General features: G+C 70.6%; 112 protein-coding genes, 1 tRNA gene and 2 riboswitches (2 of these 115 only partly in view). Of the genes, 49 read left to right on the plus strand and 64 right to left on the minus strand.

Annotation, left to right across the window (positions count from 1 at the left end):
* The 3 genes in view from glcE to BM272_RS04590 are tightly spaced (at most 3 nt apart) and all read left to right on the plus strand, a layout consistent with a single transcriptional unit that may run on beyond the window.
* On the plus strand, window positions 1–428 hold the final stretch of the coding sequence (gene glcE, locus BM272_RS04580; protein ID WP_093427582.1) for a glycolate oxidase subunit GlcE. Its footprint begins 667 nt before the window's first position; 428 of the gene's 1,095 nt are visible here — the last part of the coding sequence; its start codon lies beyond the left edge, outside the window; it ends in the stop codon at window positions 426–428.
* A gap of 3 nt (window positions 429–431) precedes the next feature.
* Window positions 432–1,646 carry a glycolate oxidase subunit GlcF gene (glcF, locus tag BM272_RS04585; RefSeq protein ID WP_093427583.1) on the plus strand — a complete coding sequence of 405 codons (1,215 nt, stop codon included), beginning with the start codon at window positions 432–434 and terminating at the stop codon, window positions 1,644–1,646.
* Window positions 1,643–2,083, plus strand: a complete 441-nt coding sequence (locus tag BM272_RS04590) for a hypothetical protein (protein ID WP_093427584.1) — start codon at window positions 1,643–1,645, stop codon at window positions 2,081–2,083. Before glcF ends, BM272_RS04590 begins: the two co-directional genes overlap by 4 nt.
* Before the next feature lie 4 nt (window positions 2,084–2,087).
* Here BM272_RS04590 and BM272_RS04595 read toward each other — a convergent pair whose 3' ends face one another.
* The gene (locus BM272_RS04595) at window positions 2,088–2,411 is read right to left on the minus strand and encodes a DUF3301 domain-containing protein (protein ID WP_093427585.1); all 324 of its coding nucleotides are present in this window, start codon (window positions 2,409–2,411) and stop codon (window positions 2,088–2,090) included.
* A 106-nt stretch (window positions 2,412–2,517) separates the two neighbouring features.
* On the opposite strand from BM272_RS04595, the gene soxC reads away from it, so the two are divergent.
* Both soxC and BM272_RS04605 read left to right on the plus strand, forming a co-directional pair.
* Window positions 2,518–3,807: a sulfite dehydrogenase gene (gene soxC, locus BM272_RS04600; protein WP_240308020.1), complete on the plus strand. Its 1,290-nt coding sequence runs from the start codon at window positions 2,518–2,520 to the stop codon at window positions 3,805–3,807.
* Complete coding sequence (locus BM272_RS04605; RefSeq protein ID WP_093427587.1) at window positions 3,794–4,444, plus strand: c-type cytochrome; 651 nt, start codon at window positions 3,794–3,796, stop codon at window positions 4,442–4,444. The genes soxC and BM272_RS04605 overlap by 14 nt, the downstream gene beginning before the upstream one ends.
* On the opposite strand, the gene BM272_RS04610 is transcribed toward BM272_RS04605, so the two are convergent.
* The 3 genes from BM272_RS04610 to BM272_RS04620 all read right to left on the minus strand — a co-directional run bounded on the left by BM272_RS04610 (window position 4,441) and on the right by BM272_RS04620 (window position 7,437).
* A complete protein-coding gene (locus BM272_RS04610) occupies window positions 4,441–6,015 on the minus strand; it encodes a sensor domain-containing diguanylate cyclase (RefSeq protein ID WP_240308021.1) in 1,575 nt (524 codons plus the stop codon). The genes BM272_RS04605 and BM272_RS04610 overlap by 4 nt on opposite strands.
* Window positions 6,016–6,113: 98 nt before the next feature.
* On the minus strand, window positions 6,114–7,112 hold the full coding sequence (locus BM272_RS04615) for a serine/threonine protein kinase (protein ID WP_093427588.1): 999 nt from the start codon (window positions 7,110–7,112) through the stop codon (window positions 6,114–6,116).
* Window positions 7,102–7,437 carry a hypothetical protein gene (locus BM272_RS04620; RefSeq protein WP_093427589.1) on the minus strand — a complete coding sequence of 112 codons (336 nt, stop codon included), beginning with the start codon at window positions 7,435–7,437 and terminating at the stop codon, window positions 7,102–7,104. The genes BM272_RS04615 and BM272_RS04620 overlap by 11 nt, the downstream gene beginning before the upstream one ends.
* A 144-nt stretch (window positions 7,438–7,581) precedes the next feature.
* Between BM272_RS04620 and BM272_RS04625 the strand changes: the two genes are divergently transcribed.
* From BM272_RS04625 to BM272_RS04635, 3 genes are all read left to right on the plus strand, one after another.
* Complete coding sequence (locus BM272_RS04625; RefSeq protein ID WP_093427590.1) at window positions 7,582–8,184, plus strand: peroxiredoxin; 603 nt, start codon at window positions 7,582–7,584, stop codon at window positions 8,182–8,184.
* Between the two features lie 162 nt (window positions 8,185–8,346).
* Window positions 8,347–9,507 (plus strand): GGDEF domain-containing protein, encoded by a 1,161-nt coding sequence (locus tag BM272_RS04630; protein WP_093427591.1) that lies wholly within the window; start codon window positions 8,347–8,349, stop codon window positions 9,505–9,507.
* Between the two features lie 76 nt (window positions 9,508–9,583).
* Window positions 9,584–10,915, plus strand: a complete 1,332-nt coding sequence (locus BM272_RS04635; protein WP_093427592.1) for a diguanylate cyclase — start codon at window positions 9,584–9,586, stop codon at window positions 10,913–10,915.
* A 121-nt stretch (window positions 10,916–11,036) separates the two neighbouring features.
* Here the strand turns inward: BM272_RS04635 and BM272_RS04640 are convergent.
* Window positions 11,037–11,113 (minus strand) — tRNA-Pro (locus BM272_RS04640).
* A 9-nt stretch (window positions 11,114–11,122) separates the two neighbouring features.
* Window positions 11,123–12,091: an octaprenyl diphosphate synthase gene (gene ispB / locus BM272_RS04645; RefSeq protein WP_093427593.1), complete on the minus strand. Its 969-nt coding sequence runs from the start codon at window positions 12,089–12,091 to the stop codon at window positions 11,123–11,125.
* A 192-nt stretch (window positions 12,092–12,283) separates the two neighbouring features.
* Between ispB and rplU the strand changes: the two genes are divergently transcribed.
* The 6 genes from rplU (at window position 12,284) to BM272_RS04675 (ending at window position 16,456) form a co-directional block, all read left to right on the plus strand.
* A complete protein-coding gene (gene rplU / locus BM272_RS04650) occupies window positions 12,284–12,598 on the plus strand; it encodes a 50S ribosomal protein L21 (protein ID WP_093427594.1) in 315 nt (104 codons plus the stop codon).
* Between the two features lie 21 nt (window positions 12,599–12,619).
* The gene (rpmA, locus tag BM272_RS04655) at window positions 12,620–12,880 is read left to right on the plus strand and encodes a 50S ribosomal protein L27 (protein ID WP_093427595.1); all 261 of its coding nucleotides are present in this window, start codon (window positions 12,620–12,622) and stop codon (window positions 12,878–12,880) included.
* Window positions 12,881–12,975: 95 nt separating this feature from the next.
* On the plus strand, window positions 12,976–14,034 hold the full coding sequence (gene cgtA / locus BM272_RS04660) for an Obg family GTPase CgtA (RefSeq protein WP_093427596.1): 1,059 nt from the start codon (window positions 12,976–12,978) through the stop codon (window positions 14,032–14,034).
* Window positions 14,031–15,149 (plus strand): glutamate 5-kinase, encoded by a 1,119-nt coding sequence (proB, locus tag BM272_RS04665; protein WP_093427597.1) that lies wholly within the window; start codon window positions 14,031–14,033, stop codon window positions 15,147–15,149. Before cgtA ends, proB begins: the two co-directional genes overlap by 4 nt.
* Before the next feature lie 83 nt (window positions 15,150–15,232).
* Window positions 15,233–15,742, plus strand: coding sequence for a GlcG/HbpS family heme-binding protein (locus BM272_RS04670; RefSeq protein WP_093427765.1), 510 nt, complete (start codon window positions 15,233–15,235; stop codon window positions 15,740–15,742).
* Window positions 15,743–15,874: 132 nt separating this feature from the next.
* On the plus strand, window positions 15,875–16,456 hold the full coding sequence (locus tag BM272_RS04675) for a YfaZ family outer membrane protein (RefSeq protein ID WP_093427598.1): 582 nt from the start codon (window positions 15,875–15,877) through the stop codon (window positions 16,454–16,456).
* Window positions 16,457–16,462: 6 nt separating this feature from the next.
* Here BM272_RS04675 and BM272_RS04680 read toward each other — a convergent pair whose 3' ends face one another.
* The 8 genes from BM272_RS04680 to BM272_RS04715 form a co-directional block, all read right to left on the minus strand.
* A complete protein-coding gene (locus BM272_RS04680) occupies window positions 16,463–18,127 on the minus strand; it encodes an ExeM/NucH family extracellular endonuclease (protein WP_093427599.1) in 1,665 nt (554 codons plus the stop codon).
* Window positions 18,128–18,168: 41 nt separating this feature from the next.
* The gene (locus BM272_RS04685) at window positions 18,169–19,227 is read right to left on the minus strand and encodes an Rpn family recombination-promoting nuclease/putative transposase (protein ID WP_093427600.1); all 1,059 of its coding nucleotides are present in this window, start codon (window positions 19,225–19,227) and stop codon (window positions 18,169–18,171) included.
* Between the two features lie 158 nt (window positions 19,228–19,385).
* A complete protein-coding gene (locus BM272_RS04690; RefSeq protein WP_159433019.1) occupies window positions 19,386–20,552 on the minus strand; it encodes a porin in 1,167 nt (388 codons plus the stop codon).
* Between the two features lie 133 nt (window positions 20,553–20,685).
* On the minus strand, window positions 20,686–21,549 hold the full coding sequence (locus tag BM272_RS04695; RefSeq protein WP_093427602.1) for a glycine betaine ABC transporter substrate-binding protein: 864 nt from the start codon (window positions 21,547–21,549) through the stop codon (window positions 20,686–20,688).
* Between the two features lie 57 nt (window positions 21,550–21,606).
* A complete protein-coding gene (locus BM272_RS04700) occupies window positions 21,607–22,497 on the minus strand; it encodes an ABC transporter permease (RefSeq protein WP_093427603.1) in 891 nt (296 codons plus the stop codon).
* Window positions 22,498–22,503: 6 nt separating this feature from the next.
* Entirely contained in the window at window positions 22,504–23,697 is a 1,194-nt protein-coding gene (gene proV, locus BM272_RS04705) for a glycine betaine/L-proline ABC transporter ATP-binding protein ProV (RefSeq protein WP_093427604.1), read from the minus strand.
* A gap of 387 nt (window positions 23,698–24,084) precedes the next feature.
* Window positions 24,085–25,062 (minus strand): 4-hydroxy-3-methylbut-2-enyl diphosphate reductase, encoded by a 978-nt coding sequence (gene ispH, locus BM272_RS04710; RefSeq protein WP_093427605.1) that lies wholly within the window; start codon window positions 25,060–25,062, stop codon window positions 24,085–24,087.
* On the minus strand, window positions 25,059–25,520 hold the full coding sequence (locus tag BM272_RS04715; RefSeq protein WP_240308022.1) for an FKBP-type peptidyl-prolyl cis-trans isomerase: 462 nt from the start codon (window positions 25,518–25,520) through the stop codon (window positions 25,059–25,061). Before BM272_RS04715 ends, ispH begins: the two co-directional genes overlap by 4 nt.
* A gap of 226 nt (window positions 25,521–25,746) precedes the next feature.
* Between BM272_RS04715 and BM272_RS13755 the strand changes: the two genes are divergently transcribed.
* Complete coding sequence (locus BM272_RS13755) at window positions 25,747–25,956, plus strand: putative motility protein (protein WP_159433020.1); 210 nt, start codon at window positions 25,747–25,749, stop codon at window positions 25,954–25,956.
* A gap of 79 nt (window positions 25,957–26,035) precedes the next feature.
* On the opposite strand, the gene BM272_RS04725 is transcribed toward BM272_RS13755, so the two are convergent.
* The 5 genes from BM272_RS04725 to BM272_RS04745 are packed head-to-tail and all read right to left on the minus strand — an operon-like array spanning window position 26,036 to window position 30,265.
* Window positions 26,036–26,806 carry a ketopantoate reductase family protein gene (locus tag BM272_RS04725; protein ID WP_093427608.1) on the minus strand — a complete coding sequence of 257 codons (771 nt, stop codon included), beginning with the start codon at window positions 26,804–26,806 and terminating at the stop codon, window positions 26,036–26,038.
* A 45-nt stretch (window positions 26,807–26,851) separates the two neighbouring features.
* Complete coding sequence (locus BM272_RS04730; RefSeq protein WP_205407746.1) at window positions 26,852–27,304, minus strand: HIT family protein; 453 nt, start codon at window positions 27,302–27,304, stop codon at window positions 26,852–26,854.
* Window positions 27,301–27,633 (minus strand): putative signal transducing protein, encoded by a 333-nt coding sequence (locus BM272_RS04735; protein ID WP_093427610.1) that lies wholly within the window; start codon window positions 27,631–27,633, stop codon window positions 27,301–27,303. The genes BM272_RS04730 and BM272_RS04735 overlap by 4 nt, the downstream gene beginning before the upstream one ends.
* Before the next feature lie 2 nt (window positions 27,634–27,635).
* Window positions 27,636–29,288 (minus strand): sensor domain-containing diguanylate cyclase, encoded by a 1,653-nt coding sequence (locus tag BM272_RS04740; RefSeq protein ID WP_093427611.1) that lies wholly within the window; start codon window positions 29,286–29,288, stop codon window positions 27,636–27,638.
* Window positions 29,288–30,265 carry an ABC transporter substrate-binding protein gene (locus tag BM272_RS04745; protein ID WP_093427612.1) on the minus strand — a complete coding sequence of 326 codons (978 nt, stop codon included), beginning with the start codon at window positions 30,263–30,265 and terminating at the stop codon, window positions 29,288–29,290. Before BM272_RS04745 ends, BM272_RS04740 begins: the two co-directional genes overlap by 1 nt.
* 239 nt (window positions 30,266–30,504) lie before the next feature.
* Between BM272_RS04745 and BM272_RS04750 the strand changes: the two genes are divergently transcribed.
* The 17 genes from BM272_RS04750 (at window position 30,505) to BM272_RS04830 (ending at window position 51,205) form a co-directional block, all read left to right on the plus strand.
* Entirely contained in the window at window positions 30,505–32,616 is a 2,112-nt protein-coding gene (locus BM272_RS04750) for a TonB-dependent receptor plug domain-containing protein (protein ID WP_093427613.1), read from the plus strand.
* Window positions 32,617–32,869: 253 nt separating this feature from the next.
* A complete protein-coding gene (locus tag BM272_RS04755; RefSeq protein WP_240308023.1) occupies window positions 32,870–34,042 on the plus strand; it encodes an efflux RND transporter periplasmic adaptor subunit in 1,173 nt (390 codons plus the stop codon).
* On the plus strand, window positions 34,035–37,148 hold the full coding sequence (locus BM272_RS04760; RefSeq protein ID WP_093427614.1) for an efflux RND transporter permease subunit: 3,114 nt from the start codon (window positions 34,035–34,037) through the stop codon (window positions 37,146–37,148). The genes BM272_RS04755 and BM272_RS04760 overlap by 8 nt, the downstream gene beginning before the upstream one ends.
* A 100-nt stretch (window positions 37,149–37,248) precedes the next feature.
* A complete protein-coding gene (locus BM272_RS04765; protein WP_093427615.1) occupies window positions 37,249–39,210 on the plus strand; it encodes a PAS domain-containing protein in 1,962 nt (653 codons plus the stop codon).
* A 13-nt stretch (window positions 39,211–39,223) separates the two neighbouring features.
* Window positions 39,224–39,856: a response regulator gene (locus BM272_RS04770; protein WP_093427767.1), complete on the plus strand. Its 633-nt coding sequence runs from the start codon at window positions 39,224–39,226 to the stop codon at window positions 39,854–39,856.
* A 195-nt stretch (window positions 39,857–40,051) separates the two neighbouring features.
* Complete coding sequence (locus BM272_RS04775) at window positions 40,052–41,248, plus strand: methyl-accepting chemotaxis protein (protein ID WP_093427616.1); 1,197 nt, start codon at window positions 40,052–40,054, stop codon at window positions 41,246–41,248.
* Window positions 41,249–41,267: 19 nt separating this feature from the next.
* Window positions 41,268–41,633 (plus strand): response regulator, encoded by a 366-nt coding sequence (locus tag BM272_RS04780; protein WP_093427617.1) that lies wholly within the window; start codon window positions 41,268–41,270, stop codon window positions 41,631–41,633.
* Window positions 41,634–41,645: 12 nt separating this feature from the next.
* Window positions 41,646–41,996, plus strand: a complete 351-nt coding sequence (locus BM272_RS04785; protein ID WP_205407748.1) for an STAS domain-containing protein — start codon at window positions 41,646–41,648, stop codon at window positions 41,994–41,996.
* The gene (locus BM272_RS04790; protein ID WP_093427618.1) at window positions 41,989–44,202 is read left to right on the plus strand and encodes a chemotaxis protein CheA; all 2,214 of its coding nucleotides are present in this window, start codon (window positions 41,989–41,991) and stop codon (window positions 44,200–44,202) included. The genes BM272_RS04785 and BM272_RS04790 overlap by 8 nt, the downstream gene beginning before the upstream one ends.
* A 51-nt stretch (window positions 44,203–44,253) precedes the next feature.
* Complete coding sequence (locus BM272_RS04795) at window positions 44,254–46,257, plus strand: HAMP domain-containing methyl-accepting chemotaxis protein (RefSeq protein WP_093427619.1); 2,004 nt, start codon at window positions 44,254–44,256, stop codon at window positions 46,255–46,257.
* A 28-nt stretch (window positions 46,258–46,285) separates the two neighbouring features.
* Window positions 46,286–46,858, plus strand: coding sequence for a chemotaxis protein CheW (locus tag BM272_RS04800; protein ID WP_093427620.1), 573 nt, complete (start codon window positions 46,286–46,288; stop codon window positions 46,856–46,858).
* A 14-nt stretch (window positions 46,859–46,872) separates the two neighbouring features.
* Entirely contained in the window at window positions 46,873–47,463 is a 591-nt protein-coding gene (locus BM272_RS04805; protein ID WP_093427621.1) for a hypothetical protein, read from the plus strand.
* On the plus strand, window positions 47,460–48,200 hold the full coding sequence (locus BM272_RS04810; RefSeq protein WP_093427622.1) for an oxygen-binding di-iron domain-containing protein: 741 nt from the start codon (window positions 47,460–47,462) through the stop codon (window positions 48,198–48,200). The genes BM272_RS04805 and BM272_RS04810 overlap by 4 nt, the downstream gene beginning before the upstream one ends.
* Window positions 48,197–49,036: a CheR family methyltransferase gene (locus BM272_RS04815; protein WP_093427623.1), complete on the plus strand. Its 840-nt coding sequence runs from the start codon at window positions 48,197–48,199 to the stop codon at window positions 49,034–49,036. Before BM272_RS04810 ends, BM272_RS04815 begins: the two co-directional genes overlap by 4 nt.
* Window positions 49,033–49,524, plus strand: coding sequence for a chemotaxis protein CheD (locus tag BM272_RS04820; protein WP_093427624.1), 492 nt, complete (start codon window positions 49,033–49,035; stop codon window positions 49,522–49,524). Before BM272_RS04815 ends, BM272_RS04820 begins: the two co-directional genes overlap by 4 nt.
* A complete protein-coding gene (locus BM272_RS04825) occupies window positions 49,524–50,600 on the plus strand; it encodes a protein-glutamate methylesterase/protein-glutamine glutaminase (RefSeq protein WP_093427625.1) in 1,077 nt (358 codons plus the stop codon). The genes BM272_RS04820 and BM272_RS04825 overlap by 1 nt, the downstream gene beginning before the upstream one ends.
* A gap of 41 nt (window positions 50,601–50,641) precedes the next feature.
* Window positions 50,642–51,205 carry a chemotaxis protein CheW gene (locus tag BM272_RS04830; RefSeq protein WP_093427626.1) on the plus strand — a complete coding sequence of 188 codons (564 nt, stop codon included), beginning with the start codon at window positions 50,642–50,644 and terminating at the stop codon, window positions 51,203–51,205.
* A 7-nt stretch (window positions 51,206–51,212) separates the two neighbouring features.
* On the opposite strand, the gene BM272_RS04835 is transcribed toward BM272_RS04830, so the two are convergent.
* On the minus strand, window positions 51,213–51,887 hold the full coding sequence (locus tag BM272_RS04835) for a ParA family protein (RefSeq protein ID WP_093427627.1): 675 nt from the start codon (window positions 51,885–51,887) through the stop codon (window positions 51,213–51,215).
* Window positions 51,888–51,983: 96 nt separating this feature from the next.
* Between BM272_RS04835 and BM272_RS04840 the strand changes: the two genes are divergently transcribed.
* Window positions 51,984–53,420 carry a GAF domain-containing protein gene (locus tag BM272_RS04840; RefSeq protein ID WP_093427628.1) on the plus strand — a complete coding sequence of 479 codons (1,437 nt, stop codon included), beginning with the start codon at window positions 51,984–51,986 and terminating at the stop codon, window positions 53,418–53,420.
* Window positions 53,421–53,426: 6 nt separating this feature from the next.
* On the opposite strand, the gene bluB is transcribed toward BM272_RS04840, so the two are convergent.
* The 6 genes from bluB to cbiE form a co-directional block, all read right to left on the minus strand.
* Window positions 53,427–54,065: a 5,6-dimethylbenzimidazole synthase gene (gene bluB, locus BM272_RS04845; protein WP_093427629.1), complete on the minus strand. Its 639-nt coding sequence runs from the start codon at window positions 54,063–54,065 to the stop codon at window positions 53,427–53,429.
* Window positions 54,062–54,571 (minus strand): TlpA family protein disulfide reductase, encoded by a 510-nt coding sequence (locus BM272_RS04850; RefSeq protein WP_093427630.1) that lies wholly within the window; start codon window positions 54,569–54,571, stop codon window positions 54,062–54,064. Before BM272_RS04850 ends, bluB begins: the two co-directional genes overlap by 4 nt.
* Complete coding sequence (locus BM272_RS04855; protein ID WP_159433021.1) at window positions 54,571–56,721, minus strand: TonB-dependent receptor plug domain-containing protein; 2,151 nt, start codon at window positions 56,719–56,721, stop codon at window positions 54,571–54,573. Before BM272_RS04855 ends, BM272_RS04850 begins: the two co-directional genes overlap by 1 nt.
* A 225-nt stretch (window positions 56,722–56,946) precedes the next feature.
* Window positions 56,947–57,177: riboswitch (cobalamin riboswitch) on the minus strand.
* A 59-nt stretch (window positions 57,178–57,236) separates the two neighbouring features.
* The gene (gene cobM / locus BM272_RS04860; RefSeq protein WP_093427632.1) at window positions 57,237–57,995 is read right to left on the minus strand and encodes a precorrin-4 C(11)-methyltransferase; all 759 of its coding nucleotides are present in this window, start codon (window positions 57,993–57,995) and stop codon (window positions 57,237–57,239) included.
* On the minus strand, window positions 57,992–58,402 hold the full coding sequence (locus tag BM272_RS04865; RefSeq protein WP_093427633.1) for a cobalamin biosynthesis protein: 411 nt from the start codon (window positions 58,400–58,402) through the stop codon (window positions 57,992–57,994). Before BM272_RS04865 ends, cobM begins: the two co-directional genes overlap by 4 nt.
* A complete protein-coding gene (gene cbiE, locus BM272_RS04870) occupies window positions 58,399–59,634 on the minus strand; it encodes a precorrin-6y C5,15-methyltransferase (decarboxylating) subunit CbiE (protein WP_093427634.1) in 1,236 nt (411 codons plus the stop codon). The genes BM272_RS04865 and cbiE overlap by 4 nt, the downstream gene beginning before the upstream one ends.
* 26 nt (window positions 59,635–59,660) lie before the next feature.
* Between cbiE and BM272_RS04875 the strand changes: the two genes are divergently transcribed.
* Window positions 59,661–60,440, plus strand: coding sequence for a cobalt-precorrin-6A reductase (locus BM272_RS04875; protein ID WP_093427635.1), 780 nt, complete (start codon window positions 59,661–59,663; stop codon window positions 60,438–60,440).
* On the opposite strand, the gene cobJ is transcribed toward BM272_RS04875, so the two are convergent.
* The 26 genes from cobJ to BM272_RS05005 form a co-directional block, all read right to left on the minus strand.
* Window positions 60,407–61,177: a precorrin-3B C(17)-methyltransferase gene (cobJ, locus tag BM272_RS04880; RefSeq protein ID WP_093427636.1), complete on the minus strand. Its 771-nt coding sequence runs from the start codon at window positions 61,175–61,177 to the stop codon at window positions 60,407–60,409. The two genes, BM272_RS04875 and cobJ, sit on opposite strands and share 34 nt — an antisense overlap.
* On the minus strand, window positions 61,174–61,908 hold the full coding sequence (locus tag BM272_RS04885; RefSeq protein ID WP_093427637.1) for a precorrin-2 C(20)-methyltransferase: 735 nt from the start codon (window positions 61,906–61,908) through the stop codon (window positions 61,174–61,176). Before BM272_RS04885 ends, cobJ begins: the two co-directional genes overlap by 4 nt.
* Complete coding sequence (locus BM272_RS04890) at window positions 61,905–62,552, minus strand: precorrin-8X methylmutase (RefSeq protein ID WP_093427638.1); 648 nt, start codon at window positions 62,550–62,552, stop codon at window positions 61,905–61,907. The genes BM272_RS04885 and BM272_RS04890 overlap by 4 nt, the downstream gene beginning before the upstream one ends.
* Window positions 62,539–63,885 (minus strand): precorrin-3B synthase, encoded by a 1,347-nt coding sequence (gene cobG, locus BM272_RS04895; protein WP_093427639.1) that lies wholly within the window; start codon window positions 63,883–63,885, stop codon window positions 62,539–62,541. The genes BM272_RS04890 and cobG overlap by 14 nt, the downstream gene beginning before the upstream one ends.
* Window positions 63,882–64,655: an ABC transporter permease gene (locus BM272_RS04900; protein ID WP_093427640.1), complete on the minus strand. Its 774-nt coding sequence runs from the start codon at window positions 64,653–64,655 to the stop codon at window positions 63,882–63,884. Before BM272_RS04900 ends, cobG begins: the two co-directional genes overlap by 4 nt.
* Window positions 64,652–65,575, minus strand: a complete 924-nt coding sequence (locus tag BM272_RS04905) for an ABC transporter ATP-binding protein (RefSeq protein ID WP_093427641.1) — start codon at window positions 65,573–65,575, stop codon at window positions 64,652–64,654. The genes BM272_RS04900 and BM272_RS04905 overlap by 4 nt, the downstream gene beginning before the upstream one ends.
* Window positions 65,572–66,699, minus strand: a complete 1,128-nt coding sequence (locus BM272_RS04910) for a cobalt-precorrin-5B (C(1))-methyltransferase (protein WP_093427642.1) — start codon at window positions 66,697–66,699, stop codon at window positions 65,572–65,574. Before BM272_RS04910 ends, BM272_RS04905 begins: the two co-directional genes overlap by 4 nt.
* Complete coding sequence (cobA, locus tag BM272_RS04915) at window positions 66,696–67,487, minus strand: uroporphyrinogen-III C-methyltransferase (RefSeq protein ID WP_093427643.1); 792 nt, start codon at window positions 67,485–67,487, stop codon at window positions 66,696–66,698. Before cobA ends, BM272_RS04910 begins: the two co-directional genes overlap by 4 nt.
* Window positions 67,484–68,776, minus strand: a complete 1,293-nt coding sequence (locus BM272_RS04920) for a cobyrinic acid a,c-diamide synthase CobB (protein WP_093427644.1) — start codon at window positions 68,774–68,776, stop codon at window positions 67,484–67,486. Before BM272_RS04920 ends, cobA begins: the two co-directional genes overlap by 4 nt.
* Before the next feature lie 25 nt (window positions 68,777–68,801).
* Window positions 68,802–69,383, minus strand: coding sequence for a Uma2 family endonuclease (locus BM272_RS04925; protein WP_093427645.1), 582 nt, complete (start codon window positions 69,381–69,383; stop codon window positions 68,802–68,804).
* 78 nt (window positions 69,384–69,461) lie between these two features.
* Window positions 69,462–70,067, minus strand: a complete 606-nt coding sequence (cobO, locus tag BM272_RS04930) for a cob(I)yrinic acid a,c-diamide adenosyltransferase (RefSeq protein ID WP_093427646.1) — start codon at window positions 70,065–70,067, stop codon at window positions 69,462–69,464.
* Between the two features lie 39 nt (window positions 70,068–70,106).
* Window positions 70,107–70,373, minus strand: coding sequence for a DUF2149 domain-containing protein (locus tag BM272_RS04935; RefSeq protein ID WP_093427769.1), 267 nt, complete (start codon window positions 70,371–70,373; stop codon window positions 70,107–70,109).
* 40 nt (window positions 70,374–70,413) lie between these two features.
* Window positions 70,414–70,866 (minus strand): MotA/TolQ/ExbB proton channel family protein, encoded by a 453-nt coding sequence (locus BM272_RS04940; RefSeq protein WP_093427647.1) that lies wholly within the window; start codon window positions 70,864–70,866, stop codon window positions 70,414–70,416.
* On the minus strand, window positions 70,859–75,253 hold the full coding sequence (locus tag BM272_RS04945) for a cobaltochelatase subunit CobN (protein WP_093427648.1): 4,395 nt from the start codon (window positions 75,251–75,253) through the stop codon (window positions 70,859–70,861). The genes BM272_RS04940 and BM272_RS04945 overlap by 8 nt, the downstream gene beginning before the upstream one ends.
* A gap of 4 nt (window positions 75,254–75,257) precedes the next feature.
* Window positions 75,258–75,812, minus strand: coding sequence for a cob(I)yrinic acid a,c-diamide adenosyltransferase (locus BM272_RS04950; protein WP_093427649.1), 555 nt, complete (start codon window positions 75,810–75,812; stop codon window positions 75,258–75,260).
* A gap of 66 nt (window positions 75,813–75,878) precedes the next feature.
* The gene (locus BM272_RS04955; RefSeq protein WP_093427650.1) at window positions 75,879–76,685 is read right to left on the minus strand and encodes an energy transducer TonB; all 807 of its coding nucleotides are present in this window, start codon (window positions 76,683–76,685) and stop codon (window positions 75,879–75,881) included.
* Window positions 76,670–78,466 (minus strand): TonB-dependent receptor domain-containing protein, encoded by a 1,797-nt coding sequence (locus BM272_RS04960; protein ID WP_159433022.1) that lies wholly within the window; start codon window positions 78,464–78,466, stop codon window positions 76,670–76,672. Before BM272_RS04960 ends, BM272_RS04955 begins: the two co-directional genes overlap by 16 nt.
* A 113-nt stretch (window positions 78,467–78,579) precedes the next feature.
* Window positions 78,580–78,814, minus strand: a riboswitch (cobalamin riboswitch).
* Window positions 78,815–78,886: 72 nt separating this feature from the next.
* On the minus strand, window positions 78,887–79,552 hold the full coding sequence (locus BM272_RS04965) for a TIGR04211 family SH3 domain-containing protein (protein ID WP_093427652.1): 666 nt from the start codon (window positions 79,550–79,552) through the stop codon (window positions 78,887–78,889).
* A gap of 85 nt (window positions 79,553–79,637) precedes the next feature.
* Entirely contained in the window at window positions 79,638–80,630 is a 993-nt protein-coding gene (locus BM272_RS04970) for a glutathione S-transferase family protein (protein WP_093427653.1), read from the minus strand.
* Between the two features lies 1 nt (window position 80,631).
* Window positions 80,632–81,996: an NAD-dependent succinate-semialdehyde dehydrogenase gene (locus BM272_RS04975; RefSeq protein WP_093427654.1), complete on the minus strand. Its 1,365-nt coding sequence runs from the start codon at window positions 81,994–81,996 to the stop codon at window positions 80,632–80,634.
* Between the two features lie 97 nt (window positions 81,997–82,093).
* Complete coding sequence (locus BM272_RS04980) at window positions 82,094–83,314, minus strand: multifunctional CCA addition/repair protein (protein ID WP_093427655.1); 1,221 nt, start codon at window positions 83,312–83,314, stop codon at window positions 82,094–82,096.
* An 8-nt stretch (window positions 83,315–83,322) separates the two neighbouring features.
* On the minus strand, window positions 83,323–84,279 hold the full coding sequence (locus BM272_RS04985) for a complex I NDUFA9 subunit family protein (RefSeq protein ID WP_093427656.1): 957 nt from the start codon (window positions 84,277–84,279) through the stop codon (window positions 83,323–83,325).
* Between the two features lie 84 nt (window positions 84,280–84,363).
* Window positions 84,364–84,744 carry a type IV pilin protein gene (locus BM272_RS04990; protein WP_159433023.1) on the minus strand — a complete coding sequence of 127 codons (381 nt, stop codon included), beginning with the start codon at window positions 84,742–84,744 and terminating at the stop codon, window positions 84,364–84,366.
* 64 nt (window positions 84,745–84,808) lie between these two features.
* Window positions 84,809–85,489, minus strand: a complete 681-nt coding sequence (locus tag BM272_RS04995) for a thioredoxin family protein (protein ID WP_093427658.1) — start codon at window positions 85,487–85,489, stop codon at window positions 84,809–84,811.
* A 14-nt stretch (window positions 85,490–85,503) separates the two neighbouring features.
* Window positions 85,504–85,989 (minus strand): biotin/lipoyl attachment domain-containing protein, encoded by a 486-nt coding sequence (locus tag BM272_RS05000; RefSeq protein WP_093427659.1) that lies wholly within the window; start codon window positions 85,987–85,989, stop codon window positions 85,504–85,506.
* Complete coding sequence (locus tag BM272_RS05005) at window positions 85,986–86,399, minus strand: hypothetical protein (RefSeq protein ID WP_093427660.1); 414 nt, start codon at window positions 86,397–86,399, stop codon at window positions 85,986–85,988. Before BM272_RS05005 ends, BM272_RS05000 begins: the two co-directional genes overlap by 4 nt.
* Window positions 86,400–86,479: 80 nt before the next feature.
* Here BM272_RS05005 and BM272_RS05010 point away from each other — a divergent pair, with 80 nt between their 5' ends.
* The 6 genes from BM272_RS05010 to BM272_RS05035 all read left to right on the plus strand — a co-directional run bounded on the left by BM272_RS05010 (window position 86,480) and on the right by BM272_RS05035 (window position 91,367).
* Window positions 86,480–87,163 (plus strand): Crp/Fnr family transcriptional regulator, encoded by a 684-nt coding sequence (locus BM272_RS05010; RefSeq protein WP_240308024.1) that lies wholly within the window; start codon window positions 86,480–86,482, stop codon window positions 87,161–87,163.
* A 95-nt stretch (window positions 87,164–87,258) separates the two neighbouring features.
* The gene (locus BM272_RS05015) at window positions 87,259–87,792 is read left to right on the plus strand and encodes a hemerythrin domain-containing protein (protein ID WP_093427661.1); all 534 of its coding nucleotides are present in this window, start codon (window positions 87,259–87,261) and stop codon (window positions 87,790–87,792) included.
* A gap of 114 nt (window positions 87,793–87,906) precedes the next feature.
* Window positions 87,907–88,134 carry a hypothetical protein gene (locus BM272_RS05020; protein ID WP_093427662.1) on the plus strand — a complete coding sequence of 76 codons (228 nt, stop codon included), beginning with the start codon at window positions 87,907–87,909 and terminating at the stop codon, window positions 88,132–88,134.
* Between the two features lie 26 nt (window positions 88,135–88,160).
* Window positions 88,161–88,367, plus strand: coding sequence for a hypothetical protein (locus tag BM272_RS13760; RefSeq protein WP_093427663.1), 207 nt, complete (start codon window positions 88,161–88,163; stop codon window positions 88,365–88,367).
* A gap of 106 nt (window positions 88,368–88,473) precedes the next feature.
* Window positions 88,474–91,134 carry an aminopeptidase N gene (gene pepN / locus BM272_RS05030; protein ID WP_093427664.1) on the plus strand — a complete coding sequence of 887 codons (2,661 nt, stop codon included), beginning with the start codon at window positions 88,474–88,476 and terminating at the stop codon, window positions 91,132–91,134.
* Window positions 91,131–91,367, plus strand: a complete 237-nt coding sequence (locus BM272_RS05035) for a DUF2798 domain-containing protein (RefSeq protein ID WP_205407749.1) — start codon at window positions 91,131–91,133, stop codon at window positions 91,365–91,367. The genes pepN and BM272_RS05035 overlap by 4 nt, the downstream gene beginning before the upstream one ends.
* Before the next feature lie 15 nt (window positions 91,368–91,382).
* On the opposite strand, the gene rlmM is transcribed toward BM272_RS05035, so the two are convergent.
* Entirely contained in the window at window positions 91,383–92,426 is a 1,044-nt protein-coding gene (gene rlmM, locus BM272_RS05040; protein WP_159433024.1) for a 23S rRNA (cytidine(2498)-2'-O)-methyltransferase RlmM, read from the minus strand.
* A 109-nt stretch (window positions 92,427–92,535) separates the two neighbouring features.
* Between rlmM and BM272_RS05045 the strand changes: the two genes are divergently transcribed.
* A complete protein-coding gene (locus BM272_RS05045) occupies window positions 92,536–92,850 on the plus strand; it encodes an SEL1-like repeat protein (protein WP_093427666.1) in 315 nt (104 codons plus the stop codon).
* Window positions 92,851–92,903: 53 nt separating this feature from the next.
* Entirely contained in the window at window positions 92,904–93,110 is a 207-nt protein-coding gene (locus BM272_RS05050) for a hypothetical protein (RefSeq protein WP_143613161.1), read from the plus strand.
* On the opposite strand, the gene BM272_RS05055 is transcribed toward BM272_RS05050, so the two are convergent.
* The 6 genes from BM272_RS05055 to BM272_RS05080 all read right to left on the minus strand — a co-directional run bounded on the left by BM272_RS05055 (window position 93,100) and on the right by BM272_RS05080 (window position 97,191).
* Entirely contained in the window at window positions 93,100–93,468 is a 369-nt protein-coding gene (locus BM272_RS05055; protein WP_093427668.1) for a DUF423 domain-containing protein, read from the minus strand. The genes BM272_RS05050 and BM272_RS05055 overlap by 11 nt on opposite strands.
* On the minus strand, window positions 93,465–93,926 hold the full coding sequence (locus BM272_RS05060) for a YcgN family cysteine cluster protein (protein WP_093427669.1): 462 nt from the start codon (window positions 93,924–93,926) through the stop codon (window positions 93,465–93,467). The genes BM272_RS05055 and BM272_RS05060 overlap by 4 nt, the downstream gene beginning before the upstream one ends.
* Window positions 93,927–94,005: 79 nt before the next feature.
* A complete protein-coding gene (locus BM272_RS05065) occupies window positions 94,006–94,299 on the minus strand; it encodes a hypothetical protein (protein WP_093427670.1) in 294 nt (97 codons plus the stop codon).
* A gap of 97 nt (window positions 94,300–94,396) precedes the next feature.
* Window positions 94,397–95,314, minus strand: coding sequence for an ornithine carbamoyltransferase (gene argF, locus BM272_RS05070; protein ID WP_093427671.1), 918 nt, complete (start codon window positions 95,312–95,314; stop codon window positions 94,397–94,399).
* Window positions 95,311–96,495 carry an aspartate aminotransferase family protein gene (locus BM272_RS05075; protein WP_093427672.1) on the minus strand — a complete coding sequence of 395 codons (1,185 nt, stop codon included), beginning with the start codon at window positions 96,493–96,495 and terminating at the stop codon, window positions 95,311–95,313. The genes argF and BM272_RS05075 overlap by 4 nt, the downstream gene beginning before the upstream one ends.
* A 111-nt stretch (window positions 96,496–96,606) precedes the next feature.
* Complete coding sequence (locus BM272_RS05080; RefSeq protein ID WP_093427673.1) at window positions 96,607–97,191, minus strand: superoxide dismutase; 585 nt, start codon at window positions 97,189–97,191, stop codon at window positions 96,607–96,609.
* A gap of 198 nt (window positions 97,192–97,389) precedes the next feature.
* Here BM272_RS05080 and BM272_RS05085 point away from each other — a divergent pair, with 198 nt between their 5' ends.
* The 4 genes from BM272_RS05085 (at window position 97,390) to BM272_RS05100 (ending at window position 102,583) form a co-directional block, all read left to right on the plus strand.
* Window positions 97,390–98,952 carry a hydantoinase B/oxoprolinase family protein gene (locus tag BM272_RS05085; RefSeq protein ID WP_205407750.1) on the plus strand — a complete coding sequence of 521 codons (1,563 nt, stop codon included), beginning with the start codon at window positions 97,390–97,392 and terminating at the stop codon, window positions 98,950–98,952.
* 4 nt (window positions 98,953–98,956) lie between these two features.
* On the plus strand, window positions 98,957–100,741 hold the full coding sequence (locus tag BM272_RS05090) for an N-acetylglutaminylglutamine amidotransferase (RefSeq protein ID WP_093427675.1): 1,785 nt from the start codon (window positions 98,957–98,959) through the stop codon (window positions 100,739–100,741).
* Between the two features lie 321 nt (window positions 100,742–101,062).
* Window positions 101,063–101,386, plus strand: coding sequence for a Grx4 family monothiol glutaredoxin (grxD, locus tag BM272_RS05095; protein WP_093427676.1), 324 nt, complete (start codon window positions 101,063–101,065; stop codon window positions 101,384–101,386).
* Between the two features lie 150 nt (window positions 101,387–101,536).
* Entirely contained in the window at window positions 101,537–102,583 is a 1,047-nt protein-coding gene (locus BM272_RS05100) for a cytochrome-c peroxidase (protein WP_093427677.1), read from the plus strand.
* 96 nt (window positions 102,584–102,679) lie between these two features.
* Here the strand turns inward: BM272_RS05100 and BM272_RS05105 are convergent, their stop codons facing one another.
* The 3 genes from BM272_RS05105 to BM272_RS05115 form a co-directional block, all read right to left on the minus strand.
* Window positions 102,680–103,144, minus strand: a complete 465-nt coding sequence (locus tag BM272_RS05105; protein WP_240308025.1) for a hypothetical protein — start codon at window positions 103,142–103,144, stop codon at window positions 102,680–102,682.
* Between the two features lie 216 nt (window positions 103,145–103,360).
* On the minus strand, window positions 103,361–103,972 hold the full coding sequence (rnt, locus tag BM272_RS05110) for a ribonuclease T (protein ID WP_093427678.1): 612 nt from the start codon (window positions 103,970–103,972) through the stop codon (window positions 103,361–103,363).
* Window positions 103,973–103,975: 3 nt separating this feature from the next.
* A complete protein-coding gene (locus tag BM272_RS05115) occupies window positions 103,976–104,545 on the minus strand; it encodes a methyltransferase family protein (RefSeq protein ID WP_093427679.1) in 570 nt (189 codons plus the stop codon).
* An 89-nt stretch (window positions 104,546–104,634) separates the two neighbouring features.
* Between BM272_RS05115 and BM272_RS05120 the strand changes: the two genes are divergently transcribed.
* A complete protein-coding gene (locus tag BM272_RS05120) occupies window positions 104,635–105,483 on the plus strand; it encodes a TraB/GumN family protein (RefSeq protein ID WP_093427680.1) in 849 nt (282 codons plus the stop codon).
* 20 nt (window positions 105,484–105,503) lie between these two features.
* On the opposite strand, the gene pyrC is transcribed toward BM272_RS05120, so the two are convergent.
* Together pyrC and BM272_RS05130 are read right to left on the minus strand one after the other, a co-directional pair.
* Window positions 105,504–106,559 (minus strand): dihydroorotase, encoded by a 1,056-nt coding sequence (pyrC, locus tag BM272_RS05125; protein WP_093427681.1) that lies wholly within the window; start codon window positions 106,557–106,559, stop codon window positions 105,504–105,506.
* Window positions 106,560–106,567: 8 nt separating this feature from the next.
* Window positions 106,568–107,968, minus strand: a complete 1,401-nt coding sequence (locus BM272_RS05130) for a class II fumarate hydratase (RefSeq protein ID WP_093427682.1) — start codon at window positions 107,966–107,968, stop codon at window positions 106,568–106,570.
* A 401-nt stretch (window positions 107,969–108,369) separates the two neighbouring features.
* On the opposite strand from BM272_RS05130, the gene pdhA reads away from it, so the two are divergent.
* Both pdhA and BM272_RS05140 read left to right on the plus strand, forming a co-directional pair.
* Complete coding sequence (gene pdhA, locus BM272_RS05135) at window positions 108,370–109,362, plus strand: pyruvate dehydrogenase (acetyl-transferring) E1 component subunit alpha (RefSeq protein ID WP_093427683.1); 993 nt, start codon at window positions 108,370–108,372, stop codon at window positions 109,360–109,362.
* Window positions 109,362–109,474, plus strand: partial view of an alpha-ketoacid dehydrogenase subunit beta gene (locus BM272_RS05140; RefSeq protein ID WP_093427684.1) — the beginning only. It continues 871 nt past the right edge of the window; only the first 113 of its 984 coding nucleotides appear in the window; it begins with the start codon at window positions 109,362–109,364; the stop codon falls past the right edge of the window. The genes pdhA and BM272_RS05140 overlap by 1 nt, the downstream gene beginning before the upstream one ends.

Raw genomic sequence — 109,474 nt, forward strand, 5'->3', positions numbered from 1 at the left:
ACGAGTCGGCGGTGGCCGAGGCCGGCGAGCGCATCGGCGGCGAGGCGGAGGCCGGCGAGGCCTTCTGGGCCGCCCTGCGGGATCGCACCCACCCCTTCTTCGGCGGCCCCTTCTCCGATGGCGAGGCCCCGCTCTGGCGGCTGGCGGTGCCGCCGGCCGCCCCGGCCCTGGGTCGGGACCTGCCCGGCGACTGGCTGCTGGACTGGGGCGGGGCGCAGCGCTGGCTGGCCGGGGAGGCCCCGGCGGAGCGCGTTCGAGCCGTGGCTCGGGAGGCCGGCGGCCACGCCGTCCACGTCCGCGGCGCCGCGCCGGAGGGGGAGGTCCTGACCCCGCCCACGGCGCCGGCCCTGGCCGTCCAGCAGCGCCTCAAGGCCGCCTTCGACCCCCACGGGATCCTCAATCCCGGCCGCCTCTACCGCGAGCTCTGACCCATGCAGACCCGGATCCCCGAACACATCCGCGAGACCGTCGCCGGCGCCGAGGCCGAGGGCATCCTGCGCAACTGCGTCCACTGCGGCTTCTGCAACGCCACCTGCCCCACCTACCAGCTCCTGGGTGACGAACTGGACGGCCCCCGGGGCCGGATCTACCAGATCAAGGACCTGCTGGAGGGGGGCGAGGTGACCCGGCGGACCCAGCAGCACCTGGACCGCTGCCTCACCTGTCGCAACTGCGAGACCACCTGCCCCTCCGGGGTGGAGTACGGTCGGCTGGTGGATATCGGCCGGGAACTGGTGGAGGCGCGGGTGGCGCGGCCCTGGCGCGAGCGCGCGGCGCGGCGGGCCCTGCGGGTCGTCATCCCCGAGCCCCGGCGCTTCCGGGCGCTGCTGGGGCTGGGGCGGCTGGCGCGGCCGGTGCTCCCCGCCGGCCTGCGTCGACGGATCCCGGCGCGCCAGGCCGCCGGCACCTGGCCGGCGCCGCGCCATGCGCGCCACATGCTCTGCCTCACCGGCTGCGCCCAGCCGGCCCTGGCCCCGCGCACCGATGCCGCCGCCGCCCGGGTGCTGGATGCCGTGGGGGTCAGCCTCGTCGCCGCCCCCGCCGGCTGCTGCGGCGCCGTGGACCAGCACCTGGCGGCCCCCGAGGCGGCCCGGGCGCGGATGCGGGCGAACATCGACGCCTGGTGGCCGGCGCTGGAGGCCGGCGCCGAGGGGATCCTGGTGACCGCCAGCGGCTGCGGGGCCCAGGTCCGCGACTACGGCCATCTGCTGGCCGACGACCCCGACTACGCCGAGCGCGCCGCCCGGGTGAGCGAGGCCGTGCGGGACCCGGTGGAGGTCCTCACGGCCGAACAACTGGCGACGCTGCGCCCGGATCCGGCGCCCCGGGTGGCGGTGCAGGAGCCCTGCACCCTCCAGCACGGCCAGAAGCTGGGTGGCCGGCTCACTGCGCTGCTGCAGGGGGCCGGGCTGGAGACGGTGCCGGTGGCGGAGGGCCACCTCTGCTGCGGCTCGGCGGGGACCTATTCCCTGCTCCAGCCGGGGCTGGCGGGGCAGCTTCGCCAGCGCAAGCTGGGCCATCTCACCGCCGGGGAGCCGGAGGTCATCGCCACGGCCAATATCGGCTGCCAGCACCACCTGGAGGCGGCTAGCCCCGTCCCCGTCCGCCACTGGCTGGAACTCTTCGACCCGGAGGAGATCGCATGAGACTACCCGGCGCCCGCAATCGCCAGCTCCGTCGGCTCGCCCGCGCCGTGGAACAGGGCCGCGGGGCGGTGGAGACCGTCCTGGGGTTGCCCCACGTCCTCGCGAAGCCGCTCATCGAGCGCCACTTCGGTACCCAGGCCCACCCCTCCAGCGAGGAGTTCCGGGAGACCGGCCGCGAGGGCGCCTGGCACCTGCCGGCGGCGGCCCCGGAGTTCACCGTGCGGGTGGAGGCCGGCGGTGACGGTCGGATCACCCTGGGCCGCATCGACGGCCACGGCGTGGCGGCGGGGCTGCTGGTCTTCAGCCAGTGGGACCCGGAGCAGCCGGCGCCGGTGTGGCAGATCCGGCTGGTGGAGCCCCGGGGCGAGGAGGCCGCCGCCCTCTACGAGCGGCTGGTGGGGGAGCCGCCGCCGGAGCCGGAATCGGAACCGGCATAGCCCCTCACGGGTTCCACAGCCCCCCTTCCGGGTGGTCCAGCCAGACGGCCTCCGGCCGGCCACCGACGAAGCGCAGGAAGCCGGCCCGGCGGTCGCCGCCGCGGCTGAACTCGAACTGATAGGTCCGCCGGATGGCGGGCACCCCCCGATGCCACACCGGCCGCAGACCGGCCAGGCTCACGCTCTCGTCCAGCAGCTGGACGCCCGCCCGCTGGCAGGCCTGGCGGGCCAGGGCCAGCGCCCGCTCCCGGAAGCCCAGCCCGCGCGCCCAGGCGACCAGGATCAGCCCGATGGCGAAGGTGGTGAGGATGAAGGTGTGGTCGAGCATGGGCCCCCTGTTGCCCGGCGCGGTTGTTGGCTATTGTGCCTCAATGGACCCCTCGGGGTCCTCGACAAGAATAAGGGGCACCGCCCCGCAGATGGAGGGGAAGAGCGTGACAGAACGAGACGACGAGCGCACCGACCGGAGCGCCGGCCCCGGCGACCCGTCTCGCCGCCGGTGGCTGGCGCGGACCATGGGGGCGGCCGCCGCGGCCACTGCCGGCTGGCTGGCCCCCGGGGCGACCCTGGCGAATACGCCCCCCGAGGTGCCGGACTGGATGAAGCGGCTCGGCTTCCCGGTGGGGGATCGGCCCTACGGCCGCCCCTCCGACCATGAGGGGCACGTGGTCCGCCGGGTTATCGAGGGGCTGAGTCCCAGCAATCACTCCACGGCGAGCTTCACCCCCCTGGGCGACCTCCACGGGACCCTGACCCCCAACGGCCTGGTCTTCGAGCGCCACCACGGCGGTGTGCCGGACATCCCCCCGGCGGAGCACCGGCTCATGGTCCACGGCCTGGTGGAGCGGCCGCTCACCTTCACCATGGAGGACCTCCTGCGCTTCCCGGCGGTCTCCCGGATCCACTTCCTGGAGTGCGCCGCCAACACCGTTACCGAGCGCGCCGGTCCCAACCGCGAGAGCGTCCAGTTCACCCACGGCATGCTCTCCAGCTGCGAGTGGACCGGCGTCCCCCTGCGGCGGGTGCTGGAGGAGGCCGGGGTGCGCAGCGGGGCGAAGTGGGTCCTCGCCGAGGGGGCGGACGCCGCCGGCATGACCCGCAGCCTGCCGCTGGAGAACGCCCTGGACGATGCCCTGGTGGTCTACGCCCAGAACGGCGAGCGGCTGCGGCCGGAGCAGGGCTACCCCCTGCGGCTGGTGGTCCCCGGCCTGGAGGCCAACCTCTCCATCAAGTGGCTGCGCCGCCTGGAGGTGGGGGACAAGCCCTGGATGACCCGGGAGGAGACGTCCAAGTACAGCGACCTCATGCCCGACGGCCGGGCGCGCCAGTTCTCCCTGCTCCAGGAGGCGAAGTCGGTGATCACCCACCCCTCCGCCGGCCATGTGCTGGAGGGCAAGGGCTTTCGCGAGATCCGCGGGCTGGCCTGGTCCGGCGCCGGCCGGGTGAAGGCGGTGGAGGTTTCCACCGACGGCGGTCGCCACTGGCGCCAGGCCACCCTCCACGAGCCCGTTCTGCCCAAGGCGCTCACCCGCTTCTCCCTGCCCTGGGAGTGGCGCGGGGAGACCGCCTGGCTGCAGAGCCGGGTGTGGGACGAGACCGGCTACCTCCAGCCCACCCGGGAGCAGCTGGTCGCGGTGCGCGGCGAGACCTCCATCTACCACTACAACGCCATCCAGACCTGGAAGGTAGCGCCCACCGGGGAGGTGACCAATGAGCGCGAGTAACCGCCTGCTCACCGCGCTGCCCCGGCCGGCCCATCTGTTGCCGGCCGGGCTGCTGGTAGCCGGCCTGCTGCTGGCCGGCTGCGGCGAGGGATCGACGCCCCGCGAGGCCAGCGCCGATGCCGGCCCGCCGGCCCCCCTGGGGCTGGGCAGCGAGGCCAGCCCGGCCGAGATCGACGGCTGGGATATCGACGTCCGCCCGGACGGCCAGGGCCTGCCCGAGGGCAGCGGTACGGTCGTCGAGGGGGAGCGGGTCTACGAGGTCCACTGCATGCGCTGCCACGGGATCTTCGGGACCGACCCGGGCTGGGATGTCCTGGCCGGCGGGCGCGGCACCCTGGCCACGGACGAACCGGTGCTCACCGTGGGCAGCTTCTGGCCCCACGCCACCACGCTCTTCGATTACACCCGGCGGGCCATGCCCTTCGATAACCCCCAGAGCCTGACCGTCGACGAGCTCTACGCGGTGACCGCCTACGTCCTCCACCTCAACGACATCCTGCCCCGGGATGCCGAGCTGGATGCCGAGAGCCTGCCCGAGGTGGAGATGCCCAACGCCGACGGCTTCATCCCCGACCCCCGGCCCGACGTGGAGCCGCAGGCCGAACCGCCGGCGGAGCCGGCGCCCCGGGTGCGCTAGGCGGACGCCTTCGGGTCGCCGGGGGAGGTCTCCGGGATATCGCCCTCGACCCGGTTGCGGCCGCGGTGCTTGGCCCGGTAGAGGGCGGTATCGGCCCGCTGGATGAGTTCGTCCACGTCCTCCTGGCCATCCCATACGGCGAGGCCGACGCTCACGGTGACCTCGAGCTGCTGGCCCTGGTATTCGAACCGGGTAGCGGCCACCGCCTCGCGTAGCCGCTCGGCGACGGCCCGGGTCGTCTCCCCGTCGGCCTCCGGCAGGAGGATCAGGAATTCCTCGCCCCCGAACCGGCCGCACAGGTCCAGGGGCCGGATGTTGTCGCGGATGGTGAGGGCCAGGGTATGGAGGACGTGGTCCCCGGCCGGATGGCCGTAGGTGTCGTTGACCTGCTTGAAGTGGTCGAGATCCAGCATCAGCAGCGCCAGGCCGGAGCCGGAATCGGCCTCGTGTCGACGGTGAACCTCACGCTGGGCCACCTCCAGGAAGTGCCAGCGATTGGCGATGCCGGTGAGGGCATCCGTGGAGGCAATGGCCTCGAGGCGCTGGTTGGCATCGCGCAGAGCCTGGGTGCGCTCTGCGACCCGCTCCTCCAGTTCCCGGTTCTTTCGCTCCAGCTCATCGTGGGCCGCCCGTAGCCCCTCCCGGGAGGCCCGAAGATCGCCGAGCATCAGGCCGAGCCCGACGCCGACGATGGCGGCCACCGCCAGGAATTCCTGCAGTGCCAGGATGGCGGTCTCCGGGGCCAGGCCGGGCGGCAGGGAGTCCCAGTGGACCATGAAGCCGATGCTGACCGTGGCCGCCAGGGCCACGGCGGAGGCCGCGCCGGGCACGCCGAAACGCGCCGCAGCCCAGAACACCGGGGGCAGTAGCAGGATCTGGGAGAGGGGTTGGCTGATGCGGGTGCCGCTCCCCACGGAGTGGACTAGGAAGCCCAGGGTGATCACCAGTGCCGCCACGGCGATGGCCTCCGCGGCCCGGGCCCGGTTCCACCGCGTGCGCAGTTCGTCGAACTGGCGGACGGCGACTACCAGCAGCGGGGTGAGGATCAGCAGGCCCAGGGCGTCACCGAACCACCACATCTGCCAGTAGGCGAAGTAGGCGCTCGCCTCCTTGCCCAGGGCGAGGTAGACCCCGGCGCCCAGGAAGGCCGCCAGGGTGGCGGCCAGCAGGGGGCCGAAGAGGAGGAAGCAGGCGCCTCGGGAAAGGGAGTCGAAGTCGAAGCGGGGCCCGCTGAGCCAGCGGATGAGGGTCGCCGCCAGGAACACCTCGAACAGGTTGATGAGGCCGAAGGCCACGGCCGACCAGAGGGGGAAGGCGGGGAGATCCGCGGCGATCTCGGCGAGCAGGACGGCCGGGATCACCCAGGGCCAGCGATGGCGCGGCAGGAGGAGCAGGGCAGCCAGCGCCACGGCATTGGGCGGCCAGATGATCGCCTTGCCCTCCGGCGAGATGGTCTGCGTGACCCCGAGCCAGGCGCCGACGAAGTAGCCCGCCGCGACCACGATCCCGATCAGCGGCCCGGTGAGCCAGTCCGGGAATGCACTCGTCGTTGGTTCCAGGGGGCGGGACAAACGGGCCTCCTCGGCGGCGGGGAGCGGAGCAGCCCGGTATTGTACCGATTCTAAACAGCGATTCGTAGGCTCGGGCCCGGGAGTACTTCGAGCGGGGGTCAGAGGGGGAGGAGCTCCTCCCGCGGCAGCTCCAGCGGCGGCTCGTCAAGGTTGGCGAGCTGCTCGCGCAGGGCCAGGACCTGGTCCTCCCAGAAGCGGGGGCCCTCGAACCACGGGAAGGCGACGGGGAAGGCGGGATCCGCCCAGCGGGCGGCGATCCAGCCGGCGTGGCGGAGGATCCGCAGGCCGCGCAGGGCCTCGATGAGGGCCAGCTCCCCCGGATCGAGGTCGCGGAAGGCGCGGTAGCCGCGCAGCAGGGCGGCCAGGCGCTGCTGCTGTTCCTCCCGCTCCCCGCCCAGGAAGAGCCAGAGATCGGCCACGGCCGGGCCGGTGAGGGTGTCGTCCAGGTCGACGATGTGCGGCCCCTCGGCCCACAGGAGGTTGCCCGGATGGGCGTCGCCGTGCAGCCGCAGGGTGGCCGGCGACACCGCCTCCCAGCGCTCGCGGATGCGCCCGACCAGCTCCCGGGCCACGGAGGTCCACGCCTCGTGGAGGTAGTCGGGGAGGCGGCCGGAGGCGGCCAGGGTCTCCACCGTGGTGGCACCGAAGTCGCCGGCCAGGGTGGGGCGGTGGTCGAAGTGGTCACTCGCGCCGATGGCGTGCAGCCGGCCCAGGAAGAAGCCGATGCGCTCCAGCACGGCCGGGTCCTCCAGCTCCGGCGGGCGGCCCCCGCGCAGGGGGAAGAGGGCGAAGCGGTAGCCGGCGTATTCGCGCAGGGGGCCGTCGCCGTCGTCCAGGGGCGGGACCACCGGGACGTCGGCGGCGGCCAGTTCGGCGGAGAAGGCGTGCTCCTCGTCGATGGCGGCATTGGACCAGCGCCCCGGCCGGTAGAACTTGGCGATGACCGGGGTGCCCTCTTCCAGTCCCACCCGGTAGACCCGGTTCTCGAAGCTGTTCAGCGGCAGCAGCCGACCGTCCGGCTCCCGGCCGGTGGCGGCCACCGCATCCAGGACGGTATCGGGGCCGAGGTCGGAGTAGGGGGTGGCCTCATCCGCCATGTTCTTCGGCGAGCTGCTGGCGGTGCTTGCGCACCAGGGTCTGGAAGCGCGGCGTCGGCCCCGCGTCCTCGTGGATGGGGTCGCCCAGTTCGTCCTCGGCCACCACGCGTTCGCCGGCGACGTAGGGGAGGGTGGCCTCCACCTCGTCCAGGGCAGCGGCCACCAGCTCCTGGAGGATGGCCTCGGCATCCCGGTAGGGGTACATCTCCGCCAGGGCGCGGATCTTGGCGGCGTCGTCCAGGGAGAGCCGGACGGTCCACTCGTGGGGGGCCAGCGGCGCCCGCGGATCTTCCTGCCAGTATTCGATGAGTTGCCGGATCCCCATGGTGCTTCCTCCGGTGGCGGCTGTTGCGGGAAAAGATGGGGCGGGCCATCGGCGGATGCAAGGGCGGCGTTGACTGGTATCGGTGGAGGGCCTACTATCGGAGAGAGTTTATACTCGGTCTAAATACATAAGGAGGAATCGATCATGGGTGTACTCGTTGGCAAGAAGGCCCCCGATTTCACCGCCCCGGCGGTGCTCGGCGACGGCAGCATCGTGGATGAATACAGCTTCTCCCGGGAGACCCAGGGCAAGTACAGCGTGGTCTTCTTCTGGCCGCTGGACTTCACCTTCGTCTGCCCGTCGGAGATCATCGCCTTCGACCATCGCTGCGATGATTTCGCCAGCCGCGGCGTCGAGGTGGTGGGCGTCTCCATCGACTCCCACTTCACCCACAACGCCTGGCGCAACACCCCGGTGGAGCAGGGCGGCATCGGCCCGGTGAAGTTCCCGATGATCGCGGACATGAACCACAAGATCGCCCGCGCCTACGATGTGGAGAGCGAGGGCGGCATGGCCTTCCGCGGCTCCTTCCTCATCGACAAGGACGGCGTGGTCCGCCACCAGGTGGTCAACGACCTGCCCCTGGGCCGCAACATCGACGAGATGGTCCGCATGGTCGATGCCCTGCAGTTCCATGAGGAGCACGGTGAGGTCTGCCCCGCCGGCTGGCAGAAGGGCAAGGCCGGCATGAAGGAAGGCCCCGAGGGCGTGGCCGAGTACCTCTCCGAGCACGCCGACGAGCTGTAACCGGCTCTCCGGCTCTCTCGAAGAGACCCCCGTCTCCCCGTGTACCCGGGAGGCGGGGGTTTTTTGTGTTCTGTCCGTCGGGTTAACGGTTCCTGGTCGGGCCAGGTTAGTCAGAATCCCGATACCGATGTAGGATTCCCTCTCGAGCTACGGGAGAGGGCGATGTCCTGGCAGCAGGTGGTGGCCGCCAGCAGGGAGCAGGCACTCAGCGGCGAAGAGGCCCTGGGCCCGGACGGCCGCTTTCTCGACCCGGCGATCGAGGCGGAGTACGCCGAGACGGAGACCGCTGCCCGCCGGCGGCCGTTCCTCATCGTCCTGGGGATCATCGCGGCCATGCTGGTCGCTCTCTATCCACTGGACTGGCTGCGTCTGGAGGGCGGGCAGCTGGTCAGCGTGCTTACCGTCCGTACGCTCTTCCTGGCCGGCCTTCTCGGGGTCGCCTGGCGGGGCTGGCGCCATCCCCGCGACCTGGATCGGATCGCCCCCGCCGCCGGCATGCTCTGCCTGGTGGCCACGCTGGCCCTGACCCTGCTCTATGGTACGGGGCCGGACCGGGGCGGGCCGCTGGCGAATGCCATGCAGTTCGTCTTTACCGGCCTCATCTTCCTGCTCCTGCTGCCTGCGTCCCGCCGGGCCCGTCTGGTCCTCTGGTTCGTGGCCACCGCTGCCGCGGTGAGTGCGGCGGTCTTCAGCCAGAATGGCGCGCCCTGGGCCTGGGTCTTCATGAGCAGCCTCTTCTCCTTCGGCGTCCTGCTGATGGTCCTGGTGGTCGCCATGCGGGAGGACCGGCTGCGCCGGGAGCGCTTCGCCGCTCTTCGCCAGATCGGCCGGCTGGCGGTTCGCGACCCGCTGACCGGGGCCGGGAATCGACGCGCCTTCTTCGACGTCGCCGGGGCCGAGATGGACCGGGCCGAGCGCAGCGGACGCCCCATCGCCCTGGTCCTCTTCGATGTCGACTGGTTCAAGGTCTTCAACGACAACCACGGCCACGCCATGGGCGACGAGGTCCTCCGGCATCTAGTGCGGCTGGTCCGGGAGCACCTGCGCCCCTCCGATCACCTGGCCCGGCTGGGCGGGGAGGAGTTCGCCCTGTTCCTCCCGGATACCGACCTGGCCGCCGCCGAGGTAGTGGCCGAGCGGTTGCGCGCGGCCCTGCGTCAGCGTCCGGCCAGTTATCAGGGGCGGAGCTTCCCGGTGACGGTGAGTCTGGGGATATCCCTCTGGCGCCCCGGGGAGCCGGTGGACGCCTTCCTGGGCCGGGCGGACGCGGCCCTCTACCGCGCCAAGGCCGAGGGCCGGGATCGCGCCGTAATGGCCAGCTAGCCCGATCTCGAGGCCTGCACCCGGGCAGATCGGTGGTGAAGCTGATAGGATCGGGGTCAGAACCGCAGGAGCGAATGTGGGCACCTCCGAGACTGATGATCCCGGGAAACAGACCGCCGTGCGCCAGGTCATGGCGCGGGGATGGGTCAGGTGTACCCCGGAGACGCCGCTGTCCACGGTGGCCGCGGCCATGGAGGAGCGCGGTGCCGAGGTCGCGGTAGTGGCCGAGGCCGCCGGGGAGACCGGCGCCGACCCCGGGCCGGCGGGAATGGGGTTCGTCTCGACGGAGACCATCCTGGGCATGGTTGCCGCGGGCCGCGGCGCCGGGGATCCGGAGGTGGGGACGGTGGCCACCCGGCCGCTGCCCTGCGTGGCCGCCGATGACACCGTGGAGCATGCCCGCCATCGCCTGGAGGCCCTGGGCGCGGCGCGGCTGGGAGTTACCGGCCGCGACGGAAGTCTGGTCGGGCTGGTGGATCGTCGCTCCCTGGAACGGGCTGCCGCCGCCCTCCCGCCACCCCCGGCGGTAACCCTGCCCGAGGGCGAGCTGGCGACCCTCTACACCATGGCCCCCCTGGCCATCCTGCTCACGCGTTTCGAGGACGGCTGCATCCTGGAGGCCAATCCGGCGACCCGGGCCCTGCTGGGGTACGGCCCCGAGGAGGTCACCGGCCTCGGTCTGGCCGATCTGACCCCCGCCGAGGCGCAGGCCGAAGAGGCACTGCAGCATCGCCGCCTGCGAACCCACGGTCGCTGTGGCCCCTACGAGCTGGAGCTCCTCCGTGCCAATGGCGAGCAGGTCCCGGTGCTGGTCAACGGCGTCCGCGTGGAGGCTAGCGACGGTGAACCGCGCGCCTGGTATCTCCTTCAGGATATCGCCGAGCGCAAGGCGCTGGAGCGTGAACTCGCCCACCGCGCCACTCACGACCCCCTCACCGGCGCCTTCAACCGGATTCCCTTCGAGGAGCGGATCGATGCCGAGATGGAACGCGTCGCCCGTTACGCCACCGCGCTGGGCTTCCTGGTCATCGATATCGACCACTTCAAGGCCATCAACGACACCCACGGCCACGATGTCGGCGACCGTGTCCTGGTCGAGGTGGCCCGCCGACTGCGTGACATCATCCGCGGCAGTGACCTCCTGGCTCGGTGGGGCGGGGAGGAATTCGTCGTCCTGCTGCCGGAGACCGATCTGTTCGGTGCCCTGGAGCTGGGTGAGCGGTTGCGCGAGGCCATCGCCGATCGATCCTTTGAAGAGGCCGGTACCATCACCGTGAGCATCGGGGTGGCCCAGGCCGTCCCCGGGGAGTCGGTGCGGCGGCTGTTCAGCCGCGCCGATGCCGCCCTCTATCGCGCCAAGGCGGAGGGGCGTAATCGGGTCCTCCCAGCGGATCTCGTCGCGCCGTAGGGCAGAACGCCCTTGCATCGACCTCGCCCAAAAGGGGTCGGGTCTTTTGTTTGTTGTTGGAGGTACAACGAAGAGGCCCCGCCGGTCGACGGGGCCCTCGAGCCCTGGATTCAGGGGAATATGGTCGGGGTGACAGGATTTGAACCTACGACCTCCGCCTCCCGAAGGCGGCGCTCTACCAAGCTGAGCTACACCCCGTAGTCCGGGTCAGAAGCTGCGATCCACCGAGAAGGTGGCCAGCGCCGTGAGTCCCTCCTTGTAGGGGGAGTCGGGAATCGCCTTCAGGGCGTCCCGGGCGCGTGCAGCCTCGTCCCTGGCAGACTGCGCAGTGTAATCGAGGGCACCGGTGGATTCAATGGCCTCGCGGACGGCATCGATGGCGTCGCGCCCGTCCTTCTCGATGGCGCGGCGCACGGCGTCCGCCTGCTCGGCGTTCCCGGTGCGCATGGCGTGGATGAGGGGAAGCGTGGGCTTGCCCTCCGCCAGGTCGTCGCCGATGTTCTTGCCGATCTCGCCGGTGGCGCCGCTGTAGTCGAGGACGTCGTCCACCAGCTGGAAGGCGGTGCCCAGGTGCATGCCGTAGGCGGCCATGGCCTGCTCCACCGTCTCGTCGTGGCCGGCGAGGATGGCGGAGAGCCGGGCGGCGGCCTCGAAGAGCTTGGCCGTCTTGTAGCGGATGACGTCCAGGTAGCGCTGCTCGGTGGTGTCGGCGTCGTGGCAGTTGAGCAGCTGCAGGACCTCGCCCTCGGAGATGATGTTGGTCGCCTCGGCGAGGATGCTCATCACCCGCATGGAGTCCACGTCCACCATCATCTGGAAGGCGCGGGTATAGAGGAAGTCGCCCACCAGGACGCTGGCCTCGTTGCCCCAGAGGGCGTTGGCCGTCTCCTTGCCCCGCCGCAGCTCGGAGGCGTCCACCACGTCGTCGTGGAGGAGGGTGGCGGTATGGATGAACTCCACCAGGGCGGCCACGTTGATGTGCTGGCGCCCCTGGTAGCCCAGGGCGCGGGCGCAGAGCAGGGTCAGGACCGGGCGCAGCCGCTTGCCGCCGCTGTTGATGATGTAGCCGCCGACCTGATTGATCAGGACCACCTCGGAGGAGAGCCGCTCCCGGATGGTGGTGTTGACCTCGGCCATGTCGTCGGCGATGAGGTTGTAGATTTCGTCCAGGTCCATGATGATCCCGCGCCGGGTGAAGGTGGCGATGCTAGGGACCCCCCGGGGGGGTGTCAAGCCGAGCGGTCAGGACGGGAGTTGCCCTGGACGGGGTGGCGTTGTAGAATCCTGCGGTTTTCCAGAGGCGTTCGGCGCGGGCATCCATTCGATGCCTCGGCCGGGCGCACAAGCGGTGCGACGGAGAAGGCAGCCATGTACGCGGTAATCAAGACCGGTGGCAAACAGTACAAGGTCTCGGAGGGCGAGCGACTGCGTGTCGAGCAGCTCCCCGGGGAAGAAGGTTCGACCGTGGAGTTCGACGAGGTCCTCATGGTCGCCGACGGTGACGACGTCAAGGTGGGCGCGCCCCGCCTGGACGGCGGCAAGGTCACCGCGCGGGTGGAGGGTCACGGCCGCGGCGACAAGGTGAAGGTGGTGAAGTTCCGCCGCCGCAAGCACAGCCGGACCCAGATGGGCCACCGCCAGAACTACACCGAGGTCACCATCACCGGCATCCAGGCCGGCTGACGTTCCGGAGGTCATCGAGACATGGCACACAAGAAGGCAGCGGGCAGTTCCCGCAACGGTCGCGATTCCCAGTCGAAGCGCCTCGGCGTGAAGCGCTTCGGCGGCCAGGCGGTGACGGCCGGGAATATCCTGGTCCGCCAGCGCGGCACCCACTTCCACCCCGGCGCCAACGTGGGTCGCGGCAAGGATGACACCCTCTTTGCCCTCACCGACGGTGAGGTGCAGTTCCAGCGCAAGGGGCCGAAGCAGCGCCGCTTCGTCACCGTGGTTCCGGCCGAGTAGGCCGCCACGGACGGGCAAGGCCGCCCCGCAGGCGTCTCCAGGAGCCCCGCCCGGCGGGGCTCCTTGCGTTGGGGCGTCGGTAGCCGGAGGAACGCATGAAGTTTGTCGACGAGGCAGCCATCCGCGTGGAAGCGGGCCGCGGCGGCAACGGCTGCGTGAGCTTCCGGCGGGAGAAGTTCATCCCCAAGGGCGGCCCCGACGGCGGGGACGGCGGGGATGGCGGCTCCGTGATCCTCGAGGTCGATCCCGACCTCAATACCCTGGTGGACTACCGCTTCGACCGCGTCTTCCGGGCGCCGGCCGGCCAGCAGGGCAAGGGCAGCGACCGCACCGGCGCCAGCGGGGATGATCGGGTCCTCCCGGTCCCCGAGGGGACCGTGGTCACCGACGGCGATACCGGCGAGCACCTCGGCGATCTCACCGAACCGGGCCAGCGGCTCACCGTCGCCCTGGGCGGGCGCCACGGCGTGGGTAATACCCAGTTCAAGAGCTCCACCAACCGGGCCCCGCGCCAGTCCACCCCCGGCGAGGAGGGCGAGTCGCGCAACCTGCGCCTGGAGCTCAAACTCATCGCCGATGTCGGCCTGGTGGGGCTGCCCAATTCCGGCAAGTCCACCCTGCTCCGGGCCATCTCCGCCGCCCGGCCGCGGGTGGCCGACTACCCCTTCACCACCCTGCAGCCCCACCTCGGCGTGGTCCGGCTGGAGCCCCACCGCAGCTTCGTGGTCGCCGACATCCCCGGCCTCATCGAGGGGGCCGGGGAGGGCGCCGGTCTCGGGACCCGCTTCCTGCGCCACATCGCCCGGACCGGTCTGCTGCTGCACGTAGTGGACCTGGAGCCGGCGGGGCCGGGCAACGATCCCGTCACCGCCATCCGGACGGTGGCTCGGGAGCTGGAGTCCCAGGGGTTGCTGGCCGAGCGCGAGCGCTGGCTGGTGTTCAACCAGGCGGACAAGTTCGTCGACGACGAGGCCGAGGTCCTGCGGGACACCATCGTCGAGGAGCTGGGCTGGGAGGGGCCGGTCTTCCTGGTCTCGGCCCTCACCGGCCAGGGGACCGACGCCCTCTGCGGCCGGATCATGGACCACCTGGAGGCGCGCCGCGCGGAGCTCGCAGAGCCGCCGACCACCGGCTACGATCCCGCACGGACATGAACGCACGCACCCCCATCGGTAATCGGCGCTGGGTGATCAAGATCGGCAGCGCCCTCCTTACTCGGGACGGCCGCGGCCTGGATCATGAGGCCATGGCCGGCTGGGTGGAGCAGATCGCCGCCGCGCGCGCCGCCGGCACGGAGATCGTCCTGGTCTCCTCCGGCGCCGTGGCCGAGGGTATCAACCGCCTGGGCTGGGGCGAGCGGCCGCGTGCCATCCACGAACTCCAGGCCGCGGCGGCCGTGGGGCAGATGGGGCTCGTCCAGGCGTGGGAGTCGGCCTTTATCGCCCACGGTCGGCATACCGCCCAGGTCCTGCTTACGCACGACGACCTCTCCGACCGCAAGCGCTACCTCAATGCCCGCTCCGCCCTGCGGACCCTGCTGGCCATGGGCGTGGTCCCGGTGGTCAACGAGAACGACACCGTGGTCACCGACGAGATCCGCTTCGGCGACAACGACACCCTGGGCGCCCTGGTGGCGAACCTGGTGGAGGCCGACCTGCTGCTCATCCTCACCGATCAGGAGGGGATGTACGACCGCGACCCGCGCCACGACCCGGAGGCGCAGCTCATCCGCGAGGCCTCCGCCGAGGACACCGCTCTGGAGGCCATGGCCGGCGGTGGTGGGGCGCTGGGCCGGGGCGGCATGCGGACCAAGGTCCGCGCCGCGCGGCTCGCCGCCCGTTCGGGGACGGCCACCCTCATCGCCTCGGGCCGGGAGCCCTCGATCATCGCCGATACCGTGGCCGGGGGTGATCACGGCACCCTCCTGGTGCCGCGCCAGCCGCCACAGACCGCGCGCAAGCAGTGGCTGGCGGGGCATCTGCAGGTGGCCGGCCACTTCGTCCTGGACGCGGGGGCCGTCCGCGCCCTGCGGGAGCAGGGGACCAGCCTGCTCCCGGTGGGCGTGGTGGAGGTCTGGGGCACCTTCGATCGCGGCGAGGTGGTGGCCTGCCTGGACCAGGAGGGCCGGGAGATCGCCCGCGGGCTGGCCAACTACGGCGCCGACGAGGCGCGCCGCATCCGGGGCCACGCCTCGGACGCCATCGAGGGGACCCTGGGGTACATCGATGACCCCGAGCTCATCCACCGGGACAACCTGGTCCTGGTCTGACCGCGTTCACCCGGGCCGCCTCGCAGGAACAGGGCCATTGCACTATGGTCCAAGGGGCTGACAACAAGAGCGAGGAGGAGAAGATGACCAACCAGTACACCGCTTCCGCCACCGCCCTGGTGGCCGCCCTCGGCCTGATGGCCGGCCCGGCCGCCGCCCAGGATGTCAGCGTCTCCACCCAGCGCATGACCATGGAGACCGCCAACAAGGCGGCCGTGGCCGCCGTGAAGGCGTGCCGGGAGGAGGGCGTCCAGGTCGCCGCCACGGTGGTGGACCGCTGGGGCGATCCCCAGGCCGTGGTCCGGGACACCCTGGCCATGGACCTGACCCTGGCCATCAGCGAGAAGAAGGCGTACACCGCGGTCCAGTTCAATACCGCGACCTCCAACATGGAGGGGAACTTCGAGGGCAACTACTCGGTGCCCAAGTACGAGAAGCTGGTCATCGCCGCCGGCGGTGTGCCCATCAATGCCGGCGGCAACATGTACGGTGGCATCGGCGTCTCCGGCGCCCCCTCTGGGAAGCTGGACGAGGAGTGTGCCGCCGCCGGCGCGGAAGCCGTGACCGAGGACCTGGAGTTCGGCGGCATGTAGGCCCCGACAGGCGGGGCGGCCCGCTTGGTCGTGGCCGGCGCTCGCGCTACCATTAGTACCCGCTTGTGAACCCGGGACCGGCACCGCCTCCCGGGTTCCATCGTGACGGACCAACCCCAGGAGAGGGAGCCCATGCGCCGTATCGCCCTTGCCGGCCTGCTTTCGGGCCTGGCCGCCCTGCCGGCCCAGGCCGGACAGCTGGACCTCAATCTCAACGACGACACCGCCTACGCCCAGTTCGGCTGGGCCATCAACCAGGGCCAGCCCGGTGCCCTCAACGGGGAGGCCGGCGCCTACTACACCACCGATGATGTCTACGTGGGCAACATCGGGATCATGGTGGTGGGCGAGACCGGCTCCAGTGACAATCCCGTGGAGGCCGGGGTCGGTGTGAAGGCCCTCGGCGTCCACCGGGACGACAACCGGGACGATTTCGACAGCGTCGGCGTGGCGCCGGGGGTGGCCGTGCGCTACTACCCGGCGGCGGTGAACCGGCTGGTCCTTGGCGGCCGCGTCCACTACGCCCCCAACGTCGTCACCTTCGGCGATGCTGACAGCCTCCTGGAGGCCCAGGCGCGGGTGGAGTACCAGGTCATCCCCCAGGCCTTCGCCTACGTGGGCTACCGGCACCTGGAGGCGGAGCCGGAGACCGGCGGTGGCGATATGACCATGGACGAGGGCGGCCACGTGGGGATCCGGATCCTCTTCCAGTAGCGCCCGCTAGCGGGCGCCGGTCCGCGGCTCCAGGGTCTTCAGGTCCAGCCAGACCGGATCGTGGTCGCCGGCCCGCCACGGGCCTGTGGCGGCGGCCACTGCCGGCTCGTCGGCGTTCACACCCCACACGCCCATCCCGCGAACCCGCTCCTTCCCCCGCACGAACAGGTAGTCCAGCCGCCCGCTGCGGCCCCGGTAGTTGTAGGTGTAGCCAGCGCCCCGGCGCCGGGCATCCCGCAGGAGATCCGTATAGCCGGCGCGCCGCAGTCGTTCGGTGGGCCGCTCGGCGGGGTAGGCGTTGAGATCGCCGGCGATGATTACCGGCGGCGCCCGCTCGGTCAGGGCCGCGGCCAGCGCCCCGGCGGCGGCGGTGCGCTGATCGTCCCAGCAGCCGGAACCGCGATCGATATCCCCGCCCTCCGGGCAGCCGCCCTTGCTCTTGAGGTGGATGGCGACCACCGTGAAGGGCTCCCCGTCCCGGCCGGTGGGCCGAAAGCGCTGGACCAGCGGTGGCCGGACGAAGGGGCCGCTGTCCAGGATCCGTAGTGGCCCCACGGGACGAACCCGGTCCGGGCGGTAGAGCAGCGCATTGCGAATGGCGTCGTCGCCCACCGGGGATCGCCGGCGGGCGCGGTAATCGTCCCCACCGACTCTCTCTACCAGTAGCTCCACGGCGGCGGGCCGGTTCTCCAGCTCACTGATGGCGAGGACATCGGCCTCCAGCTCCGCGACCAGGGTACCCAGACGGTCCGTCTGGCGACGACGCTGGGCCGCGGTCTTTGCCCCCCGCTCGCCCAGGGTCTGGAAGAGGTTCGCCAGGTTTACCGCCGCCACGCGGCGGTGCGCCGATCCCGGTGCGGGGGGTGGCGCGGGCCGCTCGCCGCCGGTGAAGGTCGGTTTTTCGGTGGGGTGGACCCGCCAGGCGCCGAAGGCGCGGGTGAGAATGCCGGTGAGTTCGGTAATCCGGCTGCCGGCGCGCCGGGTGCCGTGGGCATCGAGATAGGGGACCGGTTCCGGGCCGCGGCGGTATTCGCCGTCGTCCAGGACCAGCCACGGCGGGTCGGCCGGCCCGGGCGGGACATGGTTGGGATGGAAGACCCGCTCCCGCGAGAGGTGGAGGCTGCCGTAGCGACCCAGCTCGAAGTGGCCGCTTACTACCAGTTCGTGGCGCAGCTCTACCCGCGCTCCCGCGCGCCGGCGCAGCTCTTCGGCACTCGCCGGCCAGGCCAGCGGTGCGGGCTCCACCGAGGCGGGGCCGCAGTCATGGAACGCCTCCAGGTCGGCGAGCTGGATCCGGCTCCGGTAGCGGTCGATCTCGGCGGTGAGGGCCAGTCGCCGGCCTGCGCGGACCGCCCGGGCCTCCTCGGACCCGCTCGCCAGACCCGGTGCATAGACGAAGACCCCGCGCGCCCCCGAGCCCTCTCCCTGCTGGATCCAGAAGCCGTCCAGGCCTTCGAGGAAGGCGCCGCCTACGCGCCCGCGCAGGGTCACCGTCTCGTCCGCCGGAAGCGGCTCCTCGCCATCGGCGCCGGTGATGGCAGCGATGGCCACCCCCGGGCCGTCACAGGGGGCCGCCCGAAGCGGGCCGGCTCCGAGGGACAGGGCCAGGAGGGAGAGAGCCAGGGAGAACCGGGCGCTCCGGGCCGGGTGGAAGAGTCGGCGGCGTTCCATGCGCGGCTCCGGGCCGGGGTGGTCGTTGCGGGACCGGAGGGTTATTCCCCGGTGGATGCGTTGCCGAAGAGGGTCGCCGGATCGCTCGCGGTCAGGATCTGCTCGGACCAGGCAAGCAGGGCATCGCTGTCCGCGGCCTCGATGGTTGCCCGGTACTGCTCAGCGACCTCGCGCCCGAACTTGCGCTCGAGCTGGCGGAGCAGGAGGGTGGCTTCCCCCTCGCGCAGGCCTTCCTGACGCCCTTCCTGGCGCCCTTCCTTCAGTCCCTGCTCGAGCCCCTGTTCTAGTCCCTGTTCGATGCCCTGCTCGAGCCCCTGTTCAAGACCTTGCTGGAGTCCCTTCTGCTTCCACTGCTCTTCCCATTCCTTTACGCGTTCGGACAGCATGCTCTCCATCTCCTGAAGATCGTTGGTGGGTGGCGGTGCCTGCTCCCCGAATCGGCCGGGGAGCAGGACTCGTCCCAGCCAGACGCTGAAGGCCCGCCGGATCGAGCGTTGTTCGGGGGCTGCCAGCCACTCCCGGAGGCGCTGGACCACGGCCTGGAGGTCTTCCGGGTTCCGGCTGTGCTCCAGCCGGAAGATGGCCGCCGCCAGATTGCGATCGGGCAGCTCCCCTGCACGGAACGCCCCCTCGTCGATAATCAGGTACCGGAAATCGGGGCGATAGGCCTCCAGTCCGCCCGGTACCGGCGCGATGAGGTCGGCGACCTCCCGGGGCGCGGTCCAGCGCCTGTCCCCATTATAGAGGACCAGGGGCAGGACGGGAGGGAGCTGGCCGTTGTCCGTGGTCTCCCCGGCCCGGAGCAGGTCCTGGTAGAGCAGCCCCAGATAGGTCATCAGCCGGATGGCCATGGAGCGGTCCACGGTGGACTGGAACTCCAGGAGGAGGTAGACGTAGCACCAGCCCTCGCCCCAGGGGGCGCGCCATAGGAGGTCGTCCTCCCGCTGGCGCAGGTCGTCGCTGACGAAACCGGCGTTGACTCGTTCCAGGCGGTCGAGGTCGAGCCGGTCCACCCACGGCTCGTGGACAAAGCCGCGCAGGAGGTCGGCGACGAGTTCGGGGTGGCTGAAGAGGTGCTTGTAGGCGCCGTCGTGTTCCATGGGTCCCCTTCCCTGGGTACCGGATGTGGCGACCAGCGTACCACTGCCGGGGAGCGGGGAGTGAGCCCGACAGGGGCCGGAAACGAAAGAACCCCGGCCGGGGCCGGGGTTCGGGGCGCCCATCGGGGGGATGGGCGCGGATTCAGCGGGCGGGAGCCCTAGAAGCTGTAGTGGGCGCCCACGGTGAAGGCGGAGCCGCCGTGCTGAGACACAGTATCCTCTTCGTAGGCGACCGGGGAGAAGCCGCCGCCCTCGTCCTCGTAGTACTCGGCGAAGAACTTCATGGCCTCGGAGGCGTTGTAGTCGACGCCGAGGTGGACGAATTCACCCGTGGCGCCTTCGGCCTCACCGAACTTGGCCTTGTACTTGAAGTCGCCCGCGGTGTAGCCGGCGTAGAGGTTGTAGACGGTGGCATCCTCCTCGAGGTAGGCCGTACCGTCATAATTGCTAGCGCGGTTGCCATCGGCATCGACGTAGAAGTCGCCGTCAGACGCCTTTTCGACACCGTCGGTGACCTGCTCGAACTGGGCAGCGAGGTCGAGGTTGCCGAGGTCGGCGCTGATGGCGCCACCTACTAGAGCTGACTCGTAATCGGGCTCACCCGCGGCCACATCCACACTATCCTGCTCGGAGTTACGCATCTCGTAACCCAGGCTGGCGGTCAGCGGACCGCCGGACCACGTGCCGGTGAAGGTGTAGACGTTGCCACCGCCCGAGGTACTGTCGTACGCGCCGTTGGAATCCTGACCCTTCCCGAAGGTGTATCCATCCGATTCGGTGCCCTTGGCAAAACTCACTCCAGCATCGAACTGGAAGCCGCCCATCTCCGGGGTGGAGTAGACCAGCGTATCGGAGGTGCGGAAGAGGGCGTAGGTGGACCAGCCGGCGTAGTAGGAGCTGTACATGTCCGTGGGATAGGCGATGGCATTGTAGAAGACGCCCCACATCTTGCCGGCGTGGACGGAGCCCCAGTCGCCGGAGAGGCCGATCTTGGAGACGCGGGCCTGTTTGTTGCCGTACGCGCCATCCTTGTCGAAGTTCAGCGTGGAGATCTCGCCGGTGGTGGAGTCGACGCCCAGCTCGTAGGTGAAGGAGCCGGTGAGGCCGTCGGCGACCTCGGCGGAGCCGGTGAGGCCGATGCGGGTGTAGGCGTCACGAAGGCCGACGCGGTCATTGTAGTCCTCGCCGGGGCCGTCCGGGGAGACGTATTCGATGCCCTGACGCAGGGAGCCGTAGATGGAGAGGTTGTCGTTGACCTCCACGGCCTGGGCCTGGGGCGCGACGATGGCCGCGGCGGCCGCGGCGATGAGCGTCTTGCGATACATGGCGGTTGTCATCCTTCTAGTAACGATGGATGGGACGGGATGGCACAGGGGGGTTACGGAATCGTCGGCAGAACCTCCCTGTGCCGAGGAGTGGCCCCCGGTGGAACACGGGGGCCGGAGTCGGGGCGGGGCGTTACAGCTCGCCGGTCACCCAGTAGTCGACGTACTGCGACTGTTCCTCCATGAAGGCGTCCACGGCCTCCTCGTAGGAGGACTCGCGGGCCTGGTACATGTAGTCCTGGAGCATCTCCAGCGGGATCTGGATCCGGGAGACGACGCTGGCCACCTCGACGTGGTCCTGGTAGAAGCCCTTTCGGGTCAGGGCGTCGATGTGCTCGGCGCCGCCCAGGGAGCCCTCCGGATCCTCGAGATAGCGCAGGTCGTAGGCGCCGAACTTCCAGTGGGGGCTCCAGCCGGTGACCACGATCCACTCGTCACGCCGGGTGGCGCGGTCCAGGGCGGCGGTCATGGCCGCGCCGCTGGAGGTCTGCAGGTCGTAGCCGTCCAGGCCGTAGTCCTCCACCGCCTGCTTGGACAGGCGGGTGAGGCCGGCGCCCGGGTCGATGCCGGTGATGGTGCCGTCCAGCTTCTCGCGCACCGAGTCCTTCTTCAGGTCCTCGATGGAGGAGAGCTCGCTCTCCGGGACGTAGGTCGGGACGATCCAGCCCAGGCGCGCGTGGGTGTAGAGCGGCCCCAGGTTCACGAAGTCCCCGGCGTGCTTCTCGATGTAGTCGGCGTGGGTGCCGGGCTGCCAGGACATGAGCATCATGTCGATGTCACTGCCGGCCAGGCCCTGGTACTGCGGGGCGATGTCGGTCTGGGTGAGTTCGACCTCCTGGTCCAGGCGCTCCTCGAGGATGCGCTTGGTCAGCTTGGTGACGAACTCGGCGTCGGACCAGGCGGTCCAGCCGATCTTCACGGTCTCGGCCTGGGCCGAGAAGGCCAGGCCGACGCCGACCATGGCGCCGGTGGCCCACTTCAGGGACTGCTTCAACATGCCGTTTCTCCTTTCTGGCTTGCGATAACCGTAGTCTGGTTGATTTTTCCAGCTTTGCTACCCGCGCCCGATGAGCCTGCGCAGGAATCCGCCGAGACCGCCGCTGCTGCGACGCTCGCCGAAACTCTGGGTGATGCGGTCGAGGAGGATGGCGAGGATGACCACCCCCAGCCCGCCCTCGAAGCCGAGGCCGACATTCAGCCGCTGGATGCCGGTGAGCACGGTGTTGCCCAGGCCGCCGGCGCCGATCATGGAGGCGATGACCACCATGGACAGGGCCAGCATGATGGTCTGGTTGATGCCCGCCATGATGGAGGGCATGGCCAGGGGCAGCTGGACCTTCCACAGGAGCTGGCGCTCGGTACAGCCGAAGGCGAGCCCTGCCTCCACGTGCTCCCGGGAGACCTGGCGGATGCCGAGGTTGGTCAGCCGTACCGCCGGCGGCATGGCGAAGACCACCGTGGCGATGGTGCCGGGGACCTTGCCCAGGCCGAAGAAGATGGCCGCCGGGATGAGGTAGACGAAGGGCGGCATGGTCTGCATGAGGTCCAGCAGTGGGCGGACCGAGGCCTCGACCTTGTCGCTGCGCGCCATGGCCACGCCCACCGGCAGCCCCAGGACTAGGGCGACCACGCTGGCAGAGAGCACCAGGGCCAGGGTGGACATGGTCTCCGCCCACAGCCCCATGCTGAAGAGCACCAGCATGGAGATGGCGGCGAAGAGGCCGAAGCGCCAGCTCACCCGCCACCACGCCAGGGCGACGAGGATCACGGCCATGAGCTCCGGCGGAGCGCCGCGCAGGATGTCCTCGAAGCCGTTGGAGAGGAAGCCGATGACATCGGAGATGCCGTCGAGGAGCGGCTGGAGGTTGACCAGGATCCAGTCCACCAGGGCCTCGACCCAGCCGCCGATATCGATGTTTTCCTGGAGAAAATCTTTGATATTCATGTCGGTTTATCCGGTCCGGTCCAGGGTTTCGAGCAGCGCCTTGCGGGAGATGACGCCGAGGTAGCGGCCGTTATCGTCCACCACCGGTACCGGCCAGCGGGCGGCGGCCACCATGGAGAGCACGTCGGTGAGCGGCATGTCCTGGCCGGCGGTCTCGATATCCTTGAGGAAGGCCTCGGCGTAGCGGGTTTCCCCCTCGCCCTTCATGGCCTCCATGAGGCTGTCGACGCTGATCATCCCCAGGTACTTCTGGTTCTTGTCGAGGATCACCGCCGCGTCGCTGGTGGCGCGCTTGAGCTGCTGCAGCGCGGTATTCACGTCCACCCCGGGCCGCTCGATGACGGTGACCGCATCCCGCCGGGCGATGTCCCCGGCGGAGAAGACCTGGCTGACGTCCACGCCGTAGAAGAAGGAGCGGACGTAGTCATTGGCCGGGTTGGTGACGATCTCCTCCGGCGTGCCCACCTGGACCACCTCGCCGCCCTGCATGATGGCGATGCGATCGCCGATGCGCATGGCCTCGTCCAGGTCGTGGGAGATGAAGACCACGGTGCGGGCGTGCTTCTCCTGGAGAGAGATGAGCTCGTCCTGCATCTCGGTGCGGATGAGCGGGTCCAGGGCAGAGAAGGCCTCGTCCATGAGGAGGATGGAGGGGTCCACGGCCAGCGCCCGGGCCAGGCCCACGCGCTGCTGCATACCGCCGGAGAGTTCGCTGGGGTAGCTGTTGGCGTTGCTCTTGAGCCCCACCGTCTCCAGCGCCTCCAGCGCGCGCTCCTCGCGCTTGGCGCGGTCGGCGCCGCTGATCTCCAGGCCGAAGGCGGTATTCTCGAGGACGGTGCGGTGAGGGAGGAGGGCAAAGGACTGGAAGACCATGGACATGTCCCGTCGCCGCAGCTCGATGAGCTCCTTGCGGCTCATCTTCGTCACGTCGTGGCCGTCGACCTTTACCGACCCGCGAGTGGGCTCGATGAGCCGGTTGAGCAGGCGGACCATGGTGGACTTGCCGGATCCCGACAGCCCCATGATGACGAAGACCTCGCCCTCCTGAATGGCGAAGTTGGCGTCCTTGACGCCGACGGTGTTGCCGGTCTTCTCGAAGATGGCGTCCTTGTCCTGGCCCTGGTCCATGAGCTCGAAGGCCTCATCGGGGTCGGGGCCGAATATCTTGTACAGATTCTCAACGACGATCTTGTCGGTCATGGGCAAGCATCACGTGCGGTGTGAGTGGAAGGGTAGTGTCACAAAGGGGCAACACCGCCCAGTTTCGGGCATAACGACCCGAAAGGAATTGATTTGGCGCATTCAACCCCGCGCTTGGTGCGCGAAAAATGAACTGCCATGCGGGACACAGGAAACCGGTCCCGATGTTGCTCATGCAGTATAAGACAAATTTTTCGGCTTGCCCAAATTTTGGACCGGTCGGTCAGGAAGGTGGCCGACGTGGACCCGTTTCCGTCATTCCCGCGGAGGCGGGAATCTCGATGGCGGAGCCCCGGATCGGATGGCTGCTCCGGGCGCTGCGGGCCTGTTCTCGGGGTTCCGGACTGGCGCTACGCGCCATCCGGAATGACGGGGGCCAGGGTTGTTCTAGGGCTGTTCGGCGGCCTCGCCGCGCTGGAGGAGTTCCCGGGGCAGGGAGAAGACCACTTCCTCCTTCGGCCCCTCCAGGGTCTCCGGGGCCGTGGCGCCCCATTCCTGGAGCTGCTCGATGACGCCGTTCACCAGGACCTCCGGGGCGGAGGCGCCGGCGGTGACGCCGATGCGCTGGATGCCATCGAACCAGTCCCGCTGCAGGTCCTCGGCGCCGTCCACCAGCCAGGCCTGGCAGCCGGCGCGCTCGGCCACCTCGCGCAGGCGGTTGGAGTTGGAGCTGTTGGGCGAGCCCACCACCAGCACGGCATCGGCCTCCTCGGCCAGCCGCTTCACGGCATCCTGCCGGTTCTGGGTGGCGTAGCAGATGTCCTCCTTGCGCGGCGTCTCCACGGTGGGGAAGCGCTGGCGGATGGCGTCGACGATGGCGGCGGTATCATCCATGGAGAGCGTCGTCTGGGTAACAAAGGCGAGGCGGTCGGGGTCGGTCACCTCCAGGTTCTCGACATCCGCCGGCGTCTCCACCAGGTACATGCCGCCGTCGCCGCCCTCGCGCTCGTACTGGCCCAGGGTGCCCTCCACCTCGGGGTGGCCGGCGTGGCCGATGAGGAGGCATTCGCGCCCCTCCCGGGCGTAGCGCACCACCTCCAGGTGGACCTTGGTGACCAGGGGGCAGGTGGCGTCGAAGACCGTCAGGCCCCGCCGTTCCGCCTCCCGCCGGACGGCGGGGGAGACGCCGTGGGCGGAGAAGATCACCGTGGCGCCGTCGGGGACCTCGTCGAGCTCCTCCACGAAGCGGGCGCCCTTCTCCCGCAGACTGTCCACCACGTAGCGGTTGTGGACCACCTCGTGGCGGACCCAGATGGGGGCGCCGAAGGCGTCCAGGGCGCGGTCAACGATCTCGATGGCGCGGTCCACGCCGGCGCAGAAGCCGCGCGGGCTGGCCAGGAGGATGCGGGGGGCGGTTTCGGTCATGCGTCCTCCGGAGCCGGCTCCACCGCCACCACCTCTACGTCGAAGGTGAGAGTGTGGCCGGCCAGGGGGTGGTTGAAGTCGACGCGGACCTGGTCTCCCTGGATGTCCAGGATGGTCCCCGGAACCTCCTCGCCGTTGGGGACACTGAAGCCGACGATGAGCCCCGGCTGGGGGTCGACGTCGTCGGGGAAGCGGTCGCGCTCGACGAAGTGGATGTTGCCCACGTCGGGGTAGCCGAAGCCCTCGCGCGGGTCGATCTGGAGGCATTCGCGATCCCCGGGGGCGAGGCCGCGCACCACCGCCTCCAGCCCCTCGATGAGGGTGCCGTCGCCCACGGTGAAGGTCAGTGGATCGAAGCCCTCGGTGGTCTCCACCACCGTGCCGTCCTCCAGGGCGAGGGTGTAGCGCAGCGTCGCCTGCATGCCGGGGGCGACGGTGGTCGGGTTCTCTTCGGTCACGGATGCCTCCGTCTCAATTTTCCTGTCAGTCTACGCCCGCGGCGGGCGTCATTTAAGCCACCCACGGCGGGGGAGATCCCGGCCCGGGGTGGCCGCGTTTTTGTGCGCTGGTTCACAGAACGGGGTATTGAGGCCGGAACGCGGTTCAAGCTCTGCCCGAACTGGACGATACTATTGGAGCCGACGGCTCAATGCCGACACCCACATCCATCAGGAGGCTACATCCATGGATATCAGCTCCGGCATGCAGGCGGCGGCCCTGGATCAGTACAGCACGCGCACGGGGGATGCAGTGACCACCACCATGATGAGCAAGGTGATGGACATGCAGGCCCAGAACGGTGCCCAGCTCATTCAGGGGATCGAGGAGAGTTCCCAGGCCATTCAGGAAGCCCTCCCCGATAACGTCGGTAACAACGTCAATACCGTCGTCTGAGACGCTCCCGTCCGCGGGAGTTACGGGGTCGCCCCGGGTCCATCGGGCCCGGGGCGACCCCGTTTTTCTTTATACCCGCTCAGCCCGTCTGGCGGGCGTGGAGTTCCCGCAGCTTGGGCACGGCCAGGCCGGCGGCATCGGCGTGCTCGATGGCGCGCGCCAGGCGTACCGGGGCGGAGCGGCCGGTGTTCTTGTGCTCCGGGTCGCCTTCGAAGGCCTCCACCATGCCGTTGATGAGCGCCTCCCGGTCCAGCTCCTCGCCGGTGAGCCAGGCCTGGATGTCCATGACCTCGTCGGCCACCGTCCGCGCCAGCTCCTGGTGGTCCCGCCACAGGTCGGTAACGGTCCCGCCGCACTCCAGGCCGGCGATGTTGGTGGTGAGGATGTAGACGTTCTTGCGCACCAGCTCGAAGCGCATGGTCGCCGCGTCGGTCACCTCGCGCGCCGGGATCCCCAGGCCGTTGAGGGCCTCCACGAGCATCCCCGCCGCCGGCCCGTGGGCCGGGGAGGGGATGACCACCTTGTGGTCCTGCCCCGGCTTCTTCTCGAACCAGGCGGCGATGACGGTGGGGTTGTCGACCCCGTGGGCCTCCCAGTCCCGCGGCAGCAGCTCGTTCTGCAACAGCCCCACCCGCTGGCGCCACGCCCCGGGCATGGCCTCCAGCGCCGGGTGGAGGTCGGCCTCGCCCACGGTGAGCATCACCAGGGCCGGCTCGGGGTACTCGGCCTCGACCTGGCGGGGGTCCATGTCGCGGGTAACGGGGTAGACGGGGTGGCCGGCGCGCAGCAGGGCGCGAGCGAAGACGCCGCCCAGCTCGCCGACGCCCTGCAGGATCACGGGTTCTTTCATGGCTCGCCTCCTGTTCGGGTGTGCGTGGCCCGATCCTACCAGTCTTCAGCCCTGCTCCAGCAGCAGTTCCGGCGGGGCGTGGGGGAGCAGGGCGTGGACGAAGGCGGTGACGCCCCCGGCGGCGTAGGGCTGGCGTTCGCCGTGGCCCCAGACCGGTGCCGGCCAGGCCGCGTCGTCCTGGTAGCGGGCCACCAGGTGGACATGGAGCTGCGGCACCTGGTTGCCCAGGGTCGCGATATTGACGCGGTCCGGCTCGAAGGCCGCGCGCAGGGCCAGCCCCAGGGCCTGTACCTCCTCGTTGAGCTGGCGTCGGGCCCGGTCGCTCAGATCGAAGGGCTCGATGATGTCCGGCTGGGCCGGGATCACCAGCAGCCAGGGGAAGCGGGCATCATCCATGAGCCGTACCCGGGAGAGGGTCATCCGGCCCACCGGGTGGCTGTCCCCCGCCAGGCGGGGGTGGAGCTCGAAGCCAGTGGAGGATTGAGGAGGGTGGCTCACGGGGGCGCTCCTCCCTCTTCGGGGTGAGGGGTGTTGCAGTTCCAGCAGCGGTCCAGGAAGCCGTCCACCGTCTCGCCGCAGTTGGGGCAGATCCAGTCGGGCTCGTCGGGCTCCGGTTCCGCCAGGTAGGCGGCCACCCGGGCGCGGGCAGCCTCGGCCTCGCGGTCGTCCAGCACCCAGACCTCGGGCCAGACCTCGGTGGGCGGCAGCTCGCCGGCGGCCCCGCCCAGGTAGTAGTTGCGCACGGTGACGCCGAAACCCTCCGCCTCCAGGCGGGCGGCGATCCAGCCGGCGTGGATGGGGTCGCGGTCGGTGTGAACGGCCTGCATGATCAGTCGGTCTCCTCCGGGGAGAAGCAGTGCACCTGATTGCGACCGGCATCCTTGGCGGCGTAGAGCGCATCATCCAGCCGCCTGATGAAGGGGTCGGTCCCCTCGCCGGGCCGGTACTCGGAGCAGCCGATACTCATGGTGACCCGGCCGACCTCGGGCATGTCCTCCCCCTCCAGCGCGTGGCGCAGGTCCTCGGCCACCTGCCGGGCACCCCCGAGATCGGTATGGGGGAGGATGACCAGGAATTCCTCCCCGCCCCAGCGGCCGGCGATATCGGTCTCGCGCAGGCGGTGGTGCAGGAGCCTTGCCAGGCGGCGCAGGACCTCGTCCCCTGCCGCGTGGCCGTAGTCGTCGTTGACCTGCTTGAAGTGGTCCAGGTCGAAGAGCAGGCCGCTCAGTTCGCCGCCGTAGCGGTCCACCTCCTTCGCGGCGTGGAGGGTGGCGCGTTCCACGTGGCTGCGGTTGAACAGGCCGGTAAGGGCGTCGTGGCTGGCCTCGTGGGCCAGCTGGGCCTCCAGTGCCTTGCGCTCGGTGATGTCGGTGATGGTGCCGATGAGGCCGATGGCGTGGCCATCCTTCCCGGTGAGCAATGCCTTGTCGAAGAGGACGTCCCGCCGCTCGCAGTCGCCTTTCTCTACCTGGGTCTCGTAGCGCTGGCGCCCGCCACTGGCCAGGAGTTCGTCATCGGCCTCGCGGTAGCGCCGCGCCAGGTCCGGGGGCCAGATCTCGTCCACCGTCCGCCCGATGACGCTGCCATGGTCCTTGCCTACCAGGTCCAGGAAGGCCTGGTTGCAACCCTGGTAACGGCCCTGGGCATCCTTGTAGAAGATGGGGTTGGGGATGGTCTCGATAAGGGTGTCCAGGAAGTTCCGCTGTTCCCACTCGCGCCGTTCGGCGGCGGAGAGCCTCTCCAGGATCCGGGAGAGGTGGCCGATCTCGTCGCGCCGGGTCAGTGAGGCCGACAGGTCCGGCGCCGAATCCCCGCGCTGGTCGATGGCCCGGCCGATGGCGTAGAGGGGGGCGAGCACGCGCCAGCGGATGACCCCGTACCCCAGTGTGACCAGCAGGAGAACGGCGATGGCGAAGCCGATGGCGAAGTGACGTGCCTCGGCCCGGGCGTGCTGGAGGGCCGGCCCCGCGTCGTAGGTGAGCAGCGCGGCGCCCCGGGGGATCTCGCCGTTGTCCATGCCCATGAGCCGAGTCAGATGGAGGGGCAGCGCGACGTCGATGTAGTCGTTGCGGTCCTCGTAAGCCACCTTCGGTTCGACCCCGCCCGCCGCCTCGTCGAGCAGGCGGGGGGCCGACTTCAGCGGGAGTTCGGAGAGGCTCAGCCCGCGCCAGGCCACGCGGTGGGCAGCGAGCACGCGCATGGGGTTGCCGTGCACGACGATGACCCGCCGGATGCGGGACTCTGCCCCCAGGACCGTGGTGAAGCGTTCCAGCGGCTCCGCCTGGGGATTGGCCTCGGCAGCGAGGATCACGGTGCGGGCCAGCCGTTCCGCGTGGTTGGCCAGGTCGGTGCGAGCGGTAGACAGGTGCTGCTGGTAGAGGGCGAGCCCACCCGCGATGGCCGCCAGTGTCCCCACCAGAAGCAGCGGTAGCAGGAGCTGGGTCGCCAGGGACCGGGCCGGGTTGATGGAGAGGGCGTTCATCAGTGGAAGTTCGCCGCCTCGATGATCCGGGGCGTCACCAGGCGTTCGGGAGCCACGGTCTCGAGATGGCTGCTGCCGGAGCGGGCGAGGATGTCCCGGGCCAGTGCCACGGCCTGCCGGGCGCGGCCGTCCGCCATGACCGCCTGCTCGTTGCCCCCGAGGAGGTGAATCCCGTCCAGCGTGGAGGCCAGTTCGGCCTCGCTCAGACCCTGCACACGGGCCATGTAGGGATAGGTGCCCGCCGGGTCGGCGCGGATCTCCTCAACGGCCCGGTGGAAGGCCTCGGCGATGGCGACCAGGTCTCGCCGCCGGCTCTCCAGGAGTTCGGCATCGGTCATGAGGAAGTCGATGACGCCCCCGGGGGTGGTGCTGGTATCGAAGATCCGGTGGAAGCCCTTCAGCTCCTCGACCCGGCTCGCCGTGGGCGGATAGCTCACCGCCGCATCGATGCGACCGTCCACGAGTGCGGCGGGGGTATCGGTCTGGGCCACCCCCTTCAGGATGACGTCATCCAGGTCCAGTCCGGCCTCCTTCAGGGCGAGGGCCAGGACCATCCGGTCCAGGGACTGGGGTTCCACCCCGACGCGCTGGCCCTCCAGATCGGCCACGGCCTCGATATCGGTCCGGGCATAGATCCGATCGCCCCCCTCGGACCAGTCAGCGGCGTAGAAGGCGCGCGGCTCGCGCTGGTCGTTGTGCGCCGCCAGGACCAGCTCCGCGGCGGTGCCGCCGAAGATGTCCACCTGCCCGCGTTCGAAGGCGCGGCGGGTATGGGCCAGGGAGGTGACATCCACCAGCTCCACCTCGATGCCGGCCTCGGCGAAGTAGCCGCGCTCTTGAGCCAGGTGGAGGACACCGTGGTAGCCGGGCCAGGGATTGAGGGCAATGCGCAGCGGATCCGGCCCCTCCGGACCGCAGCCGGCGAGCAGGATAAGCAGGGCCGCAAGGAGGGACCGCAGGGGGCGTTCCATGGTCATGGCCGCATCGTACAGGAGCCCCGGAGGGGCGACCAGCGCACCTCACTTAGAGAAGCGAAGCCTCTCGGCCGATGAGGAATGAGAATCGTTGTTTTTGACAATTTCGCAAAGGTTCCCTTGCCCTCTGTCCGTGGAATCCCACTACCAAGTTGTTTAGTCTCTGCGCAGATAGGGGAGAGCGTGGGGATTGCATCGCCGAGTCTTACCGCTCGTTGTGCACGCATGCAAGGGGTACCGAAATGGGGAACTTCCACCGCAGGCTCGTCGGCAGCCTCGTCACCACCGCCGTGGCCGGTACCGCCGCCGCCCAGGGCACGGCGGAACTGGAGGGGGTGACGGTCACCGCCAAGGGCTACGAGGCGCCGGCGGCGGAGACGCCGCGCTCGGTGACCGTGCTCGACGCCGAGACCATCCAGCGCCGGGAGGCGCGCTCGGTGGGCGATCTCCTGCGCGGTGAGCCCGGCCTGGCCACGGCCGTGGATGGCTCCGTGGGCGTGGACCCGGTGATCCGCGGCCTCAAGCGCGACCAGATCCTGGTCCTGGTGGACGGGGTTCGCGTCAACGCCATGCAGCCGCCGGCGCGCGGGTCCCTGGCCAGCTACGTCAACGTCGACCTCATCGAGCGCATCGAGGTGGTCCGCGGCCCCGGCTCGGTCCTCTACGGCGCCGGCGCCATGGGCGGGGTCATCAACATCATCACCAAGGGCGGCGACTTCCGCGACGAGCCGGGCACCAGCGGCTGGACCCGCCTGGGCGTGAGCTCCGTGGACAGCGGCACCCGGGGCGCCTTCGGCCTCACCGCCGCCGACGAGAAGACGGCGCTCTCCCTCTCCGCGGCCCACCTGAACGTCGACGACTACGAGACCGGGCACGGTGAGGCGCTCAAGGATTCCGGCACCAGCCAGGCGAGCTTTCACCTCCAGGCCCGGCGCAAGCTCGGCGACGACCACGTGATCAGCGCCCGGCTCCAGCGGGACCGGCGGGAGGAGGTCTGGTACCTGGCATCGCGGGATGATGTCGAGAAGGCCGGGCGGCGAGAGCCGGATGGCCTGAATACCCATTACTCCCCCTACCAGACCCGGGACCGCTACGAGCTGGCCTGGCAGGGGGACTTCGCCGGCGCCTGGGCGCCGCGGGCCGAGGCTACGGTCTATCGCCAGCGGCTGGAGCGCGGCAACTACGACTACAACGAGGAGCGCAAGACCGATTTCCGCAAGTCGGACACCGAGTTCGTAACCGACGGCGCCCGCGCCCAGGTGGAGCTGGTGCCCTCGGCCAGCCAGGTCCTCCTGGTGGGCGCGGAGGCGTGGGAGACCCGGGCCAGTCCGGTCTCCCATATCGGCCTGCAGCCGAACTACGATCCCGGTGATAGGCGGATGGAGTTGATCGACGATGCCGTCATCCAGTCGGTGGGCGCCTTCGTCCAGGAGGAGATCCGGCTGGGCGATGTCATGGTCACCGCCGGGGCCCGTTACGACACGGTGGAGGGGACGGCTGATGGGCGCGTTAATAGCCAGGGAGGGATGAAGACCGACGGCCTAGACAGCACTGACTACAACCTCTCCTGGTCCCTGGGGGCCAACTGGTCGCTGGCCAGGGCCTTCCGTCCCTATGCGAGCCTGGCCGAGGGCTATCGCTCCGCCTCCCTCATCGAGCGATATCTGAACTATCAGCAGGGGGGCGGTTATGCGCTGCTGCCGGACGCGCAGCTGGATCCCGAACGCAATCTCTCCCTGGAACTCGGGGCCCGAGGCGATGCCGGGCCGGTGAGCTACCAGGTGGCCGCCTACGAGAGCCGCATCCGCGACTATATCGGTGCCCGCATCATCGATCCGAACAACAATATCAAGCAGATGGTCAACCTCGACGAGGCGCGCATCCGCGGCTTCGAGACCAGCCTGGATGTGCGCCTGGGTGGCGGCGCAACGGCCTTCCTGAATGGGACCTGGATCCAGGGGGAGAACGAGGACGACCGCTTCGACGAGCCCCTCTACCAGATGCCGGCCCCCGAGGCGACCCTGGGCGTGGAGCGGCGCGCGGATACCGGCTGGCAGGGCCGGGCGGCCGTGCGCGCCGTGGACCAGCAGGACCGCTTGGCCGACCAGTTCAGTAATGACTCGGAGCGGGAGACCGCCGGCTACGCCACCCTGGACCTCTCCGTGGGCTGGCGGACTGCTGGTGATGGCCTCTGGAAGACCAGCGAGTGGACCCTGGCCGTCCACAACGCCCTGGACAAGGGCTACCGCGAGCACATCAACGAGATGACCGCCAAACGGGCCGAAAAGGACCGTGTCCAGGACCTCTGGGCCCCCGGCCGCAACATCGCCCTGACCTGGTACGCCGAGTTCTGAGCCCCTTCGCCCGGTAAGCCCCTGAAATCCGTCGTTCCGGCTGGAAGGACGTAGCCTCTCCCCGCCTCCGTCGTTCCGGATGGCGCGTCAGCGCCAGTCCGGAACCTCGAGAACAGGCCCGTACCGCCGGTTCGGTCTGCCCGGAACGAATACCTTCCTCGCGAGTCCTACCGAAGACCGGCCCGCACCGGGTTTTTCGAGCCCACTGTGCCTGTATAATCGGGCCTTAACCATTCGGTCAGGAAGGAACGCCATGCGCCCCATATCCGCCCTCCGCGCCCCCGCAGTCGCCCTCGCCGGGTTGCTGATGACGCTGGCCCTGCCCATGGGCCACGCCCAGCAGGGCGGGGATCGTCCGCCGCCGGAGGTGGGCGTGGTGGAGCTGGAGACGCGGGACGTGGAGCGGGTCACCGAGCTCCCCGGCCGCACCGCCGCCTACCAGGTGGCCGATATCCGGCCCCAGGTTACCGGGGTGCTGCGGAAGCGGCGCTTCGAGGCCGGTGAAAAGGTGGAGAAGGGCCAGACCCTCTACGAGATCGACCCGCGCCGCTACCAGGCCGCCGTCCAGCGGGCCGAGGCGGCGCTGGTGCAGGCGCAGGCGCGCCTGGAGAACCTCCGCCGCAAGGAGGAGCGCTACGCCGACCTGGTGGCCCAGAACTCGGTGAGCCAGCAGGAGTACGACGACGTCCGCGCCAACCTTGAGGAGCAGGAGGCGGCGGTGCAGGTGTCCCGCGCGGAGCTGGCCACCGTCCGGCTCGACCGCGAGTACGCCAGCATCGACGCCCCCATCGCGGGGCGCGTGAGCCAGCCCTTCATTACCGTGGGCGAACTGGTCACCGCCAACCAGGCCGAGGCGCTGACCCGGGTGACCCGGCTGCACCCCATCTACGTGGACATCCAGCGCGGGGCCAAGGAGGTCCTGCGGCTCCAGCGCGCCCACCGGCGCGGGGCACTGGAGACCGGCGAGGAGGGCCAGCCCCGCGTGGAGGTAAAACTCCCCGACGGCTCCCGGCACGACCAGGCCGGCCGGCTCTCCTTCTCCGGCGTGAACGTGGACGAGGGCACCGGGACCGTGACCCTGCGCGCTACTATTCCCAATCCGGAGGGGACCCTGCTGCCGGGGATGTTCGTCCGCGCCCGGATCAGCGAGGGTACCAACGCCGACGCCCTGCTGGTGCCCCAGCAGGGGGTGAGCCGTAACCGCCAGGGCCAGCCCACGGCGCTGGTGGTCAATGCCGACGACGAGGTGGAGCGCCGCGTCCTGGAGGTGGATCGTACCCACGGCGCCTTCTGGGTGGTCACCTCCGGCCTGGCCGCCGGGGACCGGGTGATGGTCTCCGGCCTGCAGAAGGCCAACCCCGGTGACCAGGTGAAGCCGGTGGCCGCGGATCTCCCCGAGGAGGCCGAGGGCGACACCAATGGTTGATTTCTTCTTCAAGCGCCCGGTCTTCGCCTGGGTCCTGGCCATCGCCACCATGCTCACCGGGGTGCTGGCCATGCAGAACCTGCCGGTGCAGCGCTACCCCACGGTGGCGCCGCCGGCGGTGCAGATCGAGGCGACCTATCCCGGCGCCTCGGCGGAGACGGTTTCGGACACGGTGGTGCAGGTCATCGAGCAGCAGATGACCGGGGTGGACGATCTCATCTACATGGAGTCCACCGGCAGCTCCGCCGGGCGCGCCTCCATCACCCTGACCTTCGAGCCGGGGACCGACCCCGACATCGCCCAGGTGCAGGTCCAGAACAAGCTCAAGCAGGCCGAGCCCATGCTCCCGGCGCCGGTGCAGCGCCAGGGGCTGACCACGGAACGGGCCAACAGCTCCTTCCTGATGGTCACGGCCTTCCTCTCCACCGACGGCCGCCTGGCCAAGGAGGATCTGGCGGACTTCGTCGCCTCGGAGATCGCCGAGCCGGTGGGCCGTGTGCCCGGGGTGGGCAAGGTCCAGGTCTTCGGCTCCCAGTACGCCATGCGGATCTGGCTGGATGCCGGGGCGCTCCAGGACTACGAGCTCACCGTCGCCGATATCCGCGCCGCCCTCCAGGACCAGAACACCGTGGTTACCGCCGGGGAGCTCGGCGGTCTGCCGGCGGTGGAGGGCCAGCAGCTCAACGCCACCGTGAACGCCCAGGGCCTGCTGCAGACCAAGGAGGACTTCCGGGAGGTCCTGCTCAAGACCACCGATGACGGTGCCCGGGTGCGGCTGAGCGATGTCGCCCGGGTGGAGCTGGGGGCGGAGTCCGCCGCCATCCAGACCTTCTACAATGACAAGCCGGCCTCCGGCATGGGGATCAACCTTGCACCGGGGGCCAATGCCCTGGACACCGCCAAGCGGGTGGAGGCGAAGCTGGCGGAACTCTCGCCCTTCTTCCCCGAGGGGGTCGAGGTCCGCTACCCCTATTCCACCGCCCCCTTCGTGGAGGCCTCCATCGAGCAGGTGATCCACACCCTGGTGGAGGCGGTGATCCTGGTGGTGGCGGTGATGCTGCTCTTCCTCCAGAGCTGGCGGGCCACGCTGGTACCGACCCTGGCCATCCCGGTGGTCCTGCTGGGGACCTTCGCCGTCATGGCCGCTACCGGTTTCTCCATCAACATGCTCACCATGTTCGGCATGGTGCTCGCCATCGGGCTGCTGGTGGACGACGCCATCGTGGTAGTGGAGAACGTCGAGCGGATCATGCACGAGGAGGACGTGGGGCCGGTGGAGGCCACCCGTCGCTCCATGCGCCAGATCACCGGCGCCCTGGTGGGGATCGGCGTGGTGCTCTCCGCCGTCTTCATACCCATGGCCTTCTTCCCCGGCTCCACCGGCGCCATCTATCGCCAGTTCTCCATCACCATCGTCACCGCCATGGCGCTGTCGGTGCTGGTGGCGCTGATCCTCAGTCCCACCGTCTGCGGCGGCGTCCTGCGCCGGCAGGACCACGAGGGTGCCTGGCACCAGAAGGCCTTCGGCTGGTTCAACCGGCTGGTGGAGGCCGCCACCCGTGGCTATGTCGGCTCGGTGCGGCGGATCCTCAACCACCCCTGGATCGGCATGGGCGCTTTCCTGGCCATCGTCGGGGTGCTGGCGGTGCTCTTCGTGCGCGTCCCCGGCGGCTTCCTCCCCCAGGAGGACCAGGGCGTGGTCATCACCCAGTTCCAGCTCCCCGCCGGGGCCACCCAGGAGCGGACCCTGGAGACGGTGGACAAGATCGAGGAATACTACCTGGACCAGCCGGAGGTGAACGGGATCTTCGCCGTGGCCGGCTTCAGCTTCACCGGCCGGGCGCAGAACGTCGGCATTGCCTTCGTCAACCTCAAGCCCTGGGCGGAGCGGGGGCCGGGACAGGGCGTCCAGGCGCTGCTGGGCCGGGCCAACAAGGAGCTGGCCGGGATCGTCCGCGACGGCCAGGTCTTCGCCTTCAACATCCCGCCCATCCCGGCGCTGGGCAACGCCGGCGGCTTCGACCTGCGCCTGCAGGACCGGGGCGGCCTGGGCCACGATGCCCTCATGGCGGCCCAGGGACAGTTCCTCCAGGCGGCGGCGCAGAGCCCCGTCCTCGCCGGAGTACGGCCCAACGGCCTGGCCGACAATCCGCAGTACAACCTGGACATCGACCGGGAGAAGGCGCGCGCCCTGGGCGTGCCGCTGCCGGCGCTGAACCAGCTCCTCTCCACCGGCTGGGGCTCCGGCTACGTCAACGACTTCCTCCACCAGGGCCGCATCAAGCGGGTCTACATCCAGGGGCAGGCGGAGGACCGCATGGTCCCCGAGGACCTGCGGGAGTGGTACGTCCGCAACGACGCCGGCGAGATGGTGCCGGTGGGCGAGGTGGTCGAGGGCAGCTGGGGCTACGGCTCCCCACGGCTGGAGCGCTACAACGGCGTGCCCGCCCGCTCCATCGCCGGCGGCCCCGCCCCCGGCTACTCCACCGGCGAGGCCATGGCCGAGGCGGAGCGGATCGTCGAGGAGGAGCTCCCCGACGGTATCGGCCACGCCTGGTCCAGCCTCTCCTACCAGGAGCGTGAGGCGGGGAATCAGGCCGGGATGCTCTACGCCCTGTCGCTGGTCGTGGTGCTGCTAGCCCTGGCCGCCCTCTACGAGAGCTGGACCATCCCCTTCGCCGTGGTCCTGGCGGTGCCGCTGGGCGTCATCGGCGCCGTGGCAGCCGCCCTGCTGCGCGGGATCCCCAACGACGTCTTCTTCCAGGTGGGGATCCTCACCACCCTGGGGCTGACGGCGAAGAACGCCATCCTCATCGTGGAGTTCGCCCGGGATCTGGAGGGCAAGGGCATGGCCCTGCGGGACGCCACCCTGGAGGCGGTGCGGATCCGGCTGCGGCCCATCCTAATGACCTCCCTGGCCTTCAGCATGGGCGTCATCCCGCTAGCCCTGGCCACCGGCGCCGGGGCGGCCAGCCAGGCCGCCATCGGGACCGCCGTCCTCGGCGGGATGGTCTCGGCCACCTTCCTGGCGATCTTCTTCATCCCGCTGTTCTATGTGGTGGTCCGGCGGGTCACCGATCGCCTGAAGGGGGTGTCGGCCGCCTGACCGGTCCCTCCCTGCTATCGGGGCTGCTGGCGGGCGTTCTGTGGTACCTTCCCCCCGCGACTGTGGGGGAGTCAAAGGAGCCAGGGGGATAGGGACGCGCATGGCTTGCAGGCCGGAAAGGAACCGAGGAGCGGGAATCGCCGAGCGACGCTCCGGCCGCCTGGTCGATTGGCTTGGCCGGCTGGTTCGAAGGCTGATCCCCACCCGTGATCCCGATCTTGCCGAGACCATCCTGGCTCAGACCGGTGAACTCATTCGGGTCGTGGATCGGGAAGGCCGGATCGAATTCCTCAACGCGGCCCTTGCGGCTCGGCTTGGTTGCCCCCCCGGGAAACTGCTTGGGGTTTCGCTTTTCGACCTCCTCGAAGAGGATGGCGGTGAAGGGGATGTGGATGCCGTGGCCTTGGAGCAGGCCCTGGGGCGGGAGCACCCGCTTCGCGGCCGCATTCATAGCCGGTTCCCGGGCGGGGAGCGCCTCCACGAGGACTGGGAGGTGCGTCCTCTGGTGGACGCGGATGGCACAGCGCGCCGCTTCCTTATCACCGGTCGGGAACTCGGTGCGCGTGGCGGAGAACGGAGGTGTCCCCATCACCTCCTGCAGCTCCCCCAGGAGGGGGTTCACTGCGAACTCGAACGGAATCTGGAGCGGGCCGGTATCGGGCTGGTGACCACGGATGACCACGGTATGGTGCGGTCCAGCAATCAGGCCGCCCGGACCATGCTGGTGGGGGGCGCGGACCTCCCGGAATCGCCCGCCCTGTGGAGCCACGTCCTCACGACCCTGGATCCGGAGAACGGTTTTCCCCTCCTCTCCGCCCGGGACCCTATCCGGCGGGCCCTGCGGGGAGAGGCGGTGGAGAATGCAGAGGTCGAGGTTGCGACCTCCGTGGGCCAGCGGCGCCTCAAGATCAATGGGGGATCCTCGCCCGAACCTTCCGGGGCGGACCGCGCCCTGGTGGTCCTCCAGGACATTACCGAATTCCGCGGCACCATGGATGCCCTCGCCGCTAGCGAGGCGCGCTTCCGGGGGATGACCGCGAATCTGCCCGGGGCAGTCTTCGAGGTCTGGGCGGGACAGGATGGGTTCCCCCGTTTCCGTTTCCTCAGTGAAGGGGCGAAGGAGCTCTTCGAGCGGCCCAGTCAGGCTATTGTGGCCGAACCGGGGGTCTTTTCGTCCCTGCTCGACGTTCGGGATAGTGAGCGTTTCACGGAGACCATGCATCACTCCGCGCAGACCGGCACGGTTTGGAACTGGGAGGGACGCCTGCGCTTCGGTCAGCGGCGCGTGAAGTGGATCAACTGGCGTGCTATCCCGCGGCCCGAGCAGGATGGGCCGGTGTGGTACGGGGTGGCCCTCAACATTACCGAGAGCCGGGAGGCGACTGATGAGCTGGCCCGGATGAGAGACCGGTTGAGGGAGCTGCATGCCAGCCGCGAGGAGGTTCAGGAGGCCGAGCGCAAGGCTATTGCCCGGGAGATCCACGACGAACTGGGAAGCCAGCTGACCGTGGTCAAGATGAATGCGGCCTCTCTCGTCCAGCAGTCGGAGGGCCTGTCGGAGCGTAGCCGGGAACAGGTGGAGGCCATGAGCAGCCTGGTGGACCAGGCCATCGAGACGATGCGGCGTGTGGCCGCCGAACTGCGCCCGCGGATCCTGGATGACTTCGGGATCGTTGCCGCCCTCAAGTGGCGGGCCACGGATTTCGAGCGGCACAGTGGTATTGCCATCGATCTCACCACCCCGGTGGAGGAGTCGACGGTGCCCCCCTCGCTGGAGACGACCCTGTATCGCGTCTTCCAGGAGGCGCTGACGAATATCGCCAAGCATTCCGCGGCCACGCAGGTTGATGCCGTTCTGGAAGAGCGCGAGGGCCGGGTCGTTCTGTGCATTCGCGACAATGGCGTAGGATTCGCGCTGGAATCCCTGGACGATTCCCATCACAACGGCATATTCGGTATGCGCGAGCGGGTAATCGCACACGGGGGAGAGTTCGAGATCAACGGGGCGCCCGACAGGGGGGTCGTACTCTGTATCCGTATACCGCTGGCCAGACGAGAGTAGGGTGATGCCGGGCATGACACGGGTCATGATCGTCGATGACCACGCGGTGGTCCGCGAAGGGCTGAAGATGATCCTGGAGGGGCAGGAAGATATCAGCGTCGTTGCCGAGGCCGGCGACGACGCCGGCACCCTGACCCGGGCCCGGGAGCAGCCCATGGACGTGATCCTGCTGGATGTCTCGTTGCCAGGACGCAGTGGCCTGGAGATTCTCAAGCAGCTCCGGTACCAGTATCCCGACCTGGCCGTGCTCATGCTCAGCATCCACCCCGAGGACCAGTACGCCGTCCGTTTCCTTCGGGCCGGTGCCAGCGGCTACATGACCAAGGAAACGGCCCCGGCGGAGCTGGTGGCCGCCATCCGCAAGGTCGCCAACGGCGGCCGCTACGTCAGCCAGGTGCTGGCGGAGTGTCTGGTGGAGGAGCTGGAAAGACCCGATACCGCGGAGCCGCACACCCGGCTCTCGGATCGCGAGTATCAACTCCTCGTTCGCATCGGGCAGGGCCTGAAACCTGCCCAGATCGCGGAAGAGCTCCACGTCAGCACCAAGACCATCAGTACCTACCGGTCTCGTCTGCTGGAGAAGATGGGGCTCTCCAGCAACGCCGAACTGGTCCAGTACGCGGTGCGCCAGGGGTTGGTGGACTGAGCACCGCGCCCCGAACTTGATCCTCGTGTAGGGCTTTTCCCGACACCCTGTCCGCCTTTCCCCGATATCCCCCCTCGGCCTCCTCCCGACATCAATCACGTCTTCTCCCCGACTGTCACCAGACCGGTCCACCGGAGAGACTGTACACCGATTCATTCTTCCGCCGGTGGAGCGGTTGCAGGAGTGACGGTGACGATGAAGATGGATGCTCAGGCAGAGGCGGCGAGCGCGCAGGTTCCCTTCTGGCGAATGGCCGCCATGCCCGTGCTGACCGGTGCGGTCGGGACGCTGCTCCTGGTCCTGGAGGAGCACTACGCGGTGGGAGCGCTGCCGCTGCTGCTGGGTCTCGTGGCAAGCGTCCCGCTCTATCGCTGGTGGTCCAACGCGCTGGCGGCACCGGCCGCGGAAGAGCAGGTTACACCTGCCGAGGAGAGTGTCCCCGTCGAGCACATGGCCTCCCTGGAGGAGGCCTGCATCGAGGTCAGCTCCATCGGCGGTCGCAACGTCGAGACCGCCCGCGACCAGACCGAAGAGGCCATTACCGACCTCTCCCAGCGCTTCTCCCAGCTGGTGGACCGGCTCACGAACACTGTCGAGGCCTCGGAGAACGCCACCAGCGGCGAGCAGGGCCTGGTCCAGGCCTTCGAGGCCTCCCGCAGCGAACTCAACGAGATCGTCAGCAGCATGAAGGTGGCCATGGAGACCCGCGACACCATGCTGGAACAGGTGCGCGAACTCACCGGCTACACCGAGGACCTCAAGGAGATGGCCACCTCCGTGGAGGACGTGGCCTCCCGCACCAACCTCCTGGCGCTGAACGCCGCCATCGAGGCGTCCCGGGCCGGCGAGGCGGGCCGCGGCTTCGCCGTGGTCGCCGACGAGGTCCGCAGCCTCTCCCAGCGCTCCGGTGAGGCGGGCTCCCGGATCAGTGACATGGTCAATCGGGTGGGCGATGCCATGCACCGGACGCTGGAGAACGCCGAGCTCTCCGCCAGTCGCGACGCCGACATGACCTGGCAGGCCGAGGAGACCATCCAGGGCGTGCTGGAGCGCCTGCGCGGCGTGGCCGACGGCCTCTCCGATTCCACCGGCCTGCTGCAGCAGGAGGGCCGGGGCATCCGCGACGAGATCGCCGAGATCCTGGTCAGCCTGCAGTTCCAGGACCGCGTCAGCCAGATCCTGACGCAGGTGCGGGACTCCTTCGATGAATTCGGGACCGAGGTCTCCGACCGCGCCGAGCAGCGGCGCCTCTCGGGACGGTCCGAACCGGTGCACGCCGATGCCATCCGGCAGCGCCTGGAGCGCGGTTACACCACCGATGAACAGCGCCGGAACCACTCGGCGAACGAGAGCGCCGCCGATGATGGCGGTGACGACATCGTCTTCTTCTGAACCACTCCCGGAGGCAGCCATGAGCAAGACCATCCTTATCGTCGACGATTCCGCATCCCTGCGGCAGGTGGTGGCCATCGCCCTCAAGGGGGCGGGCTACGAGGTCATCGAGGCCGGCGACGGCCAGCAGGGCCTGGACGCGCTCAAGGGCCAGAAGGTCCACCTCATCGTCAGCGACGTGAACATGCCGAACATGGACGGCCTGAGCATGGTGACGGAGATCAAGAAGGACCCGAACTACAAGTTCACGCCGGTGATTATGCTCACCACCGAGTCCCAGGAAGAGACCAAGAAGAAGGGCAAGGAGATCGGCGTCAAGGCCTGGATGGTGAAGCCGTTCAAGCCGGAGCAGATGCTCGACGCCGTCTCCAAGCTGGTGGGTTAGGGGAGTCCGGCCGTGAATATCGAGGTATCGGAGGCCGCCGATGGCGGCTGCCGCCTGACGGTGGCGGGCGAGGTGAATATCTACGTCGCCGCCGATTTCCGGGCGGAAATGGACGCGAAGATGGCCGGCTGTTCCGCCCTGGAGATGGATCTCTCCGGCGTCAGCGACCTGGACACCACCGGCGTTCAGGTCCTGATGGCCGCCAAGCGCCAGTGCCAGGCCGAGGACCGGGAGCTGCGCCTGGTCGCGCACAGCCCGGCGGTGCTGGATGTCTTTGAACTCTACGGTCTGGACCGCTTCTTCGGTGATCCGCTGCTGCTTGCGGGCGAGGATGGGACGGTAACGGAGGATCGCCATGAGTGACCGCCCACAGGACGCCTTCAACGCCGAGGCCACCGAACTCCTCCAGCAGATGGAGGATGGCCTCCTGGCACTGGAGGACGGCACCCAGGACCCGGAACAGGTGAACACCCTCTTCCGGGCAGCCCACACCATCAAGGGGACGGCCGGGGTCTTCGGCTTCGACGCCGTGGAGCACTTCACCCACGTCGTCGAGAACCTCCTGGAACAGGCCCGCTCCGGCGAGCTGACCATCGGTCGCGACCTGGTCTCCCTGCTCCTGCGGGCACGGGACCACATGGCGGTGCTGGTGGCCGAGGCGGTGGAGGAGGCCGATCCCGATCCGGCGACCCCGGCCACCGGCGAGGCCCTGGCGGAGGAGCTGCGCGCCTACCTCGATGACGGGGGCGAGACCGATGTCGAACCGGAGGAGCCGGTGGCCGAGGGCTCGGTGGAGGTCATGAACGATGGCCACCCGGTCGCCTCCGAGGACTGGCACATCTCCCTGCGCTTCGAGCCGGATGTCCTGCGCCACGGCATGGACCCCCTGGCCTTCCTGCGCTACCTGCGCAAGCTCGGGGAGATCGTCCATGTCACCACGCTGGATGATGCCCTGCCGGGGCTCGGCGAGCTGGACCCGGAGGTCCTCTATCTCGGCTTCGAGGTGGAGTTCCGCAGCGAGACCGCCGACAAGGCGGCCATCGAGGAGGTCTTCGAGTTCGTCGAGGACGACTGCGAACTCCACATCCTGCCGCCGCAGGCCTACATCCACAGCTACGCGGAGATGATTCGGGGCCTGCCCGAGGATGACCTGCGCATCGGCGAGATCCTGGTCCGCAGCGGGGCGCTTACCCGGCAAGAACTGGACGAGGCCCTGCGGGAGCAGGACAGCCGCCGGAGCGAGGGCGGCGGCAAGACCGCCCCCCTGGGCGAGGTCCTGGTTGACCAGCAGAGCGTCCACCAGGAGGTGGTGGACACCGCGGTGGAGAAGCAGACCCAGAACCGGGAGGCCCGGTCCACGGCCGCCAGCTCCCTGCGCGTGGATGCCGACAAGCTCGACGCCCTCATCAACCAGGTGGGGGAGCTTGTCATCGCCGGGGCCACCACCAACCTGCTGGCCCAGCAGTCCGGCGACGAGCAGCTGGGCGAGTCCATCTCGGTGATGGCCCGGCTGGTGGAGGAGATCCGGGACAGCTCCCTGCGCCTGCGCATGGTTCCCATCGGCGAGACCTTCAACCGCTTCCGGCGGGTGGTCCGCGACGTCAGCGCCGAGCTGGGCAAGGACATCGCGCTCACCATCGAGGGCGCCGATACCGAGCTGGACAAGACCGTGGTCGAGCAGATCGGCGACCCCCTCATGCACCTGGTCCGTAACGCCATGGACCACGGTATCGAGAGCGCCGAACAGCGCCAGGCCGTGGGCAAGCACGCCCAGGGCCAGCTGCGGCTCAACGCCTACCACGAGTCCGGCAGCATCGTCATCGAGGTCGCCGACGACGGCGGCGGCCTGAACTCGGACAAGATCCTGGCCAAGGCGCGGGACCGCGGGGTGGTCACTCCGGGCCAGGAGCTCTCCGAGGCGGAGATCCACCGGCTCATCTTCGAGCCCGGCTTCTCCACCGCCGGCGAGGTCACCAACCTCTCCGGCCGCGGGGTCGGCATGGACGTGGTGAAGAAGAACATCGAGTCCCTGCGCGGCAGCGTCGACGTGGAGAGCCGCTACGGCGAGGGCTCCATCATCCGCATCCGGCTGCCGCTGACCCTGGCCATCGTCGACGGCTTCCTGGTTACCGTCGCCGGGGCCAGCTACGTCATCCCGCTGGATTCGGTGCTGGAGTGCGTCGAGCTAACCGACAACGACGCCCGGGATGCCGGCGAGCAGGGCTACATCAACCTGCGCGGCGAGGTGCTGCCCTTCATCCGCCTGCGGCGGATGTTCGAGCGGGATGCCGGTTACGCCGAGCGGGAGGCCATCGTCGTCGTCCAGATCAGCGGCCAGAAGGTCGGCCTGGTGGTGGACGAACTCCTGGGCGAATTCCAGACCGTCATCAAGCCCCTGGGCCAGCTCTTCCGGGAGCTGGATGGCGTCAGCGGCGCCACCATCCTGGGCAGCGGGGAGGTCGCCATGATCCTCGACGTCCCCGGCCTTATCCACCGCGTCGACTGGAAGAACGGCGAGGGCCGACCCGGGCACGCCCCGGCGCTGGAAGCCGACCGTCACGACCAATAATTACTCAGCAACCCGAGCCAACGCCGTTGGTCTCACGAGGAGGACACCGTCATGGTGCGTTTCAAGAATCTGTCCCTAGCCAAGAAGCTCTCCTTGGGCTTCGGTCTGGTCCTGGCGCTGCTGGCCATTATCAGCGTCGTGGCCTTCAACTCCCTCTCCACGAGCAGTGACGGCTTCGCGGAGTATCGCGAGACCGCTCTGAGTACCAAGACCAGCGGTGAGGCCCAGGCCAACCTCCTGGAGGCGCGTATGGCCGCGCTCAAGTTCGTTAATGACGGTTCCGAAGCCGCCTCGGAGGCCGAGCACGAGCGCCACGAGGCGACCCTGGAGTTCCTGGACAAGGCCGAGCAGTACATCCACGACCCCGACCAGCAGGCGCGGCTGACCGAGGCCCGGGAGAAGACCCAGCAGTACGGTGAGGCCTTTGCCCAGGTCGAGGAGTACAAGGCGGAGCGCAACCGCCTCTTTGACGAGGTCCTCGCCGTGGAGGGCCCGATCATGGAGCAGCGCCTTACCGATATCATGCGCTCCGCCAAGGACGACGGCGACGCCAGTGCCGCCTACGTGGCCGGTCAGGCCATGCGCAATCTCCTGCTGGCGCGGCTCTATGTGGTGAAGTTCCTGGAGGATAACAGTCAGTCCGCCGTGGATCGGGTTAACAGCGAGTTCGGCGAGTTTGACCAGCGCATGGCCACCCTGGACCAGGAGCTCCAGAATCCCGAGCGGCGGCGGCTCATGCAGGAGGTGAACAACCTCAAGGACGTGTATACCCAGGCCTTTGACAAGACCGTGGAGACCATCCTGGCCCGCAACGAGGTCAAAGAGGGCACCATGGATGTGGTGGGCCCGGAGGTCGCCGACATCCTGGAAGATATCAAGATCGCCAACGGCAAGGTCCAGGACGAGATCGGCCCCCGCGTCCAGGGCGCCAACGAGCGCGCCATGGCCACCGTGCCGGTGGTGAGCCTGGTCGCCCTGGTGGTGGGCGTCTTCATGGCCTGGGTGATCACCCGGGCGGTGACCCGGCCGGTGGCGCGGGTGACCGAATTCGTCGAGCGCTTCGGCGAGGGCGATCTCACCGCCGACCTCACCGTGGACAGCGAGGACGAGGTGGGCCGGATGAGCCGCGCCCTGAGCAACGCCGTGGGCCGGGTCCGCAAGGCGCTGGTGGATGTCAGTCAGGCCACCTCGGCCCTGGCCTCCGCCTCCGAGGAGGTGAGCGCTACCTCCCAGAGCCTGAGCCAGGGCGCCACCGAGCAGGCCTCCTCCGTGGAGGAGACCAGCGCCACGGTGGAGCAGGCGCGTTCCTCCATCCAGCAGAACACCGAGAACGCCAAGTCCACCGACGAGATCGCCACCGGCGCCTCGAAGAAGGCCACCGAGGGCGGCGAGGCGGTGCGCGAGACCGTCACGGCCATGAACAACATCGCCGACAAGGTCACCCTCATCGAGGACATCGCCTACAAGACCAACCTCCTGGCGCTGAACGCCGCCATCGAGGCGGCCCGGGCCGGGGAGCACGGCAAGGGCTTCGCCGTGGTGGCCGAAGAGGTGCGCAAGCTCGCCGAGCGGAGCCAGTCCTCCGCCGGGGAGATCAGCGAGATGGCCGGCGAGAGCGTGAAGGTGGCCGAGCGGGCCGGCGGCCTCATCGACGAGGTGGTCCCGGAGATCCGCCGCACCGCCGACCTGGTGCAGGAGATCTCCGCCTCCTCGGAGGAGCAGGCCACCGGCGCCAACCAGCTCGCCCAGGCCATCGAGCAGCTGGACACCGTGGCCCAGCAGAACGCCTCCTCCTCGGAGGAGCTGGCCTCCACCTCGGAGGAGATGAGCTCCCAGGCCCAGCAGCTCCAGGAGACCGTGAGCTTCTTCGAGCTCGGCGAGGACAGTACCGAGGGGACGGCTGCTCGGGGCGGCACCAGCCGCGGGACCCAGCACGCCGGCCACCAGGGCTCGACCAACAGGGCCGGCCAGGCTTCGGCCTCTCACGGTGTCAGCAAGCCGGCTCCGGCCGAGGGCGAGGCGGTGGACGAGAGCGAGTTCCAGCGCTTCTCCTGATTCCCACGGTGGCCGGGAGTAGAGCCCGATGAGTGAGCAAGAACTGAGCCCGGCGACGGCGGGCGAGAGCGGGGCGGGGGCGCTGGCCCCCGTGGACTCCGCGGATTCAGGCGGGGAGGGGACCTCGGATGCCAACCAGTACCTGACCTTCCGCGTGGAGGGTCAGACCTACGGGGTCTCCATACTCCGGGTCAAGGAGATCATCGAGCACGGCTCCCTGACCCGCGTGCCGCTGACCCCGGACTACATCCGGGGCGTGGTGAACCTGCGCGGCAAGGTGGTACCCATAGTCGACCTCGCCGTGCGCCTGGGCCGGCCATCGGAGCCGGCAGGCAAGCGGACCTGCAATATTATTGTTGAGATGGCCGAGAGTGCCGGGGGCACCATGGACCTGGGCTTCATGGTCAGTGCCATCGACGAGGTGGTGGGGCTGCCGGCGGAGGATATCGAGGCCTCCCCCAGCTTCGGGGCCGATGTGCCGGCGGATTTCATCGCCGGCATGGGGCGCCGGGAGAACGGCTTCATCACGCTGCTGGACCTGGATGTGGTGCTCTCCGTCGACGAACTGTCCCGCTTTCGTGCCGCCCTGAATAGCGGTTGAACGGGGGGCATGTGATGGAGACCAGTCTCGAGCTGGTCAGCGCCGCCCATGAGCGCCTGAAGGAGGTGATGCGGGCGGTCCGGCAGCTCTACATGCGCGCCGTCAACGCCATGCTTAACGCCCGCCGCGTGGGGGTGCAGGCAGCCGGCTACCAGGCCGTGACCCTGGAGCTGCGCCGCTTCAGTCAGCAGATCGACAGCTCGGCGGACGAACTCCAGGCCCGGATCCGGGAGCTGGTCTACTGCGGGGCCGAGCGCCGCCGCCAGTTCCGGCGTCTCCGGCGGCTGGAACAGGGGGCCGACAGGGCGGATTCGGGGGGCCGGGAGGCGGCCCGGAAAGGGATCGAGGGCCTGCAACAGCGGCTGCAGCAGCAGGACGACGACATTGAACGTCTGGTGCGGGAGGTGCAGGGCATTCGGGTCCGGATTGGTCGGCTCGCGGAGACTGGTCGTAATCTGGGTCTGATGCTGCGGACCGAGGCCGTGGTGAACGAGGCGCTGGCCGATGGCATCGGCGACGAGGTCAATGAACTCATGGATCGCGTGAATCGCGATGTGGACGCCATCGGCGGGCACATGGAACGTCTGAGCGAGGCCGGCGAATGAAACAGTCCGTAGTACTCTACGAGAACGGCGACCACCGCTGGCTGGTCCTGGCCCGGGATCCGGAACGGCCGGACTACGTCATCGATACCAATGAATACGTGGTGGAATCCGGCGGCGACGCCCTGATGACCGACCCCGGCGGCATGGAGATCTTCCCCGCGGTCTTCTCCGCGGTGAGCGAGCGCGTGGACCCCAAGCGGATCGGGCGGCTCTTCGCCTCCCACCAGGACCCGGACATCATCTCCTCCCTGGGGCTGTGGATGGACTTCAATCCCGGGATCCGCTGCTACCTGAGCCGCCTCTGGGCCACCTTCGTGCCCCACTTCGGCGGCGATGACACCACCTTCCACCTGCTGGACGACGCCGGCGAGCCCATCCAGGTGGGCAGCCAGACTCTGGAGGCGATGCCGGCGCACTACCTCCACTCCTCGGGGAACTTCCACCTCCACGACCCCCGGGCGAAGCTCCTGTTCACCGGGGACGTGGGGGCGGCCATGCTGCCGCCGGAGGAGGACGAGGTCTTCGTCTCCGATTTCGACCGCCACATCCGCCACGCGGAGGGCTTCCACCGCCGCTGGATGGGGTCGAACACCGCCAAGCGTGACTGGTGCGAGCGGGCGGCGAAGCTCGACCTGGACCTGCTCTGCCCCCAGCACGGGGCCATCTATCAGGGAGACGACGTCATGCGCTTCATCAACTGGTTCGATGAGCTGGAAGTGGGGCGGACCTGGCAATGACCACCAACAGCCCGGCGGCCAGGCTGGAGATCAGCGATCGGGAGTTCAGCCAGCTCAGTGCCATCATGCAGGAGCAGGCCGGAATCCATCTCCCGCCGGGGAAGAAGGCCCTGGTGGTGGGGCGGCTGAGCAAGCGCCTGCGCCACCACGGGCTCAAGAGCTTCACCGAGTACCACCGCTTCGTCACCCGGGAGGATGCGGACGGCTCGGAGCTCCAGACCATGGTGGACCTGCTGACCACCAACGAGACCTATTTCTTCCGGGAGGCGGACCACTTCGACACCCTGCGCAACCGGATCCTGCCGGAGCTGGATCAGTCCCGGGAGCTGAAGTTCTGGAGCGCCGCCTGCTCCTCCGGCGAGGAGGTCTACACCCTCGCCATGGTGCTGGCCGACGCCCTGGGGGAGAAGGCGGCCTGGTCCATCTTCGGCAGCGACATCAGTACCGAGGTAGTGGCCCGGGCCCGGCGCGCGGTCTACCCCATGGGGGCGGCCGAGAAGATCCCGCGGGAGTACCTGCGCCGGTTCTGCCTGGAGGGGACCGGCAGCCAGGAGGGGCGCTTCCTGGTGGACCGGAGCCTGCGGGAGCGGGCGCGCTTCGATACCGTAAACCTGAACGCCGCCGACTGGCGCGCGCCGGGGGGGCGGTTCGACGTGATCTTCCTGCGCAACATCATGATCTACTTCAACGCCGCCACCAAGCAGCAGCTGGCGGACCGGCTGGCGGGGGCGTTGAATCCGGGGGGCTGGCTCATCGTCGGCCATTCGGAGACCCTCAACGGCGTCAGCGACCGTTTCGAGTGCATCAAGCCCTCGGTCTACCGGAGGAAGGCATGAATCGGTCGGACTGCATCTACCTGCGCCCCGGGGAACTCCACTTCGGCTCGGCGCCGGGCCGGATCCGGACCCTGCTGGGTTCCTGCGTGGCGGCCACGCTCTGGCATCCCCGGCGCCGGATGGGCGGGATGTGCCACGTGGTCCTCCCGGAGCATCCGGAGGGCACCTGCGACGACCGCTATGCCGACTGCGTCATGCGCAGCTTCATGGAGGCCCTGGCCCGCGGCGCGGGGCAACCGAAGGAGTACCAGGTCGGGGTCTTCGGCGGTGGCCACATGTTCCCCGGCATCGCCGAGGGCAAGGGGCCGGCCATCGGCGACCGCAACGCCGAGTGCATGCAGGAGCTCCTGCGCAGGAACGGCTTTCGTATCGCTCGCCTGGAGGTGGGGGATTACCTCTACCGCCACGTGGAGCTGGATCTGGCGACCGGGGAGCTGGAGGTGACGGCCACCTCGGTGAATGCGACGAACAACGCAGGGGGGCAGTGATGGCGGGCAAGCCCAGGGTTCTCGTGGTGGACGACTCGGCGGTGATCCGGCAGGTGCTCTCCAAGATCATCGAGGCCGACCCGGACCTGGAACTCCTGGGCGTTGCCGGGGATCCCATCCTGGCCCGGCGCCGCATGGAGAAGACCTGGCCGGACGTCATCGTGCTGGACGTGGAAATGCCCCGGATGGACGGCCTGACCTTCCTGCGGGAGATCATGGCCGAGCATCCGACGCCGGTGGTGATGTGCTCCACCCTGACCCAGCATGGTGCCGATACCACCATGCAGGCCCTCGCCGCCGGTGCGGTGGAGGCCATCGGCAAGCCGAAGGTCGATCCGCGCGGCGGGCTGCAGGAGGCCTCCGCCCCCTTCCTGGCGGCGGTGAAGGCGGCGGCCGGGGCCCAGGTGAAGCGGCAGGCCGGGCCGGCGGCGGCCCGCTCGGCGGTGCCCTCGACCCCGGCTCCTGCCACCCGGCAGCAGGCCGGCACCGGCCGGATCCTCGCCCTGGGCGCCTCCACTGGCGGCACCAATGCCCTGGAGACCGTCCTCTCGGCCCTGCCGGCCACCGCGCCGGGGCTGGTCATCGTCCAGCACATGCCGGCGGGCTTCACTACCGCCTTTGCCGCGCGGCTGGACCGGGCCTCGGCCCTGGAGGTCCGGGAGGCAGCGGACGGCGACCAGGTGCGTCCCGGTCGCGCGCTCATCGCCCCCGGCGATCGCCACATGCGAATCAAGCGGCGGGGGCCCGGCTATCAGGTCACGGTGGGGGATGGTCCCCTGGTCAGCCGTCACCGGCCGTCGGTGGATGTCCTCTTCCAGTCCGTGGCCAAGGAGGCGCGTGACCAGGCCATGGGCGTCATCATGACCGGCATGGGGGACGACGGGGTCAACGGCCTGGACGAGATGCGCCGGGCGGGCGCCCCCACCCTGGCCCAGGACGAGGCCACCTGCGTCGTCTACGGCATGCCGCGGGAGGCGGTGAACCGGGGGGCGGCGGTGGAGACCGTGCCCCTGACCGGGATCCCGGAACGGCTTCTCGCCTTTGCCATGGCCAATGGATCCCGGACCACAACATGAACCCGGCACCCGAATCAGTACAACCAATCAGTGAGGCGGCCATGAACGAGCTTGCAGCGTCGGTCCCCGGCACAGAGGCGACGGGCAACCAGGAGGCGAAGTACCTCGCCGTGAAACTCGGTGATGATGCCTACGGCATCACCATCATGCGGGTGAAGGAGATCATCGAGTACAGCCACGTGACCCCGGTGCCCCTGATGCCCGAATCCATCCGCGGGGCCATCAATCTCCGGGGCCACATGGTTCCCATCGTGGACCTGGCCCGGCGGCTGGGGGTGGGAGAGACGGCCATCACCCGCTGGACCTGCGTGGTCATCGTCGAGGTGCGGGTGGGCGAGCAGTGCCTGGACGTGGGCCTGACCGCGGATGCGGTCAGCCGGGTCTGGGATGTCTCCCCGTTGGATATCGAGGCCGCCCCGAACTTCGGCGGCCAGATCCGGACCGACTTCATCGAGGGCATGGCCAAGGTCGGCGAGGACGGCTTCGTCATCCTCCTGGATATCGACCGCATGCTCTCCATGGAGGACGTGGAGCAGCTCGGCCGGATGGCGGGCCAGGTGGATTCAGCCTCCATCCCGCCGGCCAGTGAGGAAGAGTCCGGCTGAAGGCGGCTCAGCCCCGCGTGGTCGCCGGCTCCGCTGCGAGGAAGTCGAGGATCGGTGCCCACTGCTCCACATCCGCCGCCGCGGCCCCCGGGGCCAGGTCGTGAATCCCCAGCCCCTGGTCGGCGGCGGTGAGGTAGTTGCGTGACTCCCGCAGGGTGGTCAGGAAGGGCATGCCCAGGGCCCCCAGGAAGCGCTCCAGGTCGCGGTAGCTGAGCATCCGGGTCCGCGCCCGGTTGGCGACTACTGCGATGCGGGTGCGCTGGCGGGAGACGCGGTCGTTGATGAGCAGCTCGTGGATGAAGTGGGCCGCCGCGCGAATATCCATGGGCGAGGGCAGGACCGGGACGAGGATGGTATCGGCCCGGGCCAGCTCACCGCGCAGCGCCGCATTCCGATGGCCGCCCGGGGTATCCAGGATCAGGGTGTCGGTCTCCGGTGGCCGTTGCGGCGCCCGTTCGGAGACCGCCATCCCCCGGATGGCGGGGAAGCTGCGCGGCCTTGCCCGCAGCCACTCCAGGCTGGAGCGCTGGGCATCCATGTCCGCCAGGGTAACCCGCTGGCCCTGCCGGGCCAGCGCCGCGGCAAGGTTGGTTGCCACTGTGCTCTTGCCCGCACCGCCCTTGGCATTGGCCACGGCTATCCGCAGCAGCGGGGGGGCTGAATGTTCGTCTTGTGAAGCCATGACCCGGATCCTATCAGGAATGCGCTGGGGGCGGCCGAATGGATTAGTGCACAATAATTACATGTTTACCAAGAGAGTCGGGTGGACGAGGAGCGAATGAGTCACGATCAGAGCCTGATGCGGCTGGCCGCGCTGGCCGCCGGCAATGCCGAAAACGAAGAGCCCCTCCTGGACGCCATGCTGGCGGAGATTGCAAGGGCGATCGGGGTCTCGCGGGCGGGGATCTGGCTCTTGGATCCCCGGGCGGAATGGTTGGTACTTCGGGCCCTCCATGTGGTTGGAGACGAGAGTACCGATGTCGTCGACCTCCGGGGCGTCCAGTGTCCGGAGTACTTTCGCCACATCGCTTCGGGGGAGACGCTGGAGCTATCCCGGCTGGAGGGTCTGGAGAGTGGTATAGGGACACGGCTGGAGGTCGCTAGGAGTGCAGGCATGGACGCCCTGCTGGATGTACCGCTCTTCATGGGAGGGCAGTGGATCGGTGTCCTGTTCTGTGAGTATCGGGGTGGGTCCCGGCACTGGAGCGCTGCAGAGCGCACCTTCCTGGGAAGTGCGGATGATCTTGTGGCGCTGGTGCTGGAGGCGGAGCGTTATCGAAGCGGCGAACAGCAGCAGGAGCGCCAGCATGCCCGGCTCCGGGCGTTGAGCGACGCCCTGCGCAGTGGAGTTACCATAGAGAACGAGGTTGGCCGGGTCGTCCATGCCAACCCGGTGGCGCAGGCCTTCATGGAGTCGGCCGGAATCGAGGAGCCTGTGGGGATGTTGTGCGAGGAGATCGTGAAGCATCTCGCACCTCTTGTTGCCGAAGAGGAGGGCTGGAGCGCGCGGATCATGGGGATCATCCACACCGGGGAGCCTGTGCATGGGATGCCGCTCCACCTCCGGGATGGTCGGGAATTCGAGGTCGACCACGTTCCGGTAAACGATGACGCCGGACAGCCCCTCGGGCACATCTGGCAGTATCACGAAGTTACGCCCTATCGGCGGGCGGAGGGCTCCCTGCGCCGCCAGCGGAATCTCTACCATGCCCTTAGCGAGATGCACCGCGGTATCCTCCACAGCAAGGGGATCGAGTTCCCTCTAGAGCTGGCCTGTCGGGTAGCCGTGGAATACGCCGGCCTGACGCTGGCCTGGATAGGTGAGGTGGACCCGGAGACCCTGTGGGTGAAGGTCGTCACGGCGTACGGGAAGGCCAGCGATTATGCGAGGAGCATCCGTATCTCCGCCGATCCTGCGAAACCGGAGGGACGGGGCCCGGGTGGGCGCGCGCTGAACTCGTGGGAGACGGTGGTCATTGGCGATATCGGGGAGGATCGCCGCCTCGCACCGTGGCACCCGTATACGGAGCGCTACGAGCTGCGAAGCGTCGCCTCCATTCCCATGCCCACGCCCCCCAGCCGGGGACCCATGGTCTTCAATGTCTATGCCGCCGAACCGGGCTATTTCGACAGTGCCACCATTGCGCTGGTCGAGGGTCTGGCCGGTAGCGTGGTCGAGGCGTTCGCCGGGCGCCAGGTTAATGCCCCGGACTGAGTATCACTACCCCTCCCAGTACTCGGTGTGGACCAGCTCCTCCAGCGGGCGGCGTCGGTCCCAGCCCTCCTGCTCCAGCATGGGCCGGTCGTAGAAGGCCTCCACGTGGCCCAGGCAGAGCAGGGCCACGGGCCGGCCGCCCTCGGGGATGGCCAGTTCCCGGCGCAGCGCCTCGGGGTCGAAGAGGGAGACCCAGCCCATGCCGAGCCCCTCGGCCCGGGCGGCCAGCCAGAGGTTCTGGATGGCGCAGGCCACCGAGGCCAGGTCCATCTCCGGTAGCGTCCGCCGACCGAAGATGTGCCCCTCCCGGTCCGGCATCAGCGCGGCGGCCAGAAGCTCGCCGGATTCCCGCACCCCCTCCACCTTGAGCCGCAGGAACTCGTCCCGGCGCTCGTCCAGGGCGTCTGCGGTGCGCTGGCGCTCCGCCTCCACCAGGGCGTGGATGGCCTCCCGCCGGTCCGGGTCGGTGATCCGGATGAACCGCCAGGGCTGCATGTAGCCCACGCTCGGGGCCCGATGGGCCGCCTCCAGCAGCCGCTGCAGGGTCTCCGGATCCACCGGGTCGGGCCGGAAGTGGCGCATGTCCCGCCGCTCCTCGATGGCGCGGTAGACGGCGGCGCGTTCGTCGTCGCTGAAATCGGTCATGGGGCTGGGTGGTCTCCTTGCTGGCCCGGGGTGAGAGGAGGGCAGTGGATCCCCTGGGCGGCGAGCCAGGGCAGGAGGTCCGGGAGGCGGACATAGCCGCGCAGGCGATGGGTGACCCGGCCCTCCGCGTCGACGAAGAGGGTCCACGGGGTAGCGGGGACCCCGCCCACGGCAGCGACCAGGCCCTCGCTACCACCCACCGCCGGGAGTTCCACCTCGGCGGCCCGGAGGACGCGCCGGTAGCCGGGGCGGTCGCCGTGGATCCCCACGCCCACCGCCCGGATCGCCTCCGGGCAGGCGGCGGTGAGCCGGTCCACCGCCCGGAGCTGACGTACGCACCACGGGCAGCGGGGCTCGAAGAGGACCACCAGGGCGGGGCCGCGGGCCAGCGAGCGGAGGTCCCGCCGCTCGCCGTCCCGAAGGTCGGGCAGGGCCAGCGCCGGTAGCTCCGCCGCGGGGACGGGGGTCGCCGCCAGCAGGAGCAGGACGGCGAGGAGGCGTCGCATCAGAATTCCGCCCGCAGCCCCGCGTAGACCACCCGGCCACGGAGCGGCGCGTAGATGTGGGCAACGTCGAAGGCGGCCTCCTCGCCACTGCCAGCCTCGCCCTCGTAGAAGAGCGGGGTCTCTTCATCGCCGGCCTGGGTGTAGTCGAAGAGGTTGTTTACGCCCAGGTAGGCCGAGAAGGTCTCATCCAGCTCCCGGGCCAGCCGCAGGTCGATGGTGAACCAGGCCGGGGCGTCGGTCTCCTTGGGATCGCGGAGTTCGCCTTCGTCGACTTCGCCGTTGTCGTTGGCGTCGTCCCAGCGGTTGTAGCGGCCACCGTAACCGTAATCGGTCAGATCCCGCTCGCCGACCACGTTGAGACTGCCGTTGAAGGACCAGGCACTGCCCTGCCAGGCGGTCTCCAGCCGCAGGCGGTCCTCCACCGGGGCGACAGCGAAGGTCTCCTTGTAGTCGTCGCCGTAGGCGAAGTGGGCCAGACTCCCATCCACGCGCCATCCGGCCCCCAGCTGCGCCCCGGCCGAGAGATCGGCGGTGGTGACCCGGGCGGGGTCGTCGGAATTGACCAGCGTGGGCCGGCCTCCGCCCCCCACGGCGCTGTCGATGTAGGCGAGATCCTCCACCCGGGTGTGGGCCAGGGAGAGGGTGGCCGCCCGGGTCTCGTCGCGGTAGCTCAGGGCGTAGCTGGCCGACTGCGAGGTTTCCACCTTGTCGATGTCGATGTCGAAGCCCTCTTCCAAGATCCCGTGCTCCGACTCGAAGAAGGTGAGCGGGGCGCGGTAGCCGCGACCGGCACCGAAGCGGGAGGTCCAGTGGTCGGTGTGGCGCCAGCGCACATGGGCCCGGGGGGCGAAGACTTCGGTGTCGATCTCGTCGCCCTCCGCCGTCTTCTCCGTCCAGTCGGTACGGATCCGATCGAGGCGGGCGGCGAGCTTGACCTCCAGGTCGGCGGTGGGGGTCCAGATGTCCTGGAGATAGAGGCCGGTGTCCCGGTGGTCGAAGGCGTCGCCGGCGATGTCGTTGCGGTCCATGAAGTCGGACTCGGAGGTCATGCGCTCGTCGGTGTGGTCCAGACCGACGGTGAGGAAGTGTTCCAGGCCCAGCGCCCGCTCCCAGCGCAGGTCGCCGAAGTGGGTGGTGTCGTCGTTGGCGTAGTCGAAGCCCTCGTAGAAGGAGTCCTGGGTGTGGTCCACCCGGCTTCCGGTGGCGATGATCCGGCCGCCGTCGGCCAGGTCGTGGCGCCAGCGCAGGGTGTACTCGTCGCGCTGGGTGTCGATGGTCTCCAGGGTCTCCCAGGGCTGGCCGGTCCACTCCCGGCGGACGTCGCCGCCGGCGAAGTAGTCGGCGCTGCTGTCGGAGGCGCCATCGGCCTCGGTGCGGATCCCGGCCATCTCCGAGATCCCGGTGGGCCCGCCCAGGGTGGTGGAGCGGAAGCTGGCCACCCGCAGCTCCACCGTGTCGTTGGCGTCCAGGTCCCGGGCCAGGTGGGTGGTGAGAGAGCGGTTGTCCCGTGCCGGGTTCTCGGCCACCCCGTTGTCGTCAGCGTCGAATCGGTCCTGCTCGTCGAACTGCCCGGCGATGGTGGCCCGCGTGGCGCCATCATCGGCCACCGCCGTTCCCTCCAGAGAGACGCGGCGGTAGCCGTGCTCGCCGCCGGAGAGGTCGACGGAGACGCCGTCGCGTTCGGCCCGTTTGGTGATGACGTTGATGGTGCCGCCGATGGCCTCCGGGGCGATGAGGGAGGCGCCGGCGCCGCGGGCGATCTCCACCCGCTCGATACCGGCGGCGGTGACGGCATCCATGCCGTAGTAGCTGGAGACCACCGAGTGCATGGGCACGCCGTCCACCAGGATGGTGGTGTGCTCCCCCTTGAGGCCGTTGAGCATGACGCGCTTGATGGCGCACATGGAGCACTCGTTGTTCACGTGGACGCCGGGCTCGTTCTCCACGGCGTCGGCGAGGGTGTTGGCCTGCTTGCGCCGCAGGCGCTCGGCGGTGATCACCTCGGTCTGCTGGATGGTGGCGGCCTGCTCGCCGGCGCGATGCTCCCCGCCGGCGCCGCCGTGGACCTGGACGGTATCCAGTTCCTCGGCGGCGAGTTCGGGAGTGACGGCCAGGGCGGTGAGCAGGGGGATGAGCGCCTTGCGTGGCATAACGACTCCTTTCCGTAGGGGATTTAGTAAATGGGAATCGTACTCATTACGATTAACAAATGTCCAGTCCCGCTGGTGCAGCCGGGCGCTCCTGCTGGGTCGGTGGGAGTTCTTCATGGGCCTCTCCTGTGCACACCCGCACGGGCGACAGCAAGGGAGGACGGAGAGGGACCCGGGTCGGCGGAAGGGGGAGCCGGCCCGGAGCCCGGCACCGCCCTCCGCAGTGCCGTAGCCGGACCCCAGGCCGGTCTCCGGGCTGGCGAGCTGGCATTCCGGCCCTTCCGGAAGCCGGGACGACCGCCTTCCCGCGCTCGCGCGCAGTGGCTCATCGGTCGTCCCATCACTCGCCTACCGTTGCGGGGGCAGCGCCGGCTCGACCCGTCGTGGGCCTACCGGACTTCCCGTTTCACCCCGTGGACTGCCGATCCGCGGGGCACCTGGGGCGGGTAGGTCGAATTGTCAGCGGCTCGATGGCCGCCAGGAGCGCGGAATCCTAAGAGGCACCCCCGTCGGGGTCAATCCATGCCGCGGAAGCGCCGGACGTGCGCGGGGTCGTAGAGGGCGCTGTCGCGGAACTCGCCGGGCTCCAGGGCCGGCCCCACCAGGATGAGGGCGGTGCGGCGGGTCTCCAGGGCCTCTGCCTGGCCGGCGATGGTCTCCAGGCGGCCGGTGAGAACGGTCTCGTCGGGCCAGCTGGCGCGCAGGATCACGGCCGCGGGGCAGTCGGCGCCGTAGTAGGGGGTCAGCCGCGCCACTACGTCCTCGATATTGTGCAGGGAGAGATGGACGGCCAGTGTGGAGCCGGTGGCGGCGAAGGCCTCCAGGGTCTCGCCGCAGGGCATGGAGGAGGCTCGCCCCTGGGTCCGGGTGAGGACCACCGACTGGGCCACCTCCGGGACGGTGAGCTCCCGGCCCAGGGTGGCGGCGGCGGCGGAGAAGGCCGGGACGCCGGGGGTGATGGTGTAGTCGATGCCGGCGGCCTCCAGGCGGCGGACCTGTTCGCTCAGGGCGCTGTAGACGGAGAGGTCCCCGGAGTGGAGGCGGGCGACGTCCTGGCCGGCGGCGTGGGCCGCCTCGATCTCGGCCATGATCTCGTCGAGGGTCATGGGCGCGGTGTTGACCACGCGGGCATCGGCCGGGGCGTGGGCCAGGACCTCCTCGGGGACCAGGGAGCCGGCGTAGAGACAGACCGGGCAGGCCGCGATGCGATCGCGCCCGCGCAGGGTGAGCAGGTCGGGGGCGCCGGGGCCGGCGCCGATGAAGTGGACGGTCATGGTTCCTCCCGATGATTGAATGCGGTGTCGTGGCCGCCGCGGGCGGCGGCGCAGGTGGCGCCGCCGCTGGTCGTGCGGCCCGTAAGCAGTGTCGCGTCGGGGCCGGCCGCGGCCAGGGCGGCGGCCTCGGCCACCGAGGCGAGGCCCACGGCGGCCTCCGCCGCGGCGGAGGGGGTTCGGCCGGGCTGGAAGGGGGCCAGGTCCGGGGGCTCCAGGTAGACCGGCTCCAGCCCCATTTGGCGGGCCGCCGCCTCCAGCAGTCCGCTGTCGCGCTTGTGGGCCAGGGTGGCGATTCGGCCGCCGTCCCGCCGGGCGTCGGCCGGCAATGCCTGCCACACCCCGGTGGCCAGCTCGACCAGGTCCCGCGCTTCGCAGCGGGAGCTGAAACCCACCCCCAGGGCGATCATTCCGCCACCAGGGACCAGAGGGTGACCGGCCGCAGGGGCGCCCAGCCGGTAAAGCCACCCAGGGGTTCGGCGCGCTCCACGGCGAGCCGGGAGAGCTCCCCGCCGTAGCGGTCGGCGGCGGCGGCCAGGGCCGCGTCCCCCTCCACCGTGACGCTGGTGGCCACCAGGCGGCCGCCGGTGGGGAGCGCCGCGTGGCAGCGCTCCAGCAGGCCCGGGGAGGTCAGACCGCCGCCGATGAAGATGGCATCCGGATCGGGCAGGCCGGCCAGGGCGTCCGGGGCCCGGCCCTGGATGCACTCCAGGTCCGGGACCCCGAATTCCCGGGCGTTGGCGGCGATGTTCTCCAGCCGGTCGGTGCGGTGCTCCACCGCCACGGCGTGGTTCGCCGGGTCGGTGAGCATCCACTCCACGCCCACGGCGCCGGAGCCGGCGCCGAGATCCCACAGCCGCTCGCCGCTCTCCGGCGCCAGTCGGGCCAGGGCCACGGCCCGCACCTCCCGCTTGGTGATGTTGCCGTCGTGGTGGAAGGCGGACTCCGGCCGCCCCGGGCTGCGCGGGATGATCCGGGCACCGGGCTCCGCCCGGCACTCCACGGCCACGGTGTTCAGGGCGGCGGTTTCCGGCTCGCTCCAGTCGGCGGCGCGGGTCGTACGGCGGTCCTCGGCGGTCCCGCCCAGGTGTTCCAGCACGGTGAGCCGGGAGCCGCCGAAGCCGCGCTCGGTGAGCCGCTGCGCCAGCGCCGCCGGGGTGGTGCCGTCCCAGCTCAGTACCAGCAGCCGGGCGCCCTCCTGGAGCCAGGGATGGATGCGCTCCAGGGCGCGGCCGTGGAGGGAGAGGCAGCGGGTCTCCTGCAACGGCCAGCCCAGCCGGGCCGCGGCCAGGCTGAAGGCCGACGGTGCCGGCACCACCTCCATCTCCGCCGCCGGCAGGTGGCGGGCGAGGGTGGCGCCGATGCCGTACCAGAAGGGGTCGCCGCTGGCCAGGACGCAGACCGGCCGGCCGCGGCGCGCCTCGATCCAGGGCAGCGCTTCGGTCAGCGGCGACGGCCACGGGATCCGCTCCTGGCCGGACTGCTCCGGCAGGAGCCCCAGGTGGCGCTCGCCGCCGAAGACCGTCCCGGCCTCTTCCACCAGGGAACGGGCGCGGGGGGCCAGCCCCGCCGGGCCGTCATCGCCCAGCCCCACCACCGCCAGCCATGGCGCTGGCGTGCCGTCCGCGTTTACGCTGTCCATCCGTTTGTACCTCCCGGAGGGAATCCATGCACGTCCTCCTGCTCGCCGGCACCGCCGAGGCGCGGGAGCTGGCCGGCCTGCTCGCCGATCATCCCCGGCTGCAGGCGACCGCCTCCCTGGCCGGCCGGGTCCGGCGCGCCGCCGATCTGCCGGTGACCGTGCGCACCGGCGGCTTCGGCGGTATTGACGGCCTGGCCGCCTGGCTGCGCGAGCAGGCGGTGGGGGCGGTGGTCGATGCCACCCACCCCTTCGCCGCCGGGATCAGCGCCAACGCCGCCGCGGCCGCCCGCGCCGCCGACATCCCCCTGGCGGCGCTGGTCCGCCCCGCCTGGGAGCCGCGTCCGGGGGACGACTGGCGGCCGGTGGCCGATCTCGATGCCGCCGTGGCGGCGTTGCGCCCCCTGGGGGAGCGGGTGCTGGTGACCACCGGGCGCAACGAGCTCGCCCCCTTCGAGGCGGCGCCGGAGAAGGACTACGTCATCCGCACCATCGATCCGCCGGAGCCGCCGCCGGCGCTGCCCCGCGCCCGCTATATCCAGGCGCGCGGCCCCTTCGATGCCGCCTCGGAGGCGGCGCTCATGGCCGAGCACGATATCCAGGCGCTGGTGACCAAGGCCAGCGGCGGGGAGGCCACCCGCGGCAAGCTCGACGCCGCCCGGGAGCGCGGGATCCCGGTGGTCATGGTGGAACGGCCGCCCCTGCCGGCGGGCGTGCACCGCCACTGTACCACCCCCGGGGAGGCGCTGGCGTGGCTGGAGGGCCTGGCCGCCGGTCACGACAGCCCCTCGTGCCAGCGCGGGGTGTAGACCCGCTCGCTCCCGTCGGGTGCCGTGATCCGGCGGGTGGTGGAGGCGCCGATGATGAGCAGGGTGCTCATGTCGGCCTGCTCCGGGGCGGCCTCGGCCAGGGTCGTGGTGACCACGCGCTCCTTCTCCCCGCGGCCCACCGCCGTGCCCAGCACCACCGGGGTGGCGGGGGCCCGGACCGCGCGCAACAGCTCCAGGGCGGCGCCCAGCTGCCAGGGGCGGGCGCGGGAGATGGGGTTGTAGAGGGCGATGGCGAAGTCGGCCTCCGCCGCCAGCCGCAGCCGGTGCTCGATGAGCGCCCAGGGCTTGAGGTTGTCGGAGAGGGAGATGGCGCAGAAGTCGTTGCCCAGGGGGGCCCCGGCGCGGGCGGCCACCGCCTGCAGGGCGGAGAGTCCCGGGACCACGCCCACCCCCACCCCGTCCCAGCGGCCGGGCTCGCCGCCCTCCAGCGCCTCCAGGACCGCCGCCGCCATGGCGAAGATCCCGGGGTCGCCGCCGGAGATGACCGCCACCCGGGCGCCGTCGGCGGCCATGTCCAGGGCATGGGCGGCACGGTCCAGCTCCTCCCGGTTGTCGGAGGCGTGGCGGCGCTGGCCCGCGGTCTCCACCCGGTCCAGGTAGGGGCCGTAGCCCACCAGGTCGGTGGCCCCGGCGACCACCGCATCCGCCTCCGGCGTGGTCCAGGACGCCGGCCCGGGGCCGACGCCGACGATCTTCACCCAGCCCGCACCGCTCATCGCCGCACCCCCTCGCCGGGGATCAGGATCTGGGAGAAGTAGGGGGCCTTCTCCCGCGCTACTTCGGCCAGCGGCAGGATCCGCTCACCGGCGCCGCTGGCCGACTCCACGTACCAGGCGCGCGAGGTGAGGTCCAGCTCGTCCAGGAGCCCGGCGATGCGCGGCAGGTTGGTGCCCACCTTCATGATGGCGACGGCATCTCCTTCGGTGAGGGCCGCGCGCAACCGCTCCGTGGGCAGGGTGCCGGGGATGACGTGGAGGGCGTCGTCGCGCATGACCAGCGGCCGGGGCAGGCCCGCCGCGGCGGCCTGGGTGGAGGTGACCCCCGGGACGACCGCCACCGGGTGGCGCCCCTGCAGGCGGAGCTGCAGGTGCATGAAGGAGCCGTAGTAGAAGGGATCGCCCTCGTTGAGGGCCGCCACGTCCCGGCCGGCGGCCAGGTGGGCGGCGACCTCCTCGGCGGCCTGGTCGAAGAAGGCCTCGATGCGCTCCCGGTACTCGGGGCTGTCGTGGGGCAGCTCCGTGGTCACCGGGTAGGTGAGCGCCAGCTCCGTGGCTGAGGCCGGGATGTGGGTCTCGGCGATGGCGCGCGCCTGGCCGGAGCCGCCGCGCCGGCAGAAGTAGGCGACCACCGGGCTCGCCTGTAGCAGGCGGACCGCCTTGAGCGTCATCAGCTCCGGGTCGCCGGGGCCGACGCCGAGGCCCCAGAGGGTTCCGCTGTTCGTGCTCATTCCGGCTCTCCTGCCAGGGCGTTCACGGCCGAGGCGGCCATGGCGCTGCCGCCGCGCCGACCGTGGACGGTGAGGTAGGGGATCTCCCAGGGGTTCTCCGCCAGCGCGGCCTTGCTCTCCACGGCGCCGACGAAGCCCACCGGGATACCGACGATGGCCGCCGGTGGCGGCGCCCCCTCGGCCAGGAGTTCCAGCAGCCGGAAGAGGGCCGTGGGGGCGTTGCCGATGGCGACCACCGCGCCCTTCAGCTCGGATCGCCACAGCTCCAGGGCGGCGGCGGAGCGGGTATTGCCGATTTCCGCCGCCAGCGCCGGCACGCGCTCGTCGCGCAGGGTGCAGACCACCCGGTTGGCCGCCGCCAGGCGGGCCCGGGTGATGCCGTGGGCGACCATCTCGCTGTCACAGAGGATGGGGGCGCCACCAACCAGCGCTGACCGGACCGCCTCGGCCACGCCGGGCGAGAAGCCGACGGCGTCGGCGATGTCGGGCATGCCGCAGCCGTGGATCATGCGTACCACCGCCGTCTCCAGGGCCGCCGGGAAGCGCTTCAGGTCGCTCTCGGCGCGGATGGTGGCGAAGGATTCGCGGTAGATGGCGGCGCCATCGTGCTCGTACTCCGGAATCGAGAAGTCACTCGGGGTCACTGGCTTCCTCCAGCCATGTTCGCAGGAATTCGGGGCCCAGCCGGGCCAGGGTCGTGCCGGTTCCCTCGCCGTTTTGGCGGTGGTGGCGCAGGGCGGCGTCTAGGGCCGCCAGCGTGGCGGGGACGGCGGCCGGATCCAGCCCTGCCCGGAGGACGGGGCCGTCGGCGCTGCCCAGGGCGAGGGTATAGTGTCCGGCCTCGGCGACCAGGGTCAGGGCGGGTTGCGTCGGGGCGCCGCATGCCTTGTCGCAGCCGGCGACGTGGAGGCGACCGCCGGCGGCGATGAGTGCCGGCACGGCCGCCCCGGCGGCGGTGGCATCGGGGCGCGTGGCGGTGGTGCCGGCGCTGCACCCGGCCCGGCCGGGGCACGCCTCCAGCGCCAGCCGCGGGTCGCCGGGGTCGAGGATGGCGCCCCCGGGGGCGAGTTCCGCCTCTGCCCCCGGCAGGGGGTCCGTCAGGGCCAGCGTCCGCCAGGGTGTGACCCGCAGGGTTCCCCCCGGCCCCAGCAGTTCGGCCAGCCGTCGCAGCTGCCTCGCCTCCAGGACGCCGAAGGGGAAGGCGGCCCCCAGCCAGCCGTTCTGGGGGCCAAGCACCCGCTCCAGGCTAACCGGCTCCAACGGCCGGTCCGCCACGGGCCCCAGTGCGTCGCCGGCCGCCTCGATGAAGGGCGCGGTCCCGTAACGGCTCACGGCCGCTGCCACCCGTCCCGGTGGGTACGGGTCGGCGTCGCGCAGCGCCAGGAAGCGATGGAGCAGCCGGCTCACCAGGGCCGGTGCAGCCTCCACGGCCACGCTGCCCAGGGGCTCGGCGTCGGCCGCCGTCCCCCCCAGGGCGACCCGGAACCGACCGGGGTCCACCGCCTCCAGGCGCAGGTCGCCGGTGACCTCGCCCACGTGGGCGCCACCCCCGCCATCCACCACGACCCCCACCTTGGGCGGCAGGGCCTGCAGGGCCGGGTCGGCGGTGAGGGTATTGGCGACGGCCTCGGCAACGGCGGTGATGTCCGCGGCCGCGGCGGGATCGCGGTCGGCCAGCGGCGCGGCCACGACATTGCGCACCGCCTCCCGGCCGGCGTCGGACTCGGCCAGGCCGGCGGCGACCAGCCGCCCGTGCGCGGCCTCCGCCCGTTGGGGGGCGATACCGCGCAGCTGGAGCCCGGCGCGCATGGTCAGCTCCAGGGTGCCGGAGCCGTGCGCCTCGGCGGCCTCCGCCACGGCCCGGGCTGCCGACGCGGTGAGCCCGGCCAGGGGCTGGCGCAGGCGCAGCAGCAGGCCGTCGCCGGTGGCCATGGGGGCGGCCACCCCCGGGCAGGCGTTGCGGATCACCCCGCTCATGCCTTGATCCTCACACCCCGGGCGACCAGGTACCAGGCGAGCCAGCCCACCACCACCGTGGCGGCGGCGAGGACGGCAAAGGTGGTGGTCCACGCCACCGGGCTGGCGCCCAGGAGGCCGTGGCGGAAGCCCTCGATGATGTAGTGCATGGGGTTGGCGGCGGCGACGGTATCCCACGGCTCCGGCAGTCGGGAGACGGGGTAGAAGAGCCCGCCCAGGTAGATGAGCGGGGTAAGGACGAAGGTGTTCACCACCGAGGTGTGGTCAAAGCTGCGCGCGAAGACGCCGTTGATCAGGCCCGCCAGGGAGAAGAGCAGCGCCGTGAGCACGGCGATGCCGGCGGTGGCGCCGATGTGGTGCAGCGCCAGATCGGTGAAGGGGAGGGCGATGGCCAGCACCAGCGCCCCGGCGAGCAGCCCGCGCAGCAGCCCGCCGGTGGCGAAGCCGGCCACCACCAGCCACGCCGGCATGGGGGCGACCAGGATCTCCTCGATGTGGCGCTGCAGCCGTGCGCCGTATACCGCCAGGGTGACGTTGCTGTAGGCGTTGGTGATCACCGCCAGCATTACCAGGCCGGGGAGGATGAAGTCGGCGTAGGCGACGCCGCCCATCCCGCCCAGCTCCCGCCCCACCAGGTGGCCGAAGACCACCAGGAAGAGGGTGGCGGTGACCACCGAGGGCAGGAGGTTCTGGACCCAGGCGCGCAGGAAGCGGCGCACCTGCTTGACCACCAGGCCGCGGTAGGCGAACCAGTGGAGGGCGATATTCATGCCTGCCCCCCGCCGGTGAGTTCCAGGAAGAGGGCCTCCAGCCGGTTGCTCCGGTTGCGCAGGCCGGCCACCGTCACCCCCTGCCGGTGGAGATCCGCTAGCGGCTGGTTCACTGGGGTGCCGCGGGGGATGTCCAGCTCCAGGGTGTGGTCGTCCACCCGGCGCACCGCGGCATCCGCGAGCACCGGGAGCTCCGCCGTTGGGACGGCCAGCTCCAGGACCAGGGTCTGGTGGTCCAGGGAGCGCAGGAGATCGCCGGTGGTCCCGCGGGCGATGAGTTCGCCGCCGTCGATGATGGCCAGCTCCCGGCAGAGCTCCTCGGCCTCTTCCAGGTAGTGGGTGGTCAGGAGGATGGTCACGCCGTCGGCATTGAGTTCCCGCAGCAGCGCCCAGAGGTCGTGGCGCGCCGCCAGGTCGAGGCCGGCGGTGGGCTCGTCCAGGACCAGCAGTCGGGGTTGGTGGACCAGGGCCCGCGCCAGCATGAGCCGCCGCTTGAGGCCGCCCGAGAGCCCCCAGGCGGTCTGGTGCCGCCGGTCGGCCAGGCCCAGCCGTGCCAGTACCTCGCCGGTGCGTTGGCGCGCCTGGCGCGGGCTCAGTCCGTAGTAGGCGGCCTGGGTCTCCACGATCTCGCCCACCGGCTCGAAGCTGTTGAAGTTGACCTCCTGGGGGACCAGCCCGATGAGCCGCCGCGCGGCAACGGGCTGGCGGACTACGTCGTGGCCGAAGACCCGGATGGTGCCTGCCTGGTGGCGCAGCAGGGAGGTGAGCAGGCCGATGAGGGTGGTCTTGCCGGCGCCGTTGGGGCCGAGCAGGCCGAAGAAGGCGCCCTCGGGGATGGCGAGATCCACCCCGGCCAGGCCGGTCCGGCCGCCGGGGTAGTCCTTGGCGACGCCCTCCATGGTCACGGCCGGGATGGTCATACGCCGACCTCCGGGGCGAGGCCCACCTGCTCGCCGTTGCGGTCGACGGCGCAGACCTCGATCCCGGTGCCGGCGGGCAGGTAGGCGCCGGCGCGGTCGCGGGCCAGCGTAGCGATGCGATTCCCCAGGGGGACTCCGGCCTCGCGACAGGCGTCGAGCGCCTCAATGCTGGTGTTGCTGGCGGTGATCCGCTCACACAGCGCCGCGTCGGCGCTGGCCTCCGCCGCCTGCCGGGCCAGGAAGTCGAGATCGATGGCCGACTTGCGGCTGTGGGTGTCCAGGTGGCCGGCGGCGAACTTGCTCAGCTTGCCGAAGCCGGCGACCAGGAGGAGGGCGGGCAGCGGCCGGCGGCGCAGGTATTTCAGGACGGCGCCGAAGGCGTCCCCCATCTCGATGAGGGCGAGATCCTCGAGGCCGTACTGGCGCCGAGCGAAGTCCTCGCTGGTGCCGCCGGTACAGGCCGCGACCCGCTGCAGGCCGTTGCTGCGGGCGACCTCGATGGCCTGGTGGATGGAGGCGATATAGGCGCTGCAGGAGAACGGGCGGACGATGCCGGTGGTCCCCAGTATCGATATCCCGCCCCGGATCCCCAGGCGCGGATTCATGGTCCGCTCGGCGATGCGCTCGCCGTCGTCGACCCCCACGGTAACCTCGAAGCCGCCGGGGTGGCCGGCCTCCGCCGCCACCCGCTCCAGGTGCTCGGTGAGCATCCGGCGCGGTACCGGGTTGATGGCTGGCTCTCCCGCCGGGACGGGGAGGCCGGGCCGGGTGACGGTGCCCACGCCGGCGCCGGCGAGGAAGGCGATCCCGGCGTCCGGGGTGGCGCGGACCCGCGCCCAGACCCGGGCGCCGTGGGTGGCGTCGGGGTCGTCCCCGGCATCCTTGATGGTCCCGGCCTCGCCGGCACCTTCCAGGGCGCGGCTATCGTGCAGGGGCAGGGTGACCGCCTCGCCGCGGGGCAGGGTCACGGGCACCGGGTCCGGGGCGCGCTGGCCCAGGGCGAGGCGCGCGGCGGCCACGGCCGCGGCGGTGGCGCAGACTCCGGTGGTGAGGCCGGTACGCAGGGTAGCAGTCTCCACCTTCGGCCCCGGCCCCGCCGCGTGCGGCTCGCCTTCCACCGTCATTCGCCCGGTTTCTCCCCGGCATCCACGGCAGCCGGACCCAGGGTGGACTGCAGGTTGACCACCTCGCCGACGATGAGCACCGCCGGCGACTGCAGCTCCAGACCCTCCGCCCGGGCCGGGAGGCCGCCCAGGGTGCCGGTGACCACCCGCTGGGTCTCCAGGGTGCCGTGCTCCACCAGAGCGGCGGGCATGGTGGCCGGCGCCCCGGCGGCGACCATCTCGTGGCAGACCCGCTCCAGGCCGTGGAGCCCCATGTAGACCACTACCGTCTGCTGCGGCCGGACCAGGGCGGCCCAGTCCAGCTCGGTGCCGCCCTCGCGGCGGTGGGCGGTGACGAACTGGCAGCGGTAGGCGTGGTCACGGTGGGTCAGCGGGATCCCGGCGTAGGCGGCGCAGCCGCCGGCGGCGGTGATCCCGGGGATGACCCGAACCGGGATCCCCTCGGCGGCCAGGGCGGCGGCCTCCTCGCCGCCGCGGCCGAAGACGAAGGGGTCGCCCCCCTTGAGGCGGACCACGTAGCGGCCCTCCCGCGCCCGGGCCACCATGAGTTCGTTGAGGGCATCCTGGCGGTAGTGGTGCCGGGCCCGCGCCTTGCCCACGTAGACCCGTTCGGCCTCCGGGTTGGCCATGTCCAGGATGGCCTCCGGGATCAGCCGGTCATGCAGCAGGACCTCGGCCTGTCGCAGGGCGTCGGCGGCGTGGAGGGTGAGCAGCCCGGGGTCGCCGGGGCCGGCGCCCACCAGGTCCACGCGACCGGGTTCGATGGAGGGTGTGGTCGGATCGGTCATGGCGCAAACAGGGCGGCGATGGCCTCCGGGTTGGAGGGGAACCAGGCGTGGAGGTAGGTGGCGGTGAGCCGGCCGTCGCGGTAGACGGCCTCGGCGGCGGAGCCGCCGTCCCGGGCGCGGCGGCAGTGGGCGATGGGCTCCAGGCCCACCTCGGCGCGGCTGTGGTGGAAGGTGTGGCCGCGCAGGTCGCCCTCGGGCAGCGGCGCCTCCTGCAGGCCCAGCCCCTGGAGCTTGCCGGCCATCTCCCCCCGTCCCTGCAGGAGCCCGGCCATGGCGGCGGCGTGGCCCTCGGTGTCCGCCAGCTCCTCCAGCAGGTAGAGCAGGCCGCCACACTCGGCGAGCAGGGGGCGGCCGGCGGCGTGGTGTTCCCGCAGGTCGGCCTTCAGGCCCTCGTTGGCGGCCAGGGCGTCCAGGTGGAGTTCCGGGTAGCCGCCGGGGATCCAGACGGCATCGGCGGCGGGCAGGCGATCCCCGGCCACGGGGGAGAAGAAGACCGTCTCCACCCCCATGGCCTCCAGTAGCGCCAGGTTGCCGGGGTAGAGGAAGGCAAAGGCGGCATCCCGTGCGATGGCGATGCGCACGCCCTCCAGCCGGGGCACCGGCTCGACCTCCGGGCCGGGCTCGAAGGCCACCGGTTCCGGAAGGTCGGTGATCCCGGCGGCCTCGATGGCGGCCGCGGCCGCCTCCAGGCGCTGGTCCAGGTCGTCGATCTCGCCGGCCTGGACCAGGCCCAGGTGGCGGTCGGGGACGTGGAGCCCCTCGTCCCGGGGGAGGGCGCCGAAGAAGGGGACTCCTGCCGGGGTGGCCGCCTCCAGCATGCGGCCGTGGCCGGCGGAGCCGGTGCGGTTGGCGATGACGCCGGCCATGGTGAGGTCGTCCCGCCAGGTGGCCAGGCCGTGGACCATGGCGCCGAAGGTCTGACCCATGCCGCTGGCGTCCACCAGGGCCATTACCGGCAGGCCGAAGGCCACGGCGAGATCGGCGCCGGAGGGGTCGCCGTCGAACAGGCCCATGGAGCCCTCCACCAGGATGAGGTCGGCCTCCTCGGCGGCCTCGGCCAGCATCCGGCGGCACGCCTCTTCCCCGACCATCCACAGGTGCAGCGGCTCCACCGGATGGCCGGCGGCGCGCTCCAGGACCATGGGATCCAGGAAGTCGGGGCCGGTCTTGAAGACCCGCACCCGCCGGCCCTGGTTGCGGTGGTAGCGGGCCAGCCCGGCGGTGACGGTGGTCTTGCCGTGGCCGGAGCCGGGGGCGGCGATGAAGGCGGCGGGGCAGGAGCGGCTCATGCGGCCACCCCCCGGCCGGCGTAGTTCAGCCGGCCTCGGGCTCCGGCCCCGGCGGGGCATCCTCGAAGATGGTCGCCTCCTCCAGGGTGCAGGCGACGCTGGCCAGGCTCACCGCCTCCCCGGGCCCGTGGGCGTGCAGGACCCAGTGGTCCGCCTCGTCCCGCCGGTAGAGTTCCACGCTCCCCTGCGCCGGGTCGATGAGCAGGTACTCCTGCAGCGAGGGGAGTTGGCGATAGGCGGCGAACTTCTGCCCCCGGTCGAAGGCCTCCGTGGAGGGAGAGAGGACCTCCGCAATCAGTGTCGGTGCGGTCTTGTAATGGCTGCGCTCCCGGTCGGCCGGGTCGCAGGTGACCAGGACATCGGGATAGAAGAAGGCGTCCGCTGCGTCGACGCGGACCTTCATGTCCGCCATGAAACTGCGACAGGGGCCGCCCCGCAGATGATCGCGAAGTGCCGACGCGATATTCAGCGAGATCGTGGCATGGCGATCCGACGCCCCGCCCATGGCGAAGGCCTCCCCGGCCACGAATTCGTGCTTGCCGGGCTGTTCCGCCTCCCAGGCCAGGAACTCCTCGCTGGTAAAAGTCGTGCTCGCTGCCTCGCCCATGGTCGTCCCTCCCGGTACCCGACGCATCGATTGTAGCAGCCCCGATTGTAGCAACGCCGGCCACGGGATTCGCCGGGATCACAGCTCGACCCCCTTCTGCGCCTTCACCCCCGCCTCGAAGGCGTGCTTCTCCTTGCGCATGTCGGTGACGGTGTCGGCGATCTCGATGAGGTCCTGCGGCGCGCCGCGGCCGGTGATGACCACGTGCTGCATGGGCGGGCGGTTGGCCAGGTCCTCCAGCACCGTGGGCAGGTCGAGGAAGTCCTTCTTCAGGGCGATGTTCAGCTCGTCGAGCAGCACCAGGTCGATGGTCTCATCCTGGAGCAGGGCGCGGGCCTGGGCCCAGGCGGCCTCGGCCATCTCCACGTCCCGGCTGCGGTCCTGGGTCTCCCAGGTGTAGCCCTCGCCCATGACGTGGTAGGTCACGTTGTCGAACTGGCGGAAGAAGGCCTCCTCGCCGGTGGCGAACTGGCCCTTGATGAACTGGACGATGCCCACCCGCTGGCCGTGGCCCAGGGCGCGGGCCACCATGCCGAAGCCGGCGCTGCTCTTGCCCTTGCCGGTGCCGGTGTTGACGATGATGACGCCGCGCTCGTCGCTGGCCTCACGGATGCGAGCGTCCATGATCTCCTTCTTCTTCTGCATGCGCTCGCGGTAGCGGGCGTCGGTCTGCTCTTCGCTCATGTCGGTTCCCTGGTTGAGGGCGGTGGTTCGTGGGGCTGTTTACTCGTTCCCCCGGTCCTGCCCGCCCTGGATCATGATCAGCTTGCCGGTCTCGGGATCGCGGTAGACCTGGCCCATGCGCTCGAAGCCGGAGCCGGCGTCGCCGGCCCCCTCGGGGACCTCGGGTAGCTCCCGGCCCTGGGTGACCTCCTGGCGGGAGAGTTCCTCGAGGGGGTGGTCCTGGCCGTTCTGGCTGGCGGCGAGGGCGGCGATGAGGCCCACGGCGAAGACCAGCATGATGTCCACCAGGTTGGCCATGGGGCCCATGGGCTCGGCGTCGGCCTCGTCGAAGCGGCCCCGCGCCCAGTCACGCCCGGCCACGGTCGCCCTCCAGCGCGTCCAGCAGGTGATCGTACCAGCGCCGGCGCACCCGGCCGAGGATGAAGCCGACGATGCCCACCAGCAGGCCCATGACGGTGGTGTCGAAGGCCACCGTCACCGCCTGGGCGAGGGTCTGCAGCTCGCCGCGACCCAGGGCGGCCAGGCCGGGGCCCAGCGGGATGAGCGTGCCCATGAGGCCGAGCATGGGGCCGACCCGCGCGATGAGGTCGGCGCGCTCGATGCGCCCCCGGCCCACCCGGGAGGCGATGGCCGCATTGCCGGCCTGGCGGAGCCGCCGGATCCCGCTGAAGCCCTCGCCCAGGGCCTGGCCCACCTCCCACACCGCCAGGGCCACCAGCAGCGCCAGGGCGGCGAGCACCGGCTCCAGGAGCCAGCTCACCCCGGCGTGGACCCACTGCACCAGTACGCCATCAAACATGGTTGCCTCCGCTTCGCATCCCGTTGTAGAGGCCGCCCGCCAGCAGGAGCAGTGCCAGGCCCCCCGTGGCCCACAGGAACCAGGGCAGGTGGCTGTCCCGCTGCTGCTCCTGTTGCCGTTCCCGTTGCTGTTCGGCCTGTTGCTGCCCCTGGCGCTCGGGCGATGCGCCGGTTTCCTCGCGGGCCACCTCGGCCGCCGAACGGCTGGACTGTTGCTCCGGGGGCTGGCGGACCTCGGTCACCGACGTCACGCCGCCCTCGGCTCCCTGCGGCTGGGCGCCGCCGGCGGCCCGGAGCCGCTGGTCCAGGGCCCGGGCCAGGTCGTCCCCGATCTGCGCCTTTACGTGGTCGAAGACCGGGTGCTTCGGCCGGGTGTGGCCGGAGCCGGGCAGGCCGTTCTCGACCACCGCCTTCGCCAGCTTCTCGGCCAGCTCCTTTTGGGTCGCCTGGGAGGCGTCCCAGAACTCTTTCTGGATGGCCACGTTCATGATGGCGAGCATGTTGGTGCGCACGTGGGCGCGGTTGCCCTCGGCCAGGAACTCGTCGAGCTGGAGGTCGTGCTTGTCGTCCATGTAGACCGACTTCACCTCCTGCCACACCCAGTCGTCGATGATCCGGGGATTGGTGACCTGCCAGCCCCACAGGTACTCCATGAACTTGGAGCCCATGGTGCGGGCGCCGGCGTAGCCGTGCTCCATCTGGCCCTTGAGCCAGGCGGGGTTGAGGTAGCGGCCGCGCAGCTCCTGGAGCAGGGCGCTCTCCAGCCCCTGCATCTGCGGGTCATCCGGGTTCGAGTGGTCGATGATGCGATTGTCCGGCGCGGTGCCGGAGACCGCCTCCACGGCCATGGAGAGCCCGCCCAGGTAGTCGAAGGCGTCGTTGTTGTCCATGAGGCCGTAGAGGTTGGAGGCCCGCCCCAGGTAGGTGCGCTCAACGCGGCCCAGGTTGCGGGTCAGGCCGTCGTGGGCCGATTCGCCGCCGGCCTCGGCGCCGTAGACGTGGCCCATGCGGCGTCGGTAGGCATCGGCGATCTCGCCGCGCTCCTTCCAGGAGCCGGAGCGCTCCGCCATGCGGTTGACGCCGGCGCCGTAGCTCCCCGGGGCGTCGCCGTAGATGCGGTAGATGGCGTCCTGGCCGGCGGCGGCCGGATCGGCGCCCTGGTCCACGGCCTCCCGGGTATCGGCGACCCAGTGGGCGGCCACGAGGTTGCGCGCCAGGGATTCGGTGCCGGCGTCGCGCAGCTCGCCCAGGGGCTTCAGGGCCGCCTCCAGGGCGGGTGTGAGCGCCGGGTGCTTCTCGCGGATGGTCTGGCTGGCGCCGTCCAGGGCCAGGCGCACCGACTGGTCCAGCCAGCCGTTGAGCTGGCCGTAGAGGTCGCGGAAGAGGCCGGAGGTGGTGAAGAGGACGTCGCGGCGGTAGCGGCCGGACTCCAGCGGCTGGCGCTGGATGCCCTCGACGATACCGCGGCTGTTCCAGACCGGCTTGATGCCCAGCATGTCCAGGCCGAAGGCCACCATCGCACCCTCGTCACGCACCGTGTCCGAGGCCCAGAGGACCACCGCCTCGCTGCCCTTCGGCGCACCGTCGCTCCCCTCTTCCCGGGCGTTCTCGGCCATGCGCACGCCCATCTCCCAGCCCACCCGGCTGGGTAGCAGGTTGCCGTTAAGACCGAAGAAGTTGCGCCCGGTGGGCAGCACCTCCGGGGTGCGGATGGGGTCGTTGCCCTTGCCCGGGGCGACGAACTCGCCGTCCAGGCCAGCCAGCAGGGCGTCCATCTCCCTCTGCGGCGAGACGCGCAGCTTGCGTCGCCACTCGTCGCGGACCTCGCCGGCCCCGGCCATGGACTGGAGCATCATGCGCCGTTCCTCCGCCGCCCAGTCGGTGCCGAAGATGTGCAGCCCGCGGGGCATGAACTCCTCCTGCATCTCGGTGAGGTGGTGGCCCACCTCGTGGACCAGGAGGTCGCCGCCCACCTTGTCCAGGGTGAGATCCGGGTTATTGCGCTCGGCGCGCAGTTCCGACTCCAGCTCGCCGGCCATGTCCAGCTCGGCGATCTTGGCGCGGATCCGCTCCAGGGCGCGCTCGCGGGCGGCGGTGCTGCCCTGGCCCTCCGCCGACTCGAAGCTCTCCACCAGGCCGCGCAGTTGCAGGAGCTGGTCGTAGAGGGGCGTGGTGGAAAGCGGCGGGGTGAGGTGGTCCACCATCACCGCCAGGCCGCGGCGCTTGGCCTGCAGGCCCTCGCCCACCCCGTCGACGATGTAGGGGTAGATCCCGGGCACGCTGCCGGCGATGAGCCGGGGATAGTCGGTGTCGGTGAGCCCCACCCGGCGCCGGGGCAGGAATTCGTAGGTGGAGTGGCGGCCCAGGTGGACCAGGGCGTCGACCTCGAACTCGTCCCTGAGCCAGTGGTAGTAGCCCAGGTACTGGTGGGGCGGCGGCACGGCCAGGTTGGCGTGCAGCAGCTCCTCGTTCACCTCCCACCCCCGGGGCGGCTGGGGGCCGATCCAGACATTGCCGAAGCGCAGGCCGGGCAGGAGCAGGTCGTCGTCGTGGACCATGACCCGCCCCGGGGCCTCGCCCCAGCCGTGGAGGCCCTCGATGCCGGTGTCACGCAGGCCGGACACCAGCTCCTCGGCCTGCTCCCAGCTGGCATCGGCCTTCTCCGCCAGCAGGGCCTCGTACTCGGCGCGCAGCTGGTCCAGCAGGTCGCGGGCGCGCTCGGTGGCGGGGTGGTCGGCGCCCTCCAGCAGGTGGCGCAGGTCGCCGTGCATGCGGCCCAGTAGACCGCGGCCCAGGTCGGGGCGGCCGGCCCTTTCCGCCTCGTGCAGGGTCTGGTGGAGGTAGCCCAGGGGGCCGTCGGTCATCTCGGCGCGGACGGCGTCGGGGAGGGTGTCGAACCACTCGCGGTAGTCGGCTGCCGAGAGGGTGGGCACCTTGGCGTGCAGGCGCTCCTGCTCGGCGCGATTCTCCGGCAGGTTCACGCCGCGCTCCTGCATGCGGTCCAGAAGGGCCTCGTGGGACTCCGGCAGCGGGCCGGTGGTGTAGCCGGCCCGTTTCAGGTTGCGCAGGATGGCCATGAGGGAGCGCGGCACGTCCAGGTTGTCGGCGCCAATGTTGTGCCGGCCCGGCGGGTGGTTGTAGTAGAGGAGGCCGATGCGCTTGTCGGCGTTGGGCTTGTTCCGCAGCCGGATCCAGTTCGCGGCCCGCTCGGCCATCACCGCCACCTCGCCGTCCAGGGGGCGGGTGGTGGCAAAGCGCAGGCCGGTGCGCGGGTCGGTGTGCTCGGGCTCGGTGGCGGCCAGGACCAGGGGCTGGCTGGCGCCCTGCAGCTCCGGCATGCCCACCCGGTAGTGGATGGAGTCCTGGGGCAGGCCGTCGGCGGAGACCCGCCACTCCTGGCGGGTGCGGTCGGTGAGGCGGATGCCCTTGAGCACCGGCACATCCAGCTCGGTGAGCAGCTCGGTCACCGCCTTGCGGCCGTCGCTGCCGCCCACTACGAAGTTCTGCAGGCTGACCACCGCCCCCAGCTCGGCCGGGGCGCTGACCTCCTCCAGCCGCGCCACCGCTTGCTGGCTGGCCTCCCCCCAGCGCGCCAGGACCGTGAAGCAGGCCGGCCCCTGGTCCTCGACGGCGGCACAGAGGCCATCCAGCAGCTCGCGCTGGCCGGCCTGGTCGCCGTCGTCGTAGGCCAGCACCGCCACCGCCGGCTCGTCCGCGGGCAGGTCCAGTTCGTCGGCGGCCACCACCTCGCCGTTCTGGTAATAGCGCAGCGGTGCTGCCGGTTGCGGCTCGCCGGCGGTGACCTCCGCCCCGCCCTGGTCGAGGAGCCAGGCCAGGAGGTTGGCGGCGTTCTCCGCCCCCCGGCCGCGCCAGTAGGCCCGGCCGCGCAGCCAGTCGGCCTGCGCCGGGTGCTCGGCGGCCAGCTCCCGGGTGAAGGCCAGGGGGTCCTCGTCGGCGGCGGGATCGGCGCGGATCACCTCCAGGTCGTCGCCGGCGAGATCGGCCAGGGGCCGTTCGCCATCGAAGCGGGAGGCCCGGACCACCGAACGGGCGCTGCTGACGATGAGCACCGGCGCGCCCTCCGGCGGCGGCGCCTGCTGGAGCAGCCGGCGCAGACGCGGGGCGGCGTCGCCGAAGATGCCGGCCATGAAGACGGCGTCGGCGTCCGCCCACAGACTGGCCACCTGTTCATCCGAGAGCTCGGCGAGCTGGGCGCGGGTGCGCAGAACCACCTCGTGGCCGGGGTGGGCGTCCAGATAGCGGTGGGCCCCGGCGGCCAGGGTGGCCGCCGAGCGCTCCGAGACCACGCCCACCAGCTTCGCGGCCTGGGCGGGGAGGGCCGTGAGCAGGAGGGTGAGCAGGATCAGGTGGGCGGTCCTTCGCAGCATGGTCTTACTCCGGGCGCTGGCCGGGCTGCCAGAGGACATCCTCGCAGCCGGCGTGCTGGTTGATGGCGCGGGCCGCGACGAAGAGGTAGTCGGAGAGGCGGTTGAGGTACTTGAGCCCCTCCGGGTTCACCTCCTCCTCGTGGGAGAGGGCGTAGACCCGGCGCTCGGCCCGGCGGCAGACGGTGCGCGCCAGGTGGGCCTCGGCCGCCGCGCGGGTGCCGCCGGGGAGGATGAAGTTCTCCAGCGGCGCCAGGTCGGCGTTGAGGGCGTCCAGGTCGCCCTCCAGCCGCTCGGTGTGGGCGGCCGTGACCATGGTGAAGCCGGGGACGGAGAGTTCGCCGCCCAGGTCGAAGAGGGTGTGGCGGACCTCCACCAGGGTCTGCGCGATGGCGGCGGACAGCTCGTGGGTGGCCAGGACGCCGATGGTGGCGTTGGTCTCGTCCACGGCGCCGAAGGCCTCCACCCGCAGGTGGTCCTTGGAGACCCGGGTGCCGTCGCCCAGGCCGGTGCGGCCCTCGTCGCCGGTACGGGTGTAGATCTTCGAGAGGCGATTGCCCATGGGAAACTCCTGCAGTAGCGGGCGACGGTCGTCGCCTAGTGGGTTCCTGTTCCGTTCGTGGGCCGGTCAGCCCTCCAGGCGGAAGACCACCGGTAGTTTCAGCTCCACCGATCGGCCCGGAGCCTCCAGTGGGGCGACGCGCTCCAGGGCCCGGCGGGCGGCGTCGTCCAGCATGGCGTGACCGGAGCCCCGGGCGACCTGGATGTCGCGGATATCGCCCTCGGCGGTGACGCGGAAGGCGAGGCGGACCTCGCCCTCCCAGCCGCGGCGCACCGCCACCGGCGGGTAGCGGAAGTGCTCGCCCAGCGCCCCACGGGCCTCGGCGCGCAGGTGGCCGGGGTCGGCCTCCGGGTTGTTGCTGCCGCCGCCCGTTGTATCCGCGTCGCTGGCGTCCTTCGGGGTGGTGCCGGCCGGGTCGGTGGCCTCGCCGACATCCGCCCGTTCCGATGGGGTCTTCGTGCCGGCTTCGGCTTCTTCGTCGGGGGGTTCCGGGCTCGGCGCGGTCGCGATTGCCTTGGTGGTCTCGGTCCGTTGCGGCTCGGTGGACGCCTCGGGCTCGGGCGGCTCCGGTGCCGGCCGTTCCGCGGTGGTCCCGGTGGGCTCCTCCCGGGGTGCCGGTTCCTCGCGGGGTTCGGCCTCGGCCCGGGTAGCTGAGGCTTCTTCGGGGTCACCGCCCTCGGAGGCGTCCCCGGTCTCCCTCCCGGGGGCGCCTCCGGCGGCGGCGAGCTGGACGCTCATACCGGCCCCGCCGCCGGCCCCGCCGACGGGCTCCGTCGGCGAGCCGGCGATGAGCAGGGTCCCGGCGTGGGCGGCGGCGGAGAGGAAGACCGCCACCGCCAGGCCGCGCCCGGAGGGGCTCAGCGGAGCCGCCATACCACTTCGCCGTAGGCGGACTTGCCGGCGGTGTTGTAGCCGTCGGCGAGCTGGTAGTCCGCATCGGTGAGGTTCTCGATGCGGCTGCGCACGGTGAACTGCTCGGTAATATCCCAGGCGGCGCGGACGCGGGCCAGGGTGTAAGCGCCCAGGGTGGCGGTGCCGTCGGAGCGGGAGCCCTGGTGTTCCAGGCCGCCGCCGAAGCGCCAGTCACCCACCCGGCGTTCACCCTCCACCCGCCAGGTGAGGTCGGCGCGCCGGTCCAGGGACTCCCCGGTCTCTTTGTTCTCGGTATCCAGGGAGGTGATGGAGAGGTCCAGGTCCCACTCCTCACCGGTGAGGCCGACCTCGGTCTCTACGCCGTGGATGCGGGCCTCGTTGACATTCGTGGTCTGAGAGAAGTCATCGGTGTAGTCGATGAGTTGGTCAACCTCGGTGCGGAAGGCAGTGACTGCGACACGGGCTGCCCCTTGGCGAAGCCGAATGCCGAAATCCGTGGTTCGGGATTCTTCCGCCTGTAGATCGGGATTGCCAGCGTATAGGCCGCCGAACCCGGGATAATAGAGGTCGTTGAAGGTCGGGGCCTTGAAGGCGGTCCCGTGGCTGGCGATCAGCCGGGCACTCTCATTGAGGCGCCAGCCCAGGGCGGCCTGGCCGGTGGTTTGTTCGCCGTAGGCCTCGTTGTCGTCCCAGCGTCCACTAACCTGGAAGTCCAATCGTTGGCCCATCCACTGGTACTGGAGGTAGCCGGCACGGTTGTAGCGTCGGGTCTCCGCGAATTCTGTCGTACTCTCTTCAACGGAGTCCTCGTAGTAATCGAGGCCGGCCGTGAGCATCTGCCGGCCGGAGATCGTTAGATCATTCTGCCAGTGGGCCGTGGTCCGCTCGGTGGTAAAGGTGCTGCTGAAAGCACCGTCGCTGAACGTATCCTGATCGTCCCGATTCTGGCCAATACTCACTTCGCTCTGCCATACAGAGGCCGGACTGAACGCAATGTTGAGGTGGCCGGCATCGCGGATGGACTCCTGGTAGCTATTACCGCCGGCAAAGGGGTCATATTCGTTCTCGGCGTCGGTGCGGTAGTAGTCCAGGCCCAGCTCCAGCGGACCGAAGTCGTGGCCGGCGTGGAGGTTGAGGGAGCGGTTGTCGTAGCCATCGGCATCGTCGTTGCCGTTGGCCTGGTCCGTTTTGGCATCGAAGCCGTCAGTACTAGCGAAGCTGGCGTCCATCCGCAGACGGGAATTTCCCTCCTGGATGCCCACGCCCATCGATGCCTCACGGGTGTTGTAGCGACCGCCACCTACGCGTAGATGAGCGGTCTCGCCCTGACGGGTGATGATGTTGACCACCCCGCCGATGGCGTCGGCGCCGTAGAGGCTGGCGCGGGGGCCGCGCACCACCTCCACGCGCTCGATGATCTCCGGCGGGATGTCCTGGAAGGCGGCACCACCCAGGGTGGCCGAACCCACTCGCTGGCCGTCGATGAGGAAGAGGGTGTGGTCACTGTTGGTGCCGCGCAGGAAGAGGCTGCTGCTCTTGCCGCGGCCGCCGTTGTGGCTGATCTGGATGCCGGTGCGGTTGGCCAGGAGTTCGGGCAGGTCGGCGGCCTGGGACTGTTCGATGTCCTCCCGGGTGAGGACGGTGACCGGGGCGAGGGTGGAGTCGACGGTCTCGGCGGTTCGGGTGGCGGTGACCACCACGGGTTCCTGGGTCTCGGCGGCGGCCGGGGTCGTGGCAATGGCCGCCGCGGCAGCGGCGATCAAGCGTCGCTGGAATGGCATGGTTCCTCCTTGTGTGAACATCGTTCAGCGCACCCGCTGGGGGATCGTTCGCGGGGGAGGACAAGGCGGGAGGAACGTGCAGACGCCCCTGCCGCCCGGGGCCCTCCGCACCCGCGGCATCGAAGCTCCAGGCCGGTCTCCGGGCTCGCGAGCGGGGGATGGTTCCCGGGCCTGCGCGCCTTCCCGTGCCGGGCGGCACAGTGGCGTAGGGGCGCAGACTTGACTCGCCTACCGTTGCGGGGGCAGCGCCGGATTTGCCGCGCGGTGAGAATGCGCGGCGCACCGGTCTTCCCGTTTCACCCCGTCACCCTGTCGGGCTCTCGGGGCACCTGAAGAACTACATATTGTGCCGAAACGGGGGGCGTCGGACAAGGCAGGGGCCGGGGTTGCCCCGGGCGGGGCCACCCCGGAAGCCGGGGGTCAGAAGTCCCAGGTGCTGCTGCGGCGGCCGCGCAGGTGGGGAAGGATAATGCCGAGGATGAGGCCGGCCAGGAGGACGCCGGCGCCCACCAGGAACCAGTCGCGATTCTCGGTCCCCTCCAGGTCGGCGACCTCGGCCTGAAGCCGCTTGAGCTCGGTCTCCATCTCCTTGTTCTCGGTGCGCAGCTGTTCGTTCTGCTCGGCGAGTTCCAGGGGGCGCTCGGCGGCGGAGCGGGCCTCTTCCAGCTCGCTGCGCAGGGTCTCGATGGTGCCCTCCAGCTCCTCCACCTGGCTGGCCAGCTGGTCCCGCTCGCTGGTGACGGTCTCCAGCTCCGAGGCCAGTGCACCCCGGCGCTGGGTTACCTGGTCCAGCTCGGTGCGGACCTCGGCGAGCTTCTGGGCCGCGGTGCGCTCCTCGGAGAGGTACTGTTCCTGGATCCAGCCTTCCTGGCCGTCGTCGGTGCGGATGCGGACGTACTCGCCCTCGTCGCTCTCCTCGAGCTTCTCGATGCCATCGCCGCTCTCCAGCACCGTGACCACGGGGTGCTGGCTCCCCGGACCGTCGCGGAGGGTGACGTAGAGGACGTCGCGGACCCAGTGGGTGGTCTGGGCCAGGGCGGGCTGGGCCCCCAGCAGGAGGACGAGCGCCAGCAGGAGATATCGCATCAAGCCTTCCTCTTTGCGGTGTGGGCGAAGATTCGGATCGCCCACAGGATAAACCGGTGTCCCGGCCGGGGGAATGTCGACCGGTTCACGTTTCCGTCATCGGGGGCGTACGCCGGGTCGGGGCCTCGAAGTCGAGCAGGGGCCCGGCCGGGACGATGCCGGTGGGATTGAGGCTGGGATGACTGCGGTAGTAGTGGTGCTTGATGTGGTCCATGCGCACCGTCTCCGCGATGCCCGGGGTCTGGTAGAGGGCGCGGGTGTAGTCCCACAGCTCCGGGTAGTCCATGAGCCGCCGGGCGTTGCACTTGAAGTGGCTGTAGTAGACGGCGTCGAAGCGCACCAGGGTGGTGAAGAGCCGCCAGTCCGCCTCGGTGACGCGACCGCCGGTGAGCCAGGTCTGCTCGCCCAGGTGCTCCTCCAGCCGGTCCAGGGCCTCGAACAGGCGCTCCCAGGCCGCCTCGTAGGCGTCCTGGGCGGTGGCGAAGCCGGCGCGGTAGACGCCGTTGTTCACGTCCTCGTAGATGAACTCGTTGAGGGCCTCGATGGCCTCCTGCAGGTCCTCGGGGTAGAGGTCCAGGGGGCGGGCGTCCACGCCGTCGAAGGCGCTGCCGAGCATGCGCACCAGGTCGGCGGACTCGTTGTTGACGATGGTCCCGCGCTCCTTGTCCCAGAGGCAGGGGACGGTGACGATGCCGGTGACTTTCGGGTCGGCGCGCAGGTAGTTCTCGTAGAGATACTCGGCGCCGTTGACGGTGTCCCCGGTGGTGCCGGGGAAGTCGGTAGCGAAGTCCCAGCTCTTCGAGCCCATGACGGGATTGACCACGTCCACACTGATCATCGACTCCAGCCCTTTCAGGGCGCGCACCGCCAGGACCCGGTGGGCCCAGGGGCAGGCGTAGGAGACGTAGAGGTGGTAGCGGCCGGCCTCGGCGGGGAAGCCGCCCTCACCGGTGGGGCCGGGACTCCCGTCCGGGGTGATCCAGTTGCGGAACGGCTGCGCCTTGCGGACGAACTCGCCGCCCTCCTGCTCCTGCTCCAGCCAGCCCTCGTGCAGCTCTCCCTCTACCAGTAGGCCCATGTCACTTCACCCAGACGGTCTTGGCGTTGACGAATTCCTGGATGCCGTGGCGGGAGAGCTCCCGGCCGAAGCCGGAGGCCTTCACCCCGCCGAAGGGCAGCCGCGGGTCGGATTTGACGATGCCGTTGACGAAGGCGGCGCCGCACTCCAGCCGGCGGGCGATGGCCTCGCCGCGCTGGCTGTCGGCGGTCCACACCGCCCCGCCCAGGCCGAAGCGGGAGCCGTTGGCCAGGTTCACGGCGTGTTCGGCATCGTCGGCACGCAGCACGATGGCCACCGGGCCGAAGAGCTCCTCCTCGAAGGCGCGCTGACCCTCGGCCACATGGTCGAGGATGGAGGGCGGGTAGAAGGCGCCCGGGCTGTCGGGGAGGGTGCAGCCGGTGACCACCTGGGCCCCGGCGCGGACGCTGTCCGCCACCTGGGTGTGGAGTTCATCGCGCAGGTCGGTGCGCGCCATGGGGCCGAGCTGGGTGGTCTCCGCGGCGGGATCGCCCACGGTCATCGCCTCCACCCGCCGGCGGAAGCGTTCCACGAAGTCGTCGGCGATGCCGGGGGTGAGGATGAAGCGCTTGGCGGCGATGCAGGACTGGCCGTTGTTGAGGAAGCGGGAGGTGGCCGCCGCCTCCACCGCCTGCTCCACGTCGGCGTCGTCCAGCACGATGAAGGGGTCGGAGCCGCCCAGCTCCAGCACCGCCTTCTTGATGTTGGCCGCCGCCCGGCTGGCCACGGCGCGGCCGGCGGGCTCGCTGCCGGTGAGGGTGACGGCGGCGATGCGCGGGTCGTCGATGACGGCGTCCACGTCGGCGGCCCGGATCATGAGGGTGCGGAAGGTGTCCGCCGGAAGGCCGGCGTCGCGGATGACCTCCTCGATGGCCAGGGCGGACTGCGGCACGTTGGAGGCGTGCTTGAGGACGCCGGTGTTGCCGGCCACCAGCGCCGGGGCGGCAAAGCGGAAGACCTGCCAGAAGGGGAAGTTCCAGGGCATGACGGCGAGCACCGTGCCCAGCGGCTGGTAGGCCACCAGGCTCTTCCCGGCATCGGTCTCGATGGGTTCGTCGGCCAGGAAGCCGGGGCCGTGGTCGGCGTAGTACTCGCAGACCCAGGCGCACTTCTCGATCTCCCCGCGCGCCTCGCGGTGGAGCTTGCCTACCTCGCGGGTGATCAGCGTGGCCAGCTCGTCGGCGCGACGGCGAAGTTCCCCGGCGATGGCGCGTACCGCCTCGGCCCGTTCGGCCACCGGCGTGGCGGCCCAGCCGGGAGTGGCGGCGGCGACGGCCGCCAGGGCGGCCTCGCGCTCGGCCTCGCCCCACGGCTCCATGTGGAAGAAAGTCTCGCCGGTGCTCGGGTCGATGGATTCGAACGCCATGGTCGTTCCCTCCGGATGGCTGGGATCTCTCCCGATTCTGACCCCGGCGGGCGGTCCTGTCATCACCGGAGCGGCGGGCCGTTCCCGGGAGGGGGGACTAGCGCCCCAGGGCCTCGGCGACGGCCTGGATCCGGGCGCGGCGAACGGCCTCGCCGATCTCGGGGCCCTTCAGGCCCTGTTCGGCGAAGGGGCGGGCCTCCACGGCGGCGGCGGCCTCCCGCGCGGTATGCAGGATCCCGGGCTGGGGCAGGTCGCGGTCCTCGTAGCCGGGGCGACCGCGGGCATCGGCCTCGCAGGCGAGGCAGAACTGCTCGAAGCGCTCCGGGCGGCGGAAGGCGTCCACCCGCTCCAGCAGGTCCACCAGGGTCTTCGGTTTCAGCTCCCCGGCGCGGTGGAAGTGGAGGTGCTCCCGGGCAACGATGACTCCCAGTTCGCGGAAGGCGCGGGGGGTGCGCAGGCGCTCGCACAGTCCCTCCACCATCGGGACGCCGCGGCCCTCGTGGCCGATGTGGCGCGGCCACTCTTCCGGCGGGGTGGTGCCCTTGCCCAGATCGTGGACCAGGGCGGCGAAGCGGACGACGGGCTCGGGGGAGAGGCGGGCGGCCTGTTCCACCACACGCAGGGTGTGGTCGCCGGTGTCTACCTCCGGGTGGTGCTCCGGCGGCTGGGGGACGCCGAACAGCGCATCGATCTCCGGGAAGACCTCGGCCAGGGCGCCGCAGTCGCGGAGCACGCGGATGAAGGCCGCCGGGGCCGCCTCGCCCAGGGCGCGCTCGGTCTCCGCCCAGACCCGCTCGGGGACCAGGGCGGCGACCTCGCCGGCCTCCACCATGGCGCGCATGAGGTCCCGGGTCTCCTCGGCCAGGGTGAAGTCCAGGGGCTCGAAGCGGGCAGCGAAGCGGGCGACGCGCAGGATCCGCACCGGGTCCTCGGCGAAGGCGGGGGTCACGTGGCGCAGGACCCGCGCCTGGAGGTCGGCGCGGCCGTTATAGGGGTCGATGAGCCGGCCGTCGGGGTCCTCGGCCATGGCGTTGATGGTGAGATCCCGCCGGGCCAGGTCATCCTCCAGGGAGACGTCGGGGGCGGCGTGGAAGTCGAAGCCGTGGTAGCCCGGGGCGGTCTTGCGCTCGGTGCGCGCCAGGGCGTACTCCTCGCCGGTCTCGGGGTGGAGGAAAACCGGGAAGTCCTTGCCCACCGCCCGGAAGCCCTGGGCCTCCATCTCCTCCGGCGTGGCGCCCACGACCACCCAGTCCGTATCGCCGGCCGGTTCGCCCAGCAGGTGATCGCGGACGGCGCCGCCGACCCGGTAGGCCTGCAAGGCGGCCCTCAGCGGCCCGCGCGGCTGCGGTAGTCGGGGTAGCGCCAGCGCGCGGTGCGCCCGGCGAGGTAGACCGGGGCCACCGACTCCAGCGTGGTCGGCTGGAAGCCGAAGACGGCCGGGAACTCGCCCTCGCAGACGTTATCGGTGAGCAGGGAGCGGTAGTTGTCCAGGGAGAAGGGCTTGCCCGGTACCCACTCCAGCATCGCCGCCTGCAGCCAGGATAGCCCCTTGCCCAGCGGGATGATGGGCCGCTCGTGGCCGGTCTGCTCGCCCACGTAGCGCACCAGTTCCTGCAGGGTGTAGGTGTGCGGGCCGCAGAGGTCGTAGCGCTGGCCGATGGTGTGGCGGTTGTCCAGGGCGTGGACGAAGGCCGCCACCACGTCATTCACGTAGATCGGCTGGAAGCGGGCCCAGGCGCCGGCCAGGGGGAGGATCGGGCTGACTCGCAGCAGGCCGGCAAAGCGGTTCAGGAAGCTGTCGCCGCGGCCGAAGATCACCGACGGGCGGAAGGCGGTGACCTCCATGCCGTCGGCGTTCATCACCAGGTTCTCTGCCTCGCCCTTGGTGCGCTGGTAGTGGCTGCGACCGTTCTCGGCGTCGGCCCCCAGGGCGCTCATGTGGAGCAGCCGGCGGATGCCGTTCTCCCGGCAGGCGGTGAGCAGCCGCCGGGTGAGGTCCACGTGGGCGTGGCGGAAGCCGCGGCCGGAGTGGCCGCGCTCGTTGAGGATCCCCACCAGATTGACCACGGCATCCACACCGCCCAGGGCCTCGGTGAGGGCGAACTCGTCCTGGACGTTGACCTCCTCGACGCTGACGCCGGGGATGACGATAAGCTCCTTGTTGCGTTCCCGATTCCGGGTGAAGACGCGGACCCGGGTATTCCGGAGCTGGGCGAGCTCCTGGGCCAGATGGCGGCCGACGAAGCCGGTGCCGCCGATGATGGCAATGGTTCGCTTGGTCATGGCGCTTCCCGTTGGCCGGGCGGCATTGGAGCCGCAGAAGGGCGCCAATTCTTCCCACAACGGCGGCGAGGGTCAAGGTGGAAGCTACCCGGGCCAGGGTCCGGTGCGCTGACCCAGGGCATTGAGGGTCAGGCTGCCGTCGCCGGCCTGCGCGCTGCCCTGGAGGGGGCTGGCGGTGATGGTCCAGCCGCCGTCACCTCCCTGACCGGTCGTGACCTGGAAGCCGTAGTCATCGCCATTGCCCGTGTTCAGGCCCCCCACGCAGTTGGCGGCGCTGGTGCCGTCCGCCATGCACTGGTTGAGATCCCGCTGGAGGGCGTGGAGCCGCTCCACCGCCTCCATCCGCCGCTGCTGGGTCTGATACTGGTCGTAGGAATAGCCGGAGAGGCCGGCCAGGATGGCGACCACCGCCAGGGCGATGAGGAGTTCGACGAGGGTGAAACCGCGGCTGTTGCGGGTGGTCATGGCGCCTCCGTGCGCGTGGGTCATGCCCCGGATTCTGGTCATCCCGATTGTTCGGGGCAATCCCCTACTCTGTCTTCGGGGCCCGCACCAGCAGCGGCGCCATGCGACCGGTGAAGAGGGCCAGCGCCATCCAGGCGGCCGCCGAACCGGCCACCGCCAGCCACGGCCAGCCGGCAACATGGCCCAGGGCAAAGGTGAGTACCCCGGCGTGGGCGATCCCCTGCTGCATCCAGCTCCAGATCCCCATGGGCAGGGGGTGGCCGGTGAAGCGCGGCAGCATGTGCTCGCCCAGGCCGTAGAGGAAGAAGGTCAGAAAGCCCAGGGTGAAGAGGTGCAGGGCCGCCGGGTGGGCCGGACCGCCCGCGAACCAGCCGCCGGCGGGGAGGGCGGCGCCGGCGAGCACCAGGTAGACCACCGCCGCGGCGATGGCCGCCCGGCTGGTGGCCGCCAGCCCCAGCCCCACGTGGCGGGTAGAGGAGGCCGCCCGTTCCGGGGCGTCGGGGACCAGCGCCAGGGCCTGTTCACGGCTCTGCATGCCCACGCCGGCCAGCTCGCCGTCGATGACCGTCGCCGGCACCGAGCGGATGCGCAGACGGCGCGCCAGCTCCCGGCCCTCGGACTGGCCCATGTCCACCACGGCGAAGTCGATGGCCCGCTCGCCGGCCACCCGCTGCCAGACCTGCTCCGCCTGGTGGCAGGTGGGGCACCACTCGGAGACCAGCAGTTGGACCCGGGGTTCGCTCATGTTGATTCCCTCCGTCAGTCGGCGCAGCGCATGCACTGGACGTCGTAGCGGTCGATCCAGCCCTGCAGGGCCTCCACCGCCTCGCTGCCCGGCGTCAGCCGCTGCCAGGCCTCGTCCGGGTTGTCCGGCCGGAAGACCACCAGCCAGGCCTCGCCGTAGGGGTCGACGTTGACGATGTCCGGCTGGCGGCCCACGGCCTCGTTGATCGCCTCGATGGTGCCGTCGAAGGGGGCGGGGATGCCGCCGGCCCACTTGCCGGATTCCAGTCGGGCGACCGGTTTGCCGGCGCTCTGGTGGCGGCCGGGCTTCTTGAATTTGGCGTACTGCACCCGGCCGGCCATGGTCTGGGCCGGGTCGGTGATCCCCAGGGTGAAGCTGCCATCCTCGCGGGGCACGGCCCAGACGTAGTCCAGGTCGTACCAGCGGTCGGTGGGGATCTCACAGCCGCGATACTCGGTGGTCCCGGTGGTCCCGGTGGCGTCGGTGTCGGCATCACTCATGGCTGGGCTCCGGACGGGGCCGCGCCGGGGCGGCGCAGCACGGTGAGCAGGATGTTGGCGGCAAAGAGCGCCATGGCCAGCCACGCCAGGACCCCGCCGGTGGTGGCGATGACCCCGGGGGCGCCGAGCCAGCCGGCCAGCAGGCCCCACAGGCCCAGATGGGCCAGCCAGAACTGGGTGTCGGCCGCCCGCTCGGAGTAGAGGGCGCGGCCGGCGAAGCGCGGCAGGACGTGGAGGCCGATGCCGTAGATGTGGAACGTGATGAACCCCAGCAGCATGACGTGGCCGTGGACCCGTGGCACATTGCCGGCCATGAAGCCCGGCTCCGCCAGCCAGAGCAACCCCACGAGCCCGCCGAGCAGGCCGTGGATGAGCCCCGACAGGACGAACCAGCGATTGCGTCGATTCATGGTGATTCCCTCCTTGCGCGACCCACTCTGGACCCCGGCCCGCCCCGCGCCCTTGATCCGTATCAAGTCGGGAGGGGCCCGTGGCGGTTGATCCCGGGCTGCTGCGCGGCCAGCCGCTGCTGGAGCCCCTGGACGAGGACCAGCTCCGGCGGGTGGCGACCGCCGCCCGTCGGCGCCACCTGGAGAGCGGGGAGCGGCTCTTCGAACAGGGGGCGCCGGCGGAGGCCTTCTACCTCGTCCGCGAGGGGGCGGTGAAGCTCGCCCGCCTCTCCGAGGCCGGGGACGAGAAGGTGGTGGAGGTGATCCGGGCCGGCCAGACCTTTGCCGAGGCGGTGATGTTCATGGAGGGGGAGCGCTACCCCGTGGCCGCCGAGGCCACCGCCCCCACCGAACTCGTCGCCTTCGACAACGCCGCCTTCCGGCGCGAGGTGGCCGCCTCCCCGGAGCTGGCCCTGCGCCTGCTGGCGGCCCTCTCCCGCCGCCTCCACGGCCTGGTGGCGGAGATCGACGAACTCTCCTTCCACAGCGCCACCCACCGCCTGGTGGGCTACCTCCTGGCCGAGGCCCGCGAGGGGCGGGTGCGTCTGGCCGCCCCCAAGCAGGTCATCGCCTCGCGGCTGGGCGTTACGCCGGAGACTCTCTCCCGAACGCTGGCCCGCCTGCGCGAGGAGGGGCTGGTCCGGGTGGCGGCGGACACCGTGGATATTATCGACGCCGATGCCCTGGCCGCCCGTGCCGCTGGCAGTGATAGCCGCCGACCCTGAACGGCTTCGTCGATCCCGCAAGGCCGCCGGGTTGTCCAACGTCTCCTGCAGGCGTAGACGAGGGGCCAGGAGCCCGTCCAACCGAGGAGGACGCCATGGATCCCGATTCCCTGCTGGGGCCCGCCGCCCCCGGCCCCGAGGACCCGCTGGGGTTCTGGGCCGCCTGCCACCGGCGCATGCTGGAGAATATCGCCACCCTGGAGCGGCTGGCCGGGCATCTGCGTCATACCGGGGTCGACGATCAGGCCGCGGCCGCTGCTGACCGCGTCCGGCGCTACTTCAACGAGGCGGCGCCGCGCCATCATGCGGATGAGGAAGAGGACCTCTTCCCTCGACTGCGGTCCGCCTGCCCCGGGGATCGCGCACTGCATGCCGAGCTGGATGACCTGGCGGGGGGGCACGGGGAACTTGACCGCGCCTGGGCGACCCTGGAACCGGCCCTGGCCGCTATCGCTGAGGGGCATGAGGCAATTCTGGAGCCGGCCGAGTACGTGGCCACGGTCCGCGACCACGTTGCCCGGGAGGACGAGGTCGTTGCTCCTCGGCTGCGCGCCGCTCTCACGGCCGACGACCTTCGCGCTGCAGGCACGGCCATGGCTGCCCGGCGCGGGCTGGCGCCGCCGGTCTGAACCGGCAGCTTGTATTCCCCCGACCTTGTGCCACGCTTGGAGAGGGCACCCGGAATCCCGACTTTCGGGGTCGGGATAGGGTGCGGCCCGCCATTGCGGAAGAGGAGGAGCAACATGAAGGTGGAACGCACGGAGGACGGCCACATCCTCCTGGAACTGGAGGTGGGCGCCGGCAACAAGCTCGCCGACGAGATCCATGCCAACGCCGCGGAGATGCGCTCCCCGGTCCTGGAGCTCTCCAGCCTGCTCCGGGAGGCGCGGTACAACGCCAGCAACGACTTCCGCCAGCCCCCCAATGCCTGGGGCCCGGACGCCGTGCCGCCGCCGTCCACCGAGACCTGAGCCATCGAGACCCAGGAGGAACAGACATGCGCGTGATCAACGAGGACAAGGAGACCCTGAAGGTCTCCATCCCGCCCGATAAGGCGCAGCACCTGCTTACCGGTCTGTGCGAGGATGCCGACAAGCTCGGTGACACCGCCCGGGAGCTGGCCGAGGCCCTGGAGGCTGCCGGGGTCGAGGCCCCGGCGGAGCTGGACGCCGAGCACTTCGAGCACGTCGGCCCCAACGAGTAGTCGCCCGGCCCCGACCGCCCGGTCGGGGCTTTGTCTGTGTCCCGCCCCCTGCTAAGGTTGCCCGTCCGCGTCCCGCGCGGACCCCGACCGTTTCCGGAGTTCGATCATGCGTGAAGGCAGCCCCCACGCCCCGGTCCGCCTGACCGACTACCAGCCGCCGGCCTATCTGCTGGACACGGTGGACCTCCACTTCCAGCTCGACCCGGGCCGGACCCGGGTGCGGGCGGAGATGGCCCTGCGGCCCAATCCGGCCGCCGGCGAGCCCGGGGCACCGCTGGTCCTGCACGGGCAGGAACTGGAGCTGCTGCGCCTGGAACTGGACGGCGAGCCGCTGACCCGTGCGGTCTACAGCGTGGATGCCGAACGGCTGGTGATCCCGGAGGTCCCGGACGGGGCCTTTACCGTGGTGGTGGAGACCGCTACCCGGCCGGAGGCGAATACCGCCCTGGAGGGGCTCTACACCTCGGGGGGCAAGCTCTGCACCCAGTGCGAGCCGGAGGGCTTTCGCCGGATCACCTACTTCCCCGACCGCCCGGACGTCCTGGCGCGCTACACCGTGACCCTGGAGGCGGATCGGGCGAGCTACCCGGTGCTACTGGCCAACGGCAACCGGGTGGCCGCCGGGGAGGGCGAGGAGGGCCGCCACTGGGTCCGCTGGGAGGACCCCTTCCCCAAGCCCAGCTACCTCTTCGCCCTGGTGGCCGGGGACCTGACCTGCTGCACCGACCGGTTCACCACCGCCTCCGGCCGCGAGGTCGACCTCCACCTCTATACCGAGGCCCATAACGCCGACCGCGGCGATCACGCCCTGGCCAGCCTCAAGCAGGCCATGCGCTGGGACGAGGAGGCCTACGGCCGTGAGTACGACCTCGACCTCTACCAGGTAGTGGCGGTGGACGACTTCAATATGGGCGCCATGGAGAACAAGGGGCTGAATCTCTTCAACTCCCAGTTCGTCCTGGCCCGGCCCGATACGGCCACCGATGCCGACTACACCAACATCCAGGCGGTGGTGGGCCACGAGTACTTCCACAACTGGACCGGCAACCGCATTACCTGCCGCGACTGGTTCCAGCTCTCCCTGAAGGAGGGGCTCACCGTCTTCCGCGAGCAGCAGTTTGCCGCGGCCATGGGCTCCGAGGCGGTGGCGCGCATCGACAGCGTCGACCGGCTGCGCGGGGCGCAGTTCCCCGAGGATGCCGGCCCCACCGCCCATCCGGTGCGCCCCTCGGAGTACGTGGAGATCAACAACTTCTACACCCCCACGGTCTACGAGAAGGGGGCGGAGGTGGTGCGCATGCTCCACAACGCCCTGGGGCCCGAGGGCTTCCGCGCCGGCTGCGATCGCTACTTCGAGCGCTTCGACGGCCAGGCGGTGACCGTGGAGGACTTCCTCACGGCACTGGAGGAGGCCAACGACCGCGACCTGCGCCAGTTCCGGCGCTGGTACACCCAGGCGGGCACGCCGCAGCTGGAGGTGCGCAGCAGCTTCGATGCCGAGGCGGGGACCTTCGATCTCTGCGTGCGCCAGCACACCCCGGCGACCCCGGGGCAGCCGGCCAAGGAGCCGGTTCCCATCCCCCTGGCCCTGGGACTGGTGGGCGCCGACGGCCACGATCTGCCCATGCAGCTGGAGGGCGAGGAGGCGGCCATCCACGGCTCCCGGGTGCTGCTGCTGCGCTACGAGGAGGAGCGGTTCCGCTTCACCGGCCTCACCGAGGAGCCGGTGCCCTCCCTGCTGCGCGGCTTCTCCGCCCCGGCGGAGGTGGATTACCCCTACAGCGACGCCGAACTGGCCCATCTGGCCGGCCACGACAGCGACCTCTTCAACCGCTGGGAGGCGGGGCAGCGGCTGGCGCGCACCCACCTCCTGGCGCAGGCCGATGCCGTCCGCAGCGGTGGCGAGGCCCGGCTGCCCGGGCCGTTGCACCAGGCCATCAGCCGCCTGCTGGAGGCGCCGGCCGACGATGCCGCCCTCATGGCCCGGGCACTGACCCTCCCCGACGAGGGGCAGCTGGCGGAGTACATGGAGACCATCGACCCGGATGCCCTCCACGCCGCCCGGGAGGCGGCGCGGACCGGTCTGGCCCGGGAGCTGCGGGAGGGCTGGTGGTCCCTGCGGGAGCAGTTCCGGGATGCCGGCCCCTACCGCTTCGAGCCGGAGGCGGTGGGCCGGCGGGCGCTGGCCAATACCGCCCTGGGCTACCTCATGGCCGAGCCCGACGAGGCCGCCCGCGAGGCCTGCATGGAGCAGTTCCGTGAGGCGGATAACATGACCGACCAGCTGGCGGCCCTGCGGGCGCTGGCGGCCAGCGACATCCCCGAACGCCAGGAGGCCCTGGAGGCCTTCTACGAGCGCTGGCAGGACGATCCGCTGGTGGTGGACAAGTGGCTCGCCATCCAGGCCGCCTCGCCGCTGCCCGGGGGCGTGGAGCGGGTACAGGCGCTCATGGACCACCCCGCCTTCAGCCTCACCAACCCCAACAAGGTGCGTGCGGTGATCGGCGCCTTCGCCATGCGCAACCCGGTCCAGTTCCACCGGCCGGACGGGGCCGGCTACCGGCTGCTGGCGGACCTGGTACTGGAGCTGGACGGCCGCAATCCGCAGATCGCCGCGCGCCTGGTGAAGCCGTTGACCCGCTGGCGGCGCTTCGTCCCCGAGCGGGAGGCGGCTATGCACGCCGAACTGGAGCGGTTGCGCGAGCGCGCCGGTTCGCCGGATGTCGGCGAGATGGTCGACCGCGCCCTGGGAGACGAGGAGGCGTGAGGCGCAAGCTCTCGGCGCGCTGGTTCAGTCCCCTCTTTGCCCTGTTCATGTCGGTGCTGATGTCCTTCCTGATGTCGGCACTCATCACCCTGGTGAATCTGGGGCCGACCCCGGACTTCTTCAGCCGGTGGTTGCTCTACGCCTTCCCCTCGGCGTGGGCCATGGCCTTCCCCATCGCCCTGTTCGTGGTGCCCGTGGTTCGCCGCTGGGTGGCGCGCTTCGTGGAGCACTGAGGGCGGCGCGGCGCCTCATGCCGGACCGATGAAGGCGGTGACCTCGTCGCGGTCGTGGTAGAGGTGGTGGGCCGCCACTCGGGCCGGCGCGCCGCCCAGATGGTCTCGGACGACCTTCAGGCACTCCTCCACGGCCGCGTACCGGCGGCGCATGGGGAGCTTGAGGTTGAAGACGGCGTAGCGGCAACGGCCGGCGGCGAACCAGTCCGCCGCCAGGGCGGCGACCCGCTGGGGCCGTTCCACCATGTCGCAGACCAGCCAGTCCACCGGCCGGGGCGGGCGCCAGGTGAAGCCGTCGGCGCGGATGTGGGTGACCCCGTCGGCCGTGGCTACCTCGCCCTTGAGGGGGCCGTTGTCCACCGCCAGGACCTCCAGGCCGCGCCGCTGCAGCAGCCAGCTCCAGCCGCCCGGGGCGGCGCCGAGGTCCACCGCCCGCATACCCGGCTGCAGGGCACGGGCCCGCTCCTCGTCGTCCAGGAAGGTCTGCCACGCCTCCTCCAGTTTCAGGAAGGAGCGGCTGGGCGCTGACTTCGGCCGCTTGAGGCGGGGGATACCGCCGGGGCGGGAGTCATCCAGGCCGGCGGACGCCAGGCCGATGTGGGCGCCGTCGTCGTCCAGGAGCAGGTGCAGACGTGGGGCCCCGCTGTCCGGCTGCCATAGTCCTGCGTCGGTGAGTCCGCGACGCAGCGGGCCCTCCAGGGCGCGGGCCAGCCGCGTCCAGGCTCGCCCTGCCTCCGAATCGGGGGTCTCGGTCACCAGTTCACGGACGGGCTCGTCACCCAGCGTGGCCAGGATGGTGCTGACCCGATCCCGGTCGGGCAGGGGGACCGGCTCGGCGGTGAGGAAGGCCTGGCGGGGGAAGAGGGCGTCGGCCAGCCGCCAGTGGTCGGTGAATTCGGTGATGGCGCCGACGCTGGGGAAGAGCGTTACCCGGCCGGTATCGGCACTGGCGCGGCAGTAGCCGGGGAAGCCGATCTCCCCGGCGGCGGCCTGGATCTCGGCAGCGGTATCGCCCTCGAAGCCGGGGCGGCAGAGCAGTAGCAGACGGTCGGATTCCATGGCGCCCATTCTCGGCGATCCGGGGCTTCCTCGCACCCGCTGCCGAGGGGGAGCGCGCCGGGTTAGGATCCCGGCTGTGGATACCGGGTCCGGGAGGCTGGAGGTTGTCATGGCCGAACTGAACGAGGAACGACGTCTCGCCACCATCCGCGCGGATGCCGAGGCGGGCGTCCCCCGGGCGCGGCGGCTGCTCGCCCTGCGTATGCTGGAGGGGCGCGGCGTGGAGGCCGATCCGGCCACCGCCCTCGCCTGGCTGGAGGCCGATGGTGCTGCCGGCTACGGGGCGGCGTTGCGTACCCTGTCCGAGCTCTATGCCGAGGGTCGCCACGTGCCGGCCGACAAGGAGCATGCCCGTGCCTGCCTGCAGGCCGCGGCAGCCGCCGGGGACCGGGAGGCGAAGCGGCGGTTGGCCGAGGAAGATTGAAAAAGGTTGTTCAGGGTCGTATCTTCTTAGAGCAAGCGAACGGAGGAGCGATCATGGAAATCGGTGGTAGTGGTAATTCCATGGGCATGGCGATGCAGCTGATGCAGAGTGCCGGCGAGGTGCGCGGGCAGACGACCCAGCAGCTCTCGGTGGTGGACAACAAGATCAGCGAGTCCAAGGGCCAGGTGCTGCAGCAGGCTACCCAGGCGCAGAATCAGGCTCTGGAGCGCAAGTCCAACGTCATCGACGTCATGGCCTGACGGTCGCCCCGGCCAGCAAGGCCCAGCCGGCCAGCCAGGCGGAGCCGCCCAGCGGCGTCACGGCCCCCAGCCAGCCCTGGTCGGTGAGCGCCATGAGGTAGAGGCTGCCGCTGAACAGGACCACCCCCAGAGCGAGAAACCAGCCGGCGGCCCGGGCCATCCCGGGGCGGGGCAGTTGGGCGGCCGCCAGGCCGGCTACCACCACCGCCAGGGCGTGGGGCAGGTGATAGGTCACCGCCGTCTCCCACCAGGCCCGCCCCTGAAATCCCATGGTTCCCTCCAGCGCATGGGCGCCGAAGGCGCCGATGGCGACGCCGGCCAGTCCCAGCAGGGCGCCGGTAAAGACGAGTCGATTCATTCTTCCTCCCACCATTCAATAACGTTCCAGGGGGTGCCGTCCGTCTCCGGGTGGGCGATGTAGCGAACCGAGGCGCCGGCCGCGTGGACGGCCTCCCGCTCTTCGCTCAGCAGGGGATGCCAGTCGGGCAGGGGCCGCCCGGCGGCAAGCCGACGATAGCCGCAAGTCTCCGGCAACCAGTGGGCCGCTCGGACCCGATCGGGTGTGAGCGGCTGGCAGTCGGGGACCCGGCGATGCCGGTGGGCGTAATCGGAACAGCGCACCGTCGGGATATCGAGCAACTGGCAGGCGGCGTCGGTCTCCACGATCTCCTCGGTGTCCTCATCCGCGAGATGGACCATGCAGCAGTGCCCGCAGCCATCACACAGCGCCTCCCACTCGTCCGCATCGAGCTCTTCCAGCGACTTGGTCTGCCAGAAGGGTCGTGAGGGATCGGTGTGGGGATCGGGCTGGGTCATGGGTTGGTGACTTGCCGAGTGCGGAAACGAAAACGGGCCCGCCACTGGCGAGCCCGTCTATCCCCGTCGAAGGGGGTGATCAGGCGTAGGCGTCCACCACGGAGCCGGTAGCCGCACCGGCATCGGCCTCCTGGCGCTGGTTGCCGGTGGCCGCGGTCCCCTCGCTCTCGGTGGTCACCGAGGTGGGGGCGGCATCGCCATCCACCGAGGCGCCGCCACGGACCTGGGCCTCGTTGGGCGCCTGGATGGCGGGGCCGGCCATGGAGGAACCACTGGCCACCTGGTTGCCGGCGCCGGGGCTGGTCACCTCGGAGCCGGGCTGCGAGGGGGCCATGTACTGCCGGGCGCTGGCGCTGCCGTCGATGGGATTCATGGTGCTCTCCTGATCAACCGCTATGGGCGGTCTATTGCTACCGTTACTCGCAGTATGGTAACGCCTTCGGGACGAGTCAAGGTCGTCGTCCGCCCCTTCAGCCCTCGTGGTCGGAGACCAGCAGCCGCTCCAGCAGGGCCTTCTGGGCGTGGAGGCGGTTCTCCGCCTCCTCCCAGACGGCGCTCCGGGGGCCGTCGATGACCTCCGCGCTCACCTCCTCCCCGCGATGGGCCGGGAGGCAGTGCATGAACAGTGCCTCGGACCCCGCGGCCTCCATGACCGTGGAATCCACCTGGTAGTCGGTGAAGGCGCCCACGCGGTCCCCCTGTTCGGACTCCTGGCCCATGCTGGCCCAGACGTCGGTGACCACGAGATCGGCGCCGGCGGCGGCTTCGCGCGGGTCGCGGACGATGGCCGCGCGCGGGGCCGAGGCCAGGATCTCGGCGTCCGGCTCGTAGCCCTCGGGGCAGGCGATGCGCAGGTCGAAGTCCAGCATGCGCGAGGCCTCGAGGTAGGAGTGGCACATGTTGTTGCCATCGCCCACCCAGGTCACGGTGCGGTCCTGGAGCGGTCCGCGCAGCTCCCGGAAGGTCTGCAGGTCGGCCAGGAGCTGGCAGGGGTGATGGAGGTCGGTGAGGGCGTTGATCACCGGCACCCGGGAGTACTCCGCGAAGCGCTCCACGGTGTCGTGGCCGTAGGTCCGGATGGTCACCAGGTCCGCCATGCCGGAGAGGACCCGGGCGCTGTCCTCCACCGGCTCGCCCCGCCCGAGCTGGGTATCGCGGTGGGAGAGGAAGATGGCGTGGCCACCGAAGTGGGCCATGGCCGCCTCGAAGGAGACCCGGGTCCGGGTGGAGGACTTCTCGAAGATCATGGCTAGGACCCGGCCGCGCAGGGGCTCGTAGTGGCGCCCGCGCCGATGGAGGTCCTTGAGCTCGATGGCCCGGTCCAGCAGGCCGCGCAGCTCGTTGGCGGAGAGGTCGGCCAGGGTGAGGAAGTGGCGCAGGGTGCTCATGATTCTCCCCCCGGAGGCGCGAAGGCCTCGATGAGGTCGGCTACGGTCGTGGTAATGGTGTCCGCCTCGGCGTCGCTGAGGATCAGCGGCGGTAGTAGCCGGACCACCCGTTCGGCGGTGACGTTGATGAGCAGGCCGCGGTCCAGGCCCTGGCGGACCAGTTCCTTGCAGGGGCGGTCCAGCTCCACGCCGATCATCAGGCCGCGGTGGCGGATGTCGGCCACGGCGGGGTGGTTCCCCAGCCGGGCGCGCAGGCCGGCGGCGATGCGATCCCCGAGTTCCGCCGCCCGGGCGGGCAGCGCCTCCGTCTCCATGGTGTCCAGCACGGCCAGGGCGGTGGCGCTCACCAGGGGGCTGCCGCCGAAGGTGGTCCCGTGGCTGCCGGGGCCGAGGATCCCCGCGGCGGTGCCCCGGGCCAGGCAGGCGCCGATGGGCACACCATTGCCCAGCCCCTTGGCCAGGGTCAGGACGTCGGGGGTGACGCCGGCTCCGAGGCTGGCGAAGAGGTCGCCGGTCCTACCGATCCCGGTCTGGATCTCGTCGACCATCAGCAGCCAGTCGGCATCGTCGCAGATGGCGCGCAGCCGCGGCAGGTAGTCGGCCGGCGGCACGCCCACACCGCCCTCGCCAGTGACGGGTTCCACGAGGACGGCCACGATATCCTCGCGCCCGGCCAGCGCCGCCACGGCATCGGCGTCGCCCCAGGGGACGCGCTCGAAGCCGGCCACCAGGGGCTCGAAGCCGCTCTGAATGGCCGGATTGCCGGTGGCGGAGAGGGTGGCCAGGGTCCGGCCGTGGAAGCTGCCCTCCATGACGATGACCTTGGGCTCGGCGATGCCGCGCTGGCTGCCGGTCCGCCGGGCGATCTTCAGCGCCGCCTCGTTGGCCTCGGCGCCGGAGTTGCAGAAGAAGGCGCTCTCCATCCCGGCGGCGCTGGTCAGCCGCTGGGCCAGCCGCTCCTGCAGCGGGATCCGGTAGAGGTTGGAGGTATGGACCAGCCGGCCGGCCTGGTCGCAGACGGCGGCGGTCACCGCCGGGTGGGCGTGGCCCAGCCCGCACACGGCGATGCCGGCGATGGCGTCCAGATACTCCCGGCCCTCGGTATCCCACAGGCGGGCCCCCCGACCCTCTTCGAAGGCCACGGGCAGACGGGCGTAGGTGTTCATCAAGGCATCCGTCATGGAAGGCTCCCGAAAAACAAAAATGGCAGTCCCCCGGGGGACTGCCATTGGGCAGAGGATGGATTCTATCCCCTGGTCGGGCGGGGTGCAAACCCCGCCCGGCGGGCGCTGTCAGCCGCCGAAGTTGGAGGCGACGAAGTCCCAGTTGACCAGGTTCCAGAAGTTCTCCACGTACTTCGGCCGCGCGTTGCGGTAGTCGATGTAGTAGGCGTGCTCCCAGATGTCGATGGTCAGCAGCGGGGTGTCACCGTCGCGCAGCGGGTTGCCGGCGTTGGAGGTGTTGACGATCTCCACGCTGCCGTCGGCCTTCTTCACCAGCCAGGTCCAGCCGGAGCCGAAGTTGCCCACGGCCATCTCGGAGAACTTCTCCTTGAAGTCGGCAAAGGAGCCGAACTTGGCGCTGATGGCATCGGCCAGGGCACCGGCGGGCTCGCCGCCGCCGTTGGGGCTCATGCAGTTCCAGTAGAAGGTGTGGTTCCAGACCTGGGCGGCGTTGTTGAAGATCCCGCCGGCCGGCGCCTTCTGGATGATCTCCTCCAGGGAGGCGTTCTCGAACTCGGTCCCGGGGATGAGCCCGTTGAGCTTGGTCACGTAGGTGTTGTGGTGCTTGCCGTGATGGTACTCCAGGGTCTCCGCGGAGATGTGGGGTTCCAGGGCGTCCTTGGCATAGGGGAGATCGGGAAGCTGGTGCTCCATGGTGTGAGGCTCCTCGTGTCTTGTTGCGGTGGATGTTCGGGTTGCGGCCCCTGCCGGATGGGGGCGGGGGCCGCCGGTTTCAAGCCGGAATCCTGATTATAGGAGTAGAGAATAGGGTGAGGGTAGGGGCCGGCGGTGTGGCGGGATGATCCCGGCCGGTCGGCGGTGTAGCCTGGCGCCCTCATCTCGGAGGGAATCATGGACGCAGTGGAGCTGGGACTCTTCGCCGGCCGGATCGGCGCGGTGTGCGACGAGATGGGGGCGGTGCTGCGCCGCGCCGCCTTCTCGCCCAACATCCGCGACCGGCTGGACTTCTCCTGCGCCGTCTTCGACGCCGAGGGCGAGCTGGCGGCCCAGGCCGCCCACATCCCGGTCCACCTGGGCAGCATGGCCTACGCCATGCGCGACCTGGTGGGGCGCATGGGCTGGGCGCCGGGGGACCAGGTGGTGGTCAACGACCCCTTCCTGGGCGGCACCCACCTCCCCGATGTCACCCTCATCGCCCCGGTCTTCGCCGAGGGGAGGCTGGTGGCCTTCGTCGCCAGCCGCGCCCACCACGCCAATATCGGCGCCGACGCCCCCGGCTCCATGCCGCTCTCCCGGACCCTGGAGGAGGAGGGGGTGATCCTGCCCCCGGCCCACCTCTGGCGGGGCCGTGAGCGCGAGGCCGCCCCCTGGGAGGCCATCGTTGCCGCCACCGGTGGCGGCCCGGAGGTGGAGGGGGACTTCGCCGCCCAGGCCAGCGCCAACCGCGCCGGGATGGCCCGGCTGGAGGCGCTGGTGGCGGAACTCGGCGTTGAGGGCCTGGCGCGCTCCCTGGCGGCCCTCCAGGACTACGGCGAGCGCATGAGCCGGGCCTCCCTGGCCGACCTCCCGGCGGGGCAGTACGCCTTCACCGATTACCTGGACGATGACGGCGCCGGCCAGGTGGACCTCCCGGTCCGGGTCGCCCTGGACATCACCGCCGAGGGGGTGGCCGTGGACTTCGCCGGCACCGCCGGCCAGACCCCGGGGAACGTCAACTGCCCGCTGGCGGTGGCGGCGGCGGCGGTCTTCTACGCCTTCCGCTGCCTCATGCCGGCGGGGACCCCGGCCTGCGCCGGCGCCTTCCGGCCCATTCGCCTCACCGCCCCCGAGGGCTGCCTGGTCAACGCCCGCCGGCCGGCGGCGGTGGCCGCCGGCAACGTGGAGACCAGCTCCCGCGTGGTGGACGCCGTCCTGGGCGCCCTGGCGCAGGCCATTCCCGGGCGCATCCCCGCGGCCAGCCAGGGGACCATGAACAATGTCGCCATGGGCGGGGTCGGGAAGGAGGCAGGGAGCGGCTGGCACTACTACGAGACCGTGGGCGGCGGCATGGGGGCCGGGCGCGATGGCGGCGGCCTCTCCGGGATCCACAGCCACATGACCAACACCCTGAACACCCCGGTGGAGGCGCTGGAGATGGCCTACCCCCTGCGGGTGGCGGCCTACCGCCTGCGCGGCGGCTCCGGCGGGGCCGGGGCGCGGCGGGGCGGGGACGGCCTGGAGCGGAGCTACGAACTGCTGGCGCCGGCCCGGATCACCCTGCTCACCGAGCGCCGTCGCCACGCCCCCTGGGGCCTGGCCGGCGGGGCCGACGGCGCCCCCGGCGAGAATCGCCTGAACGACACCCCCTTGCCGGGGAAGACGACCTTCACTGCCAAGGCCGGCGACCGCCTGACCATTGCCACCCCGGGCGGTGGCGGCTGGGGCCGGCCGGCCGGGATCAACGAGGAGCCCTGAATCGATGTGCGGAATCGCCGGAGAGCTGCGCCTGGACGGGACCCTGCCCGACCTGGGCCGGATGGACGCCATGCTCGCCCGCCTGGAGCGGCGCGGGCCCGATCACGTCGGGAGCTGGTCCGACGGGCCGCTGATGTTCGGCCACCGGCGGCTGTCCATCATCGACCTCTCCGCCCGCGCCCACCAGCCCATGGTGGACGCCGGCCTGGGGCTCGCCCTGGTCTTCAACGGCGCCATCTACAACTACCGCGACCTGCGCCACGAGCTGGCCGGCCGCGGCTACCAATTCTTCACCGAGGGCGACTCCGAGGTCATCCTCAAGGCCTACGCCGAGTGGGGGGAGCGCTGCCCGGAGCGGCTGGACGGGATGTTCGCCTTCGCCATCCGCGAGCTGGGCACCGGCCGGCTCTTCCTGGCGCGGGACCGCATGGGCATCAAGCCCCTCTACCACGCCGACGGCGACGGCTTCTTCCGCTTCGCCTCCAATACCCAGGCGCTGCTGGCCGGCGGCGGTATCGATACCCGCCCGGACCCGGTGGCCCTGCACCACCAGTTCACCCTCCACGGCGTGGTGCCGGCCCCGCGCACCGTAATGAGCGGCGTGCGCAAGCTGCCGCCGGCCACCAGCCTCACCATCGGGCCGGACGGCGAGCGCCGCGAGCGCACCTACTGGCGCCTGCGCGACCGCCCGCGGCTGGAATTCGGCAGCGAGGCGGAGGCGGTGGAGGCGACCCACGAGGCGCTGCGCGCGGCGGTGGCCCGGCGGCGGACGGTGGCCGACGTCCCGGTGGGGGTCCTGCTCTCCGGCGGCCTGGACTCCAGCCTGCTGGTGGGGCTCCTCCACGAGGCCGGGGAGGAGGACCTGCGCACCTTCTCCATCGGTTTCGAGGACGTGGGCGAGGAGGCCGGCTCGGAGTTCGAGTACTCCGACGCCGTGGCCGAGCGCTTCGGCACCCGCCACCGCCGCATCCACATCCCCAACGAGGAGGTCCTGCCGCGCCTGCCGGAGGCGGTGGACGCCATGTCCGAGCCCATGTTCGGCCAGGATGCGGTGGCCTTCTATCTCCTGGCCGAGCGGGTGAGCCGGGAGGTGAAGGTGGTCCTCTCCGGCCAGGGGGCGGACGAGGTCTTCGGCGGCTACTTCTGGTATCCGCAGATCGCCGGGGACACCGAGGGCACGGCCGCCGACCGGCTGGCGCGCTACTACTTCGACCGCGAGCACGATGAGTATCTGACCATGGTGGCCGAGGGGCTGGGCGGCCCCGACCACACCCGCGCCTGGGTGGAGCGGGAGCTGGCGGAGACCGGCGAGGACGACCCGGTAGCCGCCGTGCTCGCCCTGGATGCCACCCGGCTGGTGGTGGACGACCCCGTCAAGCGGGTGGACAACATGACCATGGCCTGGGGGCTGGAGGCGCGCGTCCCCTTCCTGGACCACCGGCTGGTGGAGACCGCCGCCGAGCTGCCGGCGGAGCTGCGCCTGCGCGGGGACGGCGGCAAGTATCCGCTCAAGGCCATGGCCCGGGGGCTGGTGCCGGACTCGGTCATCGACCGGCCCAAGGGCTACTTCCCCATGCCGGCGCTGAAGTACGTGCGCGGCGGCTTCCTGGAGTACATGCGCGACACCCTCAACAGCGCCGCCGCCTACCGGCGCGGGGTCTTCCGGCGGGACTACATCGACATGCTGCTGGATGCGCCGGAGTCCCACCACACCCGGATCCAGGGCTCCAAGCTCTGGCACGCCGCGCTCTTCGAGGCCTGGTTCCAGCGGCACGTGGATGGGGGCTAAGTCGGTGCTCACTGTCCCGGGGCCCTGGTATTCCGACAAGTGGTCGTTGATGGGCCATCGACGGAAGGCGATTCGAGCAGCCGGGTGGGGTGGGATGGCTCGGCAGGAGCCTCGGCGGCATGGATGCAGCCGTGGAGGCTACAGGGACGTATGTACGCCGTCTCCTGCCGAGCCATCCCACCCTAGCCGGCGCCCATCCGATTGGCGCCCAGGGCAATCCCTAGCGCGGTACTTGGTATTTGCGTCCCGGTGCCCTATCCTGTGCCGCGACGATCGCCGGCCGGCGATACAACCGGAAACGCAATGCGAGCGAGGTAACCGATGGAAGCACTGGACCGGATCAAGGAGCAGGTGGAGACCCACCCCGTCATCATCTACATGAAGGGCACCCCCAAGCTGCCGCAGTGCGGCTTCTCCATGCGGGCGGCCCAGGCCCTGCAGTCCACCGGCCAGGAGTTCGCCTACGTGAACATCCTCGAGGACCCGGAGATCATGCAGGCCCTGCCGCAGTTCGCGGACTGGCCGACCTTCCCCCAGATCTACATCAACGGCGAACTCATCGGCGGCTGCGACATCACCGTGGAGATGGCCGGCAATGGTGAGCTGACCCAGATGGTGGAGCAGGCGGTGTCTGCCAACCAGTAGCCGGAGTTGCAGTCGAGGGCAGAGGTCCTGGATCGGGGGTCAGGTGTTCCACCGACCCCCGATTTTTTGACGGCCGTTTAGAACTGGTCTAAATTGGACCCGTAACCATTAATGCCTTTCCAACCGAGAAACGCCAACAGGGGAGTTGCCATGAAGCGTATTACCTCCATCCTCGTCGCCGGGGCCCTCGGCGGCTTCGCCGGGGTCGCCGCCGCCCAGCAGTGGCCGGCCATGCCCGAGGAGCCGCCGACGCCGGAGGACAATCCGACCACCGAGGCCAAGGTGGAACTGGGCAAGAAGCTCTACTTCGACCCGCGGATCTCCTCCACCGGCACGGTCTCCTGCAACACCTGCCATAACGTCATGGAGGGGGGCGACGACGGCCGTCGGACCTCCATGGGCGTCCACGGCGAGACCGGCCCGCGCAATGCACCCACGGTCTGGAACGCCGCCTTCCTGTCGGTCCAGTTCTGGGACGGCCGCGCCGATACCCTCGAGGACCAGGCCGCCGGCCCCATCGTCAATCCGGTGGAGATGGGCATGCCGGACCACGCCTTCACCGCCGAGCGGATTGGCGGCATCGAGGGCTACCGCGAGGAGTTCAAGGAGGTCTTCGGTAGCGAAGAGGTCAACATTGAGCGCATGACCAAGGCCATCGGCGCCTATGAGCGGACCCTGCTGACCCCCGACACGCCGTACAACAACTACGTGAACGGCGACGAGGATGCCATGACCGACAAGCAGCTGCGCGGCATGGAGACCTTCAAGGAGGTCGGCTGCACCAGCTGCCACAGCGGCCCGGCCTTCGCCGGCCCGCAGATGCCGCTGGGCACCGGGTTCTTCCAGAAGTTCCCGACCTTCGAGGACAACCAGTACGTCGAAAAGTACGACCTCATGGAAGACACCGGCCGCCACGCGGCCACCGGCAACGAGAGCCACAAGCACATGTGGCGCGTGCCGACCCTCTACAACGTCGAGCTCACCGCCCCCTACTTCCATAACGGTGCGGTGAACAGCCTCGACGAGGCCGTCCGGCTCATGGGCAAGACCCAGCTCAACAAGGAGCTGAGCGACCAGCAGGTGGAGGACATCGTGGCCTTCATGGGTGCGCTCACCGCCAACAGCTTCCCCGACCAGGAGCTGCCGCGGGTGCCCTCCATGTCCGGCAAGAGCTCGGTCCTCGAGTACCGGCCGTAAGGCTTGCGGGGGCGGTCTGACCGCCCCCTCTACTGAGCCTCGCTATGGCGCCCGCCCATTCCGGATGGGGGGCGCCTTTTTGTGCCTGCGGGCCCTTCAGTCCTTCCCTTCGCCGGGCATGGGGCTGGGCTGCCCGGCGGCCTCGTGGCCGTGGGCGACGAAGGCATCCACGGCCGTTCCGTGGGCCTGGATGAGACGGACGACCCAGAGGTCGTCGCTGGTCTCCTCCACGCGAACGCCGTCCTCCAGGAGTTCGATGGCCATCCGCAGCTGCTGGCGGTGGGCGAAGATCTCGACGTAGAGGGGGTCCCACCGCCGCAGGGCGAAGCCCTCCTCCAGCCGCTGGTGCATGGCGGGGACGTGGTCGTGGAGCAGCGCCACCACCTCCGGGTCGGCCGAGGTGGTCAGCGTGCGGATGCCGTTGTCGAGGACCTCGCGCTGGCGCTGGATGGCGTCGTGGCGCTCCAGCAGCCGATGGAAGACGGATTGATCGTGGCGGTGGCGGGCGCGCCTCTCCGGATCCAGGCCGTGGCCGCCCCTGCCTCTGGGACCGGGGGTCATGGGTATTCTCCGTGTGGGTGGTGAGCCGGCCCGTACCCGCGGCGCGAGGCCGGTTACGGATCAGGTGCGGGCGTCATCCACGACACGCAAGGACCCTGCCACCAGCCCGGTGGCCGGCCCGGTGGCCGGCTGGGCGGCGACGGGGCTGTCGGTGGTGGCAGCCGGTCCCGGCCGGTGTGCAGGGTGGGGCAGCTCCGCGGGAACCCGGGTGGGGCGCTACTCCCCGCCGGGGATGCCGATGAAGTGGTCCCAGGTGTTCACGATGGTGGCGAACAGCGCCGCGGTGCGTTCGGCGTCGTAGGCGGCGGAGTGGGCGCGCTCGTCGTCCCACTCCAGGCCGGCGCGCTCCATGGCCCGGGCCAGGACGGTATGGCCGTAGGCCAGGCCCGCCAGGGTGGCGGTATCGAAGCTGGAGAAGGGGTGGAAGGGATTGCGCTTGAAGCCGGTGCGGTTCACCGCCGCATTCAGGAAGGCGTGGTCGAAGGCCGCATTGTGGCCCACCAGGATGGCGCGCTTGCAGTCGTGGTCGGCCACCGCCCGGCGTACCGGGTTCAGCACCTCCGTTAGCGCCTCGGCCTCGGGCAGGGCGCCGCGTAGCGGGTCGGCCGGGTCGATGCCGGTGAACTTCAGGGCCGACTCCTCCAGGTTGGCGCCGGGGAAGGGCTCCACCGCCGCCTCGTGGACGGCACCCGGGTGCCACCCCCCCTCACCGGGGACCACGGGGACCGCGGCCAGCTCCAGCAGGGCATCGCCCTGGGGGTTGAAGCCGGCGGTCTCCACGTCCACCACGACGGGGAGGTAGCCACGGAAGCGGGTGGTCGGATCCATCACCTAGACGAAGAGGCGGTAGAGCTGGAGGGCGACCAGGGCCAGCAGGACCGCCAGCGGCGCGTTGTACTCGGTATTGCGGCGCCACTGGGCTGCGTCCCAGCCGCCCCGGGCGATCCGGCCGGCCCGGTCGATGCGGGGCAGGAGTCGGGGAGTGGAATCGCGGTAGCCGGGCCACGCCTCCGGGAAGCGGTGGGCCATCTTGGCCTCCTCGCTGGCGATGGTGGGGAGGTAGGTGATTACCATGACCGCCACCAGTGCCCCGGCTACTACCGGGTCGCGGATGACCAGCATCAGCCCCAGGGCGATGAGGCTGGAGCCCAGGTAGAGCGGGTGGCGGGCCAGGGCGTAGATGCCGTCGGTGGCCAGCTCTTGGTTCTTGTGCAGATAGCCGGCGGCCAGGCCGCGAACCAGAACGCCGAGCACGGCCAGGGCGATGCCCGCCAGGCTGAGCGCCGAGGTCAGCGGCGGCACTTCGATGCGCTGCCAGACGAAGCTGTAGAGCACCACGGCCACGATGAACAACCGCGCAGTGGGTACCCGCGCGCTCTTCCAGAATTGCCGGTCCAGCATGGTTCGCCCCAGGGTTGGTAAAACGCGTATTCTAGCAGCCCTCCGGCGCCCGGAAAGGCCACCCGGAAGGTCTCCTCAAAGGTGAACCCATGATCCGCAGCCTCCTGGCCGTTGTCCTGCTCCTGCTCCCCGCCCTCGCGGCGGCGCGGCCGGGGCTTTTCTACACCGTGACGGATCCCGCCGGGGAACCGGCCGCGTGGGTCTACGCCACCCTCCCCTCAAGCGATCCGCGGATCCGGCGTCTGCCGTCCCCCGTGGAGCGTGCCCTGGACCGCGCCGACGGCCTGGTCGTGGGCGTGCGACCGGACGCGGCGGCCCGCCGCGAGGTGGCGGACGCGAGCCAGCTGCCCCCGGGCGAGGATCTGCGGGACCCGCTGGGGCTCTCGCTCTTTGCCCGGGCCCACCGCGCCCTGGAGGGGAGCGGCCTCTCCCGGGAGGAGCTGGCGCGCCTGCAACCCTGGGCGGTGGCCCTCGCCCTGGCCACGCCGACGGGGCTCGACCCGGCGGGACCGGTCCTCCCCCTGATCCAGCGCGCCCGGCGGACCGGCCTGCCCATCCACGGCCTGGAGAGCGCTTCCGAGCATATCGCGGCCCTGGCGGGGCTGAGCCTGCCGGACAAGGTCGGCCTCATCGCCCATCTGACCGAGTTCCGGCCCCGGCTGGGGCGCTGGCAGGCCCGCCAGGAGGCGGCCTGGCTGGAGCAGGACCCCGGCGCGGTGGCCCGCCGCTTCGTCGAGCTCGTGGAGGGGGCCGACGAGGAGGTCTCCGCGGCCTTTCGCCAGGCGGTGATCGTCCAGCGCGGGCAGCGCATGGCCGCGCGGCTGGAGCGCCGACTGGCCGAGGGCCAGCGGCCCCTGGTGGCGCTCCATGCCCTGCACGTCCCCCGGATCCTGGAGCGCCTGGAGGCGGCCGGCTACCGGGTGAGCCGAGCCGACTGAGCGCCACCGCCCGAGGTGCTTCAGTCGCTCATGCCGGCCACTCGCCACGCCAGGGTCTCCCCCGCCCGCAGGGGGACGATGGTCTCCTCCCCGGCGGGGTAGGCGGTCGGTGCCGTCCACGGCTCCCGGACCAGCTCCACCGTCTCCCGGTTCCGGGGCAGGCGGTAGAAGTCGGCCCCGAATCCCCCCACGAAGTCCCCCAGGCGCTCCAGGGCGCCGGCGGCCTCGAAGGCCTCGGCGTAGAGCGGCAGGGCCTGGGGCGCGGAGTAGATCCCGGCGCAGCCACAGGCGCTCTCCTTGGCCCCGCGCGGATGCGGGGCGCTGTCGGTGCCGGCGAAGAACTTCGGCGAGCCGGAGGTGGCGGCGGCCACCACCGCCTGGCGGTGCTCCTCGCGCTTGAGGATGGGCAGGCAGTAGCGGTGGGGCCGGATCCCGCCCACCAGCAGGTCGTTGCGGTTGTGGAGCAGGTGCTGGGGCGTGATGGTGGCGGCCACCCCGTCGTCGGCGTCCCGCACCCATTCCGCCGCCTGGCGGGTGGTGATGTGCTCCAGCACGATGCGCAGCGCCGGTACCCGCGTCCGCAGCGGGGTGAGCACGCGCTCGATGAAGACCGCCTCGCGGTCGAAGATGTCCACCGCCGGGTCGGTGACCTCGCCGTGGATGAGCAGCGGCAGGCCGCGTTCGGCCATGCGCTCCAGGGTCGGCGTCAGGGTGGCCAGGTCGGTCACGCCGGCATCGGAGTGGGTGGTCGCCCCCGCCGGGTAGAGCTTCACGGCGAAGACCAGGCCGCTGTCCACGGCGCGGTCGATCTCGGCCGGCTCGGTGTTGTCGGTGAGGTAGAGGGTCATCAGCGGCTGGAAGTCGCTGCCCGCCGGCAGGGCGGCCCGGATCCGCTCCCGGTACTCCGCCGCCAGGGCGGTGGTGGTCACCGGTGGCTGGAGGTTGGGCATGATGATGGCCCGGGCGAAGGTGGCGGCGCTGTGGCCGGCCACCGCCTCCAGGATGGCGCCGTCCCGCAGGTGGAGGTGCCAGTCGTCGGGGCGGGGCAGGGTCAGGCGTTGCGGGTTTGTCTCCATGGTCCCTCCTATACCGGCGCCTGATCGGGGTCGTGGCCGGTGAGCCCCGCCGGGTCCAGCAGCCGGCGCAGCTCCGCCTCTTCCAGGTCGGTCTCCTCGCGGGCGATCTCCAGCACCGAACGGCCCTCCGCCTGCGCCCGCTTGGCGATGAGTGCCCCCTTCTCGTAGCCGATGACCGGGTTGAGCGCGGTGACCAGGACGGGATTGCGCGCCAGCGCCTGCTGCAGGTTCTGCCGGTTCACGTGGAAGCCGGCCACGGCCTTGTCGGCCAGGGCGTTGCTGGCGCCGGCGAGCAGGGTCGCCGATTCCACCAGGTTGCGGCCGATGAGCGGCAGCATGACGTTGAGCTGGAAGTTCCCCGACTGGACAGCGGTGGTCACGGCGGCGTCGTTGCCGATGACCTGGGCGCAGACCTGTGCGGCGGCCTCCGGGATCACCGGGTTCACCTTGCCGGGCATGATGGAGGAGCCGGGCTGCAGCGCCGGCAGGGTGATCTCGGCCAGCCCGGCCAGGGGGCCGGAGTTCATCCAGCGCAGGTCGTTGGCGATCTTCATCAGGCCGGCGGCCGCCGCCTTCATCTGGCCACTGACCTCGGCGGCGACATCCGGGGCGCTGATCCCCACGAAGGGGTGGTCCTGGGCGGTGAAGTCGTGGCCGGTCTCCGCGCTCAGGGCGGCGGCGGTGCGGGCGCCGAAGCCGGCCGGGGCATTCACGCCGGTGCCTACCGCGGTACCGCCCAGGGGGAGGTCGGCCAGGCGCGGGGCCGACTCGGCCAGGCGCTGGCGCGCGGTCTCCATCTGCCGCGCCCAGGTGGTGATCTCCTGGCCCAGGGTCACCGGCATGGCGTCCATGAGGTGGGTGCGGCCGGTCTTGACCGTGTCGTCCAGCTCCGCGGCGCGCGCCTCCAGGGCGGCGGCCAGGTGGGCCAGGGCCGGGTCCAGCACCCCGGTAACGGTGAGCGCCGCCGCCACCTGGACGGCGGAGGGGAAGACGTCGTTGGAGGACTGGCCGACGTTGACGTGGTCATTGGGATGGATGGTCAGGCCGCTGGCCTCGCTGGCGACCCGGGCGATGACCTCGTTGGCGTTCATGTTGGAGCTGGTGCCGGAGCCGGTCTGGAAGACATCCACCGGGAAGTGGTCGTCGAACTCGCCGGCGGCCACGCGCCGGGCGGCGGCGATGATGGCCTCGGCTCGCGGGGTATCCAGCGTGCCCAGCTCGGCGGCGGCAGTGGCGCAGGCCGCCTTGATATGGCCCAGGGCGTGGATGAGGGCCGGCGGCAGCGGCTGGCCGCTGATGGGGAAGTTCTCCACTGCCCGCTGGGTGGAGGCGCCCCAGAGCGCCCGGGCGGGGACCGCGACCTCGCCCATGCTGTCGTGTTCGATGCGGTAGCCGTCGTCGCTCGCCATCTTTGCCTCCCTCGTTTACTGGTGACCATTCTACGTGGCGGGAGTATCCGCGGGGAGGGCCCGGGCGGGTGTGACGGGTTTCGATAAGAGCGGAAGAGGTTGGCGGCCCTGTCGGGGAGAGGTAGGGGGTGCACGGGGCCTCGGCGGCCATGGATGGCCGCCGTGGAGCGCCAGGGATGGTCCTCGCGTCCCCGTGCACCCCCTACCTCTCCTCGACAGGGCCCCTCAAAATCAGAACGGAGGTAACGCGAACCCGTTCTCGCCGGAAAAGGTATACCGCCGGGATTTCTTGACCTTGGTGGTGAAAATGCCGATGATCCGCGGCTTGCATCTTCCCGGGGTCAGGTCTGCGATGGCCGTGCATGTCCCGGGTTCCGGTTTGCCAGAATGAGGGTGCCTTCATGGACACCGCGGACAAGAAACGCCTGCTGCGCTCCATGCTCCTGGCGCGGCGCTTCGAGGAGCGCTGCTACGAGGCCTACGTGGAGCGGCGCATCGGAGGATTCCTCCATCTCTACCCCGGGCAGGAGGCCTGCGCCCACGGCGTGATGGAGGCCGCCCGGCCGGGCCATGACTACGTCATCACCGGCTATCGCGACCACGTGCACGCCATCCTTGCCGGCGCCGACCCCAAGAAGGTCATGGCGGAGCTCTTCGGCAAGGAGGGTGGCTCCAGCAAGGGTCGCGGCGGTTCCATGCACATCTTCGACGTGGAGAACCGCTTCATGGGCGGGTATGCCCTGGTGGGCGGACCCTTCCCCCTGGCCGCCGGCATGGCCAAGACCCTCAAGCTCAAGGGCGGCGACGAGATCGCCATCTGCTTCCTGGGTGATGCCGCCAACAACCAGGGCACCTTCCACGAGTCCATGAACATGGCCGCCCTGTGGGACCTGCCGGTGCTCTACGTCTGCGAGAACAACCTCTACGGCATCGGCACCCGCATCGACCGCTCCACCGCCGTCACCGACCAGTACCAGCGGGTCTGCGGCTACGGCATCGAGGCCGACCAGGTGGACGGCCAGGATGTGGAGACGGTCCACGAGGCCGCCCATAAGGCCGTGGAGCATGTCCGTAGCGGCAAGGGCCCCTACTTCCTGGAGCTGCTCACCTACCGCTACCGCGGCCACTCCATGTCCGACTCCAACGCCTATCGCGAGAAGGAAGAGGAGCGCCGCTGGAGCACCCGGGACCCGATCATCACCCTGCGGGACCGCCTCATCGAGGCGGGTGAGCTCACCGAGGACGACTACAAGGCCATGGACACCGAGATCCTGGATTACCTGGAGAACGAGGTGGTGCCCTACGCCGAGCAGTCGCCGGAGCCGGACCCGGCGGAGGTGGAGCGCTACACGCTCGCCGAGAACGACCCGTACGTGAAGGGAGGGGCCCGCTGATGAGCGAGATGATGATGTGGGACGCGCTGCGCCGCGCCCATGACGAAGAGATGAGCCGCGATCCCCTGGTCTTCTGCATGGGCGAGGACGTGGGCGTGATGGGCGGGACCTA

This window comes from Thiohalospira halophila DSM 15071 (assembly GCF_900112605.1).
In the GTDB taxonomy this organism is placed as follows: Bacteria; Pseudomonadota; Gammaproteobacteria; order Thiohalospirales; family Thiohalospiraceae; genus Thiohalospira; species Thiohalospira halophila.

Excerpts from the sequence above, each read along its gene's own strand:
- BM272_RS04765 (WP_093427615.1), top strand. The coding sequence starts at position 37,249 with ATGGCTTGCAGGCCGGAAAGGAACCGAGGAGCGGGAATCGCCGAGCGA.
- bluB (WP_093427629.1), bottom strand. The coding sequence starts at position 54,065 with ATGACCGATTTCAGCGACGACGAACGCGCCGCCGTCTACCGCGCCATC.
- rnt (WP_093427678.1), bottom strand. The coding sequence starts at position 103,972 with ATGGATCCGACCACCCGCTTCCGTGGCTACCTCCCCGTCGTGGTGGAC.
- BM272_RS04875 (WP_093427635.1), top strand. The coding sequence starts at position 59,661 with ATGCACGTCCTCCTGCTCGCCGGCACCGCCGAGGCGCGGGAGCTGGCC.
- BM272_RS04855 (WP_159433021.1), bottom strand. The coding sequence starts at position 56,721 with ATGCCACGCAAGGCGCTCATCCCCCTGCTCACCGCCCTGGCCGTCACT.
- BM272_RS04605 (WP_093427587.1), top strand. The coding sequence starts at position 3,794 with ATGAGCGCGAGTAACCGCCTGCTCACCGCGCTGCCCCGGCCGGCCCAT.
- glcF (WP_093427583.1), top strand. The coding sequence starts at position 432 with ATGCAGACCCGGATCCCCGAACACATCCGCGAGACCGTCGCCGGCGCC.
- BM272_RS05045 (WP_093427666.1), top strand. The coding sequence starts at position 92,536 with ATGGCCGAACTGAACGAGGAACGACGTCTCGCCACCATCCGCGCGGAT.
- grxD (WP_093427676.1), top strand. The coding sequence starts at position 101,063 with ATGGAAGCACTGGACCGGATCAAGGAGCAGGTGGAGACCCACCCCGTC.
- BM272_RS04590 (WP_093427584.1), top strand. The coding sequence starts at position 1,643 with ATGAGACTACCCGGCGCCCGCAATCGCCAGCTCCGTCGGCTCGCCCGC.
- BM272_RS04920 (WP_093427644.1), bottom strand. The coding sequence starts at position 68,776 with ATGAGCCGCTCCTGCCCCGCCGCCTTCATCGCCGCCCCCGGCTCCGGC.
- BM272_RS04905 (WP_093427641.1), bottom strand. The coding sequence starts at position 65,575 with ATGACCATCCCGGCCGTGACCATGGAGGGCGTCGCCAAGGACTACCCC.
- BM272_RS05090 (WP_093427675.1), top strand. The coding sequence starts at position 98,957 with ATGTGCGGAATCGCCGGAGAGCTGCGCCTGGACGGGACCCTGCCCGAC.
- BM272_RS13760 (WP_093427663.1), top strand. The coding sequence starts at position 88,161 with ATGCGCGTGATCAACGAGGACAAGGAGACCCTGAAGGTCTCCATCCCG.
- BM272_RS04950 (WP_093427649.1), bottom strand. The coding sequence starts at position 75,812 with ATGGGCAATCGCCTCTCGAAGATCTACACCCGTACCGGCGACGAGGGC.
- BM272_RS04925 (WP_093427645.1), bottom strand. The coding sequence starts at position 69,383 with ATGGGCGAGGCAGCGAGCACGACTTTTACCAGCGAGGAGTTCCTGGCC.
- BM272_RS05075 (WP_093427672.1), bottom strand. The coding sequence starts at position 96,495 with ATGACGGATGCCTTGATGAACACCTACGCCCGTCTGCCCGTGGCCTTC.
- rpmA (WP_093427595.1), top strand. The coding sequence starts at position 12,620 with ATGGCACACAAGAAGGCAGCGGGCAGTTCCCGCAACGGTCGCGATTCC.
- BM272_RS04595 (WP_093427585.1), bottom strand. The coding sequence starts at position 2,411 with ATGCTCGACCACACCTTCATCCTCACCACCTTCGCCATCGGGCTGATC.
- BM272_RS05105 (WP_240308025.1), bottom strand. The coding sequence starts at position 103,144 with ATGACCCCCGGTCCCAGAGGCAGGGGCGGCCACGGCCTGGATCCGGAG.
- cobA (WP_093427643.1), bottom strand. The coding sequence starts at position 67,487 with ATGACCGATCCGACCACACCCTCCATCGAACCCGGTCGCGTGGACCTG.
- BM272_RS05100 (WP_093427677.1), top strand. The coding sequence starts at position 101,537 with ATGAAGCGTATTACCTCCATCCTCGTCGCCGGGGCCCTCGGCGGCTTC.
- BM272_RS04835 (WP_093427627.1), bottom strand. The coding sequence starts at position 51,887 with ATGGCTTCACAAGACGAACATTCAGCCCCCCCGCTGCTGCGGATAGCC.
- BM272_RS04900 (WP_093427640.1), bottom strand. The coding sequence starts at position 64,655 with ATGAATATCGCCCTCCACTGGTTCGCCTACCGCGGCCTGGTGGTCAAG.
- BM272_RS04790 (WP_093427618.1), top strand. The coding sequence starts at position 41,989 with ATGAGTGACCGCCCACAGGACGCCTTCAACGCCGAGGCCACCGAACTC.
- BM272_RS05080 (WP_093427673.1), bottom strand. The coding sequence starts at position 97,191 with ATGGAGCACCAGCTTCCCGATCTCCCCTATGCCAAGGACGCCCTGGAA.
- BM272_RS04820 (WP_093427624.1), top strand. The coding sequence starts at position 49,033 with ATGAATCGGTCGGACTGCATCTACCTGCGCCCCGGGGAACTCCACTTC.
- BM272_RS04975 (WP_093427654.1), bottom strand. The coding sequence starts at position 81,996 with ATGGCGTTCGAATCCATCGACCCGAGCACCGGCGAGACTTTCTTCCAC.
- cobM (WP_093427632.1), bottom strand. The coding sequence starts at position 57,995 with ATGACCGTCCACTTCATCGGCGCCGGCCCCGGCGCCCCCGACCTGCTC.
- BM272_RS04970 (WP_093427653.1), bottom strand. The coding sequence starts at position 80,630 with ATGGGCCTACTGGTAGAGGGAGAGCTGCACGAGGGCTGGCTGGAGCAG.
- BM272_RS04695 (WP_093427602.1), bottom strand. The coding sequence starts at position 21,549 with ATGTTGAAGCAGTCCCTGAAGTGGGCCACCGGCGCCATGGTCGGCGTC.
- BM272_RS05065 (WP_093427670.1), bottom strand. The coding sequence starts at position 94,299 with ATGAATCCCATCGACGGCAGCGCCAGCGCCCGGCAGTACATGGCCCCC.
- BM272_RS04620 (WP_093427589.1), bottom strand. The coding sequence starts at position 7,437 with ATGGGGATCCGGCAACTCATCGAATACTGGCAGGAAGATCCGCGGGCG.
- BM272_RS04630 (WP_093427591.1), top strand. The coding sequence starts at position 8,347 with ATGTCCTGGCAGCAGGTGGTGGCCGCCAGCAGGGAGCAGGCACTCAGC.
- BM272_RS05060 (WP_093427669.1), bottom strand. The coding sequence starts at position 93,926 with ATGACCCAGCCCGATCCCCACACCGATCCCTCACGACCCTTCTGGCAG.
- cbiE (WP_093427634.1), bottom strand. The coding sequence starts at position 59,634 with ATGGACAGCGTAAACGCGGACGGCACGCCAGCGCCATGGCTGGCGGTG.
- proB (WP_093427597.1), top strand. The coding sequence starts at position 14,031 with ATGAACGCACGCACCCCCATCGGTAATCGGCGCTGGGTGATCAAGATC.
- BM272_RS04690 (WP_159433019.1), bottom strand. The coding sequence starts at position 20,552 with ATGTATCGCAAGACGCTCATCGCCGCGGCCGCCGCGGCCATCGTCGCG.
- BM272_RS04840 (WP_093427628.1), top strand. The coding sequence starts at position 51,984 with ATGAGTCACGATCAGAGCCTGATGCGGCTGGCCGCGCTGGCCGCCGGC.
- argF (WP_093427671.1), bottom strand. The coding sequence starts at position 95,314 with ATGAGCACCCTGCGCCACTTCCTCACCCTGGCCGACCTCTCCGCCAAC.
- BM272_RS05120 (WP_093427680.1), top strand. The coding sequence starts at position 104,635 with ATGATCCGCAGCCTCCTGGCCGTTGTCCTGCTCCTGCTCCCCGCCCTC.
- BM272_RS04960 (WP_159433022.1), bottom strand. The coding sequence starts at position 78,466 with ATGCCATTCCAGCGACGCTTGATCGCCGCTGCCGCGGCGGCCATTGCC.
- BM272_RS04865 (WP_093427633.1), bottom strand. The coding sequence starts at position 58,402 with ATGATCGCCCTGGGGGTGGGTTTCAGCTCCCGCTGCGAAGCGCGGGAC.
- BM272_RS04725 (WP_093427608.1), bottom strand. The coding sequence starts at position 26,806 with ATGAAAGAACCCGTGATCCTGCAGGGCGTCGGCGAGCTGGGCGGCGTC.
- BM272_RS04615 (WP_093427588.1), bottom strand. The coding sequence starts at position 7,112 with ATGGCGGATGAGGCCACCCCCTACTCCGACCTCGGCCCCGATACCGTC.
- BM272_RS05115 (WP_093427679.1), bottom strand. The coding sequence starts at position 104,545 with ATGCTGGACCGGCAATTCTGGAAGAGCGCGCGGGTACCCACTGCGCGG.
- BM272_RS04810 (WP_093427622.1), top strand. The coding sequence starts at position 47,460 with ATGAAACAGTCCGTAGTACTCTACGAGAACGGCGACCACCGCTGGCTG.
- BM272_RS04675 (WP_093427598.1), top strand. The coding sequence starts at position 15,875 with ATGCGCCGTATCGCCCTTGCCGGCCTGCTTTCGGGCCTGGCCGCCCTG.
- rlmM (WP_159433024.1), bottom strand. The coding sequence starts at position 92,426 with ATGGAATCCGACCGTCTGCTACTGCTCTGCCGCCCCGGCTTCGAGGGC.
- BM272_RS04745 (WP_093427612.1), bottom strand. The coding sequence starts at position 30,265 with ATGACCATGGAACGCCCCCTGCGGTCCCTCCTTGCGGCCCTGCTTATC.
- BM272_RS04740 (WP_093427611.1), bottom strand. The coding sequence starts at position 29,288 with ATGAACGCCCTCTCCATCAACCCGGCCCGGTCCCTGGCGACCCAGCTC.
- pdhA (WP_093427683.1), top strand. The coding sequence starts at position 108,370 with ATGGACACCGCGGACAAGAAACGCCTGCTGCGCTCCATGCTCCTGGCG.
- BM272_RS04750 (WP_093427613.1), top strand. The coding sequence starts at position 30,505 with ATGGGGAACTTCCACCGCAGGCTCGTCGGCAGCCTCGTCACCACCGCC.
- BM272_RS04770 (WP_093427767.1), top strand. The coding sequence starts at position 39,224 with ATGACACGGGTCATGATCGTCGATGACCACGCGGTGGTCCGCGAAGGG.
- pepN (WP_093427664.1), top strand. The coding sequence starts at position 88,474 with ATGCGTGAAGGCAGCCCCCACGCCCCGGTCCGCCTGACCGACTACCAG.
- BM272_RS04670 (WP_093427765.1), top strand. The coding sequence starts at position 15,233 with ATGACCAACCAGTACACCGCTTCCGCCACCGCCCTGGTGGCCGCCCTC.
- BM272_RS04825 (WP_093427625.1), top strand. The coding sequence starts at position 49,524 with ATGGCGGGCAAGCCCAGGGTTCTCGTGGTGGACGACTCGGCGGTGATC.
- BM272_RS05000 (WP_093427659.1), bottom strand. The coding sequence starts at position 85,989 with ATGAGTGATGCCGACACCGACGCCACCGGGACCACCGGGACCACCGAG.
- cobJ (WP_093427636.1), bottom strand. The coding sequence starts at position 61,177 with ATGAGCGGTGCGGGCTGGGTGAAGATCGTCGGCGTCGGCCCCGGGCCG.
- BM272_RS04815 (WP_093427623.1), top strand. The coding sequence starts at position 48,197 with ATGACCACCAACAGCCCGGCGGCCAGGCTGGAGATCAGCGATCGGGAG.
- BM272_RS05020 (WP_093427662.1), top strand. The coding sequence starts at position 87,907 with ATGAAGGTGGAACGCACGGAGGACGGCCACATCCTCCTGGAACTGGAG.
- BM272_RS04965 (WP_093427652.1), bottom strand. The coding sequence starts at position 79,552 with ATGCGATATCTCCTGCTGGCGCTCGTCCTCCTGCTGGGGGCCCAGCCC.
- BM272_RS04945 (WP_093427648.1), bottom strand. The coding sequence starts at position 75,253 with ATGCTGCGAAGGACCGCCCACCTGATCCTGCTCACCCTCCTGCTCACG.
- BM272_RS05085 (WP_205407750.1), top strand. The coding sequence starts at position 97,390 with ATGGACGCAGTGGAGCTGGGACTCTTCGCCGGCCGGATCGGCGCGGTG.
- BM272_RS04760 (WP_093427614.1), top strand. The coding sequence starts at position 34,035 with ATGGTTGATTTCTTCTTCAAGCGCCCGGTCTTCGCCTGGGTCCTGGCC.
- pyrC (WP_093427681.1), bottom strand. The coding sequence starts at position 106,559 with ATGGAGACAAACCCGCAACGCCTGACCCTGCCCCGCCCCGACGACTGG.
- BM272_RS04805 (WP_093427621.1), top strand. The coding sequence starts at position 46,873 with ATGGAGACCAGTCTCGAGCTGGTCAGCGCCGCCCATGAGCGCCTGAAG.
- BM272_RS04780 (WP_093427617.1), top strand. The coding sequence starts at position 41,268 with ATGAGCAAGACCATCCTTATCGTCGACGATTCCGCATCCCTGCGGCAG.
- BM272_RS04830 (WP_093427626.1), top strand. The coding sequence starts at position 50,642 with ATGAACGAGCTTGCAGCGTCGGTCCCCGGCACAGAGGCGACGGGCAAC.
- BM272_RS05050 (WP_143613161.1), top strand. The coding sequence starts at position 92,904 with ATGGAAATCGGTGGTAGTGGTAATTCCATGGGCATGGCGATGCAGCTG.
- rplU (WP_093427594.1), top strand. The coding sequence starts at position 12,284 with ATGTACGCGGTAATCAAGACCGGTGGCAAACAGTACAAGGTCTCGGAG.
- BM272_RS04735 (WP_093427610.1), bottom strand. The coding sequence starts at position 27,633 with ATGCAGGCCGTTCACACCGACCGCGACCCCATCCACGCCGGCTGGATC.
- BM272_RS04700 (WP_093427603.1), bottom strand. The coding sequence starts at position 22,497 with ATGAATATCAAAGATTTTCTCCAGGAAAACATCGATATCGGCGGCTGG.
- BM272_RS04990 (WP_159433023.1), bottom strand. The coding sequence starts at position 84,744 with ATGACCACCCGCAACAGCCGCGGTTTCACCCTCGTCGAACTCCTCATC.
- cgtA (WP_093427596.1), top strand. The coding sequence starts at position 12,976 with ATGAAGTTTGTCGACGAGGCAGCCATCCGCGTGGAAGCGGGCCGCGGC.
- BM272_RS04795 (WP_093427619.1), top strand. The coding sequence starts at position 44,254 with ATGGTGCGTTTCAAGAATCTGTCCCTAGCCAAGAAGCTCTCCTTGGGC.
- BM272_RS05005 (WP_093427660.1), bottom strand. The coding sequence starts at position 86,399 with ATGAATCGACGCAATCGCTGGTTCGTCCTGTCGGGGCTCATCCACGGC.
- BM272_RS04625 (WP_093427590.1), top strand. The coding sequence starts at position 7,582 with ATGGGTGTACTCGTTGGCAAGAAGGCCCCCGATTTCACCGCCCCGGCG.
- BM272_RS04985 (WP_093427656.1), bottom strand. The coding sequence starts at position 84,279 with ATGACCAAGCGAACCATTGCCATCATCGGCGGCACCGGCTTCGTCGGC.
- BM272_RS04910 (WP_093427642.1), bottom strand. The coding sequence starts at position 66,699 with ATGACGGTGGAAGGCGAGCCGCACGCGGCGGGGCCGGGGCCGAAGGTG.
- BM272_RS05055 (WP_093427668.1), bottom strand. The coding sequence starts at position 93,468 with ATGAATCGACTCGTCTTTACCGGCGCCCTGCTGGGACTGGCCGGCGTC.
- proV (WP_093427604.1), bottom strand. The coding sequence starts at position 23,697 with ATGACCGACAAGATCGTCGTTGAGAATCTGTACAAGATATTCGGCCCC.
- BM272_RS04940 (WP_093427647.1), bottom strand. The coding sequence starts at position 70,866 with ATGTTTGATGGCGTACTGGTGCAGTGGGTCCACGCCGGGGTGAGCTGG.
- BM272_RS04685 (WP_093427600.1), bottom strand. The coding sequence starts at position 19,227 with ATGGAACACGACGGCGCCTACAAGCACCTCTTCAGCCACCCCGAACTC.
- BM272_RS13755 (WP_159433020.1), top strand. The coding sequence starts at position 25,747 with ATGGATATCAGCTCCGGCATGCAGGCGGCGGCCCTGGATCAGTACAGC.
- BM272_RS04755 (WP_240308023.1), top strand. The coding sequence starts at position 32,870 with ATGCGCCCCATATCCGCCCTCCGCGCCCCCGCAGTCGCCCTCGCCGGG.
- cobG (WP_093427639.1), bottom strand. The coding sequence starts at position 63,885 with ATGAGCGGGGTGATCCGCAACGCCTGCCCGGGGGTGGCCGCCCCCATG.
- BM272_RS04935 (WP_093427769.1), bottom strand. The coding sequence starts at position 70,373 with ATGGGCCCCATGGCCAACCTGGTGGACATCATGCTGGTCTTCGCCGTG.
- BM272_RS04885 (WP_093427637.1), bottom strand. The coding sequence starts at position 61,908 with ATGAGCACGAACAGCGGAACCCTCTGGGGCCTCGGCGTCGGCCCCGGC.
- BM272_RS04850 (WP_093427630.1), bottom strand. The coding sequence starts at position 54,571 with ATGCGACGCCTCCTCGCCGTCCTGCTCCTGCTGGCGGCGACCCCCGTC.
- BM272_RS04800 (WP_093427620.1), top strand. The coding sequence starts at position 46,286 with ATGAGTGAGCAAGAACTGAGCCCGGCGACGGCGGGCGAGAGCGGGGCG.
- ispB (WP_093427593.1), bottom strand. The coding sequence starts at position 12,091 with ATGGACCTGGACGAAATCTACAACCTCATCGCCGACGACATGGCCGAG.
- BM272_RS04955 (WP_093427650.1), bottom strand. The coding sequence starts at position 76,685 with ATGGCGGCTCCGCTGAGCCCCTCCGGGCGCGGCCTGGCGGTGGCGGTC.
- BM272_RS04775 (WP_093427616.1), top strand. The coding sequence starts at position 40,052 with ATGAAGATGGATGCTCAGGCAGAGGCGGCGAGCGCGCAGGTTCCCTTC.
- cobO (WP_093427646.1), bottom strand. The coding sequence starts at position 70,067 with ATGAGCGAAGAGCAGACCGACGCCCGCTACCGCGAGCGCATGCAGAAG.
- BM272_RS05015 (WP_093427661.1), top strand. The coding sequence starts at position 87,259 with ATGGATCCCGATTCCCTGCTGGGGCCCGCCGCCCCCGGCCCCGAGGAC.
- BM272_RS04680 (WP_093427599.1), bottom strand. The coding sequence starts at position 18,127 with ATGGAACGCCGCCGACTCTTCCACCCGGCCCGGAGCGCCCGGTTCTCC.
- ispH (WP_093427605.1), bottom strand. The coding sequence starts at position 25,062 with ATGACCGAAACCGCCCCCCGCATCCTCCTGGCCAGCCCGCGCGGCTTC.
- BM272_RS05130 (WP_093427682.1), bottom strand. The coding sequence starts at position 107,968 with ATGGCGAGCGACGACGGCTACCGCATCGAACACGACAGCATGGGCGAG.
- BM272_RS04995 (WP_093427658.1), bottom strand. The coding sequence starts at position 85,489 with ATGAGCGAACCCCGGGTCCAACTGCTGGTCTCCGAGTGGTGCCCCACC.